Source organism: Sulfitobacter sp. PS-8MA, assembly GCF_040933935.1.
In the GTDB taxonomy this organism is placed as follows: Bacteria; Pseudomonadota; Alphaproteobacteria; order Rhodobacterales; family Rhodobacteraceae; genus Sulfitobacter.
This window is the reverse complement of sequence record NZ_JBFQYJ010000007.1, coordinates 1-111,031: the sequence shown is the minus strand read 5'-3', so window position 1 is coordinate 111,031 and position 111,031 is coordinate 1. Positions and strand designations below refer to the sequence as shown.

Genomic DNA, 111,031 nt, shown 5'->3' with positions numbered 1-111,031 from the left:
GCTTCTGGTGCTTGCCGGTATCGCCGTATTTCTGATCCTGCGCCTGAAAAACGTGCTCGGCACCCGCGAAGGTTTCGAAAAGCCGCCGGTGTCGGATCAGTCTCCGGCGCCGCGCAGCGGTGGTCCGGCTTTTGAAGTCATCGAAGGTGGCCCGGATCTCGACATCACCGACCATGTGCCGGCCGACAGCACATCGGCCAAGGCTTTGGCCGAGATGAAACGGCTTGAGCCCTCCTTTGGCGTTAGCGATTTTCTGCAGGGCGCGCGTGGCGCCTATGAGATGATCGTGATGGGCTATGAGCGGGGCGATCTGGCGGAAATTCAGCCGTTCCTCGCCGAAGATGTCTACGAAAGCTTTGTCGACGGCGTCGCTGCGCGTGAGGATCAGGGGCTGACGATTGATGCCAATTTCATCGGCGTGCGTGAGATGGAACTGATCGACGCCCGCTTGGATGAGACCACCAAGGAAGCAGAGATGACCATCCGCTTTGTGGGGGAATTGACCTCGGAAGTGCGCAACCGTGACGGGGAGGTTGTCGAAGGCAGCAGCAGCGAGATCAAGCGCCAGAAAGACACTTGGGTTTTTGCCCGCATCATGGGCTCGGATGATCCAAATTGGCTGTTGGTTTCCACAGACGGGTAACCCATGCGCTCGCCGCATTGGCCTTGCTGGCAGGGGGTGGCATGACTCTGCCCGCCGCAGCAGAAGTGCATTATGAGGTCTTGGACTTTGCCGATCTGGACGGCTGGGCCGAGGATGACCATGCCGCCGCTTTTGAGGTTTTCACCAGCACCTGCGGCGACATGAAAGACCTCGACTGGCGCGCCCTGTGCAAACTTGCCAAGGACGGTCCCGACCCTCGGCAGTTTTTCGAGTTGTTCTTCCGCCCGGTTCTGATGGAAGACGGGAAAGCACCGCTTTTCACCGGCTATTTCGAGCCGGAACTGGACGGGGATCTCTATCCTTCCGCCCGCTATCAATACCCGATCTATGCGATGCCGCCCGAGGCCGAAGAGCGGCGCCCTTGGCTCACCCGGCGTGAAATTCTCGACGGTGACGTGATGCGTGACCGGGGGCTGGAGATCGCTTGGGTCGATGATCCGGTGGAGTTGTTTTTCTTGCAAATTCAAGGCTCTGGCCGCATTCGCCTGCCCGACGGCAGTTATCTGCGCGTCGGCTATCGGGGGGCGAATGGCCATGACTATCGCTCGGTCGGCGTCGAATTGGTGCGCCGCGGGGTCTATGAGCCGCATCAGGTCAGCGCCGATGTGATCAAGAACTGGGTGCGCCGCAATCCTGAGGATGGGCGCGAATTGCTCTATCACAACCCCTCCTATGTCTTTTTCCGCGAGGTCAGCCGCGTGCCGGCAGACAAGGGGCCGCTGGGCGCGATGAACCGCTCGATCACCGAGATGCGCAGCGTGGCGGTGGACCCGTCGCATGTGCCGCTGGGCGCGCCGGTCTGGCTGGAGAAAGACGGGGAGGAACCGCTCCGGCGTCTGATGATCGCGCAGGATACCGGTTCGGCCATCAAGGGCGCGCAACGGGCGGATGTGTTTTTCGGCACCGGCGATCAGGCGGGCCGCGCCGCCGGGCGTCTGCGCGATCCGGGGCGGATGTTGGTGCTGATGCCGATCCAACGCGCCTATGCCTATCTGCCCGAAAGCGCCCTATGAAACGGCGCCGGTTGAATGAAGATGACCTGGCGCTTTGGCGCAAGGTGACGGAGCGCACAGAGAAGCTTGATCTCAACAAGCTCTTCACACCGGCGATCGACGCGCCCCCGCCTGCCCCGCCGCAGGTGCGCCGGGCCAAGAACGCCTTGCAGGGCAACAAACCCCAGCCCCCGGCCAAGAAACGCAGCAATGATCTGCGCCCTTCGCTCGCCGAGCAGATGAAAGCGGCCCCGGTTCAGATGGATCACAAGGCTTTCGGCAAGCTGAAACGTGGCAAGCTGCGCCCCGAGGGGCGGATCGACCTACATGGTATGACGCTCGACCGCGCCCATCCGACGCTGCAAGGCTTCATCTTTGACGCGCATCGGCGTGGCAAGAGGCTGGTGCTGGTCATTACCGGCAAGGGCAAGCGCCGCGACGAAGGCGGGCCGATCCCGGTGCGCGATGGCGTGCTGCGTCATCAGGTGCCGCAATGGCTGTCAATGCCGCCGCTGAACGCGCTGGTGCTTCAGGTCGTGCAGGCCCATGTCAGCCACGGCGGCGGCGGGGCGTATTATGTCTATCTGCGGCGCAACCGCTAGGGCTGAGGCTTGGCCTGTAGCGGTGGATCGCCCAGCCCGCCAAAGCCGCCGCCGCGAGATAATAGAGCGCAATCGGCAGCATCTGCTGCGGGAATTCGACGCCAAGATCGATGAACAGCCCCGTCACCCCCGGCCCGACGGCCGAGCCAAAGACCATCAGCGCCGCCGCAACCGCTTTGATCGACCCGACATGGCGGGTGCCGTAATATTCCGCCCAGAAGGCCGCCGGCGCGGTCGACTGCATCCCCTGCCCCGCGCCGAAAATAATCAGTCCGATCCCGGCCATCCACAGCGTGTCGGCATAGGCCAGAACCATGAAAGCCAGGGCGAAGGGCAGCATCTGCACCGGCACCACGCGGCTCACGCCAAAGCGGTCAATCGCCCAGCCCGACAGGAAGGTGCAGGCCACGGCCGAGAGCGTATAGATCGGCATGAGCGCCACGAATTCGACCAGCTGCCAGCCCTTCATCTCGACCAGATGGACCTGATGAAAGAACAGCGCCGTGCCCCATGCAGATGGGCCGACAGCAAAGGGGATCATCATCCAGAACAGGCCAGAGCGGAACATCTCTGCCCGCGTCCAATGCCGCCCCTGCATCCCGGCCCGCTGCGCTTGTTCGGCCATGGACTGCGGCGTGCGCTCTTGCCGCAGCAGGAGCAGGATCACCGGAATGGTCAGCAATACCAGCACCGCCGCCAGCACCCAAAGGCTGCGCCAGTGAAAGCTGGCAAAGAGCGCCACAAAGATCACCGGGAGAAACGCCTGCCCGGCGGCAAAGCCCATCGAGGAGAGCGACAACGCCTTGCCCCGGGTGGCCTCAAACCAGCGCACCATGGCGACTTGTCCAAGCTGAGACATCATCCCCTGCCCGGTCAGACGCAGCGCATAAACGACAAAGATCAGCGCGATCCAATTCGGCACCGCCGCCATCGCCAGACAAGCGCCCGCCAGCGTCACCATCACGCCAAAGGCCAGCACCCGCACGCGAAAGCGGTCGGTCAGCACCCCGGCCCAGACCATCGTCAGCGCCGAAAGCGTGGTGCCGATGGTATAGATCCCGCCCCATTGTCCGTCGCTCAGGCCAAAGTCGCCCTTAATCGCGCCCGCGAAAAGCGAGATGAAATAGGTTTGCCCATAGGACGAGGTAAAGGTGAGCAGGAAACCGGCCAGCAGAAACAGCCAGTTACGCCGCAGAAATAAGAGGTAATCCATGCCCCATTCATCGCCGGGGCATGGAGAAATGGAAAGCCCTAAAGGACGTAGCGGCTGAGATCGGTCGAGCGGGTCAATTCGCCCAGGTTCGCCTCAACAAAATCCGCGTCAACAGTGATTTCCTGCCCAGAACGGTCCGGCGCGTCAAAGGAGACTTCCTCGAACACCCGTTCCATCACCGTATAAAGCCGCCGCGCGCCGATGTTCTCGACCGAGGTGTTCACATCCGCCGCGATCTTGGCCAGCGCCGCGATGCCGTCATCGGTGAAGGTGACGGTCAGCTCTTCGGTGCCCATGAGGGCGGTGTACTGGCGCGTCAGCGCATTGTCGGTCTCCGTGAGGATCCGCACGAAATCCTCTTCGGTCAGTGCGCGCAGTTCGACACGGATCGGCAGACGCCCCTGCAATTCGGGCAGCAGGTCCGAGGGTTTGGCGATATGGAAGGCACCGGAGGCGATAAAGAGGATGTGATCGGTCTTCACCGGGCCATATTTGGTCGAGACAATCGTGCCCTCAATGAGCGGCAAGAGGTCGCGCTGCACGCCTTCACGTGAAACATCACCGCCCCGCGCGTCCGACCGGGCGCAGACCTTGTCGATCTCATCAAGGAAGACGATGCCATTCTGCTCCACCGCTTCAATCGCGGCGCGGTTCACGGCTTCTTCGTCGAGCAGCTTGTCCGCCTCTTCGCCCAGCAGCACGTCATAGCTATCGGCCACCGCCATGCGTTTCTTGGTGGTCCGCCCGCCCATGGCTTTGCCAAAGAGGTCACCAAGGTTCATCATCCCCATACTGCCGCCGGGCTGGCCGGGAATATCCATCATCGGGAAGGGGCTGGAGGTATCGGCGACCTCCAATTCGATCATCGTGTCGTCCAACTCGCCATTGCGCAGCTTCTTGCGAAACATCTCACGGGTGCCGTCACGCGCATCGGTTCCGGCGATGGCGTCGATCACGCGCTCTTCGGCGGCCTGTTCGGCCTTGGCCTTCACATCCTCGCGCATGAACTCGCGGGTCATGGCGATGGAACTGTCGATCAGATCGCGGATGATCTGCTCCACGTCGCGGCCCACATAGCCAACTTCGGTGAATTTCGTCGCTTCCACCTTGATAAAGGGCGCACGCGCCAGTTTGGCCAGACGGCGGCTGATCTCGGTCTTGCCGACACCGGTGGGGCCGATCATCAGGATGTTCTTGGGGTAGACTTCGTCGCGCAGATCGTCCGAAAGCTGCTTGCGCCGCCAACGGTTGCGCAGCGCCACGGCAACGGCACGTTTGGCGTCTTTCTGGCCGATAATATAGCGGTCCAGTTCAGAGACGATCTCGCGGGGGGTCAGGTCAGTCATGCGGTGATTTTCTCCACGGTGAGGTTGCCGTTGGTGTAAACGCAGATGTCGGCGGCAATCGCCATGGCATCGCGGGCGATGGTCTCGGCGTCGCGGTCGCTTTCCATCATGCCGCGCGCGGCGGCGAGGGCGTAGTTCCCGCCCGAGCCGATCGCGGCGACTTCATGCTCCGGCTCCAGCACGTCACCGGCGCCGGTGATGACCAAAAGGTCCTTGCCATCGCTCACAATCAACATCGCTTCGAGCTTTTGCAGGTATTTATCGGTGCGCCAATCCTTGGCCAGTTCGACACTCGCGCGGGCCAATTGTCCCGGTGTCGCTTCCAGCTTGGCTTCCAGCCGTTCCAGCAGGGCGAAAGCATCCGCCGTGGACCCGGCAAAGCCCGCCACCACGTCATAGCCACCGGGGCTGAGCTTGCGCACCTTGCGCGCCGTGCCTTTGATCACGGTCTGGCCAAGGCTGACCTGTCCGTCACCGGCAATCACCACTTCGCCGCCTTTCTTGACGCCAATGATCGTGGTCCCGTGCCAACCGGGGAAATCGTCGTTCTGTGCCATGGGGCCTCCTGTCGCTTGGCGCTCTATATGGCCCCCGTGGCAAGGCAGGACAAGGGCAGCGGCGCTTGCGGGCGGTGGGGCGTCGGGATAGCGTCACCCCATGCAAGTTCACGCCCCTGTTGATATTTACCTCGAAGCGCCGCTGCGCGAGAGTGCCGAGGCCGGAGCGCATAACTTCATCGCCAAAATGACACAGGCGCTCGAAAATGCCCGGTTTAGGGTCGCATATCGCGATATAGACGGGCCGGTGCAGGACCGCGGCGCGCTGTCGCTCAGCCATATGGCCCCTGCCCCAACGGCGCGCGGCCTGCTGTTCCGCCGCTGCTACCACTACCCGTTCTGGCAGATCGAAGCGCGCCCTGAGCGTTGGCTTTGGGACGTGGCACAGGCGCAGTTTGACCCCGCGCAGGTGCAGGCCAAAGCGGCAGCGCAATTCTATCGCTTTTGGCAAAAGCGCCTCTTTGGCGACGCGCCCCGACAGGCGCGGCATGACGGGCCGATCTATGTGGCTTTGCAGGGCCGTTTGCTGCAGCGCCGGTCCTTTCAAACCTGCAGCCCGATCGAGATGTTGGCGCATACGCTCGGCCATGGTGGCAAACCCGTCGTCGCGGCCCTGCATCCAAAGGAGGACTATAGCGCGCCGGAATTGGCGGCCTTGGAGAGACTTGCGGCCCGGCACCCTGCCCTGCAGCTCACCACGGGGGGCATGGAGCAGCATCTGGCAAGCTGCGCCTATATGGTCACGATGAATTCGGCAGCAGCATTCTCGGGCTATTTCTTCGGCAAGCCAGCGCTGTTCTTTGGCGAGATCGATTTTCACCATATCGGGGTCAAAGCAGACCTCTCGGACCTTGCAGGCAGCTTTGCGGCGGTCGCTGAGGCGCGGCCCGATTACGCCGCCTATCTCTACTGGTTCTGGCAGGAAAACTGCATCAACGCGGGGCGGCCTGAGGCCGAAGAGAGGATCGCGGCCCGGTTGCGCCGCTTTGGCTGGCCGGTCTAGCGCAATAGAAAAGGGCGCCCCGAAAGGCGCCCGTTTTCATCGTTTGAGTTCAGCTAATAGGCTGAACTATCAGATGGATTCTTCGATCCAGCTTTGCAGGGCCGCCTTGGGGCGTGCGCCGGCAAGGTTCGATACGACCTGACCGTCTTTAAAGATGAACAGCGCCGGGATCCCGCGCACGCCGACCTGAGCGGGCGAATTCGGGTTTTCGTCGACGTTGACTTTGACGATCTTCACGCGACCGCTCATTTCATCCGAAAGCTCTTCGAGCGACGGGCCGATCTGTTTGCACGGGCCGCACCATTCGGCCCAGAAATCGACCAGAACCGGAATGTCCGAATTTTTGACTTCGGCGTCGAAAGTGTCGTCGGTGACTGCGACGGTTGCCATGATGCTCTCCTGACAGGAATGGGTTAAGGCCTGAACCTATGAACGCGCGGCAGTGGCGTCAAGATATGGCAGGGCGTGCAGTGCATTTGTCACGATATCGTTGGGCAGCACCATCAGCTTGGCCTTGGCCGTCCAGAGGAGCGCGGTCTCGATCCGCCTGTCGGGATAGATTTGCCGCAGCATATGGGCATAGGCTCCCATCTGGCGCAGCACCCCCTCGGGGCAGCTCTCGGCGTCGCTTGGCAGTACGCGGTTGGTTTTGAAATCCACGGCAAGGATAAGGTCCTCGGCGATGATCAGGCGGTCGATGGTGCCATGCAGCCGCTGGTCGCCAAGGCTTCCAGTCACAGGAACTTCGGCAAGGGTTGTGTCCGCAAAAAGCGGGGCAAGGGCAGGGGTGTCGAGCACCGCCTCAGCCTCTTGCCGCGCGCGGTCGATATGCTCGGCCGGGTATGCGCGGGCGAGCCGGTTCAGGAAAATATCCCGCGCGTCGGCGTCCATCATCGGCAGATGTTCGAGCAGCTCATGGACCAAAGTGCCATAACGCAAGGCCGTTTCCATATCGGCACCTGCCTCGCCCGCCAAGGCCTTCGCGCCGCCGAGATCAGAGGGCGAGAGGGTTTTGGCCTCTCCGCTCGGCGCGGGGGCCGGGCGGGTGAAAACAGGGTCTAAAGCGGGGGTGGTGACGGTTTCCTGCGGCGTTTCCACCACCTCAAGCGCGTCCCAGTCGCCCTGTTGATACCGAAGCGTGCCATCATCGCTCACCTGCTCAGCCTGCAACCGGGTCAACGCCGCCTCGGTGATCTGATACCAAGAGGAGCCGTCTTTCGACAATTCCCCCGCCGCCGCGACGATCAGCCATTTTTCCGCGCGGGTCATGGCGACATAGAGCAGGCGCAGCCGTTCTTGCAGCGCCGCCGCTTTCATCTCCTCCAGCTGCGCCTGTATCTGTTGCGGCATATCGTTGGCGGCAGCTTTCCACACCGGCGTGCCGTCGAGGGTGATGATCTCATCCTTGATCGTGACATCGCGCCGGCCGGTGTCAGGCAGGATCACGATCGGCGCTTCCAGCCCTTTGGCGCCATGCACGGTCATCACCCTGATCTGGTTCGAGGCAGAGTCGATCTGGCGTTTGATCTCCAGATCATCGGTCTGCATCCATTGCAGGAAACCGGTCAGGCTCGGCACCGATCCGCGCTCATAGGCCAGTGCTTGGCTCAGCATCGCGTTGATCCCGTCCTCGGCCTCTGGCCCCAAGCGCGCGAGCAATTTGCGGCGGCCATCGTGACGGGTCAGAATACGTTCGATCAGGTCATAGGGCCGCAGGTAGTCCACCTGTGCCCGCAGGTCGCGCAGCATGGCAAGGGTTGGGGCATGTTCCTCGGTCTGTTTGCGCAGCGCCTGCCAAAGATGGTCCTCTTTGCGGTAATGCGCGAGCGCGAAGAGCGCCTGCTCCGACCAGCCGAAAAGCGGCGACTTGAGGGCGGTGGCGAGGGAGAGATCATCGTCGGGCGTGGCCAGAAACGACAGGATCGCCGCCAGGTCGCGCACCGCCAGCTCCGCGCCGACCTTGAGCCGATCCGCCCCGGCGATGGGCAGTTCGGCCGCCTTACACGCGCGGATAATTTCGGAAAACAGCGCGGAGCGGCGCTGCACAAGGATCAGGAAATCGCCCGGCTGAATGCGCCGCCGGGCCAAACCGCCTTTGCTGTCGTCGGGCAGATAATGCGCTTCGGTGGTCAGTTCCTTGATGCGCCGCGCCATGCGCTCTGCCAGTTGCACCGTATGATGCCGCGCGCTGCGCCGGTCGACAGGATCGGTCCAATCGCCTTCCTCGTCTGGGCCGGCTTTCTCGATAAAGGGCCAAAGATCGACGCGCCCGGGCAGGCGATCCTTGAAGGCCATATGGCCATCGTTCGTGAAACCGCTCAGAACATCAGGATCGAAAACACCGTCCACCGCCTGCAAAATGGCCGACGAAGAGCGGAAGGAATAGGCAAGGCTGCGGCGTTGAAAGAACTGCCCCGCTTCGCCGATCTTCTGCTCGAAGGTCACGCCTTTGCGGTCCAGCTCCTCGGGGTCCGCGCCTTGGAAGGAATAGATCGACTGTTTCTTGTCCCCCACGACAAACAGCGTGCGGTCCACGTCACTGCGTGCGCCTGCGCCGCTGTAGAATTCATCCGTCAGCCGCTCGATCACGTCCCATTGCCGGGGCGAGGTGTCTTGGGCTTCGTCCACAAGGATGTGATCAATCCCGCCGTCGATCCGGTAAAGCACCCAAGCCGCGACGGCCTTGTCGGTCAGCAGGGCGCGCGCCTTGAGGATCAGATCGTCGAAATCAAGCCAGCCGCGCTTTTGTTTCTCATCCGCATAGCGGGCAAGGAAACGCCCGGCGAAACGGTGCAGCACATAGGATTTGCGCGCGGCTTTCAGCGCCAGGCGCGCTTCGCGGGCGTCCTCAACCCGCTGCATCAACTGCTCAAGCTGCGGCATCTGCTCGGCAATGATCTTTTGCGTCGGTTTGGTGGGGAAACTGCCGATCTTGGCGGTAAAGGGCGATTTCGCGCCGCTGCCGGTCAGCAGGATATTCTCCAACTGGGGCAGGGCGGAGAGATCGTAGTTCTCTATCTCCTGCAAGGCCACGCCGGCTTTGCCATCATTGCCGCCCTTGGCCAGCAGATGCGGGATGATCTCGGCCATCATCGCGGCTTCGCTGCCAAGGAAGACGGAAGCCGCGATACTGTCTTCGGTGAGGTCTTCGGGCTGGTCGAAGAGCGCCAGGATCTCAGGCCAGGAACGCGCCTCGGCAAAGGCATCCCGCTGCCCGACGATGCTGCGCGTCAGGCTTGCGAAATCCTCGCCGGTGTAGTGCCGCGCAAGATCGGCGACGAGCGGCGCGTCCGCGCCTTCGGCCATCTCATCCACAATCTCGGCGCGCAGCAAATCAGCGGCACGGTCCTCGATCTCGGTGAACTGCGGGCTGACCTGCGCCTCCAGCGGGAAGCGGCGCAGCAGCGCGGCGCAGAAGGAGTGGATGGTCTGGATCTTCAGCCCGCCCGGCGTTTCAATCGCGCGGGCGAAAAGGGTACGGGCATTGCGCAGCTGCTCCGGCGTCAACTCGCCTGCGACGCCCAGATCGGCCAGCGCACCGCGCAGCGCCTCGTCTTTCAGCATCGCCCATTCGCCCAAACGTTTGAACAGGCGGTTCTGCATCTCCGAGGCGGCGGCTTTGGTATAGGTCAGGCAGAGAATATGCTGCGGCTCGACCTCATCCAGCAAGAGCCGCGCCACGCGGTCGGTCAGCACACGGGTCTTGCCGGAGCCGGCATTCGCGGTCAGCCAAGTGGAGGCATCCGGCCGGGCAGCGTCGATCTGGGCGCGGGTGGCATCGTCGAAATCACGCATCATTCCAGATCCTCCGGCTTGGCACGGCTGGTGCCATCCCATTCACCGAACCGGGCGAGCTGGTCATAGTTTCCGGCAAAAGCATCGGTCTGCAGCATGCGCCGTGCGGCAAACCCCTGGCCTTCGTCAAGGTAGCGCGACAGCAGCGCGTGCAGCCCGGCGAGCACCTCTTGCGGGTTTTCTTCGTCCAGGGGGGCGGGCACTTCGACGGGTTTCGATCCCAACCCGATGAAGGCCGCATGGGCCACATGCGCCACGCCCACTTCGGGGAAGCCGCCGCGTTCGACCATGGCCGCTTCGATCAGCAGTTGCTTGTCGAACAGGCGCTGCTCCTTTTTGCCCGGAGGGGTGCCGGTCTTGTAGTCATAAATCAGCACATCGCCATCATCGGTCTGGTCGATCCGGTCGGCAAAGCCGCTGAGGGTAAATCCGAGGTCCGCGAACGTGTAACTGCCGCGCGCGCCTTGCTCAAAGGCGACGGGGCTGGAAAACGCGGCGCGGCTGCGTTCGCGGGAGATGAACCAATCCGCGATCCGGTCAATCCGCGCCAGCCACATGGCGCGGGCGGCAGGCCATGGGGCTTCTTCCTCCAAGACCTGTGCCGCCACATCAAGCAGGGTTTCGCGGCTCAGCCGGGCCGGGTCACGGGCCACCAGTTTCACGAAATCCTCCATGATACGGTGCAAGATGATGCCGCGCACCGGCGCGTCGGGCGATTGCACCAGCGGATTGATGGCGCGCAGCTTCAGGCTGTGTTTGGCGTAGACGGCATAGGGGTCGCGGATCAGCGTCTTGATCTCGGTCACCGACAGTTTGCGGGGCCGCGCCGCACGCGGGGGGCGGGGTGACGGGCGCGGCGCCGGGGGGGTGCGTTCCACCGCCTCCAAGGCGCGGACCTGGTCCAGCCACCGTTCGCCACGCTGCTGCATCGCGCGCCATGCCTCGGGCCCGCCGGTCTCGCCCAGACCGCCCAGCAGATTGCCCAGCCGGTTGAGCCAACGCGACGGCACCATCTCGGCCTCATCCGAGCGGATGGCGCGGGTGATCCAGACCTCGGGGCTGGCGATGGCCTGTTGATAGTCATGCGCCGAAAGCCCGATGCGCCGTTCGGGCAGCAGCAACCCCGCTTTCTCGCGCATTTGCCGATTCAGCCAGGGATCGGGCGGCGGTGCTTCGGGCCATGTGCCTTCGTTGAGGCCCCCGAGGATCACCAGATCGGCCCCTTGAACGCGGGCCTCCATCGTGCCCCAGATCATAATGTCCGGGTGCGGCGTATCGGCCTCGCGCACCTCTTCCTGGGACAGCAATGCGCCCAAAAGATCCGCATAATCAGCAGCATTCATCGCGCCGCCATGCACCGCATGTTCGGTCAGGTTCGCCATCACCGCCTCGGCAGAGGTGCCGGCGCCGTGCTGCCAAAGCAGGTGATCCGGATCAGCGGGCGCGCCTGCGGCGATTCGCTCGGCCAGCGCCAGATGCGCGGCGACGCAATCGGGCAGGGGGCGTTCGCCGGGGGCGTCATGGCCGGGGAAAGTCTCCCCTACCCAAGCGATCCAATCGCGAAAACCGCTGGGGTCTTCCATGCGTTTGGCGGCGCGTTCTGCGATCTCGGCCAGACCCTCGGCGCTGGGATAGGGCAGGCCATGGCGGCGGATTTCGGCCTCAAGGCGCTGGGTGTAAAGCTGGTGAAAGTTTCGCCCCGCGCCGCTGTGGGTCAGCGGGTGTTTCAACAGTGTGAGCAGGGCTTCGGCGTCGAGTTTGCGCAGGAACAGCGCCGCCACATGGCGCAGAAAGCGCCCCGGCGGGGACAGTTGCAGGGGCATCCCGGCGCTGTCGTCGGGCAGGATATTCCAACGGTCGAGCGCGGCGGTGACCTGACGGGTCAGCATCCGGTCAGGCGTGATCAGCGCGGCCTTCACGCCATCCTCAGCAGCTTGGCGCAGCCGGAGCGCGATGGCGAGCGCTTCGACGCGGGGCGTGGGAGCCTCAACCAGCGTGATATCGGCAGTGGCGCCCTGCAGGTCTTCGAGTTTCGGGCCCTCGTTGAGCCAGGCATGTGTCACCGGGGCAGGGCGCAGCGACAGCGACAGCAGCCTGTTCCGCGCGGCGGACACCGGGGGCATCTCGCACCAGGGTTCAACCGCCCCGCGCGGCACGTCGAGCATGTTCATCAGCTTGCGGAAACGGTACTGCGGATGATCCTCGGCCAGCAGCGCCTGATCCAACTCGTTCCAAACGGCGGTGGGCATTTCAAAGTCAAAGCCCGGCAGGATGATCGCCCCCTGCGGCAGGCGGGCCACGGCCTCCATCAGCAGCGCCGTTGTCCCGCGCGAGCCGGTCGATCCTGCGAGGATCACCGGATGTTGCGGCGGGTTGTCCTGCCAGCGCGTGATGATCCGGGCGACCAACTGCCGGCGGCGGGCCTCGGCATCGGGGCGGGTGGTGGTCTGGCCAAGGTAGTCATGCGCGATGGCGAGGAAACGCTGCGCGCGCTCCCAATGGGCCGAAAGGTTGCCGACATCCAGCCCGGCCACGGTCTCGGGCGAGACGCCTTCGCCCTGCATCTCGTCGATCAACCCGGCGAGACTGTCTGACAGGGCATAAAGCGAGGCGCGCGGAGCGAGATCGGGGGCGGCGTCCAGCAGGCGCGAGACCAGTTGGATCAGTTCCAGCCGCCGTTGCAGCGGTGGCGTCGGCGCCGGCAGCGCGATCCCGGGGGCCAAGGCATCCAGATCGGTGATCAAGCGAATGCGCGGCAGAAACCCGGCAGGACCGGCATCGAAATCATGACGCAGGCGGCGCGCCATCCGGTTCGTGTTCACCAGCAGTTCAATCCGCGCCATGGCTTCGGGCGGGTGGTGTTCCAGCCGGTCACAAAGCCCGCGCACCAAGCCGCGCGGAAAGTCTACGCCCGGCGCAAGGCCAAAGACGCGGGGGCGGTCTTGCGGCTCAAACATCGGCATCTGCCAACAGGCTTTCGGCCAAGGCAATGCCGCCGGGGTGGCCGACGTCGCACCAGCGCCCGGGGTAGGCCATCCCGAACAGGCGTTCGCGTTGCAGCATCATGTCCCACAAAATGTTGAGCGAAAAACGTTCCTCTTCGATCTCAGCCAGTAGGTCGGTTTTGATGATCTGAACCCCGCCATAGACATTCCCCGGCCCGCGGGTCAGATGCCCCTCGGGGCCAAGCGCAAAGTCCCCCTTGCCCTCATGGCCCAGCGTTTGTCCAAGCGGCACGGTCATCAACAGCGCGTCCATCTGGCGGGGCTCCCAAGCCGCGCGCAGCAATGTCAGCGGGTTTGGTCCGGCCCAGATTGCGTCACTGTTCATGGTAAAGACCGGCCCCTCGCCAAGCAGCGGCAAGGCATTGCGCAGCCCGCCACCGGTGTCGAGAATGTCAGGCATCTCTCGGACCGTGGCAACGCCCTGAGGCCGCAGATGTGCCTCAAGCTGATCGGGCAGGTAATGCAGATTTGCGACAATCCTGCGCGGTGCAATGCCGCGCGCGAGGTCGAGCGCATGGTCAATCAGCGGACGCCCGGCGAGGGGGACCATCGGCTTGGGTTGGGTCTGGGTCAGATGTTTCATACGCGTGCCAAAACCGGCCGCGAACATCATGATGGCGTCGGGGTGGTCGCGCATTGGCTTTTCAGATGCTCCAGAAATTCGGGGGTCGGGCAGGGCAAGACACCGTCGATGCTGTTTGCCACCGAGGCCAGCGCCGGGTGGCGCAGATTGTGTTGCAAATGGTTCCAGACCCGCGGGATCAGATCGACATAATGGCCCTTGCCGTCGCGCAGGCAAAGACGGGCAAAGATCCCCAAGATACGCAGATTTCGCTGCGCACCAAGCACGGCATAGGCGCATCGGAAGTCCGCTGCGTCATGGCCTGTCTGCATGAGGTAATATTCAATCATATGCGCCTCAATCGCGCGCGGCACGTCGCGGCGGGCGTCTTGCAGGATCGAGACAAGGTCATAGGCCGGATGCCCCAAAAGCGCGTCTTGAAAATCGAGCAGACCCACGCGGGCCGCGCCCGGACGGTCGGGCAGCCACAACAGGTTTTCGGCGTGATAGTCGCGCAGGATCACCACGTTGGACGCAGGGTCCAACGCCTGTGCCAGCGGTTGGAAAGCCGCGGCAAATGCCGTCTGCATATCCTGCTCGGAGGCGTAGAATTCGAACGCCGGGGCGACCATATCGGTGAGCCACTGCGCGTCACAGCGCGGCAGGTCAAGCGCCGGCGCGCGGTGCAAATGCACCAGCACATCCACCGCCGCACGATACAAGGGCTGCTCCTGTGTCGGATCATCGGCCATCAGGCGGGCAAAGAGGTCATCGCCAAGATCTTCGAGCAGCAGCAGACCCCGCTCAGGATCGGCGTGGTAGATTTCCGGCGCGCTAAGCCCAACCGATGAAAGATGCGCAGCGACGGTGAGAAACGGGCGCACGTCCTCGCCGCGCTCGGGCGGCGCATCCATTAAAATGGCACTTTGCCCATCCGGCTTGCGCAGCCGGTCATAGCGGCGGTTTGACGCGTCGCCCGCCAGCAGGCTGCGCGCGGCATCGGCCCAGCCTGCCTCTTGCAGAAAGCGGTCGATGAGGGGGCCGCGTTCGGTCATGCCTGCCGCCATATTGCCAGTTTTTCATCCCAGCTAGGCGCTGTCCATTCGGCGCTCAGGTGACGCATCTCGTCATCCGCGCCCGGCGATAGGGTGACAGTGAGCGCGTTCTTTGGCGCCAAAGGCCCCAGACGGTCGGGCCATTCAACAACGCAGATCGCATCTTGGAACGCCTCGGCGAGGCCCAGTTCTTCGATTTCATAGGTCGAGGTCAGCCGGTAAAGATCCGCATGCCAGATCGCGCCATCGCGGCCTTCGTAGGTTTGCACCAGCGTGAAGGTCGGGGAGGGGATGTCTTCGGGCTGCGGTAACAGGGCGCGGATCAGCGCACGGGCGAAATGCGTCTTACCGGCGCCGACATCCCCGGTGAGCAGGATCACATCCCCCGGCAGAAGTTGAGCGGCCAAGTCGCGGGCGCGACTGGCGGTGTCTTCGGGGCTGGTTAACGTGAGAGAGAGGCTTTGGGCGGACATGCCCCATGCTTAGCGTTCCCGTAGGCAGCCGCAAGATCAAAGCGGCGGGTCGGGGAACCCCTAGGAGGGCTGGCGCCGATCTGCCTTGGCGCCTGCGCCGGCTGACTTGCGATGGGCAAGGGCATCGGCGGCCCGGCGAAAGCGCACCAATGTCGCGCCCGAAGCGATTGCCGAAACCTCGCAGCGCAACGGCGCGCCTTTGAGCGGGTAGATTGGCATGCTCCAGCCCGCGCGGTCGCCCCGACCGGAGACGAAGTCGGCGATATCGGGCCAGAGCGGGTTGGGCGCGGCGTGCTGCTGCCAGACATCAATCGCATCCGATATGGTGATATCGGCAAAGCTGTTTTCCGGGTCTTGTTGCCAGAGCTCGCGGTAGGCCGCGTTGCAAAAGGTCAGCACGCCCGAGGCGGAAAAGACGGCGAAACTGTCTTCCAGCCTGTCCAGCAGGCTTTGGCTGACCTCCAGCTCGGCCCGAAAATTGCGTGTCAGCGTCACTTCGGCGGTGATGTCTTCAATCAGAAAGGCGGTGGCGCCATCGGGATGCGGGCGGCCCCTTACGCTATAGGTCTGCCCGGTTTCGAGCGTCCATGTTTCCTGATAGCGCCCATCGGTCGCCGCCGCGATCACCTCCGCTATTTCCTGCCGCCAGTTAAGGTAGTTTTTCGGCTCCGGCATATGGCGGTTTTCGCGCAGCTGGTCGAAAAAAGACACCATCGTAGGCCGCGCGCTGAGAAAGGGCGCGGGCAGGGCGGTGAGATCGACGAGGGCGGGATTGAACAGGGCCAATTGGCCGTTGCGGTCAAAAATGGCCAGACCGATCGATAGATGGGCAAAGGTTTTGGCAAGGGTCTGGACGAAATTGCGCTGCGCGTTTTCGGCCGCGACCACCGCGTCGATACAGGTGGCGTGATAGATCTGAACCCCGTCCAGCGAGGTGGTGTTCAACGCATACCAATGTTGCTGTTCTTCACTGTCGCCCTGCAGGCAGACGCGGTTGGGGTGCTCCGGCTCAGGCGTGCTGAACAGCGCCGCGCCGCTGGCGTTCGGCTGATGCTGGGCGCGGCGTTTCAGCGTTGCATAGGCGCGGTTGTGCCAGATGATCTGGCCGCTGGGGTTGGTCTGCCAGGCCGGGTTCGGGCTGCAATCGCTGGCGCGGCGCAGGGCGGCCAGTTGTTCATGGGTTTCGCGCGCCAGATCGGGTTCAGCGCGGGCAAGCGGCATATGCAGCCAGCACAGCGCATCGCGCCAGCTGAGGCGCAGCTCGCCCGGGCTGTCACCATCTTCGGCCCGCAGCGTCAGGCTGCCGGGATGGCCGGCGCGGGGGGCGGCGGGAAAATCGGGGAAACGCGGCAGCAGAGCGCTTCGAATATCCTCCCATTCGTGGTGGCCGGGGGCGAGTGCGAAACGCGTGAGCGCCATGTCGGACCCATGTAGCAGATGCCCGTCTTCGAACAGCAGGCTCATCCCGCTCTCCGCCGGGGCGGCAAGGGGGGCGGGGGAATGGGGCATGCGCAACCACCAAAGAGCCGCCGCAGCCGTGACGCAGGTCGCCACCAGCACGATCAGGAACTCTTGCAATGCCATAACGGAAAATCCTTTCGGCAAATGCGATCGCCCCAGTCTGTCGTCAAAAGGTTAACGGAAGGTTAACGCGGCAAAGAGCCATCTGCGCTCAGGCCGTTTGTCGATGGTCCTCCGCCGCCGCCCCGGTGCCGAGATCAAGCAGCCGCCGGGGCCAGACGACCTCCACCACCGCGCCGCTGCCCGCCGGAGGCAGCCCGCGCAGCCAGCCACTGTCTGAGCCATTGGCAAAGCGCAGCCGCCCGCCGCCGCGCTCCAGAAAGGTTTTCGCGATGAACAGTCCCAGCCCCATGCCCTCGTAAGCGGGGCGGGCCGCGTCGCCTGCCGGGCTGCCGCGCCGGCGCAAGAAAGGATCGCCAATGCGCCCCAGATCCTGCGGCGGAAACCCCGGCCCGTCGTCGATGATACGCACCGAGATACTGTCCTGCGTCCATTCCGTTTCGATCCAGACAGTGGTTTCGGCGAAATCCACAGCGTTCTGAATGAGGTTGCGAAGCCCGTAGATGATCTCTGGCTTGCGCGGTATCGTCGGCGAGCGTCCATGATCGTGGACCATGGGATTGTCCGAGAATATCACCGCTTTGCCCCGGTCGAGATGCGGCTCGGCGGCCTCTTTGATCACGGCCGTGAGGGGGGCGCGCTGCATATGCGGGTCGTCCTTTCGCGAACGCCCCATATCGCGCAGAATGTCGCGGCAGCGGTCCGCCTGATCGCTGATCAGGGCCGCGTCATCGGCAAGGTCCGGTCGGTCCTCCAACTCGCCCAGCAACTCGGTGCTGGCCAGTTTGATCGTGGCCAGTGGCGTGCCCAGTTCATGCGCGGCCGCCGCCACCACACCGCTGAGGTCCGACAGTTTCTGCTCGCGTGCCAGCACCATCTGCGTCGCGGAAAGCGCATCGGCCATGGAATGCACTTCGGAAGTGATCCGGCGGGAATATGCGCTGGTAAAGACAATCGCGATCAAAAGCGCGATCCATTGGCCAAAGACAAAGATGCGCGGCAGTTCCAGCGCCTCGCCGGATTCCGTGACCAGCGGCAAATGCCACAGGGCCAGCGCCGAGGCGGCGATGATCGCGGTTCCGCAAAGCACCAAGGTCGAGCGCAGACTAAGCGCCGTGGCCGAGATCGTCACCGGGGCCAGCAGCAGCAGGGCGAAGGGGTTGTGCAGCCCCCCTGTCAGCCCCAGAAGCGCGGTGAGTTGCAGCAGATCAAAGAGCACCATGGCAAGGTTCTCTGCTTCCGTCAGACGTTTGTTCTGTGGAAAGACAAAGCCGGCCACAAGGTTGCCCACCACCGACGCGCCGATCACCAGATAGCAAAGCCCGAAAGCCAGCTGCATGCCGAACATCCATTGCGCAATGGAGACGGCGGCCAGCTGTCCGAAAATGGCGAACCAGCGCAGCAGGATCATCGTGCGCAGTCTGATCCAACTGGCACGGGTGCGCCCGCTCAGGGGCCGTATGTCTGCCTGCGTCATCTTTGCCCCTTCACATTATTGCGTCTTGCATCGCCTGCGATCTAGCGTAGGTCTGCCGCGAAACACGATCAAGAGCGCCCGGCGGCGCAGGAGGCTGACATGAAACGGATGGTGGCATTTGGCGCTGTGGGCGTTGCGGCGGTATTTCTGGCAGGCACGGCCTTTATGGTCCTGCAGGGAGGGGATGACCCCTATGCGTCCTGCCGCTCCAGTCAAGTGGCGGGCGGCGATATCGGCGGGCCGTTTGAGCTGGTCAATGGCGCGGGCGAGACTGTGACCGATGCGGAAGTGATCACCGAACCGGCGCTGATCTATTTCGGCTATACCTCTTGCCCCGATGTTTGCCCGCTGGACGTGGACCGCAATGCCGCAGCGACCGAGATCCTCGAAGAACGCGGCCAGAGCATCACCCCGGTTTTCATCACCGTCGACCCCGCGCGCGACACGCCCAAGGTCGTGGGCGAGTATGCCGAGGCCATGCACCCGCGCATGGTGGGGCTGACCGGATCGCCGGAACAGGTGAAGGCTGCCAGCCAAGCCTATCGCACCTATTTCAAGCTGCATCCGCCGCAGGACGGTGAATATCTCGTCGACCATTCGACTTTCAGCTATCTGGTGATGCCCGGCGAAGGGGTGGTCGATTTCTTCCGCCGCGAGGTCCGGCCAGAGGAGATGGCGGACAAGATCGGCTGTTTCCTCGACCAACGGTAAATTGACCATCGGCGGCCCGCGCCCCATATAAGGCCCGAGAGGGGACGTTCATGCCGGATATTGCTGACCTTGGTCCAGACCGCACGCTGCTGCTGGTGGATGATGATGAGCCGTTTTTGCGCCGCCTTGCCAAAGCGATGGAAAAACGTGGTTTTGAGGTGGAAACCGCGGGGTCGGTGTCGGCGGGCAAGGCCATTGCCACGGCGCGGCCCCCGGCCTTTGCCGTGGTCGACCTGCGGCTTCAGGATGGCAACGGGCTTGATGTGGTCGAAGTGCTCCGCGAGCGGCGGACCGATACACGGGTGGTGGTGCTGACCGGCTATGGCGCGATTGCCACGGCGGTGGCGGCGGTAAAGTCGGGCGCGACCGACTATCTGTCCAAACCTGCCGATGCCAATGACATCGTCAACGCCTTGCTGGCGACCGGGGGGGATCTGCCCGAACCACCCGAAAACCCGATGAGCGCGGATCGGGTGCGGTGGGAGCATATCCAGCGGGTCTATGAGCTCTGCGACCGCAATGTCTCGGAAACCGCACGGCGGCTGAACATGCACCGGCGGACCTTGCAGCGCATTCTCGCCAAACGCTCGCCGCGCTAAAGCTCGAAGCGTTTCCAGATCCGATCGACGCGGCTGCCATCGGCGAGCTTGCTGTTGGGCAGCCGTTTGAAATCCTCAAACCCCCGGCTTTGGTAATAGGCCAGACCGCCCGCATTATCGGCGCGGATGATCGCGTGGATATGGCGGTAGCCGAGGGCGCGCGCCGCCTGTTTCGTTTGCTCAAAAAGCGCGGAGCCGATGCCCAAGCCGGTCTCGCCCAAACGCACAAAGGTCGCCACATCCACCCCGCCTTCGGGCAGATCGGGGTGCGGTTCGATATATTGAAAGCCTTTCAGCGAGCCGCTGCTGTCCTCCGCCAGATGCCACGCGCTGTCGGGGGCCGCCATCCAGCCTTGCAACTCTCGCGGGGTGACCGGGGCGGTCATCGCGGTCGTGCCGCCCTTTGCAATGATCGCGTTCAACAGCTCTGCCATGGCGCGGGTATCGAGCGTCCCGGCCCGGCGGATATGGATCACGCCATCTCGCGCAGCAGCGCTTCGTGCCGCGCGGTGAAATCATTGCGCACCTCGACCGGGGGGCGCAGAAGAATGGTCAGCCCCTCCATCAGCGCCGCATCCGGGCGGCCAAAAAACCGGGTCGCCTCGGCCTCCGAGAACCCGGCGATCTGGCTGGCTTCCATCCACCCGCTGACCCGGTCGGCCTTTTTGATCTGCTGCTTTACCCGCACCGGCAGATGCGCCGGCAGACCAAAGCGCAGATGCACCGCGGTGGTCAGCCGATCATCCAGCGCGCGGTAATCCGGCCCCACGGCGGCTTTCACCGGCGAGATCATGTCCCCGATCACATATTCCGGCGCGTCATGCAGCAGGGCGGCCAACCGCCATTTGGCCGGGGCGCGGGGGGCGATACGGGTGAAAATCGTTTCGACCAGCAGCGAATGTTCGGCCACGGAATAGGCGTAATCGCCCCGGGTCTGACCGTTCCACCGCGCCACAAAGGCGAGCCCATGGGCGATGTCGTCGATCTCGATATCCACCGGCGTCGGGTCCAGCAGATCAAGCCTGCGGCCCGAGAGCATCCGTTGCCATGCGCGAGGTTTTTGGGCCATGGGCTGCGGTCCTTCTCTTGGCAATCCTTTGGGAACCATTCCGGTGTATTTCTGTTCATCCCACGAAGGAGATGATCATGAAACCCGTTTTTTCCGGCCTGATATGCGCAGTCACCCTTGGCGGCTTTGCCGGTATCGCCCAAGCAGAAGAAGTCTGCATGCCGCAACATGAAATGAAGTCCGCATTGATCGATTGGTATGGCGAAGCCCCCGTCCCCGGTCAGGCGAAAGACAACAGCCAGCTTTGGGCTTCTGAGCAAACCGGGACATGGACCTTGGTGAAATCCATGGCGGACGGGAATGCCTGTGTGATGGCACAGGGCAAGAATTGGATGGAAGGCATGCCGGGCGATAAGCAACTGGCCGCCTTGCTGGACTGAACGCGGCGGCCAGCCATATAGATTGAGAACTGATCGCTGAGATGCTAGGCGACCTCCGACACCCTCAGACAGGAGCGCCGCATGGCCAAGGACTATATTGTTAAGGACATCAACCTCGCGGCCTATGGGCGCAAGGAATTGGACATTGCCGAGACCGAGATGCCGGGCCTGATGGCGCTGCGCGAGGAATATGGCGACAGCAAACCGCTCAAGGGCGCGCGGATCGTCGGCTCGCTGCATATGACCATCCAGACCGCTGTTCTGATCGAAACGCTGGTGGCCCTTGGGGCCGATGTGCGTTGGGCTTCCTGCAACATCTTCTCGACCCAGGACCACGCCGCTGCTGCCATTGCCGACGCCGGTATCCCGGTCTTTGCGATCAAAGGCCAGTCGCTGGTTGAACATTGGGATTACCTCGACAAGTCCTTCATGTTCCCCGAGGGCCCGAACCTGATCCTCGACGATGGCGGCGATGCGACGCTCTATATCCTGCTTGGCGCACGGGTCGAGAATGGCGAAGACGAGCTGATCGCCGTGCCGAAATCCGAAGAGGAAGAGGCGATTTTCGCCCAGATCAAAAAACGCATGGCGGAAAGCCCCGGCTGGTTCACCAAGATGCGCGACCAGATCAAAGGCGTGTCGGAGGAAACCACCACCGGCGTGCACCGTCTTTATGATCTGGTGAAACAGGGCCAGCTGCCCTTCCCCGCGATCAATGTGAACGACTCTGTCACCAAGTCGAAGTTCGACAATAAATACGGCTGCAAAGAGAGCCTCGTCGATGGCATTCGCCGCGCGACGGATACGATGATGGCCGGTAAGGTCGCGGTCGTGATGGGCTATGGCGATGTGGGCAAAGGCTCCGCCGCAAGCCTGCGCGGCGCCGGTGCGCGCGTGAAGGTCACCGAAGTCGACCCGATCTGCGCCTTGCAGGCGGCGATGGATGGTTTCGAAGTGGTGCTGCTGGAAGACGTTGTGGCAACGGCTGACATCTTCATCACCACCACCGGCAATAAAGACGTGATCCGCATCGAGCATATGCGCGAGATGAAGGACATGGCGATCGTTGGCAACATCGGCCATTTCGACAATGAAATTCAGGTCGCCAACCTCAGAAACCACAAATGGACCAATATCAAAGAACAGGTGGACATGATCGAGATGCCGAACGGCAACCGTCTGATCCTGCTCTCCGAGGGCCGTTTGCTGAACCTCGGCAACGCCACCGGCCACCCGTCCTTCGTCATGTCCGCCTCCTTTACCAATCAGGTGCTGGCGCAGATCGAGCTTTGGGAAAACACCGATAAATACGACAATGACGTGTATATCCTGCCGAAACATCTGGACGAAAAGGTCGCGCGTCTGCATCTCGACCGCATTGGCGTGAAACTGTCCAAGCTGGACCCGGAGCAGGCCGCCTATATCGGCGTGTCGCCTGAGGGCCCGTTTAAGCCAGAGCATTACCGTTACTGACAGGCCGGCGGTTCTCTGCCGAAAATTTTGGAAAGCACCGTCTGAATGGCTTCAGGCGGTGCTTTTGTATTTGGCAGGATAAGTCATGGAAATTAATAGATATTTTCCTATGATCGGCGGATTCAAGCACATTCTCGCCCGGGCCTGAAGGCAGTCGGAACACTTCCCGGAGAGCGGTGTTTCCTCCCCAGACCAACACCGAAAGGAGTTCGAAAATGAAACGTACATTCCTGAAGTCGACCGTCGCCGCTCTCGCTCTGACAGCAGGCACCGCCTTTGCACAAGATGTAGACGCCACCGCCGGCGCGGCTGCGGAGGCCGAAGCCACCGTGACGGGTGAAAACGTAAGCAACACCGCCGATGATCTCGGCAATTCGCTGAAAAAGCAGGCTGAGGATACAGCCCAGTCTCTCCGGGATACCGCGGATGACACCGCCGATGCCGTCGATGACGCTGTCGACTCGGCCACCGGAACCGCCAGCGCGGACGTTGACGCTGATGTCGAGACCGACAGCGAAATGGCCTCCGACACGGAGATGGAGACAGACACCACTCTGGATGCAGAGGCTGACCTGAACGGCAATACAGATTCTGAGTCGAACGCGACCCTGAGCGCCGAGACCGGTGGTGACATCGACAGCGCCACAGACACCGATCTGGCCGCAGATGATGACGCGGAACTTGAGAGCGATACCGACCTGACCGCAGGCGTGTCGTCGGATACCGAAACCACCATGGAAACCGATGTCACCCGCACCGACACCAGCATGAGCAATGCCTTTTCGGGCATGGTTGCCGGTGACCTGATCGGTCAAACCGTTGTCGAAGCCGATGGCGAAGAAGTCGGTGAAGTCGACTCCGTGATCAAGACCGACAATGGCTATGCAGCCGTCGTTGGCGTGGGCGGTTTCCTGGGCCTTGGTGAGCGTTCCGTCGCTGTGCCGCTGGAAGAGATTTCCATGGCCGCTGAAAACGACCTGAAGCTGAGCGTCTGGACCAAAGCCGAGCTGGAAGCCCAGCCTGAGCTGAACACCGACGAGGTCGAAGCGCTTGAGAATGACGCGCCCCTCGACGACGCGTCCTAAGCACAGCTCATTTGACCTTGCGAGAGGCGCCCCATGCGGGCGCCTCTTTTCCTTTCTGGCGCTGAGTAAATGGACGCAGAAAAATGTTTTGCGAAACAGTGATTTGGCCGTAGGCTGCCGGTCAAGGACCCTACCGAGGGCCATAATTTCACTAGGGAGTATTACTATGGGCAAAAGAGACGAGTGGATCGAAAAATACGCCGAGGACCTGCGCAACAAATGCGGTGTAGAGCCGGATATGGATTTGTTGACCAAAGTGACCATCGGCTGCGGCCCGTCGATCTATAACGCCGACGCTCAAACCGTTTCGGCCGGCGATACCGCAGAGCTGAACACGGTGAAGGACAACTTCCTGATCAAGAAGCTTGGCCTGCCGGATGATGAGCATCTGATGGGCGGCATTCAAAAGGCGATCGAGACCTATGGCCGTTCCGAGCGCAACAAATACCGCGCCGTGATCTATTACCTGCTGGTCAAGCATTTTGGCAAAGAGAACGTCTATGGGTAACACCCGGAAAAGAGGCCTAACTCTTTGTTTATAGGTAAATAAGACCTTAATGACGGCTCGATGTGGTTAAGCGCGTCTTTCGTTTTTCCAAGGGCTTTGAGATACTCGGAAGTTGCCTAGAACAGGGCTTTCGGGTATCCCTATTACATCGGCCAGGACGGCCAGAACGAGATTTCGAATACGTGTGTGGTGGATTTGGGAGCACACGGGGTGAGAAAGGGTTCTGGCGGGGTGCCGGAGCCCTTTTTTCATGTGTCGATACCCCCTGCCATGGGCTGCTAGGGCGTCGTATTGCCCAAGCCGCAGATGATGTCCCATTCCTGCGCTGTCACCGGCTGAACCGATAGGCGCGGGCTTTTGACCAAGACCATCTCGCTCAACCGAGGGTCGGCCTTGATCGTATCAAGGGTCACGGGCGTCTTGAAAGGCCGCAGAGCTTTGACGTCCACACAGTCCCAGCGGTCATCCTCTGTGGTGCTGTCGGGATGCGCTTCGGCGCAGACCTCTACGATCCCTACAATCTCGCGGTCTTTTTGCGAGTGGTAAAAAAAGCCCAGATCGCCAAGCCGCATGTCGCGCATGAAGTTGCGCGCCTGGTAATTGCGCACCCCATCCCATTCCTCACCGGCTTCACCCTTGGCCAGTTGGTCTTCCCAACTCCAAGTCGCCGGTTCGGTTTTGAACAACCAATAGGCCATCAGCCGATCACCCGGTTCCAATGGGTCAGGGTCACGCTTTTGAACAGCCCGGCCTTGGCATAAGGATCGTTGTCGGCCCATGTCCGCGCCGCCGCCATGTCGGGGACATCAAGAATGATGAGCGAGCCGATCATGCCGCCGTCATCGTCCAGCAGAGGCCCGGCCTGGGCAACCGCATCGCTGGACTTCAGATAGGCCAGATGGTCGGGGCGGTTCTCCTGCCGGATCGACAGCGCATCGGATTTGTCATGGGCGATGAGGGCAACAAACATATCATTCTTCCTTTAACGGGCGGGTGAGTAGGGATTTCAGGGCAGTGGCGACATCGAGTTCATTGTCGAGCAGACCGGCCACCGCGCGGGTGATGGGCATATCGAGCGCGGCCTCCCGCGCCAGCGCATCGACAGCGCGCGCCGTGGCGGCGCCTTCGACGGTGGTGTCCGCGTCAAAGGCGCGGCCCGCCCCGAGCGATTGCCCCAAACGGTAATTGCGCGATTGTTCCGAGGTGCAGGTCAGCGTCAAATCTCCGAAGCCTGACAACCCGGAGAGTGTCGTCGGCTCCGCCTGCAAATGCGCGGCAAGACGCTGCATTTCCGCATAGCCGCGGGTCATCACGGCAGCGCGCGCACTTTCCCCAAGCCCCGCGCCGATGGCGGCACCGCTGGCGATGGCGATCACATTCTTCAACGCCCCGCCCAGTTCGGCACCGATGGTATCCGTGGTGCGGTAAAGCCGGATGTTCTCTGCGGTGAGCTCTTTTTGCAGATAGGCCCCCGCGCTGGCATCGGCGCAGGCAAGGGTCAAGGCGGTGGGAAGGCCGCGGGCGATATCGGCGGCAAAGCTTGGCCCGGTCAGGATCGCCGCGGTGGCATCGGGAATGGTCTGGCCGATGATCGTGACCGGCCCCAGCCCGCTGCGCAATTCGATGCCCTTGCAGCAGGCAACAAGATGTTTCCCGGCCAGATCGGCGGCATGGGTCTCAAGCAATTCGCGCAGCTTTTGCATCGGCACCGCGAGCAGCAGAATATCGGCCTGTGCCGCCTGCGCGAAATCTTCCGTTACAGCCAGACCATCGGGAAAGGCACAGCCCGGCAGGCGTTTGCCGTTTTCCCGCCTCCGGTCCATATCGCCCGCCTGCCGTGCCCAGAGGGTGACAGGCTCCTTGCGGGCCAGTGAGATTGCCAATGCGGTGCCAAAGGCCCCCGCCCCGAGAACCGAAATGCTCATGCCTTGGCCCCTTTCTTGCCACTGCCCAACATCGACGGGCGCTGCGTATCAAGCGGCCAGCGCGGGCGGGCCGAGAGGCCCAGATCATCGGGCCCCCGCTCCGCCGCCTGTTCGGCAGCGGCAAAGGCGATCATCGCCGCATTGTCGGTGCACAGCGCCAGCGGCGGGGCGATGAAACGTGCCGCTTGTTCCTCTGCAACCGCCTCAAGCGCCATGCGAATGGACCGGTTCGCCGCCACACCGCCGGCCACGCAAAGCCCGCGCGGGGCGTCTTGCGGATAGTCGGCAAAGGCGCGGCGGGTCTTTTTCGCCAGCACCTCGACCACGGCAGCCTGAAACCCGGCCGCAAGATCGGCCTGATCTTGCCGCGTCAGCCCCCCGGCCTCGGCCATCGCCCTATCCCGGGCGCGTAGAACCGCCGTTTTCAGCCCCGAGAATGACATATCGCAGCCGTCGCGATCCAGCAGCGGTCGGGGCAGCGCGAAACGTTCCGGGTCTCCGGCTTTGGCGCATTGTTCAATCGCGGGGCCGCCGGGCTGGGGCAGGCCCAGCAACCTTGCGACCTTGTCAAAGGCTTCGCCCGGCGCGTCGTCGATGGTGCCACCGAGCCGCTCAAAATCACTCGGCCCGCGCACCAAGAGAAACTGGCAATGCCCGCCCGAGACCAGCAACATCAGATAGGGAAAGGGCACAGCGTCGGTCAGCCGGGGCGTCAGCGCATGACCCGCGAGGTGATTGACCCCGTAAAGCGGTTTGCCCGTCGCCGCCGACAGCCCCTTGGCGCACATCACGCCCGAGACCACGCCGCCGATCAGCCCCGGCCCGGCGGTCACGGCGATGGCGTCGATCTGGGGCAGGGCGAGCCCGGCCTCGGCCAGCGCATCCTCGACACAGTGATCGAGCTTTTCGGCATGGGCGCGGGCCGCGATCTCGGGCACCACGCCGCCGAAATTGGCATGAAGCGCGGTCTGGCCCGCGACGACAGAGGACAGCACCGCGCCGCGCCCCTCTGCGTCAATCTGCACGATGGCGGCGGCGGTATCGTCGCAGCTGCTTTCCAATCCGAGAATGAGCTGAGGTCTGGGCATGGGGGCTTTCCGTTGCAAGGCACCTGTACCGCAGGTAACACCGCTGTCACGCGCAAACAATGCCGGAGCCAACACATGGCGCAGCCAAGACTGCTTCTGACACGCCCGCCAAAAGGGTCGGCCCAATTTCTCGATCGGTTGTCCCCCGCCCTGCACGAAGGGGTGGTGATCTCGCCTTTGCTAGAGATCACCCCCAGCGAAGGCCAAGCCGATCTGAGCCCCTATGCCGGGGTGATCTTTACCTCGGCCAATGCGGTGGCGAATGCGCCGGCGGGGGCGGGGCGTCCGGCCTATTGCGTGGGGCCGCAAACCACGGAGGCCGCTCTTGCCGCTGGCTGGCGGGCGCAGATGGCGGGCTATGATGCGGTCTCAATGGTAGCGGAACTCTCCGGGCGCGCCGATCTTGGCCCCTTGCTGCATCTGGCGGGGCGGCACCGGCGCGGCGACGTGGCCGGGGACCTCACGGCGACCGGGCTGACCACCGATGTCCACACGCTTTACGACCAGCGTCTCTTGCCGCTTTCCGATGAGGCGCAAAGCCTGCTGCGATCGGGCGACCCGGTGCTGGTGCCGCTCTTCTCTCCGCGCAGCGCAGAGCAGTTTGTGCAATCCGCCGCCAGCACCGCCAATGTGCTTGCGGTTTCAATCAGCGATGCGGCGGCTGGGGCGCTTGAAGGCTTGCCCCTGCGCGCGCATGATGTGGCGGCGCTGCCAACCGGAGAAGCCATGGCGGAAGCCGTTGAAAAACTGTTTCGCCGCTCCACCTTGCCTTGAGAGGCGCAAATATGCCGGGTAAGCTTGCCGCGGCAAGCGATAGACAGGTTCAGAATCGGAAAGGCGGGCGGCGTGGCGAAACCCAAAAAGACTGTCACTAAAGGCGAAGAAACTGAGACCGCAGCCGATAAAACGGTTTCAGATCAGCCAGATACGGCAAGGCAGAAGCCTGAGGATACGCCAGAGGTGACGCAGCCCGAGGGCAAGGCGTCATCGACGCCCGGGACGGATAAGCCAGAGGCGAAAGCCGGGGAGGTGCCAGAGAAGGACAATGTGGCCAAATCTGCTGCAAAGACCTCCTCCGAGGTCGAGACCGCTGCCGCGGCTGAAAAACCGGATGCCGCGCCCAAGTCTGACGATGCCAAATCAGACGGTGCGAAGTCGAAAACGAGCACAGCCCCGGCAGGTGCCCCGGCGAAATCGCCGTCTGTGACCTCGGGAAAAGGTAAGACCGAAACGCCCGCGGCGGCAACCGCCAAGCCGAAGACGCCCCCCGCCGAGAAAGACAGCAGCAAGACGCCTTGGGAAAAGGAGGCGGGAAAAACGACCAGCGCATCGTCTGCCGGCACCACCTCGACGGCAAAGCCGGACACCGTAAAACCAGACACCGCGAAACCGAGCGATAAAACCCCAGCCGCGAAACCCACACAGGACACGAAGGCGTCAGAGCCTGCCGCCAAAGAACGCAAACGCAGCGTCTTTCTTCCGATGGTGCTGGGCGGTCTCATCGCCGGGGGGCTGGGCTTTGCGGCGTCGGAATATGACGTGCTTGGCAACCGGGCGCAGAGCGAAGGCGAGGTGCAGGCCGCGCTCGACGCCCAGCAGGCGCGTATTGCAGAGCTGGAAGCCCGCGCCGATGCCCCCGCGCCAGAGCCGGAAAGCCTGCCCGAAGTCGATGCCTTGACCGAGGAACTGGCCAGCGCGCGCGAAGAGCTGGCGAACCTTCAGGAGCAGGTCGCCGGGATCGACAGCCGCTTGACCACGGTCGAAAAACAGCCCGCCTCCGGCGGTGACAATGAAATCGCCGTCGCCGCCTTTGAGCGCGAGATGGCGGCGCTGCGGAATTCTGTCGCGGCACAGCGCAGCGAAATCGAAAGCCTGCTGGAAAACGCGCAGAGCGTGGAAGAGGCCACCGCCGAAGCGGCTGAAGCCGCCCGTGCGCAAACGGCGATGTCGCGCATTAACACGGCCCTTGCAGCCGGGCGACCCTTTGACGCTGCCCTGAACGAATTGCAGGCCGCAGGGGTCGAAGATATTCCCGAGGCGCTGCGCGACGCGAGCGGCGGTGTTGTCACCCTGGCCAACCTGCAATCGCGCTATCCTGACGCCGCCCGTGCGGCCCTTGCCACCGCGCGGGCCGAGGTGCCGGAGGAGGGTGAGGGCGGTTTTGGCAGCTTCCTGAAACGCCAGTTGGGCGCGCGTTCCGTCGCCCCGCGCGAGGGGACGGACCCGGACGCGATCCTGTCGCGCGCCGAAGCGGCCGTGCGCGATGGCCGTTTAACCGATGCGCTGGCCGAGATCGAAACACTTTCCGACCCGGCGCAGGACGCCATGGCGGACTGGCTTACCGATGCCCGCGCCCGTCAAGCGGCGGAAAGCGCCGCGGACGACCTGTCACAACGCCTGACGGCAAACTGAGGAACGACACATGCTCTGGTCTCTAATTAAAATCGTTCTTTTCGTTGTGCTGGTGGCCGCGCTCGCCTGGGGGGCGGGGTTCCTGCTGGAAAGCGAAGGCGGGATTCAACTGACCGTGGCGGGGACGGAATATACCCTTGGGCCCTTGCAGTCGGTGATCGCGATCCTGCTGTTGATGTTTGCGGTCTGGGTGCTGCTTAAGATCGTGGCGCTGCTTTCGGCCACCTGGCATTTCCTGAACGGCGATGAGACCGCCCTGTCGCGCTATTTTGACCGCAACCGCGAGCGCAAAGGCTATCAGGCGCTGTCTGACGGGTTGATGGCGCTGGCCAGCGGTGAGGGGCAGCTCGCTATGGCGAAAGCCGCAAAAGCGGATCGTTATCTGAAACGCCCCGCCTTGACCAATCTGCTCACCGCCCAAGCCGCCGAACTGGCCGGAGACCGGCGCAAGGCGGAGCGGACCTATCGCAAGCTGGTCGAGGACGAAAAGACCCGCTTTGTCGGGGTGCGCGGGATCATGAAGCAAAAGCTGGCCGAGGGGGATACGGATACCGCCTTGAAACTGGCCGAGAAAGCCTTTGCGCTGAAGCCGAACCATGTGGAAACCAGCGACACGCTGCTTAAGCTTCAGGCCGACCAGCATGATTGGACCGGGGCGCGTCAGACATTGCAGGCCAAATACAAGAACGGCCAACTGCCGCGCGATGTGCACAAGCGCCGCGATGCCGTTCTCGCGCTGTCAGAGGCCCGCGACGTGATCGCCGAAGGCAACAGCATTGAGGCGCGGGAAGCCGCGATCGAGGCCAACCGTTTGTCGCCTGATCTGGTCCCCGCGGCGGTCATGGCCGCGCGTGGCTATATCGCGCAGGACAAGCCGCGCTACGCCTCCAAGATCCTGCAAAAGGCGTGGAGCGTTCACCCGCATCCCGATCTGGCCGCTGCCTTTGCAGAGATCCAGCCCGACGAGTCGCCGCAGCAGCGGATCAAGCGGTTCCGTGCCCTGACCAAATCGCAGCCCGATCATCCCGAGACCAAGATGCTGCTGGCCGAATTGCATATCGCCAACGAAGATTTCCCCGAAGCCCGCCGTGCGCTCGGCAATCTGGTGGAGACCGATCCCACGGCCCGTTCCGTCACCCTGATGGCCGCGATCGAGCGGGGTGAGGGCGCCTCGGATACGGTGGTCAAAGGCTGGCTCACACGGGCGCTCAATGTCTCGCGCGGGCCGCAGTGGATCTGCGAGAATTGCCACCATATCCATGCCGAATGGAAGCCGATCTGCGAGAACTGCAACAGCTTCGATACGCTGGAATGGAAGAGCCCCCCGCTCTCCGAAGTGGCCACGCCGAGCGGTGTGCAGATGCTGCCGCTGATCGTGGGGACGCCGGAGGCGACGCCGACCGAAGGCGCGCTAACCACGCGTAGCGATCATATCGAAGAGGCGGAACTGGTGACCGAGCCCGAGGAGCCCAGCGACCCCGAGGCACCCCGGCGGGCGCCGGACCCTACAGCTTGATGTCGTAGGTGACCCAGTTGGTCCGGGTGGCCAGTTTGTCATAGACCCCACGGCCGCGGTAATTATCCTCGGCCGTGATCCAGCGCACGAGGCTCCAGCCGCGTTTCTTTGCGATCTTTGCCACCTCTCCGATCAGCGCCTCCGCCGCCCCGCTGCCGCGGGCTTCGGGGGCCACGAAAAGATCGTCGAGAAAGCAGCCGGTCGCCGCCGCCAAGGGGCGGGCGAAATGCCGGAAATGCGTGAGGCCGATCACCCGGCCTTCGCCGTCTTCGCAGACCAGCCCTTCGACTTCGGTCAGCGGATCATGCAACCAAGACCAGACCCGCGCACGCATCTCCGGCGTCTGCTCGACCTTGTAAAATTCGGCATAGCCTTGATAGAGCCGCTCCCAATCAGCGCGGTCATGGTCTTTCACGGTGCGGACGATAAGGTCGGACATGGCGGGCTCCCTTCGCTGACTGCGCGATCTTTGCCCCAGTAGGTTCAGAAATCCAGCCCTAGGTCCAGCGTTGTCGCAGAATGTGTCAGCGCGCCCATGGAGATATAGTGCACCCCTGTCGCCGCGACCTCGGCAAGACGCGGCAGGGCCATATTGCCCGAGGCTTCCAACACGATGCGCCCCTGTGCCATTTCGACCGCCTGCGCGAGCGTAGGCGTGTCCATATTGTCCAGAAGCACCACATCCGCGCCGCCTTCGTCCAAGACCTCTTCAAGCTGCGCCAGCGTGTCGACCTCGATCTCGACCCGGATCATATGCGAGGCATTGGCCTTGACCGCCTGCAAGACGGGCCGGATGCCCCCGGCAGCGGCGATATGGTTGTCCTTGATCAGGATCGCGTCGGAGAGGGAGAAGCGGTGGTTGAACCCGCCACCATGCAGCACCGCCTGTTTTTCCACCATCCGCAGCCCCGGCGTTGTCTTGCGGGTGCAGGTGATGCGGGTCTCGGTGCCCTTCGTTTCGGCGACGCAGGCCGCCGTCAGGCTGGCGATGCCCGAGAGCCGCCCGGCAAAGTTCAGCGCCACACGTTCCGCCGAGAGAATCGCGGCGGCGCACCCTTCGATCTCCATCAGCACATCGCCTTTGGCGATCCTGTTGCCGTCTTCTTTCAGCGTGCGCAGCTCAAGCCTGGGGTCGACGAGGTGAAAGGCCAGCCGCGCAATCTGCATGCCTGAGACGACCCCCTCGGCGCGGGCGCGCAGCCGAGCGGTATAGGTCGTCCCCTCGGGGATCACGCTGCGGGTCGTGACATCGCCATAGGTGCCGAGATCTTCCATCAAGGCGGCGCGGACCAGCGGCTCAAGGATCAGGTCGGGCAGGGCGGTGGTCATCTTGGGGCGTCCTCAAGGTTGGAGCGGCGGGCCGTGGCCTCGGCCAATGTCATGAAACTGCGCGCGGCTTCGGGAAGTGTCTCGGGATAATCAGTGCGGCAATGCGCGCCCCGGCTTTCGCGGCGGGCAAGGGCCGCAGCGGCGATCAGCGTCGCGGTGGCGGTCATGTTTTGCAACTGCGCGCAAGCGGGCTGCGCGGCTTCAATCTCAGCGATCACGGTCAAACCGCGTTGCAGCCCCGCCGCATCGCGCAGCACGCCGACCTCGGCGGTCATGATCTGGCGCAGGCGGGCAACGAGAGCTTCATCCGGGGTCTCGCCAGCCGCCAAACCCGGCAGTTGCACGTCGTCGTTGTCGCCCGTGCCGCATTCCTCAAGCATGTCCTGCGCCGCGCGGCGGGCAAAGACCAGCGCTTCGAGCAGTCCGTTGGAGGCAAGCCGGTTCGCGCCGTGCAGACCGGTCGAAGACGCCTCTCCACAGACCCAAAGCCCCGCGAGGCTTGAGCGGCCATGCGCATCCGTGGCGATGCCGCCCATGTGGTAATGCGCGGCGGCGGCCACCGGGATGGGCTCGCGCACCGGGTCGATGTCATTGCGCGCGCAGGCGGCGGCGACGGCGGGGTAGTCACTCAGCACCGCCGCGCCCAAGGCCGCACGGGTGTCGAGCATCGGGCGCAGCCCCGCTTGGGTCTGGGCAAAGATGGCCCGGGCCACGATGTCACGCGGGGCGAGTTCGGCGAGGGGGTGAACCGCCTCCATGAAACGCGCGCCTTCGTGGTTGATGAGATGCGCTCCGGCCCCGCGCAATGCCTCTGTCGCCAAAGGCGCGGGGTCTTCGCCGCAGTCGATGGCAGTGGGGTGGAACTGCACGAACTCCGCATCGGCAATGAGCGCACCCGCCCGCGCCGCCATGCCGATCACCTGCCCGCGAATACGCGCCGGGTTGGTCGTCAGCGCATAGAGCCCGCCGGAGCCCCCGCCCGCCAGCAAGACCCCCGCGCCGCGCAGCATCACGGGGGCGGAGCCTTCGGGCCGGGAGAGTTCAACCTCAACCCCGGTGACCTTGGTGCCATCGCTCTCCAAGCCACGCGCCAGCACCCCTTCGAACACTTGGATCGACGGCGTGTCGCGCAGCTTTTCAATCAGCGCGCGCATGATCTCGGCCCCGGCCTGGTCGCCCTGCACCCGCACCACGCGGGCAAAGCTATGCGCCGCCTCGCGCGACAGGACATAGCCGCCATCGGCGCTGCGGTCGAAGGCGGTGCCAAAGTCGGTCAGGGCGAGGATATGGGCGCGGGCCTCATCCGTGACGGTGGCGGCGACGCGCGGCTCAACCGTGCCCGCCCCGGCCTTGATGGTGTCGAGCGCATGGACCTCGGGACTGTCGGCCTGCGCCATCGCGGCGGCGACACCGCCCTGCGCCCAAGCGGAACTGGCCCCCGATCCCAGCGGATCGGGCGAGATCAGCAAGACGGGGCGCGGCGCGAGGCATAGCGCGGCATAGAGCGCGCCCAGACCGGCCCCAACGATCATGATCCTGCCGGTTGTGATCTGCTCCACGCGCGCGCCCTTCAGAGGCCGAGTTTGCGGGAGAGATCGATCATCCGTTGCACGGCCACCCGCGCCTTGCTGGCGACCTCGGCCTCCACCTCGACCGCGCCGGACATCGTGTGCAGCGACCAGAGCATCTTTTCCAGCGTGATCTTTTTCATATAGGGGCACATGTTGCAGGGGCCGACGAAATCGACTTCGGGCAGCTCATCGGCGATATTGGACGCCATGGAGCATTCCGTGACCAGCATCGCCTTGGCCGGTTTCTCACGGTGGACATAGTCGAGGATGCCGCTGGTCGAGCCGGAGAAATCCGCCTCGGCCACCACATCGGGCGGGCATTCGGGATGGGCGATGATGCGGGTCTCGGGGTTCCACTCGCGGTAATCGGCGATGTCTTTCGCGGTGTAGCGTTCGTGCACGATGCAGGCGCCGTCCCACCAGACGATGCGCTTTTGCGGCACCTGTTTGGCGATGTTCTGGGCGAGGTATTTGTCCGGCGTCATGATGATCGTGTCGGCCTCAAGCGCCGCCACGATCTGCGCCGCGTTCGAAGAGGTGCAGCAGATATCCGATGCCGCCTTCACCTCGGCCGTGGTATTAACATAGGTCACCACCGGCGCGCCGGGGTACTCTGCGCGCATCTGTTCGACGCCCTCGGCGGTGATGCTTTCGGCCAGCGAACAGCCCGCTTCCATATCGGGGATCAGCACCGTCTTGGCGGGGTTCAATATCTTTGAGGTCTCGGCCATGAAATGCACACCGCATTGCACGATCACATCGGCCTCGACCTCGGTCGCCTTCACCGCCAGTTGCAGACTGTCGCCCACGAAATCGGCGATGCCGTGATAGATGTCAGGCGTCATGTAGTTATGCGCGAGGATGACCGCGTTGCGCTCTTTCTTGAGCTTGTTGATCGCGGCGACGTAAGGCGCATGAATGGCCCAATCGGGGGGCGAAACGACACGGTCCATCTTGGCATAGAGATCGGCCATTTCCGCCGCCAGCGCCGGCGATGGCGCGAGGTCGTAATGGCGCTCAAGCTCGCCGGGTGAAAAGATTTCATCACGCATGGTCGGTCCCCCTCCGGCCTTGGCGCGTGTCACGGCACCGCGCTGGACACCACACCCGGCGTGCTGCCCATAGACGACTGGCGGGTTTTGGGCAAGCCACTAGCCTTTGGAATAGGGGGATTGAGCGGAAAGATCAGGTGAATTTGCGGAACAGCCGTGTCTGGTCAAACATATCTTCCAGCCGCTCTGCCCGGTCCTTGGTGTCGGCCCAATTGATGTCCTGCATGGAGGAGATCACGCTTTCTACCAGCAGCAGCGTTGCCGCCGCAGAATCCCAGGCCGAGGGGGCAACGATGCGGCTGGAGAAACAGATATCGGCAAGGCTGTGCACGGGCGAGCGCCATTGGTCGGTAAAGAGGATGATCTTCGCCCCCCGCGCATGGGCCATTTCCGCCAGTTTCAGCGTGTTGTTCTCATAGCGCCGCACATCGAAAATGACGAAAACGTCGCCTTCGCCCACGTCCAGCAGGTAATGCGGCCAGGCGTTAGAGGTGGATTGAATATGCGTCACCCGCGGGCGGATGATCTGGGCGTGGAGAAACAGATATTCCGCCATCACATGGGTGATCCGCCCGCCGACGATATAGAGCGGATGCGCCGTGTCAGCGATCAGGGCGCAGGCGCGGTCGAAAGTCTCAGGCTCGATCTGGCCCAGCGTGTGGCGGATGTTGTCGATCACCGCATCGGTGAAGCGGTTCAGCACATGGCCCGAGGGGGCGCCTTCGGTCCAGGTGTCATGTTTGGCGATCGGGTTCTTGGCCTTGGCCTTGAGCTCTTCGCGCAGCTCGTTCTGGAACTCGGGGTAGCCCTTGAACCCCAGCTTTTGCACCATCCGTGCCACGGTAGGGGTGGAAACATTGGCGTCCTTGGCGAGTGCGGTCAGCGGGCCGAGGCCGGAGGCTGGGTAATTTTCGAGGATCGAATGGGCCAGCTGCCGTTCCGCCCGTGTAAGACGGTCCAGCTCTTGCTGGATACGGTCGGAGATCGTCAGTGTCGGTTCAGCCATCGTCGCCCCTCTTTTGATGAGTAATAGCACAAACTGATGCGCGGTGTAATAAATCTGACATTATTTTATTGACAGAGGCCGCTCTCCGCATGAGGTTCAATGCAATGAGGGGGGATCCTGTGTCAGGGGAGAGCGAGACAGTGCAGGAGGCCGTTGAGGTGATCAACGCAGGCGCCAAGGCGCCGGTGGTCTTGGTCTGTGAACATGCCGCGCGTGATATTCCGTCGCATTTTGAAGGGCTTGGCCTCGATGCCGCGGCTTTGGAAAGCCATGTGGCATGGGACCCCGGGGCGCTGAGCGTGGCGCGGCAGATGTCGGATGAGCTGGATGCAGTGCTGGTGGCCGGGCGCGTCTCGCGGCTTGTCTATGACTGCAACCGCCCGCCGGATGCCCCAGGTGCGATGCCGGCGCAGAGCGAGATTTTCGCGATCCCCGGCAATGCCGAACTTGACGATAGCGCCCGCGCCGCGCGGGTCACCCGCTATTACGAGCCCTTCCGCGCCACCCTTGCCGCGACGATCAAACGCGTCGATGCGCCGGTGATCGTGACCGTGCATAGTTTCACGCCCATCTACCACGGCAGGCCGCGTGCGGTGGAGATTGGGGTGCTTCATGACAGTGACACGCGCCTGGCCGATGCGATGCTCGCCACCGCGGAAGAACACACGGACCTGAAGGTTTTGCGCAACGCGCCCTACGGTCCGCAGGACGGGGTGACCCATACGCTGAAAGAACATGGTTTGGTGCATGGCCATCCGCATGTCATGCTGGAAATCCGCAATGATCTGATCGCGACCGAGGCTGAACAGCAGCAGATGGGCGCGATGATCAGCACGTGGCTGCGCGCGGCGCTGGAACGGCCCGAGATGAATGACGCGATGAAGGATGCCAAGCGATGAGAATGATGCGGGGCTATATCCGGGGCATCGACGCGATGAACCGGCGGATCGGGCGGATCATGATGTATGGCATCTTTGTCCTGATGGGGGTGCTTTTGTGGTCCACCGTCAGCAAAGCCTTCTTCGTGCCCTCGCTCTGGACGCTGGAAATGGCGCAGTTTGTCATGGTGGGCTATTACATCTTGGGCGGTCCCTATTCGATCCAGCTTGGCTCGAACGTGCGGATGGACCTGCTCTATGGCGATTGGTCGCTGCGCCGCAAAGCGTGGTTTGATCTCTTCACCGTCTGCTTCCTGATCTTCTATCTCTGCGTGCTGCTCTATGGCGCGGTCAGCTCCACCGCCTATTCGCTGGGTTATTGGGGGACCGAGCCCTTCAGCTTCTTCGGCGGTCTGGTCACCGGTGCTGAGGAAGTGGGCCATATGGAGCAATCCAGTTCCGCCTGGCGGCCTTATCTCTGGCCGATCAAGGTTGTGATGATCGTGGGCATCTTTCTGATGCTGCTGCAATGTCTGTCCGAGCTCGCGAAAGACGTGCTGCGGCTCAAGGGTGAGGCCATTTGATGTCCTATGAAATGATTGCGACATTGATGTTCTCATCGATGATGCTGATGCTGCTGACCGGCCAGCGGGTGTTTGGCGCCATCGGCTTTATTGCCGTGGTCTCGGCGCTGCTGCTTTGGGGCGACAAGGGCGGCTATGACATCGGCTTTGCCGCTGCGATGAAGCTGATGAAATGGTATCCGCTGCTGACCCTGCCGATGTTTATCTTCATGGGCTATGTGCTGAGCGAGAGCCGCATTGCCGATGACCTTTACAAGATGTTCCACGTCTGGATGGGCGGCGTGCGCGGCGGGCTGGCGATTGGGACGATCGGGTTGATGGTGCTGATCTCGGCGATGAACGGGCTCAGCGTGGCGGGCATGGCCATCGGTTCGACCATCGCGCTGCCGGAACTGCTGAAACGCGGCTATGACAAGCGGATGGTGACGGGGGTGATCCAAGCGGGGTCGAGCCTCGGCATCCTCGTGCCGCCCTCAGTGGTGCTTGTGCTTTACGCGATGATTGCGCGGCAGCCGGTGGGGCAGCTGTGGCTCGCGGGGGTCATTCCGGGGCTGATGATGGCCTCGATGTTCATCGCCTATATCACGATCCGCTGCTGGAAGAACCCAACCCTCGGCCCGGTGCTTTCGGCCGAAGACCGGGACATTCCCCGCGCCGAAAAGCTGCGCCTGCTGCGCGCGGGCATCCTGCCCTTGGTGATCTTTGCGGTGATGATGGTGCCTTTCGTTAACGGCTGGACCAGTCTGGTTGAAAGCTCGGCCATCGGCGCGGCGGCGGCCTTTATCGCGGCGGTGCTCAAGGGGCGGATGACGCGCACCGTGTTCGAGAACTCGGTGCGCAATACGCTCGGGATCACCTGTATGTTCATGTGGATCATCCTCGCCGCCCTCGCCTTTGGTGCGGTCTTTGACGGGCTGGGCGCGGTGAAGGCGATTGAGAGCCTCTTCACCGAAAAGATGAACCTCAGCCCTTGGATGATCCTGATCCTGATGCAGCTCAGTTTTATCATCATGGGCACCTTTCTTGATGACACGGCGATGCTGGTGATCGTGGCGCCGCTCTATGTGCCCCTGGTCGGTGCGCTCGGCTTTGATCTGATCTGGTACGGTATTCTCTATACGATCACCACGCAGATCGCCTATATGACGCCGCCTTTCGGCTATAACCTCTTCCTGATGCGCGCCATGGCCCCGCCAGAGATCACGCTGCGCGATATCTATGCCTCGATCACCCCTTTCGTTTTGGTGATGGTCTTGGCGCTGATATTGGTCATGCTGTTCCCAGAGATCGCCACATGGCTGCCCGATTACATCTACGACAAATAACAATGAGAGCCGCGCAAAGACGGCCTGACATTTCAACAAAGGAGAGAGAGATGACCACACGCAGAAAGTTCCTATCCGGGGCCGCCGTCGCCGCCCCCGCGGCCCTTGCCGCGCCCGCCATCGTTCATGCCCAAGCGCCGATCAAATGGCGCATGCAGACCTATGCCGGCGCTGCCTTGGGGGAGCAGGTGACCAAGCCTGCCGTCGATTACATCAATGCCGCCGCCAATGGCGAGATGGAGATCGAACTCTTCTACGCCGACCAGATCGTGCCCACGGGCGAGCTCTTCCAAGCCATGCAGCGCGGCACCATCGACATGGTGCATTCCGATGACGATAGCATGGCCTCGCCCACGCCGCTGCAACAGTTCGGCGGCTATTTCCCCTTTGCCACCAAGCACATCCTCGACGTGCCGGTGCTGTTCAATCAGTATGGTCTGGCGGATATCTGGCGCGATGAATATGCCAAGGTCGGCGTGCAATGGCTTTCGGCCGCGGGTCAGGACCCCTGCAACTTCAACACCACCAAGGAGATCACCTCGGTCGACGATCTGGACGGGCTGAAGCTCTATACCTTCCCCACCGCCGGCCGCTTCCTGTCGAAATTCGGCGTGGTGCCGGTGAACATCCCCTACGAGGACGCCGAAGTTGCGGTGCAGACCGGCGAGCTCGACGGCATGGCGTGGTCGGGCATCACCGAAGACTACACCGTCGGCTGGGCCGATGTGACCGACTACTTCCTGACCAACAACATCTCTGGCGCCTGGATCGGCTCTTTCTTCGTCAACCAGCAGCAGTGGTCGGACCTGCCCGATCATCTGAAGGAACTGGTCATGGCCGGGATCGAGGCGGGCCACACCTACCGCAATCAGTGGTACTGGGGCGGCGAGGCACGGCTGCGGGCGCAGGGCGACAAGCTGGAACTGCGCACCGTGCCGCCTGAAGGCTGGGCCGAGGTCGAGAACGCGGCCAAGGAGTTCTGGACCGAGATCGCCGAGGAAGGCGAAGTGCACGCCAAGATCGTGCAGATCTTCCGCGACTACAACGAGGTCATCAACAAGGCCGGTCCGCCCTACACCAACGGCTGAACCGACAACCGGGGGCGCGCCGCCTGCGCCCCCGCCCTATCTTTTGAAATGGACAGAACATGCCCGGCACCCTGACATTCGATGCGCTGAAGAAAATGGTCAAAGACGGCTCGGTGGATACCGTCCTTGCTTGCCTTGTGGACATGCAGGGCCGCCTGATGGGCAAGCGTTTCCACGCCGTGAACTTCGTCGAGACCTCCTATAAAGAGACCCATTGCTGCAATTACCTGCTGGCCACCGATCTTGTGATGTCCACGCCCGAGGGCTTTGCCTCGACCTCTTGGGAGACGGGCTATGGCGATTATGTCATGCAGCCCGACCTCGACACGATCCGCCCGGTGCCCTGGCTTGAAGGCACGGTGATGGTGCTCTGTGATGTGCTCGATCACGACACGCACCAGCCGGTGCCACATTCGCCGCGCGCCATGCTGAAGAAACAGATCGCCCGGCTGAAGGAGCTGGGCTTCGACGCGATGATGGCGACCGAGTTGGAGTTCTTCCTCTTCGAGCAGAGCTTCGACGCGATCCGCAAGGGCGGCTACCGCGAGCTGGTGCCGATCAGCGGCTATAATGAGGATTACAACATCTTCCAGACCACCAAGGAAGAGAACGTGATGCGCCCGCTGCGCAACCATCTCTTTGCCGCGGGTCTGCCGATCGAGAATACCAAGGGCGAGGCCGAGGCCGGTCAGGAAGAGCTCAACATCCGCTATTCAGAGGCGCTGGATTGCGCCGATTACCACACGATTGCCAAACATGCGGTCAAGGAAATCGCCTGGCAGCAGGGCCACGCGGCGAGCTTCCTGCCGAAGTGGCACCGTGACCGCGTCGGCTCCTCAAGCCATGTGCACCAGTCGCTTTGGCAGGACGGCGAGGCGGCCTTCTACGACGAAAGCGACGATCTGGGCATGTCGCAGGTGATGCGCCACTACATGGCCGGTCTGATCGCCCATGCGCCGGAGTACACCTATTTCCTCGCGCCCTACATCAACAGCTATAAACGTTTCGCCAAGGGCACCTTTGCCCCCACCAAGACCGTTTGGTCCGTCGACAACCGCACCGCCGGGTTCCGGCTCTGCGGCGCGAATACCAAGGGCGTGCGGGTCGAATGCCGTATTGGCGGATCGGACCTGAACCCCTATCTGGCGCAGGCGGTCATGCTGGCCGCCGGGATCAAAGGGATCGAGGAGAAGATAGAGCTGGCACCGCCGACGCAGGGCGATGCCTATGACAAGTCCGACGCCGAGGACATTCCCCAGACCCTGCGCGCCGCGACCGAGACCCTGCGCGGCTCGACCTTCCTGCGCGAGGCTCTGGGCGAGGATGTGGTGACCCATTACACCCGCGCGGCGGAATGGGAACAGGAAGAATATGACCGGGTGGTGACCGACTGGGAAATCGCCCGCGGCTTTGAAAGGGCCTGAGTATGACGACGGTAAAATGTATCTCTCCGATCGACGGATCGGTCTATGCAGAGCGCGAAACTTTGAGCATGGAGGCGGCGCAAGACACTGTCGCCCGCGCGTGCAAGGCGCAGAAGGCATGGGCGGCACGGCCTTTGCAAGAACGTGTCGATCTGGTGATGGGCGCGCTCAAGGAGATCGAGAATTCCACCGACCGGATGACCGAGGAGCTGGCCCATCAGATGGGCCGCCCGGTGCGCTATGGCGGTGAATTTGGCGGGCTGCAGGAGCGCACCAGCCATATGGCCAAGATCGCCGATGAGGCGCTGGCGCCCAAGGTGATCGAGGACAGCGACGCCTTCAGCCGCAAGATCCTGCGCGAGCCGCATGGCGTGGTTTTCGTCGTGGCGCCGTGGAACTACCCCTATATGACCGCCAACAACACCATCGCGCCGGCGCTGATCGCGGGCAATGCGGTGATCCTGAAACATGCGTCGCAGACCATTCTGGTGGGCGAACATCTCGCCGACGCCTACCGCGCGGCGGGCGTGCCGGAGGATGTGTTCCAGAACGTCGTGCTGAGCCATGACACTACCTCGGCGCTGATCGCGGATAACGCCTTTGATTTCGTCAATTTCACCGGCTCGGTTGGCGGCGGCCAGGCGATGGAACGCGCGGCGGCGGGCACCTTTACCGGTGTGGCGACCGAATTGGGCGGCAAAGACCCCGCCTATGTGCGCGCCGATGCCAACCTCGACGCGGCGGTCGATGGTGTGATGGATGGTGCGATGTTCAACGCGGGCCAATGCTGCTGCGGGATCGAACGGATCTATGTGCATGAAAGCCTCTATGACGCTTTCGTTGAAAAGGCCGTCGCATGGGTGAACAAGCTCACCCTCGGCAATCCGCTGGAAGAAGCCACGACGCTCGGCCCCATGGCCAACGTCCGCTTCGCCGATGAGGTCCGCGCCCAGATCGACGAGGCGGTGGCCGAGGGCGCCACGGCCCATATCGAAAAGATGCCCGCCGACGATGGCGGCGCCTATCTCACCCCGCAGGTCCTGACCGATGTGACCCATAAGATGCGCGTCATGCGCGACGAAAGCTTCGGCCCCGTCGTCGGCATCATGCCGGTGAAGGATGATGAGGAAGCCATCGCGTTGATGAACGACAGCCAATTCGGTCTGACCGCCGCGATCTTTACCGCCGATGCCGAGGCCGCCGAGGCCATCGGCCAGCGGTTGGAGACCGGCACTGTTTTCATGAACCGCGCCGACTATCTCGACCCGGCGCTTTGCTGGACCGGTTGCAAGCAGACCGGGCGCGGCGCGGGCCTGTCTGAACTGGGCTATCACGCGCTGACACGCCCCAAATCCTACCACCTCAAGAAAGCCTGAGACATGTCCCTGACTGCCAATTGGTCTTACCCCACTGCCATCCGTTTCGGCGCCGGCCGCATTGCCGAGATCGGCGAAGCCTGTGCCGCCGCGGGTATCAAAAAGCCGCTGTTGGTTACCGACAAGGGGCTGGCCTATCTGCCGATCACCCAATCCACGCTGGACCTGATGGAGGCCGCGGGCCTTGGCCGGGCGATGTTCTCGGATGTGGACCCGAACCCGACCCAGATGAACGCCGAGGCTGGCATCCGCATCTACCGCGAGGGCGGCCATGACGGGGTGATCGCCTTTGGCGGCGGCTCCGGTCTCGATCTGGGCAAGGTCATCGCCTTCATGGCGGGCCAGACCCGGCCCCTGTGGGATTTCGAGGATATCGGCGACTGGTGGACCCGCGCCGATGCAGACGGCATCGCCCCAATCGTGGCCGTGCCCACCACCGCCGGCACCGGGTCGGAAGTGGGCCGCGCCAGCGTCATCACCAATTCCCAGACCCATGAGAAGAAGATCATCTTCCACCCCAAAATGCTGCCCGCCGTCGTGATCTGCGACCCGGAACTGACCGTCGGCATGCCGCCGATGATCACCGCAGGCACCGGGATGGACGCCTTCGCCCATTGTCTGGAGGCTTTCTGCTCGCCGCATTACCACCCGATGAGCCAAGGCATGGCGCTGGAAGGCATGCGTCTGGTCAAGGAATATCTGCCCCGCGCCTATGCCGATGGCAGTGACCTTGAGGCGCGCGGCCATATGATGTCCGCCGCCGCCATGGGCGCCACCGCGTTCCAAAAGGGTCTGGGGGCGATCCATGCCATCAGCCACCCGATCGGCGCGGTGCATCACACGCACCACGGCACCACCAATGCGGTGGTCATGCAGCCGGTGCTGCGCATGAACCGCCCCGCGATCGAAGACCGTCTGGCCAAGGCGGCGGCCTATCTCGATATCGTCGGCGGTTTTGACGGGTTCTATGATTTCGTCGGCAAGCTGAACGCGGAGCTCAATATCCCGACCTCGCTGACCGAGCTTGGCGTCACCGACCCCGATATCGACGCGCTGGTCGCCTCGGCATTGCAAGACCCAAGCTGCGGCGGCAACCCGATTGAACTGAACAAGGAGAACGTCACGCAGTTGCTGCGCGACTGTCTTTGAAACGCAAAACGGGGGGCCGGATCATCGGCCCCCCGTTCATTCACAGCGCCTGAACCGACGGATTACTCGGTCGTTTCGGCTTCGGCGTCTTCCATGTCCTCTTCGGTGATCTCAGGCCCGACCGAGACCAGATAGGCCCAGACGTCCTTGGCGTCTTCCTCATCCCGCAGACGGAAAGTCATCTTGGATTTCGCGCGATTGGTGTCGAGGAAATCGGCCAGATAGCCTTTAGGGTCACCGACATAGCCGACGAAATGCGCTTCGTCCCATGCCAGACCTTCTTCGCCCGCTTCGACGATGGAATCGCCATAGCGATAATCCTCAACCGAGCCGGCAACGCGGTCATAAATCCCATAGAGGTTCGGCCCGGTGCGGCCGCCTTTTTGAATGTCATTGCCCTCATCATCGGTGATCATGTGGCAGCTCTTACACTTACGGAATACCTTTTCCCCGGCCTCCGCATCGCCGGTGGCGTGGCTATCTGCCAAGAGCGGGCTGGCTCCGAGACAAAGGGCAAAAATTGACGCGATACGCATAGTCATATGTAAACTCCTCCAGCTTTCCGGGGAAATTTAGCGCTTTGATGGCAAGGGTAAAGGGCGCAGGCTGCGCCAAAATGTAGCATCGCGGGCCGGGCGGGCGGTTAGCGGTTGAGCCTATGGGGAATACCCCCGATAACCGCGCATGTATTTTCTCACGACCCGAGGGTGATATGAACACGGCGGAGCGCATCTGATGGAGATCATGGTCCCCGCTTGGGTTGATGGCACCCTACAGCCGGTCGAAAAGCTCGCCGCGCATGAGCGGGGCCTGCGCCATATGGCGGTGTCGATCTTTGTCATCGCGGGCGACAGGCTGCTGCTGCAACAGCGCGCGCTTGGCAAGTACCACACGCCGGGGCTCTGGGCGAACAGCTGTTGCACCCACCCTGAATGGGGCGAACCAGCGGAGCTCTGCGCAGAGCGGCGTTTGCGCGAGGAACTGGGGATCACCGGGCTTGCACTTCACCACCGTGGGCAGGTCGAATACCGCGCCGATGTGGGCGGCGGCTTGATCGAGCATGAGGTGGTCGAGGTCTTTCTGGCCCGCGCCACCGAAAGCTTGGCGATCACGGAAAACCCCGACGAGGTAATGGCGACGCGTTGGATCAAGTTGACCGATCTGCACCGCGACCTTGCAGAGAACCCAGAGCATTACACGCCGTGGCTGCGGATCTATATGGCCGAGCATGAAGGGCTGATCCTTGGCGATGATACGGCAGAATGACCAGAAAGGCTGGCGAAAGATGACCGACGACATGCAAGATGAAAAGACCCGCGCCGCAGAGTGGTTTCGCACGCTGCGCGATGAAATCGTGCAGGCGTTTCACGCGATCGAAGCGCGCCATGTGGGCGCGGCCGAGGCGGGGCAGTTCGTGGTCAGCAACACCACGCGGACCGCGCCCGATGGCTCTGACGCCGGCGGCGGCGAGATGTCCGTCATGCGCGGCGGGCGGGTGTTTGAAAAGGTAGGGGTGAATATCTCCACCGTTTACGGCACTTTGGGCGAACGGGCGCAGGCCGCGATGGCCGCGCGCAAGGGGCTGCCCGGCATGGCCGAAGACCCGCGTTTCTGGGCCTCTGGCATCAGTCTGGTGGCGCATATGCAAAACCCGCATGTGCCCGCGGTGCATATGAACACCCGCATGTTCTGGACCCCCCATGCGTGGTGGTTCGGCGGCGGCGCGGATCTGAACCCTTGTATCGAGTATGATGAGGACACCGCGCATTTCCATGCCGAGATGAAGGCGGCCTGCGATCCGCATGGCGCCACGCTTTATGACGAGTTGAAGGCCTGGGCGGATGAATATTTCTACATCCCCCACCGCAAACGCGCGCGGGGCGTCGGTGGCATCTTCTACGATGACCGTAACAGCGGTGATTGGGAGGCGGATTTCGCGCTGACGCAGGATGTGGGGCGCGCTTTTCTCCCCGCCTTTGTGCCGGTGGTCGATAGGCGGCGCGAGATGGACTGGGACATGGACGACAAGGACGTGCAACTGCGCCACCGGGGGATCTATGCCGAGTATAACCTTGTCTATGACCGGGGGACGAAGTTTGGGCTGGAGACCGGGCATGATCCTGATGCGGTGCTGATGAGCCTGCCGCCGATGGCGAAGTGGGTTTGAGGTAACTACCCCGGCCCGGAATCAAGCCGCAGGCGCCGGGCCATCGCCTGCCCGCCCGTCACGTCGGAGGCGTGCCATGATATGATTGGCGCACCTTGGGTGCGACCGGGTAGGCGATTTGGTGAGGCTGGGTGATACTTCGCAAACTTACATCATGGCTGAGCCATAAAGTGGCATGAATAAACGTAGCATCGCCCACCCGCGGGCAGGCGATGGCCCTCATTGCATGGTGCTGACGTTCAGCCCCGCGTCCCGTGCACCGTATCGATCATCAACTGCACATTCTCCGGATCCGCGTCTGGCGTGATCCCGTGACCCAGATTGAAGATATGCGGCCCCTTCGACAGCGCATCGACAATCGCCCGCGTCTCCTGCACCAGCGCCTCGCCACCCGTTACCATATGCGAGGATTTGAGGTTGCCCTGCACACAGCCATGCGGTTGCACATTCTCGGCCACCCATTCCGCGCTGACCCCATCGTCGACGGCGATGCAATCAGCCCCGGTGGCGGCGTGCAGGTTGGCAAAACGCGCGCCCGCGCCCCGGGGGAAGGCGATGATCGGCACCTGCGGATGCCGCGCCTTCAGCGCGCTGATGATCTGGCGCAGGGGTTCGGTTGAATAGCGGTCAAAGTCGGTGCCTTGCAGCGATCCGGCCCAGCTGTCAAAGAGCTTGACCACCTCGGCCCCCGCCTTGATCTGCATGTCGAGATATTCAATCGTCGCCAGCGTGATCCGTTCCATCAGCGCGTCAAACACCTCTGGGTTCTCGTCCTTCAGGGCATGGGCCGGCCCCTGATCCGGCGTGCCTTTGCCCGCGATCATATAGGTTGCCACCGTCCAGGGCGCGCCTGCGAAACCGATCAAGGTGGTCTCTTCCGGCAATTCGCGCGAGAGGATGCGCACGGTCTCATAGATCGGCGCAAGATGCGCGTGGATCGCATCGGCGGGCTTCAGTGCGTTCATCTCGGCCTTGGTCGTGATCGTCGACAGCCGCGGGCCTTCGCCGGTGACGAACCACAGATCCGCCCCAAGCGCCTGCGGCACCAGCAGGATGTCGGCAAAGAGGATCGACCCGTCAAAGCCAAAGCGCCGAATGGGCTGCAAGGTGACCTCGGCCGCCAGTTCGGAATTGTAGCACAGCGACAGGAAATCGCCCGCCTTGGCCCGCGTGGCGCGATACTCCGGCAGGTAGCGCCCGGCCTGGCGCATCATCCAGATTGGCGGGGTCGGCAGGGTTTCGCCCGCGAGGGCGCGCAGGATGGTCTTGTTCTTGGTCATTCGGGCGCTCCTAACTGTGGCAAAGCCGTTCGGAAGCGAGGTACAGCAGTTGTCAGTTCATGTCGACGGGGGTAGGGATGCGGCATGACGTATCAGCTTCCCACCCCGGCCCGGCCCCTCAACATCGGCACACGCGGATCGCTTCTGGCGCTCGCGCAAGCGAATGAGGTGCGCGACCGGCTCGCCGCCGCCTTTGACCTGCCGTCTGAGGCTTTCACCATTGTCGTGATCAAAACCACCGGCGACCGGATCATTGACCGCCCCTTGAAAGAGATCGGCGGCAAGGGGCTTTTCACCCGCGAGATCGAGGCGGCGCTGCTCGATGGCTCCATCGACATCGCGGTGCATTCAATGAAGGACATGCCGACGCTGCAACCGGGTGGGCTGGTGATCGACACCTATTTGCCGCGCGAGGACTGGCGCGATGCCTTCATTTCGCCGCATCTGAAGTCCATCGCCGATCTGCCCGAAGGCGCAGTGGTCGGCACCTCCAGCCTGCGTCGCCGGGCGCAGGTGAAGCTGCGGCGGCCCGATCTGGAAGTGGTCGAGTTTCGCGGCAATCTGCAGACCCGGCTGAAGAAACTTAACGACGGCGTGGCCGAGGCGACCTTCCTTGCCATGGCGGGGCTGAACCGGCTCAAGATGGACGATGTGCCGCAGGCCGCCGTGCATCCCGATGACATGCTGCCCGCCATCGCCCAAGGGGCCATCGGCGTGGAACGCCGCATCGACGATCCCCGCGCCGCCGACATGCTGGCCGCGATCCACGACCGCGCCACGGGCGAGCAACTGGCCGCCGAACGCGCCTTTCTTGCCACGCTCGATGGCTCCTGCGAGACGCCGATCGCCGGGCTGGCCGAACTCGACGGCACGAACATGCGCCTGCGCGGCCAAGTGCTGCGCCCGGACGGGTCCGATGCAATTGGGGACGACGTGACCTGCGCCATTTCCGACGGAGCTGCGGCGGGCGAAGACATGGCGCGCAGGCTCTTGGCCGAAGCGGGGCCGGGTTTCTTCGACTGGCGGGAATGATTGGCAATCTCTTCACGCTGAAACAGCTTGAAGCGCTGATCTGGGTCGCTGACCTTGGCAGTTTTCGCCGCGCCGCCGCGCATCTGAACACCACGCAGCCAAATATCTCGGCCCGGATATCCGGGCTGGAGACGACGCTGGGCGTGACGCTGATGCAACGCGATGCCGGTTCGATCCGCCTGACGGAGAAGGGGCAGGCCCTGCTCGCCCAAGCGCGGCAGGTTCTGCGCGAGGCCGAAGGGCTGGTCACGATTGCCGAACGCCCCGATCTGATCGACAACAGCATCCGTCTTGGCGTGACCGAGGTTGTCGCCAGCACCTGGCTGCGGCCTTTCCTGCGGGCCTTGGCCGAGGCCTATCCCAATCTCGCAGTCGAACTCACGGTCGATCTGTCGCGCGATCTGGATCAGGAGCTTGCCGCCAATGCGCTGGATCTGACCCTGCAAACCGCGCCGTTCTCGACCCCTGCGCGCGGGCAGTTGGATCTGGCCACCTATGACTACATCTGGGTCGCGGCCCCCGAGCTGGCCGCCCAGATCGGCCCCGCGCCGGACCTTGCGGCTTTGGTGCGTCACCCGGTGCTGGGCCATGCGCGGCATACGCAGGCGCATCTCGACCTCATTCACTATTTTGACGGAACCCATGCGCCCAAGGCGCGGCTGGTCCCGTCGAGCAGCCTGTCGGCGGCAATGAATATGGTGCTGGATGGGATGGGCGTGGCCGTCATGCCCCGTGTGATGGTCGCCGGAGCACTGGCCGAGGGCACGTTAAAGACCCTCGCCGCGCCCTGGGACCCGCAGCCTTTGCAGGTCGCGGCGCGGTATCATGCGGAGCGAACGGCGGGTCACGTCACCCGCGCGGCGGAACTGGCGCGGGCCTGTGCTGAGGCTTTCGGGCGCTAGGATCATAAAAATCGTTCACGCCTATAGAATATAATAATTTGCGCCGATGCATCCCGCCCTCCTATCCTGCCGCAAACAGGAGACAGATATGGCGACTTCCACCATCAGACTGGGCGTAGATATCGGCGGCACCTTTACCGACGTGGTGTTGGAAAAGGGCAAAGAGAGCTTTTCGACCAAAGTGCTGACCACCTATGCCGCGCCGGAAAATGCGATCATCGACGGGATGCATCAGGTCTGCGCCAAGGCCGGGATCACCCCCGCGGACCTCACCCAGATCATCCACGGCACGACACTGGCCACCAATGCGCTGATCGAGCGGCGCGGGGCCAAGACGGCGCTGATCACCACCCAAGGCTTCCGCGACGTGATCGAGATGCGCACCGAAAGCCGGTTTGAGCAATATGACCTGAACCTCACCCTGCCCGAACCCCTGCTGCCGCGCCAGATGCGCTACACGGTGAACGAACGTATCGACGCCACCGGTGCCGTGCTGACCCCGCTGGACCGCGCCGAGGTCGAAGCGCTGGCCGACCGTATCGCCGAGGGTGGCTATACCAGTGTCGCCGTGGGGCTGATCCACTCCTATCTCAACGACGCCCATGAGCGGATGATCCGCGAGGTTCTCGAAGAGCGTCTGCCGGGGGTCATGGTCTCGATCTCTGCCGAAGTCTCGCCGCAGATGCGTGAATATGAGCGCTTCAACACCGTGGTCGCCAACGCCTATATCAAGCCTCTGATGAAGTCCTACCTCGGCCGGCTCGAAGGGCGGTTGCAGGACGAAGGCGTGGGCTGCAATATCTTCCTGATGCACTCGGGCGGCGGGATTATTTCCATCGAAAGCGCGGCGGAGTTCCCCGTGCGGCTGGTCGAATCCGGCCCCGCGGGCGGCGCGGTTTTCGCCGCCAATATCGCTGCGCGCTATGGTCTCGACAAGGTGCTGAGCTTTGACATGGGCGGCACCACCGCCAAGATTTGTCTGATCAAGAACCAGACCCCCAAGACCAGCCGGGTCTTCGAAGTCGCGCGGACCTATCGGTTCAAAAAGGGCTCGGGCATGCCGATCTCAATCCCCGTCATCGATATGGTCGAGATCGGCGCGGGGGGCGGCTCGCTGGCCCATGTGGATGCCATGCGGCAAATCCGCGTCGGCCCAGAAAGCGCGGGCTCTGAGCCCGGCCCAGCCTGCTACGGGCGCGGCGGTGAGAAGCCTGCGGTGACCGATGCCGATCTGGTGCTGGGCAAGCTTGACCCCGATAATTTCGCCGGCGGCTCGATCCAGCTCGACACGGCAGGCTCCGAAGGGGCGTTGCAGAATGTTATCGGCAAGGAGCTCGACATGGACGCCGCCACCGCCGCCTTTGGTCTCGCCGAGGTGGTGGATGAAAACATGGCTAATGCCGCCCGGGTGCATGCGGTGGAGAATGGCGAAGACCTGAGCGAATACACGATGATTGCCTTTGGCGGCGCGGCCCCGCTGCACGCCGGACGGCTCTGCGAGAAACTGGGCGTGGAGCGCCTGCTGGTGCCACCGGGGGCCGGGGTCGGTTCGGCCATCGGTTTCCTGCGCGCGCCCTTCAGCTTTGAGGCGAACCGCTCGGTCTATATGAAACTGTCGGATTTCGACGCGCCGCGGATCAAGGCGCTGCTGTCGGAACTGCAGGAGGAGGCCACCGGCTTTGTCCGCAACTGCGATGCCAAGGCCGAAATCCTGTCGGAGTTCAAAGTCTATATGCGCTACAGCGGGCAGGGCTGGGAAATTCCGATCATTCTGAGCGCAGAAGAAGCGATGAACCCTGATGCGGCCCGCTTTGAGGCGCTTTTTGAGGCGGATTATGCCAAGCTCTTTGGCCGCACGGTGGAGGGGCTGGATATCGAGATCACGGTCTGGGCCGTCAACGCCACGACCCCGCCCGAAGAGGTGGCCCGAACCCCGGAACAGTCCCGTGGTGCGGCGGCAGATGTGGCTCTAACGCGGCAGATGTTCGACTCGGCGCTGTCACAATATTGCGATGCCGCGGTGGTGCTGCGCGGCGGTATGGCACCGGGGGCAACTGCCCAAGGGCCCGCCGCGATCACCGAGGATGAGACCACCATCATCATCCCCGCCTCGCGTCAGGCCATCTGTCAGCCAGACGGCTGCATCGACATCACCGTGAAAGGGTAAAGACATGGCACAGACACATTCCAACGTCGCCTATCAGGTCATGTGGAACCGCTTGATCTCGGTCGTCGAAGAACAGGCGCAGGCGCTGGTGCGCACGGCGTTTTCCACCTCGGTCCGCGAGGCGGGCGACCTTTCCGCCGGGGTCTATGACACCGAAGGCCGGATGCTGGCCCAAGCGGTCACCGGCACGCCCGGCCATGTCAACGCCATGGCCGATGCGGTGGCGCATTTCATCCGGCGCATTGGGCGGCAGAATATCCTTGAGGGCGATGTCTATATCACCAACGACCCTTGGGAAGGCACCGGCCACCTGCATGACATCACCATGGTCACCCCGTCGTTCCACCGCGGCAAGCTCGTGGGTTTCTTTGCCTGCACCGCGCATATCGTCGACATCGGCGGACGCGGTTTTGGTGCCGATGCAGCCAGTGTCTATGAGGAAGGGCTTTATCTGCCGATCATGAAGTTCGCGGATGCGGGGCAGGTCGACGAGACGCTGGTGCGGATCATTCGCGGCAATGTGCGCGAGCCGGATCAACTCATTGGCGACATCTACGCGCTGACCACCTGTAACGAAATCGGCCATCGGCGCCTGATCGATATGATGGAGGAGTTCGAACTGGCCGATCTGACCGGCATCGCCGGTTTCATCCTCGACAACTCCCGCCGTGCCACGCTGGAGCGGATCAACGCCCTGCCGCGCGAGCAGGCGACGGGCGAGATGACCATCGACGGTTTCGACGCGCCGATCACGCTCAAGGTCACGGTGAGCATCGAAGAGGACCGCATCCTGTCCGATTTCGCCGGCACCTCGGGGATCGACAAGAAAGGCATCAACTGCCCGCTGGTCTATACCAAAGCCTATGCCTGCTATGCGCTGAAATGCGCCATCGCGCCGGAGATTCCGAACAACGCGGCCTCGCTCGCGCCGTTCCAGATCGCGGCGCCGGAAAACACCATCGTGCACGCCTTGCACCCTGCGCCGGTGGCGCTGCGGCATATCGTGGGGCATTTCGTGCCGGATACGGTCTATGCGGCGCTGGATCAAATCCTGCCCAATCTGGTGCCTGCCGAGGGCGCGGGCTGCCTCTGTAACTTCCAAGTCAGCCTGCGCCCGCGCACCGATGCCGAGGCGCCCAAGGGGGCGCGGCGGGCCGAGGTGCTGACCTTCAACTCCGGCGGCTCGGGCGCGCGGCCGCAGTTTGACGGGCTGAACGCCACGGCCTTCCCTTCGGGGGTGATGACCATGCCGGTGGAGGCCACGGAACATGCCGGCCCGGTAGTGATCTGGCGCAAGGAACTGCGGCCCGACAGCGGCGGCGCGGGGCGCCAGCGCGGCGGGCTGGGGCAATATATGGAAGTCGGCGCCCGCGCGGGGCATGAGTTCGACATGCAGGCGATGTTCGACCGCGTCGACCACCCCGCACGGGGGCGGCAGGGCGGCAAGCCCGGCGCGCCAACCACCATCGCGCAGGATGATGGCACCCCGATGCGCGGCAAGGGCAAACAGTTCGTGCCCCATGGCCGCCGCGTGCTGATGGCCTTCCCCGGCGGCGCGGGCTATGGCGATGCGGCTGAACGCCCGAAGGATCTGGTCAAGCGCGACCTGCTGCGCGGCTATATCACGGCCGAGGTTGCCGCGGCGGACTATGGGTTGAGCGCCGAGGAGATCAAAGAGGTGCAAGAGGCGATCCGCAAAGGCGCCGATCTGTAAGGGATTGCACCTGTTGAAGCGGGGGGAGATTGACTGTGGCGGTGCCGGGGTGTTCCTTGGCCGCGACAGGCGGCCAAGAGGAGACCAGCAATGTATGTCATCGACCCCCCGAAGCAGAGCAGCCTTGCCGTACAGGGCAGCAGCGCCCGTTTCCCGGTGCGCCGGGTGTTCTGTGTGGGCCGCAACTATGAGGCCCATGTGGTCGAGATGGGCAATGACACCCGCGAGCCGCCGTTCTTCTTTACCAAACCCGCCGACGCGGTTTGCGATACGCCCTGCACCGTGCCCTATCCGCCGCTGACGGAAGATCTTCATTTCGAGTGTGAACTGGTCATCGCCATCGGCAAGGGGGGCGCGAATATCGCGGAAGAGGATGTGATGGACCACATCTGGGGCGCCTCTGCGGGTATCGACCTCACCCGACGTGATCTTCAGGCCGTGGCCAAGAAAATGGGCCGGCCCTGGGACTGGGGCAAGGCCTTTGACCATTCCGCCCCCATTGCCCCGATCCTGCCGCTGGCCGATGTCCCCTCGGTCTCGAAAGGGCGCATTTGGCTGGCGGTGAATGGGGAGATGAAGCAGGAGGCCGATCTGGGCGATATGATCTGGTCGGTGCGCGAGCATACCGCCACACTGTCGCGTGCGGTCACACTGGCACCGGGGGATATCATCATGACCGGAACGCCCGCGGGGGTTGCTGCGGTGGTGCCGGGCGATGTGCTGACCGGGGGTGTGGACGGGATCGCGGAATTTGAGGTCACCATCGGCCCCCGTGCCTAACCGGGGCGCGAGAGCCTTACCATCCCCCTTAGATCACAGGCTGGCCTGCGTCCGCGCCGCGCGGGCGCGGGCTTCTGCGGCAAGCTCTGGCTGGCCGGTCTGCTCATAAAGATGGCCCAGCATCAGGTTCAGCGGCACGCCATTGGGGTCATAGCTGCGGCGCCTCTCCAAGATCTGCTGCGCGGCAGAGGCACGGCCATCGCGCAGCAGGGCGTCGAGGTGGATCTGCCCAAAGAGATCGCGCTGCGCATGGCTGCCGCCGCATTCCGCCATGCGTGGCAGGGCCAAGCCCATATGCCAGATCGCGGCGTCCCAATCTTCCTTTGCATGGGCCAGGATCCCCCGTGCCGCGGGCAAGGCCACTTCGGCCCAGGCGGCATGGTCATGGGCGGCGCTGTCCTTTGCCCGGGCTTCGATCGCGGCGCGCAGCTGATCCGCTTCAGGGCGTCCGGTGCGGCAGAGGGCATAGAGATATTGCAAGGTCAGGAAGGGGCTGACCGTGTCCTGCCCCCTTGCCGCGACATGATCGGCCACATCCTCCCAGCGATCCCCCACATCGACCCCCGCAAACTCCATCCGCGCCAAGAGCGATACGGCGCCAATCTGGTCCTGCGAATAGTCTTTCTGAAGCCCCCAGATATGCTGATCATAGGCGCGGCGCACATCGTCATGGCGGCCCTGTGACAGGTAAAACAGGGTCAGATGCCACCAATTGTGACTGCGCATAAAGGAGTTTAGCCCGGTCCAGGTTTCGGCCACGCTTTCCATGAACCGCGCCCCTTCGGCGATCCGGCCTTCGGTCAGCATGACATGGGCCAGCGCGTGATGCGCCCAAGGCTCGTCATGGCGCAGTTCCATCGCCCGGCGGGCGGCGGCTTCGGCGCGGTCAAGCTGGTGGCATTGCTCATAGCCAAAGGCGATCATGCCGTGGGTATAGGCAATGTCGTCGGCTGCGGGCAGGGATTTAAGCGCGATACGCAGCATGCCCGATGCATCGCCTTGGTTGAACTGATGGTATTGCGCAAGCTTCAGCATCGCCAGATCGCGGGGCCATTGATCGGTGATCTGGTCACAGCGGGCGATCAGGGCGGGCACATCGCCCCTGACCCAATGCCCCACCGCCTGCACCACCTGCTGCTCGCGCGGGTTCGCGCCCGGGGCGGCCTCGGCCCGCGTCAGATAGGGGCGGGCCTTTTCCGGGGCGTCGGGGGTTTCCAGAAACATCCACAGCAGCGCGGCATAGGCGTTGACCAAAGCGTTCTCGGGGTCGGCATCGGCGGCCGTGACAATCCCGGCGGCTTTGGGCTGATAGGACAGGAAGCCATGGATGAAATCATTGATCGCCTGAATAGACTCGGGGCGGCGGGCGGTGATCTCCAGCCCATAAAGGTCTTGTGTCATCTCAACTCTCCGGACTCGTATCGTGGAATTTGCGCAGATGCATTGCGACAGGCTCGGCGGCGTCCCAATGGATCGAATGGCCCGCGTCCGGCAGGGTGATCTGTGTCACCTCGGGTATCCGGGCAAATGCGTCTTCGGCGGCGGCGCGCGGGATCAGCAGGTCTTCGGCGCCGTGAAGGACGAGGGTTGGGCAAGACAGATCAGCCGGGCGCAGTCTCGGGCGGAAACTGCGCAAAGCTTCGAGTTGATGGGCCATGGCCTCGGCGCTCTGCGCATGGGGGTAGGCCAGCGCGGCGGCAAGGGCGGTTTCCACATTCTCAGGCTCTACAAAGAAACCGGGGGCAAATATCCACGGGTAAAGCGCCCGCAGCCAAAGCGCTTCCCCTTCGGCGGCGCGGCGCACGGCCAGAAGCGCATCAAAGACCGCCATCGTGCGCGGCGCGCGGACCGGGGCGGAGGCGAGGATGCTGAGTGCTCTCACGCGCTTTGGCGCCAGACCCGCCAGTTCCATCCCCATCAGCCCGCCCATGGAATGGCCGACCACGTCAAACTGCGCATGGCCAAGGTGGTCCATCACTGCCAGCGCATCGCGCGCCATATGCAGGACGCTGATCTCTGCGTCCCAGGGCGTCGTGCGCCCGGTGCTGCGGTTGTCGGGGCGGATCAGGGTAAAATGATCGCTCAGCAAAGGCGCCAACGCGCCCCAGCTGGCGCTGTCGCTTAACATGCCCGCCAGCATCAAAAGCGGCGGGCCGCTGCCCTCGACCTCATAATGCAGCGAGACATCGGGCAGGGAGAGGTCAGGCATTCAGCGTGCTCCAACAGGGCAGCAAGTCCCCTTCGGCGGGGGTGGCGGCATAGATTGCACGGGCAATCGCCCGCGACACGCAGAGCGCGGCGGCATGGCCGATCATGGCCACATCCCCCGCGGGCCGCTTGGCGGTGCTGAGGGAGAACACGAGATCCCCGTCATTGGGCATATGCGCGGGCACGACCGCGCGGGCGATCCCGTCATGGGCGGCGACAGCAACGCGCTGACATTCGGCTTTGGTCAGCATGGCGTCGGTGGCGACGATTGCAATCGTGGTGTTTGCGCGGGCCGCCATGGCGGCGGCTTTCCGGCTTTCAAAGATGCGGCCAAGCCCGGTGGCAGGGTCCGGCCCGAGACCGCCGAATTCGCCGTCGATCTCATAGGGGGCGGCGTGGAAATGGCGCTCGCCGGGGGTGGTCACGGCGCCCACGGGGTTGGCGGCCACCAGCGCACCGACCATGCTGCCATCTGCGAGCTGCAGGCTGGCAGAGCCCAATCCGCCCTTGACCATCGCGCTCAGCGCCCCGGTGCCTGCGCCCACAGAGCCGAGGGCAAAGTCTTCGCCTGCCGCCGCAAGGGCTGCGCGGCCAAGGGCGGGGTAGGGGTTTTCCTCCCAAGCCTTGTTGCCGCCGTTCAGCAGATCAAAGAGGATCGCCCCCGGCACCAAAGGGATCACCGCATCGCCCAAGCGAAACCCACGACCTTGGGCGCGCAATGCATCCACCACGCCCGAGCAGGCATCGAGACCAAAGGCCGAGCCCCCGGACAGCACAAGCGCGTCGACCGCCGCCACGGTCTTGTCCGGCGCCAATAAGTCAGTCTCTCGGGTGCCGGGGGCGCCGCCCATGACATGGACAGAGGCGGTAAAGGATGTGTCTCCGATTAGAACGGTACTGCCGGATTTGAGGTCATCGTTCTGCGCATTGCCAACTTTCAGCCCTGCGACGTCGGTGATCAAATTGCGCGATCCCGGTCTCATCATTGTCGTCATATACAGTGGCCACCGTCCACTTCCAGCGCCACCCCGGTGATCATCGAAGCCTCATCAGAACAAAGAAACAGCGCTGCGTTGCCAATATCTTCGGGCTGAGAAAAGCGCCCAAGCGGGATGGTGTCCAGCAACTTTTGCCGCATTTCCGGGGTATCTTCGCCCATGAAGGATTTAAGCAGCGGTGTTTCTCCGGCGACAGGGCTGATGGCGTTCACGCGGATGCCATGTTCGGCCAGTTCAACCGCCATGGTCTTGGTCGCGGTGATCATCCAGCCCTTTGACGCATTGTACCAGTTCAGACGCGGGCGGGGCGAAATTCCGGCTGTCGAGGCGATATTGAGGATCACCCCACGGCCTCTTTCTTTCATGTAGGGCACCACGATCCGCGCGGTTCGGAAAACCGATTTCATATTCACGTGAAACATTCGGTCAAAGTCGTCTTCGCTGATGTCCTCCAGCGGGCCGGGCGGGTGGGTGACCCCGGCGTTGTTCACCAGAATGTCGATATGGCCCCAGAGGTCCTGCGCGGCCATGGCCATATCCCGAACGGAGCCCGTATCGGCCACGTCGACCTGCTGTGCCGTCGCATAATTGCCCATTTCCTGTGCCAATTGGGTGGCGCGGTCCCCATCGACATCCGCGATCATCACCCGCGCCCCGTCCTTTTGAAACCGCCTGACAATACCTGCACCGAAACCCGAGGCGCCCCCGGTTACAATGGCCGTTTTCCCTGTCAGTCGCATGGCGGTCTCCGGTCTTGTCATGTTGCGGTATGCACACAGTTTGCGCGCTTCCCCCTTCATTGCCAACGAAAAAGCGCGCGAGTTGCCCCGCGCGCTTGCTCCCATGGTCCTGTGAGAAGCGGTTTTTACCGCTGTTCTTCGGCCACCGCGGCGGCCACCGCCGCTTCGAAGATCGCCAGACCTTCGTCCAGAATGGCATCCGATGCGGTCAGCGGCACCATGACACGGACAGCATTGCCATGCATGCCACAGCTCAGCAGCAGCAGGCCGCGCTGGAGCGCATGGGCGATGACGCGTTTGGTCAGATCGGCATCTGGCTGGGCGCTGTCAAAGTCGGTGACGAACTCCACCGCCACCATCGCGCCGAGGCCGCGAATGTCCCAGAAACGGTAGGGCGCCGCGCGGGCGCCGATCTCGGCAAAGCGGGCTTTGAGGGTTTCGCCCATCGCGGTGGAGCGGGCCAAAAGACCCTCGTTTTCAATGGCTTCGATGGCAGCCAAAGCGGCGGCGCAGGCCACCGGGTTGCCGCCATAGGTGCCGCCCAGACCGCCGGGGGCCATGGCGTCCATCACGTCGGCGCGGCCAATCACACCGGCCAGCGGATAGCCACCGGCCATGGATTTCGCCACGGTGATGAGGTCCGGCACGACGCCGGAATGTTCGATGGCAAACCATGTGCCGGTGCGGCCGAAACCGGCCTGCACTTCGTCCGAGATCAGCAGAATACCATGCTGGTCACAGATCGCGCGCAGCTCTTTTAGCATCTCGAACGGCACCGGCGTGTAGCCGCCTTCGCCGAGCACCGGCTCGATGATGATCGCCGCGATGCGCTCTGGCTGGGCGTCGGTCAGAAACAGGTTTTTCAACCCGGTGAGCGCGTCCTGCACGGTGATGCCATCACGCTGCGACGGGAAGGGCGCGCGGAACACATCGGAGGGGAAGGGGCCGACGTCCTTTTTATAGGGGGTCACCTTGCCGGTCATGCCCAGCGTCAGCAGGGTGCGGCCATGGTAGCCCCCGGTGAAGGCGATAACGCCGGGGCGACCCGTGGCGGCACGGGCGATTTTAACCGCGTTTTCAACCGCTTCGGCACCCGTGGTGACCAGCAACGTCTTTTTTGGCGCATCGCCGGGCGCGAGGCTGTTCAGCTTTTCGGCCAGATCGATGTAGGGGCCATAGGGGACGACCTGAAAGCTGGTATGGGTATAGTGATCTTCCTGCGCTTTCGCGGCTTCGACGACCTTAGGGTGGCGGTGGCCGGTGTTCAACACGCCGATGCCGCCGACGAAATCAATATAGCGGTTGCCTTCAACGTCCCAAAGCTCGGCGTTCTCGGCGTATTTCGCATAGACCGGCGCAGCAGAGGCGACCCCGCGCGGCACGGCAGCGTCGCGGCGCGCCACAAGTGCGGCATTGGTGAGATTGCTCGGCTCGGTGGCCGGGTTGGTTTCGACCACGGTCATCTGCGGCGCGGCCTTGGCCTTGGTCGATTTGCGGGAGGATTTTTTGGCGGTGCTGGACATGGGGCAAGACCTTTGCTGGTAAGAGGACGGGTGGTCGAACGCGACAGCGTTTAAAAAATCTATTCGTGCGTTGAATATAATTGTCAATCGGCAAACTGCGCCTTATTTGAAGCATCAGCGATCCGCGCTGTATCCGTTTCTGGATACGGGCAGAGGATCGGCCCAAATGGACAGAGGCAAGTCATTGGATATTGGTGATAAATTAAAACTGCTGCGCAAACAGCATGGGCTTTCCCAGCGGGAACTCGCCGCGCGGGCCGGTTTGACGAATGGCACCATTTCGCTGATCGAGAAGAACCGCACCAGCCCCTCTGTCGCCTCTCTCAAGAGCCTGCTTGATGCGATTCCGATCAGCATGGCCGAGTTCTTTTCGATCCTGGAGGAAGAGGATACCACCAAAGTATTCTACCGGGCCGAGGAACTGACCGAGATTTCACCGAGCAGTCAGGGCGGTGTGTCGCTTCGCCAATTGGGGAATGCCGAGAACCATGCGCTTCAGGTGCTGCACGAATCCTATGAACCCGGCGCGGATACCGGGCCGGAATGGCTAAGCCATGAGGGGGAAGAAGCGGGGATCGTGGTGCGTGGCCGGATCGAGGTCACCGTTGATGGCGCGGTGACCGAATTGCAGGCGGGGGACGGCTATATGTTCGACAGCCGCCTGCCGCATCGGTTCCGCAACCTCAGCAATACCGTTTGCGAGGTCGTGAGCGCCTGCACGCCGCCGAGTTTCTAATTGGATAGGGATGACCTTTAGATGCAAAGCGATCTTCTGCCCCGAACATATGTCGGGGCAGAAGATCATGTCAGATCCTCAGTAGTCTGACCTGTAATTCGACCTTTGCGTTTCCGGTTGCCGTTCGTCGGTTCCGGCGCGGTCTTCTTCGGAGTGAAGTTCCCTCCGGCCCGTGGTCAGGGCAAGAATGATGACCGCAGCCAAGGTCAGGATGGTCAGGCAGCCGAAAAAAAGCTCCGTGGTCATTCCATATCCTTTCCGCAGTGCGTTTCAGGGTCTCAACTGAGATCCGCGCAAAGGGTTCCGAGAAATTTTACGGGCACACGGCCACGTTACCGAAATGCCACTTTCTCGGCAAAGTCTCGCGAAAGAGGGGCTTAGTAATCGTAGACCATCTTGCTGTCGGTCGGGACCGGGAAGTTGACGCGCATCTCATAGACACCGTCGCGTGTATCGATCTCAACCTGGCCGTTCAACTGCCGGGTAAAGGCAAGGATCAAACGCGACCCAAGGCCGGTGCCGCCTTTCACCTCATCCGGGTTACCAATCGTATTGCGCACTTCCAGCATGGCTTGCTCAGGGCCAGTGTAGCTGAGTTTCAGGGAAATGAAGCCGGTCCCGGGGGCCACGGTAGAGACATATTTCAAGGCGTTGGTGACGGCTTCGGACACAAGGAGTGTCAGAGGCGCGGCATCGTCGGCGTCAATCTCTATGGTCTCATAATTCTGATCGACCTTCACACCGCCGCCCGAGGGCAGACCGATTGACAGGCTTTGATTGACGATCTCGCGCAGCAGCTCGCTTGCGTCCACCCGCACCAGATCGTCGTTCTGGTACAGGTTCTTGTGAACGGTGGCGAGGCTCAGGATGCGTTCCTGCAAACGCCGCAGCACAAAACGGGCATCTTCGCTCTTGGCCTGCCGGATCTGCATGTTCATGATCGAAGAGATCAGTTGCAGGTTATTCTTCACCCGGTGATGCACTTCTTTCAGCAGGATGTTCTTCTGCCGCAGACTGTCTTCGAGCGTGGCTTCGTCGCGCAGGATCGATTCCGCCATGCCGATAAAGGCGGCTTCCATCTCCACCAGTTCCGTGGGGACAGAGGGCCCCAGCGTGCCGCGCGGCAAGGTCCGGTTCAGCGCGAAACGCCGCATCTGTCGGCCCAGTTTGCGGATGTGATTGATCGCCAGCCGGTTCAGCGCCCAAAACGCCACAATAAGACTGGCCACCCACATCACGATCGGCAAAAGCGCACTGAGCCGGGTCGAGACGCCGGTATCGAGGAAGGGCGTATCGCGCGGCCAGACGCTCAGCGCATAGACCGTGTCAGGGACGATCGGGACAATCGCATAGGCCCGGTCCGTGCCGACGGCGTTCTTCGAGAGGAAGACACTGGGCTCTTTGGTGGTCAGCAATGGCAGCGATACGTCGGCGGGGTATTCCTGTTTTGCCGTGTCCAGCCCGTTTTCGGTGGTCAGGATATGCCCCATCTTGTTCACCGTCATCATCGCGACATTGCTGTATTTATCCGGGTTCCCCCGCACCGCGTTGATGGCATCCTGCGGGATGCTGAGCGACATAAAGCCGATCAGCTCGCTGTTTTCATAGACCGGCGCATTGATCAGCGTGACGACCTGTTTGCTCACCTCCCCCTGCATGACGGGCATGGCCCGGCGCACCGGGTTCTTCAGCAATTGTCTGAAATTCTCGACCTCGGAGAAATCATGTTCCTGCCCGGTAGAGGAACATGTCATCCGACCGTCGAGCCCGATAAAGCCGACCAGGGAATAGATGTCAGAGGCCTGTTTGTACTCCTGCAAGAAATCCGTGCATTCCTGCGGGTCATCCCGCCGAAGCCGGACGATGGAGGTCAGGGCTTCGGCGGCGCCAAAGGCTTCTTGAATGACCTGCCGTTCGGCGGCAGAGGCCTGTTCTGTCACCGCGATAAGGGACAGTTCAGCGCTTTCGCGGCTTTGATCCGCGATCTGCCGCGTCTGCACCACCGCGATCAGGCCGATGGGCAAGAGCGCGAGGGACAAAAACAGCAGGACGCGGATCGTCAGCCCGCGCATCAGGTCACCGCTGAAAAAGCCCGAGGTCATGTCTAGAAAGAAGAAACTTTTGATGCTGACAGGACAGACATGGTGGCATCATCTGTCATTTCCAGGGACTCGTCGTCATGGTGGCCCAAAAGCTCCGCCAGGCGGGCGCGGGCGCGGTTGGTCCGGCTTTTGATCGTGCCGACGGCGACGCCGCACATATCCGCCGCTTCCTCATAGGAAAAGCCAGAGGCGCCCACCAACAGCAATGCTTCCCGCTGCTCATCTTTCAGCAGCGCCAGCGCCTTGCGGAAATCGGTCATCTGCATGTGGCCGTCATGGGCCGGCTTTTCGGCCAGACCGTCGGTCAGCACGCCGTCCACATCGGAAACTTCGCGCTTGGCCTTGCGACGGGACGAATAATAGGTGTTGCGCAAAATAGTGAACAGCCAGGCCCGCATGTTGGTGCCGACTTCGAATTTGTCGATATTGGTCCAAGCCTTGACAAGCGTGTCCTGCACCATGTCATCTGCCGTGGCGCCATTTCGCGTGAGGCTGATGGCAAAGGCCCGCATGGCCGGCAGATGCTCTACCAGCTCGTCGCGCGGATCGGAACGGTTCATTATGAGGATCCTTTTTCTGAGTCCTGTTCCTTCAGCTTCTGAAGCAGCTCTTTAAAGCGATCAGGGATGCCTTCTTCGAGCGTTTCGTCGAAAACCCGCTTGAGGTTGTCATCAATAACACGCTCACGCTCGTCGTCGTTTCCTGAGTTCACTAACATCACCTCTGGCATCGTCGTCCCGTTTAAATAATTATGTACGCATACTGGAACCAAACACAATGTCTGGGTGTTTGGTTCCAAGAAAAGTTAAAAAGGATCCGACTAAATGAACGATGCGACACAAAAGACCAGCATCAGCGATGAACTGGGCGCTAACATTCCCTATCTTCGCCGGTTCGCGCGGGCGATGACAGGTAGCCAGACCAGCGGCGACACATTCGCAGCCGCCGCGCTGGAGGCTATTTTGGTGGATCGCTCGGTGCTTGACGGTGTAGATACGAAGACCGGTCTGTTCAAGGTTCTCTACGGGATTTGGGCCAGCGCAGGCGCGCCCATCGAAGAAGGCGAAAGCGGCCCGCGGGCCAAGGCGCAGCGCCATTTGGCCAGCCTGACCAACAACAGCCGCGAGGCGCTTTTGCTGCATACGATCGAAGGCTTTTCGCATGAGCAGATCGCGACCATCATCGGTGTCGACAAGGCAGAGGCCGATGAGCTGATCCAGATCGCGCATCGTGAAATGGCCGACAGCACGTCGGGTTCTGTCATGATCATCGAAGATGAAGCAATTATCGCGATGGATATTGAATCCATCGTGGCCGACATGGGCCACCGGGTCACCGGCATTGCCCGCACCCGCGATGAGGCGGTGAAACTTGGCAAGGCGGATGTGCCTGACCTGATCCTCGCGGATATCCAATTGGCCGACAACTCCTCGGGCATTGATGCGGTCAATGACCTGCTGAACGAGCTTGGCATGCGCCCGGTGATCTTCATCACAGCCTTCCCCGAGCGTCTGTTGACCGGCGATAAGCCCGAACCGGCCTTCCTGATCTCCAAACCCTATTCGGTGGATCAGGTCGTCTCGGCCGTGTCGCAGGCGATGTTCTTCTCCTCCACGGAAACGCTGAACGCCTGATCTTTACACGGGCGAACTGCATCACCCGCAGCGCCTTTCAGTTTCCCCCGCGCGCCCGTCGCGCGGGGTGAAACTATGAGAAACCCCCTTCGGGCCCATCCAAAATCCACGCAGCAGGAGCCTTTCCCATGGCGAAATCCCCCAGTGCAAATGGCAGCCAAATCACCGTCGAAGACCTTTCGGATCAAATCACGGTTCTGAAAAAGGACATCGCGACCCTAACCGAAACCTTGGGCGACTACGGCAAGGCCAAATCCGATGAAATGCGCGACACGGCCCGCACGGCGGCGCAGGACCTGTCCGATGCCGGGCGGCTGAAGGCCATGGACGCGCAAAAACAGGCGGAAGAATTTCTCCAGAGCCAACCGGGCACGGCGCTCGGGATCGCGGCCGGTCTTGGCTTTCTCGTGGGTATCGTGACGGCGCGGCGCTGATGCTCGCTGGCATCATGCAGCATCTGCGCGGCTCGGTCAGACGGGCGGCGCGGACCGCCATGCTGAGTGTCGGCGCAGCAATCATGCTTTTGATCGGGCTCCTGTTCCTGACGCTGGCCGCCTGGCTCTTTCTCATCACCATCGCCTCTGCGATGACCGCGGCGCTGATCCTGGGCGCGCTCTATCTGGGCATCGGCTTTATCATGCTGGCGATGGCTGGCGCAGAGGACCGTGCCGCACCGTCGAAACCATCAGCAAAGGCGCCGAGCGCGCAGGAGCATGACGGGGGCAAAAACCTCGCGATGGCCTTTCTGGCCGGTCTTAGCGCTGGCCAGAAAGCACGGCGCTGACGGTCTGCGACAAGGCCGCGCTGGAAAACGGGCGGGTCAGATAGTCGAGCCCCGCCGCGGCTTCGGCGGTGCGGGGCGCGTCATCCACGATCAGCACGACCGGGAACCACGCCCTTAGATTGCGCAGTTCAGGCATCCACTGATGTATTTCTTCCTGCGTGACAGAGAGCACCGCCACACCAATCTCGCTGATCTTGTCCACGACACGCGGGATGTCGAAAGCCTCCAACACGTCAATTTTGCATTGCGGAAACGCGGCAGAAAGGGTTTCGTTAATATCCGAACACACCAAAGGATCGGGTTCGTAGATCAGGATAGACATGGGCCTCTCCTTATAAGTTCAAAAGACCGATGTAGGGCGCTTTCCCCGGCCGCGCATTAAACTATGACATAGAAAGGCAAAATTAACCGATGCCGACCCAATGCCGCTATTGTCCGTTGCAACGCAAAGATGCTTTTCTGCCGATGTCGAAAGAAGAGCTGATGTTCATGGAGAAGTTCAAATCCGGTGAACTGACGGTCGAACCCGGCACCCCGATCCTGCTCGAAGGCTCAAACGCTCCGCAGCTTTACACCGCGCTCTCGGGCATGGGCATCCGCGACAAAATGCTGGAGAACGGCAAGCGGCAGGTCATCAGCTTCGTGTTTCCCGGTGATTTCATTGGCCTGCAAGCCGGTGTGATGGGCGAAATGGGCCATTCCGTCGAAGCGCGCACCCATATGCGGCTTTGCGTCTTTAACCGCAGCGAGTTCTACAGTTTCTTCAAGTCCCACCCCGAACGCGCCTTTGACATCACCTGGCTGGCCGCCATCGAAGAGCATTTCATGGGTGAGGTGCTCGCCACCATCGGCCAGCGCACGGCCACACAGGCGATCGCCTGGGCCTTGCTCAAAATCTTCCAGCGCGGCCAATCGCTCGGCATGGTGACCCACAATCAGATGCCGCTGCCCTATACCCAGCGTGATCTGGCCGATGCGCTTGGCCTGTCGCTGGTGCATACGAACAAGACAATCGCAGCCCTCAGAGAGCGGCAATTGCTGTCCTGGTCCGATGGGGTCTTGCAGATCAACAATGTCGACGCCCTGGCCAAGGAAGGGCTCACAACCGCCGCAGAGCGTCAGAAACGCCCCCTGATGTAGCCGCTGTCAGTCGTTTTCGAGCTTGATCCAAGTATCCGCCGCCTCGGCCCCGCGCTGGCCGCGCGGTTTGGGCGGGCCAACGGTGCTGTCAGGCCGGGTGCGCCGTTCGATCTGGGCGTTCAGTGAGGCGCCAAAGAGGATCAGAAAACTGCTGATCCACAGCCAGATCAACATCGCGATCACCGCCCCGATGGAGCCGTAGACCTGATTGTAATTGCCAAAGTTCGACACATAGTAGGAAAACCCCACCGACACGGCAGCCCAGGACAGAACCGCCAGAACGGCACCGCTGCTCAGCCAGGCCATCCGCGCCGCGCGCCGGTTCGGACCAAAGCGGTAGAGCACCCCGACCCCGGCGAAAAGCACCACCACCGCCACCGTCCAGCGCAGCAGATCGGCCACCGCCACGCCCAGCGGGCCAAGCGGCAGAAACCCCAACACGATCGGCGCCACCACCACGGTCAGCAGTGCAACGATCCCCACGCCCACAAGGCTGATCGTCAGCAGCAACGCATGGGCATAATGCCGCGCGACCTTGCGGTTGCGCTCGCCGTAGACGGTGTTCAGCCCGATCACCATCGCCCCGACCCCGGCCCGGGCGGACCAGAGCGCCACCAGCAAAGACACCACCCCCGCCCAACCCAGCGTATCCGCGCGCGCCGTCACCAGCCCGGTGACCTGCGCGTATAAGATATCGTAGACATCATTGGGCAAGAGGCTGCGCACCTCCTCCAACTGCGCCACGGCCACCGCCGGGTCTGAAATCAACCCCAGCAAGGCAATCAACGCCGCCAGCGCCGGGAAAAGCGAGAGCATGGCAAAAAAGGCCACCCCGGCCGAGATAAGCGCGAGATTGGCTTCCGATGCCTGCGTCAGACTGGCTTTGAAAGCGTCCCAGTAGATTGCCGGGCGGGAAGGGGGGCGGCGTTGTATCAAAGGGGCTCCTTTTCTCGCCAGACCGGTCGGGGGGTGCGAAACCCTAGTTTTCATTCTCTTCAACATCGTCGCGAACCTGCCCCCAGGCCACAAGGGTGAAGATCAGCGTGCCGCCGATAATGTTGCCCAGAAGCACCGGCAGAAAGAACTCAAAGGCCGCCTGCATACCGCCCAGGCTGCCATGTAACACCAGCACCGCCATCTCGACAGACCCGGCGACAATATGGGTGAAATCCCCCGCCGCGATCAGCCAGGTGAAGGTCAGGATCAAGAAGAATGCAGCCTCATCCGCCTCGGGCAGCATCCAGACGATCAGCGCCACAATCACCCCCGCGGGAATGCCGCGCCAGAACCCTTCGATGGGCTGCATTCCGGTTGCATGTTCCGAGAGCGCAATAATCGCCGGCAAAACCTCTGCCGGGACCGCGGGCGTAAAGACGAAAAGCGCCGCCGCCGCAAAGGCCCCGATGACATTGGCGCTTAACACCACGGTCCAAAGCCGCGCGACATCGGCCAGAATGCCCAGGCTGCGTTCCTGCATGAGCGGCAGCACGGTGGTGATCGTGTTCTCGGTGAAAAGCTGCATCCGCCCCATGATCACCGCGATAAAGCCAAGCGAATAGCCAATGTTCTCCACCAGATAGCGCCAGCCCGCATTCGGCAGATAGGTGCGAAAGATCGCCTCCCCCAGCACCGAAAGACTGATGAGCATCCCCGCAGAGATGCCGGACCAGACCACGGAGCGGTTGGTCCGGCTCAACTCATTGCGCCCCTCGCGCCGGATCACTTCATAGATCAGCTTGGGCGAAAGCGCGGTTGCTTTGCTGACAGAACGTTCCTCGGCGGCTTCCGACACGGCGGATTGCGGGGGTTTGTTCCGGATCAATGGGGCCATCAGTCTTTCCTGCGTATGTGGAAAAGAGAGACTTAGCGCGCGCCGGGGCAACTGACAGAAAAAAAGGTCACCGCGATGCCGTCGCATTGAGCGCTTCTGTGGGCTTTCACTGCGGTTTCAACCTTTTCGGCGCCGGGGGCCTTGCCAATCTGGAAAAGCCGTTCAAACATGCGCCCCATGACAAGCAAAACCTCCTCCGCCATCGATGCCAAACGTGATGACCTCATCGCGCTGACCCAGGATATCATCCACATCCCGACGCTAAATCCGCCCGGCCAAGATTACCGCGCGATCTGCGAGTATCTGGACCGTCGCCTCTCCGCCCATGGGTTTGAGACACAGATGATCCGCGCCCATGGCACCCCCGGCGACAGTGAGAAATACCCCCGCTGGAACATCATCGCCCGGCGGGAGGGCGTGCGCGGCGGGGACTGCGTGCATTTCAACAGCCATACGGATGTGGTCGAAGTGGGCGAGGGCTGGACCTTCGATCCTTTCGGCGCGGAAATTTCTGACGGCAAGATTTATGGCCGCGGCACCTGCGACATGAAAGGCGGGCTGGCCGCGTCGATCATCGCGGCGGAAGCCTTCATCGAAACCCACCCGGATTTCGAAGGTGCGATCGAAATCTCCGGCACCGCGGACGAGGAATCTGGCGGCTACGGCGGCGTGGCCTATCTGGCCGAACAGGGGTTCTTTAACCCCGCAAAAGTGCAGCATGTCATTATCCCCGAGCCGCTGCACAAGGACCGCATCTGTCTCGGCCACCGCGGCGGCTGGTGGGCCGAAATCGAAACCAAGGGCGAGATCGCCCATGGCTCCATGCCCTTTCTGGGCGACTGCGCCGTGCGTCACATGGGCGCGGTGCTGCATGAATTCGAAGACAAGCTCTTTCCCGCCATGGCGGCGCGCCGCACGGATATGCCCGTGGTCCCCGAAGGCGCACGGTCCTCGACCATGAACATCAACTCCATCCACGGTGGCCAAGCCGAACAGGCGGATGATTTCGACGGGCTGCCGGCCCATTGCGTTCCGGATTCCTGCCGCATCGTGATTGACCGACGGTTCTTGGCCGAAGAGCCGCTTGACCAGGTGCGCAACGAGGTGACCGATCTGCTCGAAGGTCTGCGCGCCAACCGGTTGGACTTCGACTATAAGCTAACCGAACTCAACGCCGTGCTGCCCTCCATGACCGACCGCGAAGCGCCGGTGGTGCAGACCGTTTCCCGCGCGATCCAAGACGTGATGGGCAAAGCGCCGGAATATGTCGCCTCCCCCGGCACCTATGACCAGAAGCATATCGACCGGATCGGCAAGCTAAAGAATTGCATCGCTTACGGCCCCGGCATCTTGGAACTGGCGCATAAACCGGATGAATATATCGGCATCGACGACATGATGGATTCCGCCAAAGTCATGGCCGCAGCGCTGGAATCCCTGCTCCTTCCCAAGTCCTGACGCCACCGAAGCGGGCAAGCGCCCCACCCCTAGGCTTCATCCTTTCTCAAATACCGTATCCCGCCCTCACCCCGGGCGGGACCTCAACGTTCACCCCCGATCCGCACTGCGCAGCGCCAACCCCGCGACAATCGCGGTCAGCGCCGCCCCGCGGTGAACCTCCGCCCGGGGAAACCGCGCACGCAGGCTGGCTTCGACCACCTGCATCAGGCTCGACCCGCCCACAAAGATCAGCCGGTCCACCGCTGCGGTCTCCAGCTGCGCCTTTTGCACCGTCCTCTCCGCCGCCGCGCCGATCTGTTCTGCCAGCGGCTCAAGCCGTTTGCGCATCCAATCGCGGGGCAGGGGCAGGGTGGCGCGGGGTTTCAGCATCGAGACGTCGATCACCGGCTCCCGCTCGCCATCTGCCGCATTCGCCTGGATCTTTCCGGCCTCAACGGCAAAGGCGAGATCATGGCCCAGTTCCTCGTCCAATACCTTGACCAAGCGTGCCAAGCGTTTGGGGTGCTCTGCATGTTTCAGCAACTCCGCCGCGGCGCGCCGGGTTTCCGGGCCATAGAGAAAGGGGATCTTGGCCCAGGTCGCCAGATCGTTAAAAATCGCATTCGGCGCCAGATGGGTGTCCTTGCCGAAAGCATGCCGGATCTCGCTGCCCATGCCCAGCTGCGGCATCACCCGACCGATCGACAGGGAGCGGTCAAAATCGGTGCCGCCCAGCCGGATGCCATCGCTTGCCAGAATGTCGATCTCTGCCCCGCCGCCTTGGCGAAACAGGGTGAAATCCGAAGTGCCGCCGCCGATGTCGACCACCAGACCCAGATCGCCGGGGCGCAGGGCGTCACGGTTGGCCAGTGCTGCCGCCTCCGGCTCGTTCAAAAAGTCCACCCGGTGAAATCCCGCCCGGCCGTAGGCCTCACGCAGATCCTCAAGCGCCTGCGCATCGCGCGCCGCATCGGCTGAATGAAACCGCACCGGACGCCCCGACAGCGCAGCATCAAACTTCTGCCCCGTGGCCGCCTCGGCCCGGGCTTTGACGGCGGCCAGAAACCGCCCGACAATGTCGATAAAGTCCAGCCGCTCGCCCAAAAGCAAACGCCTCTCGCGCATCAACCGGGTGCCGAGCAGGCTTTTCAAACCGCGCATGTAGCGCCCTTCGGCCCCGGCGAGCAGCGCCTCGGAAGCCGCCGCGCCCAGAAGCATCTCCTTTGCATCCGCATCGAAAAAGACCGCCGTGGGCAGGGTCTGCGCCTCGGCTTCCAGCGCGATCAGCTGCGGAACCCCATCCGGCGCGATGCCAGCGGCTGTGTTCGATGTTCCGAAATCAATACCAAGCGTCGCCATGGCGGTCTCCTATCGTCACGACACCGCGCGGCCCGCGACTGTCTTTCTGCAAGGCTGTGCCGATACCCTCCCTGTCCGCGCTTGGCAACGAATGCTGGCGCGCCCCGTTGCTTTTGGCTAGCCTCCGGAAAAACGCGACAGATTGGGAGAAGAACATGAACCGACTAAAAAGCCTGATGACCGGGGGCGCGGCCATCGCCTTGGCCCTTGCCGCCACCGGGGCTCTGGCCAAGGACGATATCACCGTCGCCCTCCAGCTTGAGCCGCCGCATCTCGATCCGACCTCCGCGGCGGCCGGGGCCATCGACTCGGTGCTTTATTCCAATGTTTTCGAGGGGCTTACCCGCTTTATGGGCGATGGCTCGATCGTGCCGGGGCTCGCCGAATCCTGGGAGATTTCCGAAGACGCGCTGACCTATACCTTCAAGCTGCGTGAGGGGGTGACCTTCCATGACGGCTCCACGATGGATGCCGAGGATGTGAAATTCACACTCGACCGGATCAACGCCGAAGACAGTGCGAATGCGCAAAAGGCGCTTTATGCCTCTATCGCCGAGGTGAATGTCATCGACCCGCAGACGGTGGAGATCAAGCTGAGCGAGCCGAACGGCAATCTGCTGTTCAATCTGGCTTGGGGCGATGCGGTCATCGTCGCGCCAGAGACGGTCGACACGATCAAACAGACGCCCATCGGCACTGGCCCCTTCAAATTTGAGGACTGGAGCCAGGGCGACAAGATCACCCTCTCGCGCTATGATGCCTATTGGGGGGAAGCGCCTGCATTGGCCGAGGCGACCTTCAAGTTCATCTCAGACCCCACCGCCGCTTTCGCCGCCGTCATGGCAGAGGACGTCGATGTTTTCGCCGGCTTCCCCGCGCCCGAAAACATCCCGCAGTTCGAAGCGGACCCGCGCTTTCAAGTGTTGATCGGCTCGACCGAAGGGGAAACCATTCTGTCGATGAACAACAAGCAAGCGCCTTTCGACAATGTGAAAGTCCGTCAGGCCGTGGCCCATGCCATTGACCGGCAGGCGATTATCGACGGGGCGATGTTCGGCTATGGCACGCCCATCGGCACCCATTTCGCTCCGCATAACCCGGACTATGTCGATCTGACCGCGATGAGCGCCCATGACCCCGAAAAGGCAAAAGCGCTCTTGGCCGAGGCCGGGTTTGAAGATGGGTTTGAGACGACATTGCACCTGCCGCCGCCCTCCTATGCCCGCCGGGGCGGAGAGATCATTGCCGCGCAACTGGCAGAGGTCGGGATCGATGCGCAGATCACCAATGTCGAATGGGCACAGTGGTTGGAGACGGTCTTCAAAGGCAAGAACTTTGGCCTGTCGATCGTCAGCCATACCGAGCCGATGGACATCGGGGTCTATGCCAATCCGGATTATTACTTTCAGTATGACAACGCTGAATTTCAAGATCTAATGGCAGAGTTCAACAAGACCACCGATCCTGCCGCGCGCAGTGAAATGCTCGCCAAAGCGCAGAACATGATCGCCGAAGACTATGTGAATGGCTTCCTGTTCCAGCTGGCCTTCCCGACCATCGCGAAAGCCGAATTGCGCGGATTGTGGAAGAACGCCCCCACCCAGGCAACAGATTTGACGGCGGTTCATTGGGCTGAGTGAACAGTCCGGCAAAACGCAAAAAAAGGGCGCGCTTGGTAGCGCGCCCTTATGCCAACTAAAGGTAGCGACTTACTCTTTGCCGCGCATGCCAGCAGCTGCTTCGCTCACCAATGCATCGGGGTTCTGCGCGCAAACCACGGCGAAGTCTTCCATTTGCTGTGTCATCTCTGTGTCCGCCATCTCATCGGCTTCTTCGGAGTCTTCGACAGCTTTCGTGTTGTCGATCAGGGAATCTTCGGTTTCTTCGGCGTCAGTGGCTTCGGCCTGCGAAATATCGCTTGGCTCGCTGCCGTCATTCTTGGTCTCGGTGATCAGCGACCCGCCGTGACCGCCATCTTCCAGTTCCGCGATGGCCATGGAAGCGACTTCCATTTTGTCTTCATCGCTCAGGGTTTTGTACTGCGCGCATGTCATCGTCGCCATGTCCAGATGCGCTGCGGCAAAAGCAGGTGCGGAAACGGTGCCCAGCAAGCCGGCGATAGCAAGTGTTTTCAGAGTCGTTTTCATTGTAATTCTCCTGTTTCGCTGTTCTCCCGACCACAACCCGGCGGGGCGAAGGATAGTTCCCGCCGCATTTTCTGAGGGTCGACACAGGGATCGTCAGGAGGGGTAAGGGACTGAAAGTGTTTGGCAATTGCTCGGCGGCCGTTTGCTCACGCTTCTGTGAGGGCACATTTTCTAGCCCTGCGCCTTCTGAAACCGTTCAAAGTTACCGTCCCCCTCTGGACCCTCTGGGCTGCGCCGCCTAACGTCGCGCCATGTTGCGATATGTGGTGAAAAGATTTCTCTCATTGCTCATCAGTCTGGCCGTTGCCTCGCTGGTGATCTTCGTCGTGATCGAAGTGGCACCGGGCGATCCGGCCTCCTTTATGCTGGGCCTGAACGCCCAGCCCGAGACGCTGGCAGCCCTGCGGTCCGAGCTTGGCCTCGACCAGTCGCGCCCGGAACGCTACCTCGATTGGGTTGGTGGGATGCTGAGAGGGGATTTCGGCACCTCCTATACCTATCGCACCCCGGTGACTGAAATGATCGGAGACCGGCTCTGGGTCTCTGTGCCTCTGGCGCTCTATGCGCTGGCACTGTCGATCCTTGTCGCCTTCCCCGCCGGTATCTTTGCCGCCTCGCGCCGCGGGCAAGCCGGGGATGTTGGGGTGATGGGGGCGACACAGCTGGGGGTCGCCGTGCCGAATTTCTGGTTTGCCATGATCCTCGTGCTGATCTTTTCCATCAACCTGCGCTGGTTCTCCGCCGGGGGCTTCGTCGGCTGGGACAAGGGGCTTTTCGCCGGGCTGCATGCGCTGACCCTGCCCGCGATTGCGCTGGCCCTGCCACAGGCGGCGATCCTTGCGCGGGTCATGCGCTCGGCGCTGCTGGATGTGCTGGGCGAAGATTTCATGCGCACCGCGCGGGCCAAGGGGCTCACGGCGCGGCAGGCACTTTGGCGGCACGGGCTGCGCAATGCGCTGATCCCGGTGCTGACGATCATCGGCTTGCAGTTCTCCTTCCTGCTGGCCGGCTCGATCATTATTGAGCAGGTCTTCTACCTGCCGGGCCTAGGGCGGCTGGTCTTTCAATCCATCTCTGCCCGGGACCTGATCGTGGTCGAGTCGGTCGTGATGCTTCTGGTCTTCTCGGTGATCTTGGTGAACTTCCTCGTCGATCTGGCCTATGCCGCCGTTGATCCGCGATTGAGGGCGCGCACATGAACCGCAACCTGCTCCTGGGTGCCGCCCTTACCGCGGTGTTTCTTCTGGCCGCGCTGATCAGCTTTGTCTGGACGCCCTATGACTATGCCGGGCTGGATATTGCCAACAAGCTTCAGGGGCCATCGGCGGCGCATCTGCTGGGCACAGATCACTTTGGCCGCGATATCCTGAGCATGATCATGGTCGGCGCGCGCACCTCTATCGCCGTGGCGCTGGTGGCGGTGGGCATTGGCATGGGCGTGGGCGTGCCGCTTGGGCTTTGGGCCGCCGCGCGGCGCGGCAGTCTGGTGGATGAGGTCATCATGCGCGGCAATGATCTGGTCTTTGCCTTTCCGGCCATTGTCATCGCCATCCTGATCACGGCGGTTTTCGGCGCCGGGGCGATCAATGCGATCATCGCCATCGGTATTTTCAACATCCCCGTTTTCGCCCGGATCACGCGGGGGGCGGCGCTGTCGCTTTGGCAGCGAGAGTTCATTCTTGCCGCGCGGGTGGCGGGTAAATCCGCGGCGCGGATTTCGGCGGAACATATCCTGCCCAATGTCGCCAATCTGCTCATCGTGCAGGGGACCATCCAGTTCAGCCTTGGCATCCTCGCCGAAGCGGGGCTGAGCTATGTCGGTCTTGGCGCGCAGCCGCCGGTGCCGTCTTGGGGCCGGATGCTGGCCGATGCGCAGACCATGGTGAGCATCGCGCCCCATATGGCCCTGATGCCCGGTTTCGCGATCATCCTGACCGTGCTGGGGCTGAACCTGATGGGCGACGGGCTGCGCGACCTGCTTGACCCCCGGCTGAGGGTGGCGCGTACATGACCTTGTTGAACATCTCCAATCTCTCGCTGTCGATCCACGGGCTGCGCATTCTTGATGCGGTGACCTTCTCCGTCGATCCCGGAGAGATCGTGGCGGTGACCGGCGAAAGCGGGTCCGGCAAATCAATGACCGCCCTTGCCACGATGCAACTGCTGCCCAAAGGGGCGACGACAACCGGGCATATCATGCTCGGCGATGAGGACCTGACGCAGATGCAGGAGGCGGCGCTCTGCGGCATCCGCGGCAATGACATCGGCATGGTGTTCCAAGAGCCGATGACCGCCCTGAACCCGGTGCAGAGTATCGGGCGGCAGGTGGCCGAGACGATCCACGTGCATGATCAGAGCATCACCCGCGCCGAGGCTGAGGCCCGTGCCGCCGAAACCTTGGAGCGCGTGGGCCTTCCGCAGGAGCGTTTCCCCCTCTCGCGCTATCCGCATGAGCTGAGCGGCGGGCAACGCCAGCGCGTTGTCATCGCCATTGCCATCGCCCTGCGCCCCCGTCTGCTGATCGCGGATGAGCCGACGACGGCGCTTGATGTGACGACGCAGGCGCAGATCCTCACGCTGCTGACCCGGTTGGCCCGCGAAGATGGGATGGGGCTTTTGATGATCACCCATGACCTCGCGGTTGTGGCCGATATGGCTGATCGCATCGTCGTCATGCGCAAGGGGCAGATTGTTGAACAGGGCGAGACCCAGAGCCTGCTGCACGACATGCGCCACCCCTATACCAAGATGCTCTTTGACGCGTCGCGCCATGAGGTGGACCTGCCAGAGGCGCCGGCGCCGGTGCCTTTGCTGGAGGTCAAGAACGTCTGCCGAGACTACCGTCTGCCGCGCAAGACGCTTCTGGGCCAGCCGGGCCAGTTTCGCGCGGTGGATAATGTCAGCTTTACGCTGAACCGGGGCGAACGGCTGGGGCTGGTGGGGGAATCCGGCTGCGGGAAATCGACCCTGACACGGGCGATCTTGGGGCTGGAGCCGGTGCAGGAAGGCAGTATCCTCTTGGACGGGCAGCCGGTTTTTACCGGCACGAAACCCAATCTTGATGTGCGCCGCAAGTTGCAGGTGGTGTTTCAAGACCCCTTTGGCAGTTTCAACCCGCGTCACCGTGTGGACCGGCTGGTGACCGAGCCTTTCCACCTGCTCGACAGCCCGCCGCAGGGGGCAGCCCGGACCCGCGCCATTGACGAGGCACTCACCGCCGTGGGGCTCGCACCGAAAGACGCGCGCAAATATATCCATGAGTTCTCCGGCGGCCAGCGCCAGCGGATCGCCATTGCCCGCGCGCTTATCATCCGGCCCGAGCTGATCCTCTTTGATGAGGCGGTGAGCGCGCTCGATGTCTCCGTGCGGGCGCAAATTCTCGATCTGCTGGCCGAGCTTTGCAGTCACTACGACCTGACCTACCTCTTTATTTCCCACGACCTTTCTGTTGTGCGCAGCGTGACGGATCGGGTCTTGGTGATGAAATCGGGGCAAATTGTCGAAGCGGGGGAGACGGCGCAGGTCTTCGACGCGCCGCAGCATGCCTATACGCAGGCGCTGATCGCCGCCGCGCCGGTGTTGCCGGACCTCGCTAGGGGCGCGGTTCAACGGGCCGATTGATCGAAAAGAAAAAGCGTCCTAACCTATATGGTGAGATTCCCGCACTGCGGGCGCGGCTGCGATGCGGCCCTTCACGCAAAGTGGAATTTCCCTTGGCGGTTCAATTGCATAATCGTCTTGGTGCTCTACTTGTGCATGCAATGGTGTCCGCCTAAAGGGGGGATTGCCAATATAACAATGGGAGACATCTTATGAAAATGTTTAAAATGCTCGCAATGACCGGTGCCATGGTGGCCGGCACTGCGGCCATGGCGCAGGAAAAGTTCATCACCATCGGCACCGGCGGCCAGACCGGCGTTTACTTCGTCGTTGGTCAGTCGATCTGTCGTCTGGTGAACCGTGGCACAGCGGATCACAACCTCAAGTGCACCGCCCCCTCCACCGGCGGGTCGATCGCTAATATCAACGCGATCAAAGCGGGCGACATGGACATGGGCGTGGCCCAGTCCGACTGGCAGTTCCACGCCTATAATGGCTCTTCGCAGTTCGAGGGCGACAAGTTCGACAAGCTGCGCGCGGTCTTCTCTGTGCATGGTGAGCCCTTCAACGTGATCGCCCGTGCCGACAGCGGTATCGAGACGTTTGACGACCTCAAAGGCAAGCGCGTCAACATCGGCAACCCCGGTTCCGGTCAGCGCGCCACCATGGAAGTCGTGATGGACGCCAAGGGCTGGACGCTGGATGATTTCGCATTGGCTTCCGAGCTGAAGCCCGCCGAGCAAGCCGCCGCTCTGGGCGACAACAAGGTCGACGCGATTATCTACACCGTGGGCCACCCGAACGGTTCGATTCAAGAAGCCGTGTCGACCATCGACGCCAAGCTGATCCCGGTTGAAGGCGACGCGATCCAGGGTCTGATCGACGACAACCCCTACTACGCCGAGGCCACCGTGCCGGGCGGCATGTATAAGGGCACCGACGAAGACGTGAAAACCTTTGGCGTGAAAGCGACCTTCGTGACCTCCGCCGATGTGGAAGAAGATGTGGTCTATCAGGTTGTGAAAGCCGTATTTGACAACTTCGACCGTTTCAAGCGTCTGCACCCGGCCTTTGAAAACCTGACGGAAGAAGAAATGATCTCCGGCGGTCTCTCCGCGCCGCTGCACCCCGGTGCAGAGAAGTATTACAAAGAGCAAGGTTGGCTTGAGTAATCTTCACGTGACATGATGGCTCTGGCGGCGGTACGCTGCCGTCAGAGACCCAAGGAAAAGAATATAAGCACCCGTCCGAAGGTGGGGCTGACAGGGGGACGATATGTCAGAGAAGGACCAGCAAAAGGCCGCCGCCGTCGAGACTGCTGCGACCGGTGACCGCGGCGGATTGAGCCAGGCGGAACTGGACGAACTTGTCGCTTCTTCTGATACAGGTGGCCGCTCCGTTGCCGGTTTCATGGGCACCCTGCTGCTGCTGGTCGCGCTGGCGTGGTCCCTGTTTCAACTCTACATCGCCTCGCCTTTCGGTCTGTTCAACGACACGCTGGCCCGCTCCATTCACCTGGGCTTTGCCGTTTTTCTGGGCATTATGGTCTTTCCGGCCGCGCGCACCGGTTTTCAAATCGCCCTTGGGGTGATCGTCCCCATCGTGCTCGCCGCGCTTTTCATGGCCAGTACCAAGGATTCAACCGCGATCTGGTGGATCCCGATCCCGGCGGCTTTTGTCATCGCGACGGTGCTGCTCGGCTCGCCCAAGAACCGGATTCCGATCTGGGAATGGGCCTTGGCCCTCGTCGGCACCTTTTGTGCGCTTTACCTCTTTATCTTTTACCGCGACATCGCCAACCGCGTCGGCGCGCCGATCCTGCCTGATTATATCGCGGGGGTTACCGGGCTGTTAATCCTGCTCGAAGCCACCCGACGGGCGCTTGGGCCCGCGCTGATGATCGTGGCGAGCGTCTTTCTCTTCTACACCGTGCTCGGCCCCTATATGCCCAGCATCATCGCGCATAAGGGCAACAGCCTGAGCGAGATCGTCAACCACCAGTGGATCACCACCGAAGGCGTCTTTGGCATCGCGCTTGGCGTCTCGACCTCTTTTGTGTTCCTCTTCGTGCTCTTCGGTTCGCTTCTCGACCGGGCTGGCGCGGGCAATTACTTCATCCAAGTCGCCTTTAGCCTCATGGGCCATATGCGTGGCGGCCCGGCCAAGGCGGCGGTTGTGGCCTCGGCGATGACCGGTCTGATCTCGGGCTCGTCGATTGCCAATGTGGTGACCACCGGCACCTTTACCATTCCGCTGATGAAAAAGGTCGGCTTCTCCAGCGAAAAGGCGGGGGCGGTCGAAGTGGCCTCATCCGTCAACGGCCAGATCATGCCGCCGGTGATGGGGGCTGCGGCCTTCCTCATGGTCGAATATGTCGGCATCCCCTATTTCGACGTGGTCAAACACGCCTTCCTACCGGCGGTGATCTCCTACATCGCGCTGGTCTATATCGTGCATCTTGAGGCGATGAAGGCCGGGATGCAGGGTCTGCCGCGCGCCTATACCCCGAAGCCACTGGTGCAGCAGCTCATTGGCATCGCCTTTGCGATTATCGCGATCTGCGCGCTGTCCTTTGCCGTCTACTACCTGATGGGCTGGATCCGCCCCGCCTTCCCCGAAACAGCGGGCTATATCATCTTTGTCTTCCTTACCGCCGTCTATGTCGGGCTGCTCTATGTGGCGAGCAAAGAAGAGCCGCTGAAGCTGGACGACCCGAACGCCGAGGTGACGTCCCTGCCGATGCCCGGCCCGACCGCACGGTCCGGCTTGCATTTCATCCTGCCGGTGGTCGTGCTGGTCTGGGCGCTGATGGTGGACCGGCTGTCGCCCGGGCTCTCGGCCTTCTGGGCGGCGGCCTATATGATCTTCATCCTGCTGACACAGCGCCCGCTGATGGCGATGTTCCGGGGCGAGAGCCAGTTTGTGAACGATGTAAAAGCCGGTGTGCTTGACCTGATCGACGGGCTGGTCACCGGCGCGCGCAATATGATCGGGATCGGCATCGCCACGGCGACCGCGGGCATCATCGTCGGCGCAGTGAGCCAGACCGGCGTCGGCTCGGCACTGGCGGATGTGGTCGAGGTGCTCTCGGGCGGCAATATCCTCGCGATCCTGTTCCTCACCGCGATCCTGTCGCTGATCCTTGGCATGGGCTTGCCGACCACGGCGAACTATATCGTCGTCTCGGCGCTGTTGGCGCCGGTGATCGTGACGCTGGGCCAGCAGAACGGGCTGATCGTGCCGCTGATCGCGGTGCATCTCTTTGTGTTCTATTTTGGCATCATGGCCGATGTGACCCCGCCGGTCGGCTTGGCCAGTTTCGCCGCCGCCGCGGTCTCGGGCGGTGATCCGATCCGCACCGGCCTCGTCGCCTTTTTCTACTCCCTGCGCACCGCGGCGCTGCCCTTCCTGTTCATCTTCAACACCGAGCTTTTGCTGATCGGCGTCGGCTGGGGGCAGGGGCTGTTCATCTTCGTGGTGGCGACGGTGGCGATGCTGCTCTTTGCGGCGGCGACCCAAGGCTGGTTTTTGGCCCGCAACCGTTTCTATGAGACCATCGCGCTTTTGCTCATCGCCTTTACCCTGTTCCGTCCGGGTTTCTGGATGGACATGGTCTATCCGCCCTATAGCGAGGAAGCTCCGACCGAGATCGTGCAGGCGGCAGAGGAAACCCCGGCGGGCGAACGCCTTCGGCTGCGCGTCGCGGGTGTGAATGATCTGGGCGATCCGCTGGAGTTCGTGGCGCTGCTGCCCATCGGCGCGGGCGAGACCGGGGCCGAGAAGCTCGAAGCCGCCGGCCTGATGTTCCGCGAGGATGGCGACAGGATGATCATCGACGATGTGGTCTATGACAGCCCCGCGCAGGGCGCCGGCCTTGATTGGGACCAAGAGGTGCTGCGCGTGCTGAAACCGGTGCCGCAGCCCAGCAAATACTGGATGTTCATCCCCGCTCTGCTGTTGCTGGCACTGGTCGTCTTCCTGCAACGGGGCCGTGCTGCGCGTGACGCCCGCAAGCCCGTGACAGCCTGAGGAGCGCGCGCCATGTTTGACAATATCCTGCTGACGGTTGATCTGAGCGACCCGAAATCATGGGAGAAAGCGCTGCCGCAGGCGATCGATATGATCCGCCTGTCCAAGGGAACGCTGCATATCCTGTCGGTCGTGCCGGACATGGGCACGCCATTGGTCGAAGGGTTCTTTCCGGCAGATTACGAGAAACAGGCCACAAGCCGGGCGGCGAAGGAACTGGAAAAACTGGTCGAGCGCGAAGTGCCTGATGACATAAAGGTGAAGCAACACCTGAAATTCGGCAAGATTCACCGCGAGGCGCTAAAAACCATAAAGAAATCAAATGCCGATCTGGTGGTCATGGGCTCTGAGCACCCCGACAGCCTGCGCGAATTCCTGGTTGGCTCCAACGCTGACCGGATCGTGCGTCGTTCGCCTGTTTCCGTTCTGGTCGTGAGGGCGTAAGACACGTGGATCGCGGAGATAGGCAGGGAAATGGTCCATTGCGCCGCGGTGTTCGGAGTATTCACGCATGACCCCCTTCGCGATTGCCGGCGTGCAGATGTACGTCAATGCCTTGCAGCCCAATGTCGACGGCATGATCCAGCGCCTCGACATCCTGATGGCGCGTTTCCCTTGGACCCAGATGGTGCTGTTTTCGGAACTCGCCCCCTTTGGCCCGCTGGACCGTTTCGCCCTGCCGCCCGAGAATGAGACGATTGAGGCTTTCCAGGCCGCCGCCCGCAAACACCGGGTCTGGCTGATCCCCGGCTCGATGTTTCTGAAACATCCCGAGGATGGCCGCGTCTACAACACCTCGGTCGTGATCAACCCCGAAGGCGAAGTGGTGCGCCGCTATGCCAAGATGTTCCCCTTCCGGCCCTATGAGGCGGGGATCGCGGCGGGCAATGAGTTCTGCATTTTCGACGTGCCGGATGTGGGCCGCTTTGGCCTGTCGATCTGCTATGACATGTGGTTCCCCGAGACCACGCGGCAGCTGACCTCTCAGGGGGTCGAAGTGCTGTTGCACCCGGTGCTGACCGGCACCACCGACCGCGATGCCGAGCTTGCCATCGCGCGGGCCACGGCGGCGCAGTTCCAATGCTATATCTTTGATGTGAACGGCCTTGGCGCGGGCGGCGTGGGCAAATCCTGTGTCGTCGATCCGACCTCGATGGTCCTGCACCAGTCGGCGGGGCAAGAGGACATGTTCCCGATCGAGATTGATCTCAACATGGTCCGCCGGCAGCGTGAGACGGGCATGAAGGGGCTGGGGCAACTGCTCAAATCCTTCCGCGACCGCCCGACCGATTTCCCGGTCTATGACCGGGACAGCGGCGCGGATGCCTATCTCCATACGCTTGGACCGCTCGAAATTCCGCAGCAGGGCAGCCGGGCCGGTCTGCATGTCGATTTGCCGGGCCAACAGGTGCCTGCCGAAATCCCCACATACAAAGGCAAGAACGGTTTCCCGCCAGAACCGCTTGCCAGCCCCACCGCCGGCACCGCGCCGGAAGTGGCGCAGGCGCCGAAGCCTGCGGCACCCGCTGCGGCCATGCCGGACCCACAGACAACGCCCGATACGCCCGGGCTGAAGGAAAATACCAGCGGCTAGGCCGGGGTGAGGGTCGCGCAAGGCGCTACCTGAAGCATCGGTCGGCCCTCCAGCAGAGGACGACTGATGCATTCTATGAACGACTATTCCTCGGCCATTCAACTGCGCTCTGACCGGTGGAGCGCGCTGCGCGCCGCCGCCGCTGCCATGTCGCGCGACCCAAAGGGCAAGGCCGCGGCGCAGGTGCGCCAGGAAATCGAAGCGCTGTTTGACTCGCTGGCGCTGATCGAGCCCTATTGGGCCTTCCCCGGCATGAGCGCCTTTGACCACATGCGCCGCCAGTATGCCCATGGCAATTATGAAGATCTGGCCTTTGCCGTGAACCGGGTGACCCGGGCGCTGACCACCGGGGCCTATCGCCGCCGCACGATCCCGCTGGAACGCGACAGCCTTGACCAGGACGAACATGACGACGAGGCGATGCAGCCGCCCGAAGCGCGCGCCTTGGCGAAACCCTATTTCGAAGTGCTCATCGTCGACAATGTGAACGAGCATCAGGAGCGTTGGCTGCGCAATAACGTGAGCCGCATGCGCCGCACCGAAGACCCGTTTATCTATGAGGCGGTGGTGGTGCCGAGCCTTGAAGACGCGCTGATCGCGGTCTTGTTCAACCACAATATCCAAGCCATCGTGGTGCGCCCCGGCCTGTCCTTGAAATCGAAAGTGGATCAGTCGATCCTGACCCGCTACCTCGCCCGTGCCGGGGGCCGGGATGAGATCGACGCCTTGCAACCCGAAAGCTATGGCCCCGAACTTTGCCGCATGATCGCCAAGGTGCGCCCGGAACTCGACGCCTATCTGGTGACCGAACGTTCGGTTGAGGAAATTGCGGGCCTTGATCTGGGGATTTGCCGGCGGGTTTTCTACAACCAAGAAGACTTTATGGAGTTGCACCTCAACATCCTGAGGGGCGTGCAGGCGCGGGCCAAATCGCCCTTTTTCACTGCGCTGGTGGAATATTCCAAACAACCCACCGGGGTTTTCCACGCGATGCCAATCAGCCGCGGCAAGTCGATCACCCGCAGCCATTGGATTCAGGACATGGGGGCGTTTTACGGCCCTAACATCTTCCTGGCCGAGACCTCGGCGACCTCGGGCGGGCTCGACAGCCTGTTGGAGCCGAGCGGTCCGATCAAGGAGGCGCAGGAACTCGCGAGCCGGGCCTTCGGCTCTAAACAGACGTTTTTCGCCACCAACGGCACCTCGACCTGCAACAAGATCGTGGTGCAGGCGCTGGTCCGGCCCGGGGATATCGTCTTAGTCGACCGTGACTGCCACAAGAGCCACCACTACGGCATGGTGCTGGCCGGCGCGCAGGTGAGCTACCTCGACAGCTATCCGCTCAACGAATACTCGATGTATGGCGCGGTGCCGCTGCGCGAGATCAAGCATCGGCTGCTGGAGTTGAAGGCCGCAGGAAAGCTCGACCGCGTGCGGATGCTTCTGCTGACCAACTGCACCTTCGACGGGCTGGTCTATAACGTCGAACGGGTGATGGAGGAATGTCTGGCGATCAAGCCTGACCTCATCTTCCTCTGGGATGAGGCCTGGTTCGCTTTCGCCCGGTTTAGTCCCACATATCGTCAGCGCACCGCGATGAACGCGGCCAATCTGCTGCGTGAAAAGTTCAAGTCCGAAGCCCATGCCGACGCCTATCAGGCGCAGCAGAAAACGTTGAAAGAGGCGGATGATGAGACCCTGCTGAACACACGTCTGATCCCCCCGCCGCAGGCGCGGGTGCGGGCCTATGCTACGCAATCGACCCACAAGACGCTGACCTCCCTGCGGCAAGGCTCGATGATCCACGTCAATGATCAGGATTTCAAAGGCGAGGTCGAGCAAAGCTTCCACGAAGCCTATATGACCCATACTTCCACCTCGCCGAACTACCAGATCATCGCCTCGCTCGATGTCGGGCGGCGTCAGGTCGAACTCGAAGGCTTCGAGTTCGTGCAGCGGCAGGTCGAAGCGGCGATGTCGATGCGCCGGGCGATCAGCGAACATCCCCTGCTGCGCAAATACTTCAAAGTGCTCTCCGCCGGGGACATGATCCCCGAACAGCACCGCGAAAGCGGCGTCACCAGCTACTACGATGTCGAGCAAGGCTGGACCGACATGTGGGATTGTTGGGAGCAGGATGAGTTTGTCCTCGACGCCACCCGCGTGACCCTCGCCGTGGGCGGCACGGGCTGGGACGGCGATACCTTCAAGACCCAGATCCTGATGGATAAATACGGCATCCAGATCAACAAGACCTCGCGCAATACCGTGCTCTTCATGACCAATATTGGCACCACGCGCTCCTCGGTGGCCTATCTGATCGAGGTGCTGGTCGAGATCGCCAATTCGCTTGATGATCTTTTGGATGACGCCAGCCGGATGGAACGTCTGTCATTTGACCGCCGCGTCACCAATCTGATGGAACATTACCCCCCGCTGCCGGATTTCAGTTGCTTCCACGACGCCTTTCGCGCCGCGGGCACGCCCGAGGGGGACATCCGCACCGCCTTTTTCCTCGCCTATGATGAGAAGAACTGCGACTACCTCGACCTCAACGGCTCGCTGCAAGAGGCGATGGACGCGGGCGATACCGTGGTCTCGGCCAGTTTCATCATCCCCTATCCGCCCGGCTTTCCGATCCTTGTCCCCGGACAGGTCGTCAGTCAGGGAATTCTCGATTTCATGCGTGCCTTGGACGTGAGCGAGATCCACGGATACCGGCCCGATCTGGGCCTGCGTGTCTTTACCTCTGAGGCGCTTAACCGCGTGCGCGGCAAAGATCTTTCTTCTTCACCCGTTTGACCAAAAGGACCTACGACATGGCAACAGTACTCAAGAATATCTCTGAAATCCGCCGGTTCTTTCACCGAAACGAAGACCCTGTCTATTTCATCTCGGCCACCAATTTTAACCTGTTGGGCCTGGATGAATGGGTGAAGAACTTCAAATATATCTGCTATATCGACTGCTACGGCGGCAAGCACCCCAACGTCTTTTGCCCTTCGGAACAGCCCCATGCGGAGTTCCAGAGCATTGAGGACATCAACAACTACCTGTTGCAGCACAAGGAGGTCATCGACTTCATCAAGCGGCGCGGCGGCAAGCCCAAGTTCGTCTTTCTGATGTTCGACGAAGAGACCGAGCGTCTCAGCAAAGAGTTGGGCGCCGAGGTCTGGTTCCCGAAGGCGAAACTGCGCCAGTCGATGGACAATAAGATCGAAACTGTGCGCATCGGCAACAAGGCCGGCGTGCCTTCCGTGCCCAATACGTTGAGCGAGGTGGAAAGCTACGAGCATCTGCGCGAGATCTGCGAGAAGGCGGGTCTCGGCCATGACCTCGTGCTGCAATCGGCCTATGGGGACAGCGGCCACACCACTTTCTTCATCAAATCCGAGGCCGATTTCCGCCGGCATGAGAGCGAGATCATCGGTGAGGGTGAGATCAAGATCATGAAGCGGATCGACTGTCGCGGTGCCGCGATTGAAGCCTGCGCCACCAAGGAAGGCACCATCGTCGGCCCGCTGATGACCGAGCTTGTCGGCTTCAAGGAGCTGACCCCCTATCGCGGCGGCTGGTGTGGCAATGAAATCCTCGCCACCGCCTTCCCGCCCAAGGTCCGCGAGAGGGCGCGTGACCTGACCTTCAAATTCGGGGAACAGCTGCGCAAGGAAGGCTATCGGGGCTATTTCGAGCTGGATTTCCTGATCGACAAGAAGACCGGCGACCTCTGGCTGGGCGAGCTGAACCCGCGCATCACCGGCGCAAGCTCCATGACCAACCACGCCGCCTTTGCCCATGCCGATGCGCCGCTGTTCCTGTTCCACCTGCTGGAGTTCAGCCGCAAGAAGTTCAACCTCGACGTCGATGAGCTGAACGCCCGCTGGGCCGATCCGGAGAATATCGACGGTTGGAGCCAGATGGTCATCAAACACACCGATGACAGTGTCGACATCTGCACCGAAGCGCCCGAGACCGGCATCTACAAGATGAAGGAAGACGGAAGCGTGGTCTTTGACCGCTTCGATTACCACCGCCGCGCGGTGGAGAGCGAGAACGAAGCCTTCTTCCTGCGCATCCTGCAACCGGGCGATTATCGCTATGAAGGGGCCGATATTGGCATCCTTGTGACGCGGGGTCGGTCGATGACCAAGTCTTTCCAGTTGAATGAGCGCGCGAAAAAGTGGATTCACGGGATCAAACGCAGCGTGGGCGGCAAACCCATCCCCTCTGCTTCTGCCGGCCCGGAGTTTTCGGACCCGGCGTTCAAGATCCTGTAGCAAGATGAAAGGCCGCGATGTATTGGCGCGCATTGTCCGAAGACCAGCCCGGCCCCAAATGGGCCGGTCTCTTCGCGGCCTATTGGCCCGACTACCATGCGTGGTGGCTCAAGGAAGGGGAGGCCGCGCGCCCGACCTATGCCCAATGCCGCCGCGCACTGACCGAACATATGCCCGAGATGCTGCCGCTTTATGACAAGCTCTGCGCTCTGGCAGGCGGCGGCGATCATGCAGCGCGGTTTCTGAGCTTCTACTGCCCGCCGCCCTATCTCTCGGCCTGTAGTCAGGCGATCTGGGCGGGCAAGGAGCCGGTCATGGTGCGCAACTATGACTATAGTCCGAAATCCTTTGACGCGATGGTGCTGCGCAGCAAGTGGCAGGGGCGGCGGGTCATGGGCACATCGGACGGGCTTTGGGGGCTGGTCGATGGGGTGAATGATGCGGGTCTGGCGATCTCGCTCACCTTTGGCGGGCGGCGTGTGGTGGGCGAAGGCTTTGGCGTGCCGCTGATCCTGCGCTATGTCTTGCAGACCTGCGAGACCACCGAAGAGGCGAGCGCCGTGCTGGCCCGCGTGCCGACACATATGAGCTACAATGTCACCGTGCTTGACCGCAAACGCAACTACATCACCGCCATGATGGCCCCGGACCGGCCTGCGGTCATTACCCGCGCCGCGGTGGCCACGAACCACCAGGAAAACGTAGAATGGGTCAGCCACGCCCGCTTTACCGCGACGGTTGAGCGCGAGCGCTATCTGCTGCAGCGTCTGCGCCTGCACCGCGACCCGGAGGAGAAGTTCATCAACGCCTTCCTGAAGCCCCCGCTCTATTCCACCGCCTTCAATGCGGGCTTTGGCACGCTTTACACGGCGGTGTACCGGCCCCGGAAACGCCAGATGGAACTGCGCTGGCCGGGAACGATCTGGTCGCTGTCGCTTGCCAATTTCAGTGAAGGGGTGCGGGAAGTGCTCGTTCCGGGGGCGGCATGAGCGGGGGCGCGCGGCAAGGGCCACTGGCCTCGTTAAAGGTCATCGAGTTTTCCGGCCTTGGCCCCGCGCCGCTGGCGGGGCAGCTGCTGGCGGATATGGGGGCCGATGTCATCACGGTGGACCGCAAAGCCGCCCCCGCCGATCCGACAGAGATCAACCGCCGCGGCAAGCGCTCGGTGGTGCTGGATCTGAAATCGGCATCGGGCATCAAGGCCGCCAAAGAGTTGATTGCCTCTTGTGACGTGCTGATCGAAGGCTTTCGCCCCGGCGTGATGGAGCGGCTCGGCCTCGGCCCGGACACTTGCCCGGAGACGGTGATCTATGGCCGCATGACAGGCTGGGGCCAGACCGGACCCTGGGCGCAGCGGGCGGGGCATGACATCAACTACCTCGCGCTGACCGGTGCGCTTCATGCGATGGGGTCCAAAGACGCGCCGCCGGTGCCGCCGCTGAATATGGTGGCGGACTATGGCGGCGGCACGATGTTTTTGTTGTTCGGCATTCTTTCGGCGGTGATCGAGCGCGGCGTCACGGGCAAGGGTCAGACCGTCGATGCGGCGATGGTCGACGGTGTGCCGGCGATGATGGGGCTGATCCATGGGATGCTGGCGCAGGGCGCGTGGACAGAGGCACGGGCGTCCAATTGGCTTGATGGGGCGGCGCCGTTTTACCGCTGTTACACTTGCGCCGACGGGAAGTTCATCGCGGTGGGGGCCTTGGAGCCGCAGTTCTATGCGCTCTTGCTTGAGAAGCTGGACCTGCCGGCGGACTACCTCAGCAGCCAAAATGACACGGCCACTTGGCCCGCGCGACGCGCGGAGTTTGCCGCACTTTTCGCCACCCGCACGCGGGACGCATGGGCGGCGCATTTTGACGGCAGCGATGCCTGTGTCGCCCCTGTCCTGAGCTTTTCCGAAGCGCCAGATCATCCGCAGATGGCCGCCCGGCGCAATCTGGTCGCGCCGCAGGGGGTGCTGCAATCGGGGCGGGCGCCACGCTTTGGCGATGAAATGCCACAGATGCCCAGGCCCCCGCGTGCGGTTGGGGCCGATACCGACGAGGTGCTGGCCGAGATCGGCCTGTCGACCGACGATCTGACATAAAACGCCCCCGGCGAGCCTGCCGGGGGCGGTCACTTTCTCAAAGCCAAGCGGGTTACGCCGCTGCGCGGTCGTGCTTGCCCTCTTCGATTTCCTCGACGATCTTGGCGACGAAAGCATCCAGGTCTTCGGGCGAGCGGCTGGTCACGATGCCTTGGTCGGCCACCACTTCGCTGTCTTCGTAATGCGCGCCGGCGTTTTTCACATCCGTCGCGATGGAGCTAAAGCAGGTCGCCTTGCGGCCTTCGATGACACCCGCTTCGATCAGCAGCCATGGGGCGTGGCAAATGGCGGCCACGGTCTTGCCGCTGTCGTGGAATTTGCGGATCAGCGCCACGGCGTCTTTGTTCACCCGCAGCAGGTCAGGGTTGATCTGGCCGCCGGGCAGGACGATGGCGTGATAGTCCTCGATGTTTACATCTGGCAGGGCAAGATCGGCGGCGATGCTGTTGCCCCAATCGTCCTTGTCCCAACCTTTGATCTCATTGCCCTCGGGGCTCGCCACATGCACCGTGGCGCCACGGTCCCGCAGGTCGTTCAGCGGCTTTTCCAACTCGGATTGCTCAAAGCCGTCGGTGGCAAGAATCAGGATTTTCGCAGTGTTGATATCGGTCATTGCTGTCTCCTTTCGCGTCTTCTCTGGATCAACGACCGCTTGGTCTTCGTGTTCCACCGCGCCTAGCCGACCCGCGGGAAGCCGCCGCCGGGCGGGGTGACAATGCGGTGAGAGGGCGTGAATAATAGTGGCCTTTTGGGCCGCGCATCATATATCCCGAAGCAATGGATCATGCCGCTATTTCCCTTGCAGACCTGCCCTTGGATGAGCTGATCGTTTGTCCGCAATGCGATGCCACTTACCGGCTGCGGCGGCCTGCCCATGGCCAGCGCGCGGTTTGCAGCCGCTGTCATACGACCCTCATCAATCACCGACGCAATGCGGGGCTGCAGATTATCGCGGTGTCGGTTGCGGTTTTGGTGTTGATCATCGGCGCGACCGTCTTTCCCTTCCTGCGGATTGACGCGGCAGGCACCAGCAACGCCGTGTCGGTGCTGGACGCGGCGCTGGCCTTTGGCGGGCCGATGATCCTGCTGTCGCTGGCAACGGCGGCCCTGATCGTCTTTATCCCGCTGCTTCGGGTGGTGCTCACCCTCTATGTCCTGATCCCCATCGTTTTGGACCGCCCCCCCGCGCGGCATGCCGTGCCCGCCTTTCGCCTCTCCGAAGGGTTGCGGCCCTGGTCCATGGCCGAGGTTTTCGCGATCGGCTGTGCCGTGGCTTTGGTCAAGGTGGCGGATTTGGCGGATGTCGAATTTGGCCCGGCGTTCTATATGTTCGGGGCATTGGTGGTGCTGGTCATCGCGCAGGACAGATTTTTGTGTAAATGGTCAGTATGGCACTCTCTGGAACATCCGAAAAAATCGTAAGCGCGCGTGAGCTGGGCCTCGTTGCCTGCACGCGCTGCACCAAGCCTTGGCCGATGGGCACGGCGGTCTGCGGGCGCTGTGGGCACCGTCTGGCCTCGCGCGACCGGCTAAGCCTGCAACGGGTCTGGGCGTTCTGGACCGTGGGGCTGATGTGCTACATCCCGGCCAATATCTACCCGATGCTGAAGACCCGCACCCTGTTTCAGGTCGATGAAAGCACGATCATCGGCGGGGCGGTCGAATTGGCGCAATATGGCAACTGGGGGATCGCCTTTATCATCCTGTTCGCCTCGGTCGCCATTCCCTTGGGCAAGTTCTTTGCCGTGGCCTATCTGGCGCTTAGCGTGCAATGGGGCTGGGTGACGTCGCAACGTCAGCGTCATTACCTTTATGAAGTGGTCGAGTATATCGGCCGCTGGTCGATGATCGACATCTTTGTGGTTGCGATTTTGTCATCTCTGGTGCAACTCAAGACACTGGCATCCATCAATCCGGGAGCTGCGAGCATCTTTTTCGCCCTCTCTGTGATCTTTACCATGTTGGCTGCACAAGCGTTTGACTCCCGCATGATCTGGGATGCACACGCCAAGGACGAAGGCCCGAACCGCAATGACTGAAACGCCTCCCGACGTGCCAATCTCGCCCGCACGCAAGATGTTCCTCAGCGGGGCGTCGGTGATCTGGGTCATTCCGATCCTGGCCTTGATCGTGGCCCTCTTCGTGGCCTACCGCTCCTATGCGGAACGTGGGCCGGTCATTGTCGTGGAATTTGAGAATGGCGCCGGTGTGGCCGCAGGCGAGACCGAGTTGCGGTTTCGGGATGTGACCGTTGGGGTGGTCGAAAAGGTTGGCTTTACCAGTGGCTTGGACAAGGTCACCGCACATATCCGCGTCGAGAAAGACGTGGCCCCCTATATCGACAGCGGCGCGGTCTTTTGGGTCGTGCAGCCCAAGGTGACCGCGCAGGGCATCACCGGGCTGAGCACCGTATTGAGCGGGGTCTATATCGAAGGCGCGTGGGACCGTCAGGTCGGCCCGGTGGCGACCCGGTTTCAGGGTGCCTCTACCGAGCCTTTGATCCGGCCGGGGCAGGGCGGGCTTGAAATCGCTTTCCGCTCCACGGCCAATGGCGATCTGACCGACAATGCGCCGATCCTCTACCGGGGGATCGAAGTGGGCCGGGTCGGCTATGCCAAGATCGCGCCGCAGGGGAATTATGCCATTGTCGAAGCGATCATCTTTGAAGAGCATCGCGGCCTGATCAACGAGTCTACGCGCTTTTGGGATGCCTCGGGCTTCAGTGTGAACATCGGCCCGGCGGGGGCTGAGATCGATTTCTCCTCTCTCGCGACACTCGTGGGGGGCGGCATCACCTTTGACACTTTCGTGTCGGGCGGGGCGCCGGTTTCTGATGGCACGGTGTTTGAGATCTACCCCGACAAAGAGACCGCGCGGAATTCTGTTTTCAACGCCTCCGAAGTCGATCCCTTGAAGTTGAGCGTGGTGTTCGACGACAATATCTCTGGCCTCATCGTGGGGGCGCCGGTGGAGTTGAGCGGGCTTGAAATTGGCGAGGTCGACACGCTTTCGGGTCTGGTGGACCGCGAGCGCTTTGGCGACAGCCGGGTTCGGCTGAACGCGATCCTGTCGATCCAGCCCGCGCATCTGGGCCTGCGCGGTGACGTGACCGCCGAGGCCGCGCTCGCCTTCTTGAAGGAACGGGTCGCCGATGGGCTGCGGGCGCGGCTGGCCTCTGCCAGTCTGCTGACCGGCGGGCTCAAGGTCGAGATGGTCATCGTCGATGATGCGGAAGAGGCGGCGTTGGAGGAGACCGAGAACGGTCTTGTCGTGATGCCCACCACCGAAAGCGATGTCTCTGACGCGGCAGCGACGGTCGAGGGTGTCTTTACCCGGATCAACAGCCTGCCGATCGAAGAGCTGCTCAGCAGCGCGATTTCCCTGATGAATTCCGCCGAGGTCTTTATCTCTGACGACGACCTGCGGGAAACGCCACAGGATGTGCGGGCGCTGATCGGCGAGTTGACGGGGCTGGTGTCGTCGGAAGACGTGCAAAACGTGCCGGTTGCGCTGAACGCGACTTTGACAAAGGTCGAAAGCCTCGTGGCGCAGCTTGAGAAAGAGCGGATCGTCGACCGTTTGGGCGGCGCGCTCGAAGGCGTGGCGGAGGCAGCGGAATCGGTGTCCTCCTCGGTGCAGGGCGTGCCGGAGCTGGTCGAGCAGATACAGGCGGTCGCTGCCAAGGCGGAAACGCTTGAGGTGGAGGAACTGGTCGTCGCGCTGACAGAGCTTACCGAATCCGCCGAAGCCGTGATCGGCACCGAGGATGCGGTGGCCTTGCCCGGCTCCTTGAAACGCGCGCTCGATGAGGTGAACCGCACCTTGGAAGAACTGCGCGAAGGCGGGGCGGTCGAGAATGTGAACCGGACGCTGGCCTCGGCCCGCAATGCGGCAGACAATATCGCGCTTTCGGCCAAGGACCTGCCGCAGGTCGTGACCCGCCTTACCGGGCTGTTCACACAGGCGGGCCAGGCGATCGAAGGCTATGACAAAGGTGAACAGCTGAGCCGGAGCGCCGAACGCACCCTGCGCGAGATCCAGAAGGCCGCCGAGGCTCTTGCATCTTTGGCGCGGACCATTGAACGTAACCCCAATTCGCTCTTGCTGGGACGGTAACGCATGACTGCTGCAAAAACCTTCATCACGCTGGGCTTGCTGGCGCTGCTTAGTGCCTGCGGGACCAATGCCGAACGCTTTACCGTGCGGGCGCCGGAGGTGAGCGAGAAAACCTCTATCGCCTTCACCTCGGTCGAGGTGCGCGACGTGTCGCTGCCGACCTATGCCGCAGCCGAGGAAATCGCGCTGCAACTGGCCGACGGCAGGCTGATCACCTCGACCGAGGTGCTCTGGGCCGATGCCCCCGAACGCGCGGTTGCGCTGGAGTTGAGCCAGAACCTCGCACGGTTGACCGGACGGCGCATTGCCTCTGAACCTTGGCCCTTTGAAGCTTTCCCCGAAGCGCGGTTGGAAGTGCGGTTTGCCGAACTCGTCGCCACCGAAGCCGGCGCATTCCGCGCCTCGGGCCAGTATTTCGTGGCCGTAACCGATGACCGGCGCGAGCGGTCGGGCCTGTTTGAGCTTAGCGTGCCGTTCGATCCCGAAGGCGGCCCGACGGCAATCGCGGCGGCGCGGGGGCGGTTGGTTCTGGATCTGGCCCGCTACATCGCGCGCAACGGTCTTAAGTAGCCCCTACAGCAGAAAGCTTCCCGCCGGGCGGGAATTGTCACCGAATTGTGTGTTCAAACTGTTCAGAAATATCTGAACGCCCTTGATGTGAGGGAGGCGGTGGCTATCTACCGACAACGCTTTAACATCAAGGTGGGCCTGTCGAATGGATACTGAACAACAGCTTGCGCAATTGCGGGACGAGTTCATTGCCCGCATGGGGGTGGTTGCCGCCAATGATGGCATGCCGCGGATGTCGGGGCAGGTTTTTGCCATGCTGGTCTTCGAGGGCGAAGAGGTGGCCTTTGGCGATCTTGCGAAGAACCTATCGGTAAGCCGGGCCACCATCAGCACCTCGATCCGCCTGCTGGAAGAGCGCGGGCTGATCCGGCGGATCAACAAGGCCGGTGACCGGCAGGATTACTTTCAACTCGCCGATGATGCCTATGGCGCCATGACCAGATTCGCCTTGGGGGGCACCCGGCGGACCAAATCCGAAATTGACGCGACCATCAGCAAGCTGCCCGATGAGGCCGAGGACGTTCGGGGCCGGCTCGAAGCCTTTTCCGGTTTCTACGAAGCCATCAGCGCCGCGCTCGAAGATGCCGCGACCCGGGTGAGCAAACCCAAGACATGACACCGCGCGGGGCTGAGGCTTCTGCGGTCACGGAGATCGAACAATGAATGAGACCCCCTCTGACGAGCGCCAAACGCTCGATTTCGAAAGCGACGCCGGGTCCGGTCGGTCCAAATTCGTGGCCGGTGGGATTGCGGTGTTGATCGCGCTGTGGATGGGCAGCGGCTATGTCATGCCCTCCGAAGAGGAAGCCCCGGCAGAGGTCGGACCGATCACCCCCTCTGCGGTGACCGTCGCCGTGCGCGGCTCTGCGGCCGAGGAGGTCGCGCAGGTGTTTGTCGTCGAGGGGCAAGCCCTGCCGGACCGGGACACGCAGGTTCGTGCCGAAGCGGGGGGCGAGATCGCCGAGGTACTGGTCACCAAAGGGGACGAACTTGCCGGGGGAGACCTGATCGCGCGGATCAGCACCACGGCCCGCGAATCCGATCTGGCCCGCGCTCAGGAAGAGTTGAACCGCGCCCAGCGGGAATATGACAACGCCGAAGCCCTGCTGGACCGCGGGGTTTCGACCGTCGACCGGGTGAGCGAAGCGCGGGCGACATTGGCGGCGGCACGCTCTGCCGTGACCTCTGCCGAAGAGGCGCTGCGGAACACCGAAATCCGCGCCCCCTTTGCGGGTCGGTTGGAAGAGCTGGACATTTCTGCCGGTGAGTTTGTCTCTGTCGGCGAGGATATCGCCCGGTTGGTGGACAATACGCCGCTGACCATCCGGGTGCAAATTCCGCAGCAGTCTCTCAAGGATATCGAAGTCGGCGAGACCGCCGATGTGTTCTTTATCACCGATGTCGAGGCGCAGGGCGTGGTCAAGTTTGTCTCCAGCAGCGCCAGCGCAGAGACCCGGACATTCGCCGCTGAAATCGAGGTTGCCAATGCCGACGGGGCCATTCCGGCCGGTATCTCTGCCCGGGTGCGCATCCCCACAGGGACCACAAAGGCGCATTTCGTCTCCCCCGCGATCCTGTCGCTGGACACGGACGGCACGCTTGGGGTGAAAACCGTGGATGGCGAGAATAGGGTCGTCTTTAACGAGATCGCCATTGTCCGCGCGCAAACCGATGGGATCTGGATCGCCGGTCTGCCGGATCAAGCCGAAATCATCACCATCGGGCAGGGCTTTGTAAACCACGGCGAAGTGGTGGACCCCCAGCCCGAAAATGGCGCCGAGGATATCCGTGAAGGGCGACTGGCCGCCGGTCTTTCGGGCCGGGCCGCGCCGGAAGGGACCGAAACCGGCAATGGCCAGATCACCGGCAATGCTGAAACCGTTCAGGCGGAGCCGATCGAATGAACGCCCTCATCGAAGCCGCCTTTAGCCGCGCCCGTGTGGTCAATCTGGCATTGATCATGATCCTTGTCGTGGGGGCGCTGGCCTATGTCAGCATCCCCAAGGAAAGTGCGCCGGAAATCCCGATCCCGACCCTTTACGTCTCCACCTCGCTCGATGGTATCTCGCCCGAGGACAGTGAGCGTTTGCTGGTCGAACCGCTCGAAACCGAGCTGAGCGCGCTGACCGGGCTCAAGAAGATCACTTCCAACGGGGCCGAGGGGCATGCCTCTGTCCAGTTGGAGTTTGAGCCGGGTTTCGATGCTGATGAGGCGCTCGATAAAGTGCGCGAGGCGGTGGACCGGGCCAAATCTGACCTGCCCGAAGATGCCACTGATCCCGTCGTGACAGAGATCAATACAGCGCTCTTCCCGATCCTGACCGCGATCCTGTCCGGCCCGGTGCCGGAGCGGACACTCAATGCCATCTCGGAAGAGCTGAAAGACGAGATTGAGGGGCTTCCGGGGGTGCTGGAGGTCGATGTCGGGGGTGAGCGCACGGAACTGCTCGAAGTGCTGATCGATCCCACGGTGTTCGAGACCTACAACATCTCTTTTGAAGAGTTGATTGGCCAGATCAACCGCAACAACCGCCTGATCGCCGCCGGTGCCATCGAAAGCGGTGCCGGACGGTTGGTCTTGAAAGTGCCGGGTCTGATCGAAAACGTTGAAGACGTCATGTCGCTGCCGATCAAGGTGCGGGGCGACACGGTCGTGACCTTCGCGGATGTCGCAACGATCCGCCGCACATTCGAGGACCCGACCGGCTTTGCCCGGATCGACGGCCAGCCCGCGCTGGCGCTTGAGATCAAGAAACGGTCGGGCGCGAATATCATCGAAACCGTCGAAGCCGTCCGCAATCTGATCACCGAGATGCGCAGCGAATGGCCGGACAGCATCACGGTAAAATACACGCAGGATGAATCCGAGCAGGTCGAAAGTATGCTCAGCGATCTGGAAGCGAATGTCATCGCGGCGGTGATCCTTGTGATGATCGTGATCGTCTGGGCCTTGGGCATTCGCTCCGCTCTGCTTGTTGGGCTGGCCATTCCCGGGGCGTTTCTGGCCGGGGTCACAGCCCTTTGGGTGATGGGTTATACGATGAACCTCGTGGTGCTGTTCTCGCTGATCCTCGTGGTGGGGATGCTGGTGGATGGGGCCATTGTCACCACCGAACTGGCCGACCGCCGCCTGCAAGAGGGGCAGTCCCCCAAAGCCGCCTATGCCCATGCCGCCAAGCGTATGGCCTGGCCGATCATCGCCTCCACGGCGACGACGCTGAGCGTGTTCTTTCCGCTGTTATTCTGGTCCGGCACGGTGGGGGAGTTCATGAAATTCCTGCCGATCACGGTGATCCTGACCCTCACGGCGTCTCTTTTCATGGCGCTGGTCTTCATCCCTGTGGTCGGCGGGCTGATCGGCAAGCGGCCGCCGCAGTCGGCCAAGGACAAAGCCACGCTCTATGCCGCCGAACAGGGGGATCCCCGAACGCTCAGCGGCTTTACCGGGCGCTATGTGAAACTGCTGCAATTCGCCATTCTGCGCCCCTGGATGACCTTCTTTGCTGCGATTGCCTTCTTGATCGGGGGCTTCACCGTCTATGGTCAATACGGCAATGGCATCACCTTTTTCCCCAGTGTAGAGCCTGATTTCGCGCAGGTGCAGGTCCGGGCGCAGGATAACTTTTCGATCTATGAGAAGGACGCGCTGGTGCGGCTGGTTGAGCAGCGACTGTTCAAATACGACGAGATCGCCAGCGTCTATGCGCGGACCGGCGGCGGGCGGCAGGACAGCGCGGATCTGATCGGCACCATTCAGGTGGAGTTCATCGACTGGGACAAACGGCGCCCCGCCGCCGTCATCGGCGAAGAAATCCGCGCCGAGATGGCGGCCATTCCGGGGATCAATGTGCAGGTGCAGACAGCATCGAGCGGCCCTTCTCCCGGCAAGCCGATCAATCTGAAGGTGCGCGCCCATGATCCGCAGGTGCAGCAGCAGGTGGTCGAGCAGGTCCGCGAGGCGATGGAGCAGATCGGCGGGTTCACCGATGTGACCGACACCCTCCCCCTGCCGGGGGTGGAATGGCGGATCGCGGTCAACCGCTCCGAAGCGGCGCGGTTCGGGGCCGATATCTCGACCCTGGGGCAGGCTGTGCAACTCCTGACACGCGGCATCACGGTCGCCGATTACCGCCCCGATGACGCGGAAGGCTCGATCGATATCAACGTGCGCTTTCCCTCCGACGAGCGGACGCTGGAAGAGTTGCAATCGCTGCGGGTGCCGACGTCTTCGGGGCTGGTGCCGATTTCGAACTTCGTGACCTTTGAGCCCAGCCCCCGGACCGGGACAATCACCCGTGTCGATCAGCAGCGGGTTGTCACGATTGAGGCGAATGTGGCGCCGGGCGTTTTGGTGAATGACCAGACCGTGGCTCTGCGGGCGGCGATTGATGCGATGGACCTGCCGCCGGGCGTCGAGGCAAGTTTTGCCGGGGAGGCCGAGGACCAGCGGGAATCGATGATCTTCCTGGTCGGTGCCTTTATCACCGCGGTCTTCCTGATGTTCGTGATCCTCGTGATCCAGTTCAACACGTTCTATCAGGCCTTTATCGTCATGTCGGCCATCGTCTTTTCGATCGCGGGGGTGCTGTTTGGCCTGCTGGTCACCGGGCGGCCTTTCGGCATCGTCATGGGCGGGATCGGCGTGATCGCTTTGGCGGGGATCGTGGTGAACAACAATATCGTTCTGATCGACACCTATAACGACCTCAAGAAAGCCGGGCTGTCGCCCTATGAAGCCGCATTGCGCACCGGCGCGCAGCGTTTGCGGCCTGTGGTGCTGACCTCGGTCACCACGGCGCTTGGGCTGATGCCGATGGTGATCGGGCTCAATATCAACTTCTTCACGCGGGAGATCGTCTATGGCGCCCCCTCCACCCAATGGTGGACCGAGCTGAGCTCGGCCATTGCGGGGGGGCTGATCATTGCCACGGTGCTGACCCTGGTGGTGACACCGGCGATGTTGATGCTGGGGGAGAAGAAAGCCGCACGAAACCAGCCGACGCCGCGCGAGGCGGTGCCGGCCAAAGCGTGAGGGACAGGCGATGAAGCCGCGTTAAGCGGCCTTGTCGGCCTTGTCTTCGGTCAGGATGGTGTAGAGCGTTGCCGGATCGGGGTTCGACCGCAGCTTGGTGCAAATGCTGGTGTCCCGCAGGGTGCGGGCCACCAGAGCGAGCGCCTTGAGATGTTCGACACCCGCATCTTCGGGCGCGAAGAGCGCAAAGGCCACATCGACGGGCTGCCGATCCACCGAGGAAAAATCAATCGGCTTGTCGAGCAGCACAAAGGCACCGACAACCTTGTCGATGCCATCGACGCGGGCATGGGGCAGGGCGACACCATGGCCAACACCGGTCGGCCCAAGGGTTTCGCGTGTCATCAGCGCATCAACGACCTGACCTGCTGGCAGCCCATAGGCCTGCTGCGCCAGATCGCCAATATCCTGCATCAGACGTTTCTTGCTGGAAGCTGAGGTCAAGACCTTGACCGCTTCCGGCTTGAGGAGTTTGCCGAAATCCATTTCGCTCGCCCTGCTCTCGTGGCGAATATCTTCGCCGTTGCGTTACGAAGGATCGATCCAGCCGATGTTCCCGTCATCCCGACGGTACACGACGTTCATACCTTCTTGGCCTTCCTTGCGAAACAGGAGCACCGGGTCGCCGGACAGTTCCATCTGCATAACCGCTTCACCTACAGACAAAGTTGCGATCTTTGTCTGGGTCTCTGCAATGATCATGGGTTGGAGGCTGTCAGGTTCCTGCGCATCTGAATCGCTGTCTGCCGCGAGGATATAAGAGGACGCACCCAAAAGTTCAACCGGTTCGGACCGGTCTTTGTGATGGTCCTTCAAACGGCGCTTGTAGCGGCGCAACTGTTTTTCCATCTTTTCCCGACAGGCGTCGAAAGCCGCATAGATTTCAGTCGCTTTGCCCTTGGCGGAGGCATTGAGCCCGGTGGAAAGATGCACGGTCGCTTCGCAGACAAATTCATGCCCGGACTTGGAAAACACCACCTGGGCGTCTGTCGGGCGTTCGGCATACTTGTTGACCGCCTCATTTAGTTCCGCTTGGACGTGACTCCTAAGCGCGTCGCCAATGTCGATCTGTTTGCCGCTGATTTGGTACCGCATATCGTCTCCTTGTCATTCTTGATCCGAACGTCGTCAAAAGGTCCACGCGCAGGTGGGCCTTAACGGGTTCAGATATGAAGGAATGGCGTTGTGCCAAGGATGATTTTGCCTAATCCTTCGGAGGAAGGGCGTTGCAGGATCATACAGGCACGCATTATCACCATAGATCAATGAGGCCGCTTTTCCGTATGAAAGTCAATGGTGACGATGCCGATCAAGCGGAATAGTGAGCGCAATCCTACCCTTTCCGAAGCCCCTGCCGGATCAGGTAATCCTAAAGTTGTCGCCCAGATAGACGCGGCGCACGTTCTCATTTTGGACCACCTCTTCGGGCGTGCCGGACATCAGAACCTTACCCTCGTGCAGAATATAGGCGCGGTCCACAATCTCTAGTGTTTCTCGCACGTTATGGTCCGTGATCAAGACGCCGATGCCGCGGGTCTTGAGGTCGGCCACCAACTGTCGAATATCGCCCACCGAGATCGGGTCGACCCCGGCAAAGGGTTCGTCGAGCAGCAGGTAGTTGGGGTCGGCGGCAAGGCAACGGGCGATCTCGACCCGGCGGCGTTCGCCCCCCGACAGCGCCAAGGCAGGCGCGCGGCGCAGATGTTCGATGGAGAACTCGGTCAGCAGCTCTTCAAGCCGTTCGCGGCGCTGGTGGCGGTGTTTGACCCGAATGTCGAGGATCGCGCTGATGTTGTCTTCGACAGAAAGCCCGCGAAAGATGCTCATTTCCTGCGGCAGATAGCCAATGCCCAGCTGCGCGCGGCGGTACATCGGCAGGGTCGTCACGTCCTTGCCATCGACGGTGACCCGCCCGCCTTCCGGCGTGACCAGCCCGGCCACGGCATAAAAGGTCGTCGTCTTGCCCGACCCGTTTGGCCCCAGCAACGCCACGACCTCCCCCCGGTCCAGCTGCATCGAGAAATCCCGGATCACCGCTTTCTTGCGATAGGATTTGCGCAGATGGTCAATGCACAGCCCAGCGGTGCCGCCGGTGATCTTCAACTCGGGCGCAGGCATCAGTCGCCGTTGCCGGTCTGCAAGATCGTTTTGACCCCGCCGGACATCTGGGCGGTGCCATCGGTCAGGTTCACGGTCATTTCCTGCGCGCTGAGCGCGCTTGGCCCTTGGGTCATCAACACATCGCCGCGCATCACCAAAGTCCCCGCATCAATGTCATAATCGGCGCGTTCGGCTTCGGCGGCATCCTCGCCCGAGACCAACAAGACGCCGCCAGTGGCCTCCAGCTGTGCGATGCCTGCCTCATCGGCGCGGTAAACCACTTTGACCCGCGCCGCCGAGAGCTTCATTTCACCCTGCGATATCAGCACGTTACCCTCAAAGACAGCGGTGCCAGTGGCATTGTCGACCGACAGGTTGTCGGCGGTGACTTCGACCGGCAGGCTGGTGTCTTGGGTGATGGCACCAAAGGCGACATTGGCAGATTGCGCGGCCAAAGGCGCGGTTTGCAGGGCGAAAAGCAGCGGCAGAAGCAAAAAAATCAAATGTCTCAAAGCAGTTACTCTTTTGTTGGCTGCGGCGTGTATATCAGCTTCACGCCTTTTGTGAAAAGCAATTGCGATCCGCTGTCGTTCTGCCGGTTGGTGATGACCATAGCACCGGCGTCGATCTTGCCTGCCGGGCTGGTGGCCTGCACCGGGCCGGGTGAGGCGATATCTAGCGTGGTCAGGTTCGATGTCATCTGCTGCGACTGGATGCGGTAGCCTGTCGAGGTTGTGATGCGCACATCTCCGCTGAGATCCGCGCGATCGGCGGCAGGGTCGACCATGGCCTCGGCCGCGTCCAGCACGATCTGGGTGCCGCTTTGCAAATCCAGCACCGCGCGCAGGTCTTCGGCTTTGTTCGTGCCGGACTGCCCGCGCGGGGTGGTCAGCTTTTCGGCAGAGAAAGAGATCAGATCCCCCGCCTCCGTGGTGCCGGAATAGAAGGGGCCGGTGACCTGCTGGTCGCGGAGGCGTTCTTGCACTTCCTTTTCGGCAAAGGGGATCGTCGCCTCAGGGTCAATCGCGCGGGACAGCAGAAAGAGGGTCGACAGCAAGGCCAGCGCGAGCAGCGGAAACAGGATTTTCAGCCATGACACAAGGCGGGTATAGCGATCCCCCTGCATCTGCCGTTAGCCCAGCCCGACGCGCAGGCAGTCGTGCAGATGCAGCAGGCCGATGGGGGTTTTCCCCTCTTCCGGGTCGATCACGATCAGACAGGTGATCTTGCGGCTGTTCATCACGCCCACGGCCTTTTCGGCGAGCTCATCCGGCCCGATGGTCACCGGCGAAGGGGTCATCACATCGCGCGCCGACATGGTCATCAGCCCATCCAGATGCCGGGCTAGGTCACCCATGGTGATGATCCCGGCAAGGGCGCCATTATCTTCGGTGACGCAGACCACGCCAAAGCCTTTGCGGCTGATCTCGCCAAGCGCTTCGGGCATCGGTGCGTCAACGCCGACCAAGGGCATCGCCGCGCCGACATGCATCAGATCGCCGACCCGGCTTAGCCGCGCACCCAGTTTGCCACCGGGGTGGAAGTCGCGGAAATGCTCGGCGGTAAAGGCGCGGTTCTCCATCAGCGCCACGGCCACGGCATCCCCCATTGCCAGCGTCAGCGTGGTCGAGGTGGTGGGCACCACGCCGGTGCCGCAGGCTTCCGCAATGCGGGGCAGTTCCAGCACCACATCGCTGTGCCGGCCAAGGCTGCTGTCGGGGCGGCTGGTGATGCCGATGAGCGGAATCGCATAGCGGCGCGAATAGGCGATCAGGTTGGCCAGTTCCGGCGCTTCGCCCGAGTTTGAGATCGCCAGCACCACATCGGCGGCGGTGATCATGCCCAGATCGCCATGGCTCGCCTCGGCCGGATGTACGAATTGCGCGGGCGTGCCGGTGGAGGCCAGCGTCGCCGCGATTTTATTGCCGATATGGCCCGATTTGCCGATGCCGGTGACGATGATCCGGCCTTTGCAGGCGCGCATCAGGTCAATGGCGGCGCGGAAACGGTCATCGAGACTGTCGGCCAGTTCGATCAGCGCATCGGATTCGCAGCGGATCACGCGGCGGGCGGTATCAAGGAAAGGTGTGTTCATGCGTGTGCGAAGATGTCCGTGTCCGGCCATCCCTCCAGATCGAGCTTGGCGCGCATCGGCAGGAAATCGAAACAGGCCTGCGCCATCTCCATCCGGCCTTCGCGTATCAGGCGTTTGTTCAACTCATCGCGCAGCCGGTGCAGATAGAGCACATCAGAGGCGGCATAGTCGATCTGCGCCTGGCTCAGTTCTTCGGCGCCCCAGTCGCTGGATTGCTGCTGTTTCGAGATATCGACGCTCAGCAATTCCTGGCAGAGCTTTGCCAGCCCGTGCCGGTCGGTATAGGTGCGCACCAGTCGGCTGGCGATCTTGGTGCAATAGACCGGTGCTGCGGTGGCGCCAAAGGCGTTGAGCATCGCGGCAATGTCAAAGCGGCCATAGTGGAACAGCTTCAGCACATGCGGGTTTTCCAGAAGCGCGCTGAGGTTCGGCGCTGCGGACTGGCCCTTGGCGATCTGCACCAGATGGGCGTGGCCGTCACCGCCCGAAAGCTGCACCACACAGAGCCGGTCACGATGCGGATGCAGCCCCATGGTCTCGCAATCAATGGCCACCATCGGCCCAAGGTCGAGGTCATCCGGCAGGTCGTTCTGATAGAGGAAATTTGTCATGAGCACGTCTATACCGCGCTTGCGCCGCATGGGAAAGCCGCGCTTTGACGACAGTCAGCCCGCCGCCGATGCCGCCGCCAGATCTTGCAGCGCAGGCCGGGGGTAGCGCTGCAGCAGCGCATCGACCAAGAGGTGACATTGATAGCCGGACCAGTCTGGCCGGATCAGCCCGCCGGGCAGGGGGGGGTGTTTCAGCACCAGCCGCCGCCAGTTATGCACGATAAGACAGCGCAGAACGGCGATATCAAGCGCGTTCATATGGCGCGTATCGGCCAGCGTCCTCTCCAGCGCTGAGAGCGCGCCGAGCAAGGCGTCATATTCCGGCTGCAAAGCGGCCGGCTCCGCCGCGCGGCGCAGCCAGTCGGGCGGGGCGTCCCCGCGCAGGGCAAGGCAGTCTTTTGGCGCGGTGCCATCCATCCGCCCGACATAGGCGCGCGGGGTGACCGGAATGAAGCCGCTTGCGCGCAGCGCCATGTCGGACTGCCGCCCGTTCTCTTCGGTCACGATCATCTGCCAAGGCTCTGACAGGTCCGGCGGCGGGGCGTAGATGCGCGGGCTGGCCGCGGCACTTTCCGCCCGGCCCTGCGCGGTCAGGCTGTGCTGGCTGATCCGCCCCACCTTGTGGGACTGCAACCAGCCGTCATTGCGCAGCCGGTGCAACGCCACACGGCTTGCCTCTGGCCGCACGTCAAGCGCGGCCATGATCGTCGACAGCACCGGCCCGTCGATCGCATGGCCGCTGCCCTGGGCCAGATCGCCAAAAAGGCTGATCATCAGCGACCAGACGCGCTGACCCCCCAGGCCCGCAAAGGCTGCTACGGCAGTGCAGGGCTGCTCAGAGCGCATTCATCGTCAACAGATCGTATTCCGCGACCGCTTCCTCTCGCTGGTTGGTGAGGGTCACATGCCAGCGCACCTCGCCATATTCGTCGTTGCGCGGGGTTTTATGTTTGACCGACAGCCGCACTTTCATGCTGTCGCCTGCCGAGACCGGTTCGAGGAAGCGCAGATTGTCGAGCCCGGTATTGGCCAGCACCGGACCGGGGTCAGGCTGCACGAAGAGGCCCGCGGCAAAGCTCAGCAGCAGATAGCCATGGGCCACGCGCCCCGGAAAGAACGGGTTCGCGGCGGCGGCGTCTTCGTCCATATGCGCGTAGAAAGTGTCGCCGGTGAAATGGGCGAATTTCTCAATATCGTCGAGCGAGATTTCACGGGATTTGGAATAGAAGGTCTCGCCCAGATCCAGGGCACCAAACCGGCGGGTGAAAGGATGGTCGCGGTCGGTGATCTCTTCCGCGCCCGGCACCCATTGCTTGCCGATGGCGGTCAGAATGTCGGGGCTGCCCTGCACCGCAGTGCGCTGCATGTAATGCATCACGCCGCGCACGCCGCCCAGTTCCTCGCCCCCGCCCGCGCGGCCCGGCCCGCCATGGACCATATGCGGCAGCGGCGAGCCGTGGCCGGTGGCCTCTGCCATCGACTTGCGGTTGTTGAAATAAAGCCGCCCGTGGAAGGCGGCGGACCCCATGGTCAACTCCCGCGCGACCTCACCGTCATTGGTGATGATGGAGGCGACGAGCGAGCCTTGGCCGCGGTTCAAAAGCTGCGTGGCATGGGCCAGATCGCGGTAGGGCATGAGGGTGGAGACCGGGCCGAAAGCCTCGGTGTCATGGACGCGCTCTGCCTTGTCCGGATCGGCGCAGTGAAACAGCATCGGCGGCAGGAAGGCGCCCTTGTCCTTATCCGCGCCCTGCACGGTGAAACTCTCGGGATCGCCAAAGACATGTTCGGCCTCGGCCCCCAGCAAGGCGACCTTGTCCAGCACGTCGCGTTTCTGGCTGCCCGAGACCAAGGCGCCCATGCGGGTCTCTTCGGCACGCGGGTCGCCGATGGTGGTCTTGGCGAGGCGCTCGGACAGCGCCGAAATCACCGCGTCGATCTGCGCCTCTGGCACCATCACGCGGCGGATCGCGGTGCATTTCTGCCCCGCTTTCGCGGTCATCTCGCGCTGCACTTCCTTGACGAAGAGGTCAAACTCCGGCGTGCCGGGGGTGGCGTCAGGGCCAAGGACGGAGGCGTTGAGACTGTCCTGTTCCGAGGTGAAGCGCACCGAGTTCTGCAAGAGCTTCGGATTGCTGCGCAGTTTCAGCGCCGTGTCCGCCGAGCCGGTAAAAGCCACCGCATCCTGACAGTCGAGGTGGTCGAGCATATCGCCCAAGCCCCCGCTCACCAGTTGCAACGCGCCTTTGGGCAGCAGCCCACTGTCGAGCATCAGCCGCACGCAATGCTCGGTCACATAGCAGGTTGCGGTGGCGGGTTTGACGATTGCCGGCACGCCCGCGAGCAGGGTCGGGGCAAGCTTCTCCAACATGCCCCAGACCGGGAAGTTGAAGGCGTTGATATGCACCGCGACACCCTGCAGCGGCGTGCAGATATGCCGCCCCATGAACTGCCCTTCACGGCCCAGCTGCTCGGGCGCCCCGTCGAGGTAGACATGGGCATCCGGCATCTCGCGCCGGCCCTTGGAGGCGAAGACCAGCATGGTGCCGATACCGCCGTCGACGTCGATCTTATGGTCGGAGAGGGTGGCGCCGGTGTCGTAGCTCAGGTCATAAAGCGCCTGTTTATGCTCCATCAGATGCAGCGCCAGCGCCTTGAGCATGCGCGCGCGGTCGTGGAATGTCATGGCGCGCAGGGCCGGGCCGCCATGTTCGCGGGCAAAGCCCAGCATCGCCTGCACGTCCAGCGCGTCGTTCCCGGCCTGGGCGATCACCTCGCCGGTGATCGCGCTGGCGATGTTGCGGGCGCCCGCACCAGAAGCCAGCCATTCGCCTGCGGCGAAGCTTTGAATATCGCGCATGTCGGATCCTTTAATGTGTGTCGTAGTCAATGGTGAGCGTGTCGCTGAGCGGGTAGCTCTGGCAGGTCAGCACATAGCCGCGCTCGACCTCATAATCCTCAAGCGCGTGGTTCGACAGCATCTCGACCTCACCGTCGAGCACCTTGCCCATACAGGTGGAACAGACGCCCGCCTTGCAGGAGAACGGCGCTTCCTGCCCGTTTTCCAGCGCCGCTTCGAGCACCGACTGGCCCTTCTGCATGGTGAAACTGCGCCGCGCCCCGTCGATGATGACGGTGACTTCGGTGCCGCTTTGACCTTCGCTGCGCTTGGCCATTTCCTGTTTCGCCAGACGGCCCTGCTGGCTCTCACTGAAAAGCTCGAACTTGATCTGATCCTCGGCCAGCCCATTGGTCTTGAGCGCCTCGGCAATCGCCAGCATCATCGGCTCCGGGCCGCAGATAAAGGCGGTATCGACGGTGTCGATCTGGATCCAATGTTTGAACAGCGCATCGCATTTCGCCTGATCGACGCGGCCTTCGAAAAGCTCCATATCCTGCCCGGATTCGAGGATATGGATGATCGTCAGCCGCCCCATGTAGCGGTTCTTCAGATCCTCAAGCTCTTCGCGGAACATGATCGTGTTCACCGCGCGGTTGGCATAGACCAGCGTGAAGGTCGACTGCGGCTCGCGTTTCAGCACCGTTTTCAGGATCGACAGCACCGGGGTGATGCCCGACCCGCCCGCGAAACCGAGGTAGTTCTTGGCCACTTCCGGCTCGATCGGGGTGTGGAACTTGCCCTGCGGCGGCATCGCGTGCAGCACGTCGCCGACCTTAAGCTCGGTATTGGCGTAGGTCGAGAACGCCCCGCCATCGACGCGTTTGATGCCGACCTTTAACTCGCCATCGTCGAGACCGGCGCAGATCGAATAGTTCCGGCGCAACTCGGTCCCGTCGAAATCCTGCTTGAAGGTCAGATATTGCCCTTGGGTAAAGGCAAAGGCGTCAGGGTTCTCGGGCTTTAACGTCAGCACCACCGCGTCGCGGATGGTGTGGTGAATATCAGTCACTAACAGGGGGTGGAACTGGCTCATCGGGGCCTCAGATACATTTGAAATAGTCGAAGGGTTCAAGGCAGTCTTGGCAGCGCCATTGCGCCTTGCAGGGGGTCGAGCCGAACTGGCTGATCTTTTCCACGGCGGTCGATTTGCACAGCGGGCAATGCTGCGGGCCGCCAGCGGGCTGAGGCGGGGCGATGCCGTAAGCCTCCAGCTTGGCGCGGCCAGTGTCGCTGAGCCAATCGGTCGACCATGCGGGGGAAAGCTGGCGTTTCAGGGTCAGCTTTTCGATGCCACGCGCGCGCAGGGCGGTTTCGATATCAAGGTTGATGATGCTGGTGGCGGGACAGCCCGAATAGGTCGGGGTGACCGTGACGACCAGCGTGTCATCCTCCCAGGCGACATCGCGGATGATCCCCAGATCCGTCAGGGAGATCACGGGGATCTCGGGGTCCGGCACGGCGCTGAGCCAGTCCCAAACCGTCTCTAACGAAGGCTTTTCGATTACCATGTGGCATCCGGGTAGGCGCGTTGCAGCCACTGCATCTGGGTCAGCATATGGCCCAGATGCTCGCTGTGCCGCGCGCCGCTTTTCCCGCCCCTATGGGCAAAATCATCCTCGGGCTTGGTGAGTGTTGCCGCGCTGAGCGTGTCGCCGACCAACTGGTCATAGCCCGCGCGCAGGCTGGCAGGGTCGGGGGCAATGCCCGCCGCGACCATCGCCGCATCAACATCATCGCCGATGAACATCTCGCCGACATAGGGCCAGAGCAGATCAAGCGCTGCCTGCATCCGGCGGTGGCTTTCCTCGGTCCCGTCGCCGAGGCCGATCACCGTGTCGGAAGAGCGTTCGAGGTGATAGGTCACCTCTTTCGCGGATTTCTCGGCAATGGCGGCGATCTCCTTGTCGCTGGAGTCGATCAGCGCGGTCAGCTGCGCCAGATGCCAGGCGTCGAAGAGGAACTGCCGCATCATGGTCTGGCCGAAGTCGCCATTGGGCTGCTCAACCAGCAGCACATTGCGGAAGTCCCAGACATCGCGGTGAAAGGCGAGCTTGTCGGCATCGCGGCCTGCGCCCTCGACCTCGCCCGCCAGACCCAGCCACAACTGCGTCTGGCCGATGAGGTCAAGCGCCACGTTCGCCAGCGCAATGTCTTCCTCCAGCACCGGCGCCACGCCGCACCATTCCGAGACGCGGTGGCCCAGCACGAGGGCGTTGTCGCCCATACGGCAAAGGAATTCGAATTTAGGGTCGGTCGTGCTCACATCGCCCCCACTTCGTCGGGAATGTCGAAAAAGGTCGGGTGGCGGTAGACCTTGTCATTGGCAGGCTCATAAAGCGCGCCCTTCTCCTCGGGCGAGGAGGCGGCGATGGCGCTGGCCTCGACCGCCCAGATGCTCACACCCTCGTTGCGGCGGGTATAGACGTCGCGGGCGTTCTTGATCGCCATTTCGGCGTCTGCGGCGTGCAGGCTGCCGACATGGCGGTGGCTGAGCCCGTGCTGGCCCCGGATAAAGATCTCCCACAGGGGCCATTCGGTGGGCCGGGCCTTGCCATGGGGCGCGGCCTCGGTGCCGTCATATTCACTGGATTCTGGGCTGCTCATCTCGCTTACTCCGCTGCCATTTGTCTGCTGCGCTTCTTCTCGGCGTGGGCCAGAAGCCCCTCACGCACCCAACGGCCTTCGTCCCAAGCCTTGTTGCGCGCCGCCAGCCGTTCGGTGTTGCAAGGGCCATTGCCCTTGAGCACCTGAAAGAACTCTTCCCAATCCGGCTCGGCAAAATCGTAATGGCCGGTTTCCTCGTTGAACTTGAGGGTCTCGTCGGGGATCGTCAGGCCGAGGTATTCCGCCTGCGGCACCGTCTCGTCGACGAACTTCTGGCGCAGCTCGTCATTGGTGTTCATCTTGATCTTCCAGGCCATCGACTGGGCGGAATGGACCGAATCCTTGTCCGAGGGGCCGAACATCATCAGCGCCGGGAACCAGAAGCGGTTGAGCGCATCCTGCGCCATCTTGCGCTGCGCGGGGGTGCCATTGGCCATCTTCATCATGATGTCGAAGCCCTGACGCTGGTGGAAGCTCTCTTCCTTGCAGATCCGGACCATGGCGCGGGCGTAGGGGCCGTAAGAGGTCCGCTGCAAAGGCACCTGGTTCATGATCGCGGCGCCGTCGACGAGCCAGCCCACGGCGCCCATATCGGCCCAAGTCAGGGTCGGGTAGTTGAAGATCGAGGAATACTTCATCTTGCCCGACAGAAGGTCACGGGTCATCTGGTCGCGGGTCACGCCCAGCGTCTCCGCCGCGCAATAGAGGTAGAGGCCATGGCCGGCCTCGTCCTGTACCTTGGCCAGCAGGATCGCCTTGCGCTCCAGCGTCGGTGCGCGGGTGATCCAGTTGCCCTCGGGCAATTGGCCCACGATCTCGCTATGGGCGTGCTGGCCGATCTGGCGGATCAGGTTCTTGCGGTAGCCGTCGGGCATCCAGTCCTTGGGCTCGATCTTGCCGCCCGCGTCGATGCGCTCCTGAAAGGCGCGCTCGTCGGGCTCCATCTCGTCGAGGGACTTGATGCCCTTGCCGGTGGATTTGATCATCTGTGCATACATCGGTCTGTTCCTTTCGAGGAAAGAAGTCTCAGCCTGCGTTTTCGAGAATCAGCGCGACGCCCTGACCCACGCCCACACACATCGTACATAGTGCGTATTTGCCGCCCGTCCGCTTGAGTTGCAGCGCCGCCGTCATCACCAGACGCGCGCCGGACATGCCAAGCGGGTGGCCGATGGCGATGGCGCCGCCGTTGGCGTTCACATGGGGCGCGTCATCCGGCACACCAAGCGCGCGCAGCGTGGCGAGACCTTGGCTGGCGAAGGCCTCATTGAGTTCGATCACGTCCATCTGCTCGATCGTCAGGCCCGCCCGGTCCAGCACCTTGCGCACCGCGGGGATCGGGCCGATGCCCATGACACGCGGCTCGACACCCGCCGCCGACATCGCCACGACGCGGGCGATGGGGGAAAGGCCGTGGTCCTTCACCCCCGCCTCAGACGCCAGCAACATCGCCGCCGCCCCGTCGTTAACGCCCGAGGCATTACCGGCGGTCACGGTAAGGTCGGCCCCGTTGATGCCGCGCAGCTTGCCCAGTTTCTCCAGCGTGGTGCCGGGCCGCGGGTGTTCGTCGCGGTCGACAACCACATCCTCGCCCTTGCGCTGCGGAATGGTCACAGGGGCGATTTCCTCGGCAAAGATGCCTTTTTCATCCGCCTCGGCCCAGCGTTGCTGGCTGCGGGCGGCGAAAGCGTCTTGGTCTGCGCGCGAGACGTCATGATCGGCGGCGACATTGTCTGCCGTTTCAGGCATCGAGTCCACACCAAATTGCGCCTTCATCTTGGGGTTCACGAAGCGCCAGCCGATGGTGGTGTCATAGACGGCGTTGCTGCGCGAAAAGGCGGTTTCGGCTTTTGGCATCACAAAGGGCGCGCGCGACATGCTCTCGATCCCGCCAGCGATGGCCAGATCCATGTCGCCGGCACGGATCGCCCGTGCCGCCGCGCCCACCGCGTCCATGCCGCTGGCGCAGAGGCGGTTGATCGTGGCGCCCGGCACGTCGACGGGCAGACCGGCCAGCAGGGCGGCCATACGCGCGACGTTGCGGTTGTCTTCGCCCGCCTGGTTGGCGCAGCCCATGATGACATCATCGACACGCGCCCAATCGACAGTCGGGTTCCGCTCCATCAGGGCCTTCAGCGGGATCGCCGCCAAATCATCGGCGCGAACCGATGAGAGGGCGCCGCCGTAACGGCCAATGGGGGTGCGCTGCGCGTCGCAGATGAATGCCTGCATGGGGGACTCCTGTTGTTGTCGCGCAACCTAACCTCTTGCGCGATTCGGGTTCAATTAAAATGTTACGATTTACCGGGTGCGTTAGGATTTCAGTAACGCTTTAGGTCTGCGCGAAGCGTGGCGCCCCCGCTGAGAGGGCGATGCCCGGGGCGCCCCCGGGCGAGATGCTTTAGAAGTCGACGCCGCGCTGCGCTTTGATGCCCGCATGGAAAGGGTGTTTCACCTCCCGCATCTCGGTCACCAGATCGGCATAGGCGCAGAGTTCCGGCTTCGCATCGCGGCCGGTCAATACGGCGGTGGTCCCCTCGGCCCGTGCTTCAAGCCCGGCGATCACATCCTCGACCCTGAGGTAGTCATAGCGCAGGGCGATGTTGATCTCATCCATCACCACCAGAGCATAATCCCCGCTCGCCATCATATCGCGGGCCTTGCCAAAGGCGGCTTCGGCGGCGGCGATGTCCCGGTCACGGTCTTGGGTATCCCAGGTGAAACCTTCGCCCATCGTGTGCCATGTGACCTCGCCCAGCCGGTCAAAGAACTGGCGCTCCGCCGGTGATCCATTTGCCCTTGATGAACTGCACCACGCCGACCTTCTGCTTCCAGCCAAGCGCCCGGATCAC

General features: G+C 62.5%; 108 protein-coding genes (1 of these 108 cut by a window edge). 52 read left to right on the top strand and 56 right to left on the bottom strand.

Annotated features, from left to right (window positions below; translation table 11 throughout):
• The 3 genes in view from AB4M76_RS13915 to AB4M76_RS13905 are tightly spaced (at most 41 nt apart) and all read left to right on the top strand, a layout consistent with a single transcriptional unit that may run on beyond the window.
• Positions 1-643, top strand: partial view of a Tim44/TimA family putative adaptor protein gene (locus tag AB4M76_RS13915; RefSeq protein WP_368442550.1) — the 3' portion only. 20 nt of this gene lie to the left of the window's left edge; 643 of the gene's 663 nt are visible here — the last part of the coding sequence; the start codon falls outside the window, past its left edge; its stop codon occupies positions 641-643.
• A 41-nt stretch (positions 644-684) separates the two neighbouring features.
• The gene (locus AB4M76_RS13910) at positions 685-1,677 is read left to right on the top strand and encodes a murein transglycosylase A (RefSeq protein ID WP_368442549.1); all 993 of its coding nucleotides are present in this window, start codon (positions 685-687) and stop codon (positions 1,675-1,677) included.
• Entirely contained in the window at positions 1,674-2,258 is a 585-nt protein-coding gene (locus AB4M76_RS13905) for a Smr/MutS family protein (protein WP_368442548.1), read from the top strand. Before AB4M76_RS13910 ends, AB4M76_RS13905 begins: the two co-directional genes overlap by 4 nt.
• Here AB4M76_RS13905 and AB4M76_RS13900 read toward each other — a convergent pair.
• The 3 genes from AB4M76_RS13900 to hslV are packed head-to-tail and all read right to left on the bottom strand — an operon-like array spanning position 2,206 to position 5,374.
• Positions 2,206-3,471: an MFS transporter gene (locus tag AB4M76_RS13900; RefSeq protein WP_368442547.1), complete on the bottom strand. Its 1,266-nt coding sequence runs from the start codon at positions 3,469-3,471 to the stop codon at positions 2,206-2,208. The two genes, AB4M76_RS13905 and AB4M76_RS13900, sit on opposite strands and share 53 nt — an antisense overlap.
• Before the next feature lie 38 nt (positions 3,472-3,509).
• Positions 3,510-4,817 carry an ATP-dependent protease ATPase subunit HslU gene (gene hslU, locus AB4M76_RS13895; RefSeq protein ID WP_368442546.1) on the bottom strand — a complete coding sequence of 436 codons (1,308 nt, stop codon included), beginning with the start codon at positions 4,815-4,817 and terminating at the stop codon, positions 3,510-3,512.
• Positions 4,814-5,374, bottom strand: coding sequence for an ATP-dependent protease subunit HslV (hslV, locus tag AB4M76_RS13890; RefSeq protein WP_368442545.1), 561 nt, complete (start codon positions 5,372-5,374; stop codon positions 4,814-4,816). Before hslV ends, hslU begins: the two co-directional genes overlap by 4 nt.
• 100 nt (positions 5,375-5,474) lie before the next feature.
• Here hslV and AB4M76_RS13885 point away from each other — a divergent pair, with 100 nt between their 5' ends.
• A complete protein-coding gene (locus tag AB4M76_RS13885) occupies positions 5,475-6,377 on the top strand; it encodes a hypothetical protein (protein ID WP_368442544.1) in 903 nt (300 codons plus the stop codon).
• 69 nt (positions 6,378-6,446) lie between these two features.
• Here the strand turns inward: AB4M76_RS13885 and trxA are convergent, their stop codons facing one another.
• The 8 genes from trxA to regB all read right to left on the bottom strand — a co-directional run bounded on the left by trxA (position 6,447) and on the right by regB (position 18,325).
• On the bottom strand, positions 6,447-6,767 hold the full coding sequence (gene trxA, locus AB4M76_RS13880) for a thioredoxin (protein ID WP_368442543.1): 321 nt from the start codon (positions 6,765-6,767) through the stop codon (positions 6,447-6,449).
• A 36-nt stretch (positions 6,768-6,803) separates the two neighbouring features.
• The gene (gene addA, locus AB4M76_RS13875; RefSeq protein WP_368442542.1) at positions 6,804-10,175 is read right to left on the bottom strand and encodes a double-strand break repair helicase AddA; all 3,372 of its coding nucleotides are present in this window, start codon (positions 10,173-10,175) and stop codon (positions 6,804-6,806) included.
• On the bottom strand, positions 10,172-13,129 hold the full coding sequence (gene addB, locus AB4M76_RS13870; RefSeq protein ID WP_368442540.1) for a double-strand break repair protein AddB: 2,958 nt from the start codon (positions 13,127-13,129) through the stop codon (positions 10,172-10,174). Before addB ends, addA begins: the two co-directional genes overlap by 4 nt.
• Positions 13,122-13,814: a nucleotidyltransferase family protein gene (locus AB4M76_RS13865; protein WP_368442539.1), complete on the bottom strand. Its 693-nt coding sequence runs from the start codon at positions 13,812-13,814 to the stop codon at positions 13,122-13,124. Before AB4M76_RS13865 ends, addB begins: the two co-directional genes overlap by 8 nt.
• Positions 13,787-14,794, bottom strand: coding sequence for an aminoglycoside phosphotransferase family protein (locus AB4M76_RS13860; protein ID WP_368442538.1), 1,008 nt, complete (start codon positions 14,792-14,794; stop codon positions 13,787-13,789). Before AB4M76_RS13860 ends, AB4M76_RS13865 begins: the two co-directional genes overlap by 28 nt.
• Complete coding sequence (gene tsaE / locus AB4M76_RS13855; protein ID WP_368442537.1) at positions 14,791-15,267, bottom strand: tRNA (adenosine(37)-N6)-threonylcarbamoyltransferase complex ATPase subunit type 1 TsaE; 477 nt, start codon at positions 15,265-15,267, stop codon at positions 14,791-14,793. The genes AB4M76_RS13860 and tsaE overlap by 4 nt, the downstream gene beginning before the upstream one ends.
• Before the next feature lie 60 nt (positions 15,268-15,327).
• Complete coding sequence (locus AB4M76_RS13850; protein WP_368442536.1) at positions 15,328-16,851, bottom strand: PAS-domain containing protein; 1,524 nt, start codon at positions 16,849-16,851, stop codon at positions 15,328-15,330.
• A gap of 88 nt (positions 16,852-16,939) precedes the next feature.
• Positions 16,940-18,325 (bottom strand): sensor histidine kinase RegB, encoded by a 1,386-nt coding sequence (regB, locus tag AB4M76_RS13845; RefSeq protein ID WP_368442535.1) that lies wholly within the window; start codon positions 18,323-18,325, stop codon positions 16,940-16,942.
• 99 nt (positions 18,326-18,424) lie between these two features.
• On the opposite strand from regB, the gene AB4M76_RS13840 reads away from it, so the two are divergent.
• Together AB4M76_RS13840 and AB4M76_RS13835 are read left to right on the top strand one after the other, a co-directional pair.
• The gene (locus AB4M76_RS13840) at positions 18,425-19,036 is read left to right on the top strand and encodes an SCO family protein (RefSeq protein ID WP_368442533.1); all 612 of its coding nucleotides are present in this window, start codon (positions 18,425-18,427) and stop codon (positions 19,034-19,036) included.
• A 50-nt stretch (positions 19,037-19,086) separates the two neighbouring features.
• Positions 19,087-19,635, top strand: coding sequence for an ActR/PrrA/RegA family redox response regulator transcription factor (locus tag AB4M76_RS13835; protein ID WP_368442532.1), 549 nt, complete (start codon positions 19,087-19,089; stop codon positions 19,633-19,635).
• Here the strand turns inward: AB4M76_RS13835 and AB4M76_RS13830 are convergent.
• Positions 19,632-20,111, bottom strand: coding sequence for an N-acetyltransferase family protein (locus AB4M76_RS13830; protein ID WP_368442531.1), 480 nt, complete (start codon positions 20,109-20,111; stop codon positions 19,632-19,634). The two genes, AB4M76_RS13835 and AB4M76_RS13830, sit on opposite strands and share 4 nt — an antisense overlap.
• Positions 20,108-20,704, bottom strand: a complete 597-nt coding sequence (locus AB4M76_RS13825) for an HD domain-containing protein (RefSeq protein ID WP_368442530.1) — start codon at positions 20,702-20,704, stop codon at positions 20,108-20,110. Before AB4M76_RS13825 ends, AB4M76_RS13830 begins: the two co-directional genes overlap by 4 nt.
• Positions 20,705-20,781: 77 nt before the next feature.
• Between AB4M76_RS13825 and AB4M76_RS13820 the strand changes: the two genes are divergently transcribed.
• From AB4M76_RS13820 to AB4M76_RS13805, 4 genes are all read left to right on the top strand, one after another.
• Positions 20,782-21,084 (top strand): S-adenosyl-L-homocysteine hydrolase, encoded by a 303-nt coding sequence (locus AB4M76_RS13820; protein ID WP_368442529.1) that lies wholly within the window; start codon positions 20,782-20,784, stop codon positions 21,082-21,084.
• An 81-nt stretch (positions 21,085-21,165) separates the two neighbouring features.
• Positions 21,166-22,557: an adenosylhomocysteinase gene (ahcY, locus tag AB4M76_RS13815; protein ID WP_368442528.1), complete on the top strand. Its 1,392-nt coding sequence runs from the start codon at positions 21,166-21,168 to the stop codon at positions 22,555-22,557.
• Between the two features lie 215 nt (positions 22,558-22,772).
• On the top strand, positions 22,773-23,642 hold the full coding sequence (locus AB4M76_RS13810) for a PRC-barrel domain-containing protein (protein ID WP_368442527.1): 870 nt from the start codon (positions 22,773-22,775) through the stop codon (positions 23,640-23,642).
• Positions 23,643-23,808: 166 nt separating this feature from the next.
• Positions 23,809-24,150, top strand: coding sequence for a DUF2853 family protein (locus AB4M76_RS13805; protein WP_368442526.1), 342 nt, complete (start codon positions 23,809-23,811; stop codon positions 24,148-24,150).
• Positions 24,151-24,428: 278 nt separating this feature from the next.
• On the opposite strand, the gene AB4M76_RS13800 is transcribed toward AB4M76_RS13805, so the two are convergent.
• Genes AB4M76_RS13800 through tsaD form a run of 4 tightly spaced genes read right to left on the bottom strand, consistent with a single transcriptional unit; the run spans position 24,429 to position 27,163 of the window.
• Complete coding sequence (locus tag AB4M76_RS13800) at positions 24,429-24,848, bottom strand: EVE domain-containing protein (protein ID WP_368442525.1); 420 nt, start codon at positions 24,846-24,848, stop codon at positions 24,429-24,431.
• Positions 24,848-25,120 carry a YciI family protein gene (locus tag AB4M76_RS13795; RefSeq protein WP_368442524.1) on the bottom strand — a complete coding sequence of 91 codons (273 nt, stop codon included), beginning with the start codon at positions 25,118-25,120 and terminating at the stop codon, positions 24,848-24,850. Before AB4M76_RS13795 ends, AB4M76_RS13800 begins: the two co-directional genes overlap by 1 nt.
• Before the next feature lies 1 nt (position 25,121).
• Positions 25,122-26,075: an NAD(P)H-dependent glycerol-3-phosphate dehydrogenase gene (locus tag AB4M76_RS13790; RefSeq protein ID WP_368442523.1), complete on the bottom strand. Its 954-nt coding sequence runs from the start codon at positions 26,073-26,075 to the stop codon at positions 25,122-25,124.
• The gene (gene tsaD, locus AB4M76_RS13785; RefSeq protein WP_368442522.1) at positions 26,072-27,163 is read right to left on the bottom strand and encodes a tRNA (adenosine(37)-N6)-threonylcarbamoyltransferase complex transferase subunit TsaD; all 1,092 of its coding nucleotides are present in this window, start codon (positions 27,161-27,163) and stop codon (positions 26,072-26,074) included. Before tsaD ends, AB4M76_RS13790 begins: the two co-directional genes overlap by 4 nt.
• A 75-nt stretch (positions 27,164-27,238) precedes the next feature.
• On the opposite strand from tsaD, the gene AB4M76_RS13780 reads away from it, so the two are divergent.
• From AB4M76_RS13780 to AB4M76_RS13770, 3 genes are all read left to right on the top strand, one after another.
• Positions 27,239-27,937 (top strand): uroporphyrinogen-III synthase, encoded by a 699-nt coding sequence (locus AB4M76_RS13780; protein ID WP_368442521.1) that lies wholly within the window; start codon positions 27,239-27,241, stop codon positions 27,935-27,937.
• A gap of 186 nt (positions 27,938-28,123) precedes the next feature.
• A complete protein-coding gene (locus AB4M76_RS13775) occupies positions 28,124-29,575 on the top strand; it encodes a hypothetical protein (protein WP_368442520.1) in 1,452 nt (483 codons plus the stop codon).
• 10 nt (positions 29,576-29,585) lie between these two features.
• Entirely contained in the window at positions 29,586-31,091 is a 1,506-nt protein-coding gene (locus AB4M76_RS13770) for a heme biosynthesis protein HemY (protein ID WP_368442519.1), read from the top strand.
• Here AB4M76_RS13770 and AB4M76_RS13765 read toward each other — a convergent pair.
• The 5 genes from AB4M76_RS13765 to AB4M76_RS13745 all read right to left on the bottom strand — a co-directional run bounded on the left by AB4M76_RS13765 (position 31,081) and on the right by AB4M76_RS13745 (position 36,049).
• Positions 31,081-31,530: an N-acetyltransferase family protein gene (locus tag AB4M76_RS13765; RefSeq protein WP_368442518.1), complete on the bottom strand. Its 450-nt coding sequence runs from the start codon at positions 31,528-31,530 to the stop codon at positions 31,081-31,083. The genes AB4M76_RS13770 and AB4M76_RS13765 overlap by 11 nt on opposite strands.
• Before the next feature lie 44 nt (positions 31,531-31,574).
• Positions 31,575-32,420 carry a carboxylating nicotinate-nucleotide diphosphorylase gene (gene nadC, locus AB4M76_RS13760; RefSeq protein WP_368442517.1) on the bottom strand — a complete coding sequence of 282 codons (846 nt, stop codon included), beginning with the start codon at positions 32,418-32,420 and terminating at the stop codon, positions 31,575-31,577.
• On the bottom strand, positions 32,417-33,979 hold the full coding sequence (locus AB4M76_RS13755; RefSeq protein WP_368442516.1) for an L-aspartate oxidase: 1,563 nt from the start codon (positions 33,977-33,979) through the stop codon (positions 32,417-32,419). Before AB4M76_RS13755 ends, nadC begins: the two co-directional genes overlap by 4 nt.
• 11 nt (positions 33,980-33,990) lie before the next feature.
• The gene (gene nadA / locus AB4M76_RS13750) at positions 33,991-35,043 is read right to left on the bottom strand and encodes a quinolinate synthase NadA (protein WP_368442514.1); all 1,053 of its coding nucleotides are present in this window, start codon (positions 35,041-35,043) and stop codon (positions 33,991-33,993) included.
• A gap of 133 nt (positions 35,044-35,176) precedes the next feature.
• The gene (locus AB4M76_RS13745) at positions 35,177-36,049 is read right to left on the bottom strand and encodes a MurR/RpiR family transcriptional regulator (RefSeq protein WP_368442513.1); all 873 of its coding nucleotides are present in this window, start codon (positions 36,047-36,049) and stop codon (positions 35,177-35,179) included.
• Between the two features lie 104 nt (positions 36,050-36,153).
• On the opposite strand from AB4M76_RS13745, the gene AB4M76_RS13740 reads away from it, so the two are divergent.
• From AB4M76_RS13740 to AB4M76_RS13710, 7 genes are read left to right on the top strand one after another with little or no spacing between them, the layout of a single operon-like run.
• On the top strand, positions 36,154-36,948 hold the full coding sequence (locus AB4M76_RS13740; protein ID WP_368442512.1) for an N-formylglutamate amidohydrolase: 795 nt from the start codon (positions 36,154-36,156) through the stop codon (positions 36,946-36,948).
• On the top strand, positions 36,945-37,511 hold the full coding sequence (locus AB4M76_RS13735) for a TRAP transporter small permease subunit (protein WP_368442511.1): 567 nt from the start codon (positions 36,945-36,947) through the stop codon (positions 37,509-37,511). The genes AB4M76_RS13740 and AB4M76_RS13735 overlap by 4 nt, the downstream gene beginning before the upstream one ends.
• Complete coding sequence (locus AB4M76_RS13730) at positions 37,511-38,836, top strand: TRAP transporter large permease subunit (RefSeq protein WP_368442510.1); 1,326 nt, start codon at positions 37,511-37,513, stop codon at positions 38,834-38,836. Before AB4M76_RS13735 ends, AB4M76_RS13730 begins: the two co-directional genes overlap by 1 nt.
• Before the next feature lie 50 nt (positions 38,837-38,886).
• A complete protein-coding gene (locus AB4M76_RS13725; RefSeq protein WP_368442509.1) occupies positions 38,887-39,924 on the top strand; it encodes a TRAP transporter substrate-binding protein in 1,038 nt (345 codons plus the stop codon).
• Between the two features lie 59 nt (positions 39,925-39,983).
• On the top strand, positions 39,984-41,348 hold the full coding sequence (locus AB4M76_RS13720) for a glutamine synthetase family protein (RefSeq protein WP_368442508.1): 1,365 nt from the start codon (positions 39,984-39,986) through the stop codon (positions 41,346-41,348).
• Between the two features lie 2 nt (positions 41,349-41,350).
• The gene (locus tag AB4M76_RS13715; RefSeq protein WP_368442507.1) at positions 41,351-42,724 is read left to right on the top strand and encodes an aldehyde dehydrogenase family protein; all 1,374 of its coding nucleotides are present in this window, start codon (positions 41,351-41,353) and stop codon (positions 42,722-42,724) included.
• Between the two features lie 3 nt (positions 42,725-42,727).
• Entirely contained in the window at positions 42,728-43,873 is a 1,146-nt protein-coding gene (locus tag AB4M76_RS13710) for an iron-containing alcohol dehydrogenase (RefSeq protein ID WP_368442506.1), read from the top strand.
• Positions 43,874-43,935: 62 nt separating this feature from the next.
• On the opposite strand, the gene AB4M76_RS13705 is transcribed toward AB4M76_RS13710, so the two are convergent.
• On the bottom strand, positions 43,936-44,415 hold the full coding sequence (locus tag AB4M76_RS13705) for a cytochrome c family protein (RefSeq protein WP_368442505.1): 480 nt from the start codon (positions 44,413-44,415) through the stop codon (positions 43,936-43,938).
• Between the two features lie 193 nt (positions 44,416-44,608).
• On the opposite strand from AB4M76_RS13705, the gene idi reads away from it, so the two are divergent.
• Together idi and hemF are read left to right on the top strand one after the other, a co-directional pair.
• Complete coding sequence (gene idi, locus AB4M76_RS13700) at positions 44,609-45,139, top strand: isopentenyl-diphosphate Delta-isomerase (RefSeq protein WP_368442504.1); 531 nt, start codon at positions 44,609-44,611, stop codon at positions 45,137-45,139.
• A gap of 19 nt (positions 45,140-45,158) precedes the next feature.
• Positions 45,159-46,040 (top strand): oxygen-dependent coproporphyrinogen oxidase, encoded by an 882-nt coding sequence (gene hemF, locus AB4M76_RS13695; protein ID WP_368442502.1) that lies wholly within the window; start codon positions 45,159-45,161, stop codon positions 46,038-46,040.
• Between the two features lie 239 nt (positions 46,041-46,279).
• On the opposite strand, the gene hemE is transcribed toward hemF, so the two are convergent.
• Positions 46,280-47,320: a uroporphyrinogen decarboxylase gene (gene hemE / locus AB4M76_RS13690; RefSeq protein ID WP_368442500.1), complete on the bottom strand. Its 1,041-nt coding sequence runs from the start codon at positions 47,318-47,320 to the stop codon at positions 46,280-46,282.
• An 84-nt stretch (positions 47,321-47,404) separates the two neighbouring features.
• On the opposite strand from hemE, the gene hemC reads away from it, so the two are divergent.
• The 5 genes from hemC to AB4M76_RS13665 all read left to right on the top strand — a co-directional run bounded on the left by hemC (position 47,405) and on the right by AB4M76_RS13665 (position 53,915).
• On the top strand, positions 47,405-48,352 hold the full coding sequence (hemC, locus tag AB4M76_RS13685; RefSeq protein WP_368442498.1) for a hydroxymethylbilane synthase: 948 nt from the start codon (positions 47,405-47,407) through the stop codon (positions 48,350-48,352).
• Positions 48,349-49,254 (top strand): LysR family transcriptional regulator, encoded by a 906-nt coding sequence (locus AB4M76_RS13680; RefSeq protein WP_368442497.1) that lies wholly within the window; start codon positions 48,349-48,351, stop codon positions 49,252-49,254. The genes hemC and AB4M76_RS13680 overlap by 4 nt, the downstream gene beginning before the upstream one ends.
• Positions 49,255-49,342: 88 nt before the next feature.
• Positions 49,343-51,421, top strand: coding sequence for a hydantoinase/oxoprolinase family protein (locus tag AB4M76_RS13675; protein ID WP_368442496.1), 2,079 nt, complete (start codon positions 49,343-49,345; stop codon positions 51,419-51,421).
• Positions 51,422-51,425: 4 nt separating this feature from the next.
• The gene (locus AB4M76_RS13670; protein ID WP_368442494.1) at positions 51,426-53,135 is read left to right on the top strand and encodes a hydantoinase B/oxoprolinase family protein; all 1,710 of its coding nucleotides are present in this window, start codon (positions 51,426-51,428) and stop codon (positions 53,133-53,135) included.
• A gap of 90 nt (positions 53,136-53,225) precedes the next feature.
• On the top strand, positions 53,226-53,915 hold the full coding sequence (locus tag AB4M76_RS13665) for a fumarylacetoacetate hydrolase family protein (RefSeq protein ID WP_368442493.1): 690 nt from the start codon (positions 53,226-53,228) through the stop codon (positions 53,913-53,915).
• 33 nt (positions 53,916-53,948) lie between these two features.
• On the opposite strand, the gene AB4M76_RS13660 is transcribed toward AB4M76_RS13665, so the two are convergent.
• The 5 genes from AB4M76_RS13660 to gabT all read right to left on the bottom strand — a co-directional run bounded on the left by AB4M76_RS13660 (position 53,949) and on the right by gabT (position 59,384).
• Positions 53,949-55,316, bottom strand: a complete 1,368-nt coding sequence (locus AB4M76_RS13660) for a tetratricopeptide repeat protein (RefSeq protein ID WP_368442492.1) — start codon at positions 55,314-55,316, stop codon at positions 53,949-53,951.
• 1 nt (position 55,317) lies between these two features.
• A complete protein-coding gene (locus AB4M76_RS13655) occupies positions 55,318-56,124 on the bottom strand; it encodes an alpha/beta fold hydrolase (protein WP_368442491.1) in 807 nt (268 codons plus the stop codon).
• A complete protein-coding gene (locus AB4M76_RS13650) occupies positions 56,117-57,106 on the bottom strand; it encodes a P1 family peptidase (protein ID WP_368442490.1) in 990 nt (329 codons plus the stop codon). Before AB4M76_RS13650 ends, AB4M76_RS13655 begins: the two co-directional genes overlap by 8 nt.
• An 8-nt stretch (positions 57,107-57,114) precedes the next feature.
• Positions 57,115-57,861: an SDR family oxidoreductase gene (locus AB4M76_RS13645; protein WP_368442489.1), complete on the bottom strand. Its 747-nt coding sequence runs from the start codon at positions 57,859-57,861 to the stop codon at positions 57,115-57,117.
• 125 nt (positions 57,862-57,986) lie between these two features.
• Positions 57,987-59,384 carry a 4-aminobutyrate--2-oxoglutarate transaminase gene (gene gabT / locus AB4M76_RS13640; protein ID WP_368442488.1) on the bottom strand — a complete coding sequence of 466 codons (1,398 nt, stop codon included), beginning with the start codon at positions 59,382-59,384 and terminating at the stop codon, positions 57,987-57,989.
• Positions 59,385-59,568: 184 nt separating this feature from the next.
• Here gabT and AB4M76_RS13635 point away from each other — a divergent pair, with 184 nt between their 5' ends.
• Positions 59,569-60,120: a cupin domain-containing protein gene (locus tag AB4M76_RS13635; protein ID WP_368443507.1), complete on the top strand. Its 552-nt coding sequence runs from the start codon at positions 59,569-59,571 to the stop codon at positions 60,118-60,120.
• 78 nt (positions 60,121-60,198) lie between these two features.
• Here the strand turns inward: AB4M76_RS13635 and AB4M76_RS13630 are convergent, their stop codons facing one another.
• From AB4M76_RS13630 to AB4M76_RS13615, 4 genes are all read right to left on the bottom strand, one after another.
• Positions 60,199-60,366, bottom strand: coding sequence for a hypothetical protein (locus tag AB4M76_RS13630; protein WP_368442487.1), 168 nt, complete (start codon positions 60,364-60,366; stop codon positions 60,199-60,201).
• A 131-nt stretch (positions 60,367-60,497) separates the two neighbouring features.
• On the bottom strand, positions 60,498-62,222 hold the full coding sequence (locus AB4M76_RS13625) for a sensor histidine kinase (RefSeq protein ID WP_368442486.1): 1,725 nt from the start codon (positions 62,220-62,222) through the stop codon (positions 60,498-60,500).
• A gap of 2 nt (positions 62,223-62,224) precedes the next feature.
• On the bottom strand, positions 62,225-62,782 hold the full coding sequence (locus tag AB4M76_RS13620) for an RNA polymerase sigma factor (protein WP_174860981.1): 558 nt from the start codon (positions 62,780-62,782) through the stop codon (positions 62,225-62,227).
• Entirely contained in the window at positions 62,782-62,952 is a 171-nt protein-coding gene (locus tag AB4M76_RS13615) for a NepR family anti-sigma factor (RefSeq protein ID WP_368442485.1), read from the bottom strand. Before AB4M76_RS13615 ends, AB4M76_RS13620 begins: the two co-directional genes overlap by 1 nt.
• 94 nt (positions 62,953-63,046) lie before the next feature.
• Between AB4M76_RS13615 and AB4M76_RS13610 the strand changes: the two genes are divergently transcribed.
• From AB4M76_RS13610 to AB4M76_RS13600, 3 genes are all read left to right on the top strand, one after another.
• A complete protein-coding gene (locus AB4M76_RS13610) occupies positions 63,047-63,856 on the top strand; it encodes a response regulator (protein WP_368442484.1) in 810 nt (269 codons plus the stop codon).
• A 128-nt stretch (positions 63,857-63,984) separates the two neighbouring features.
• A complete protein-coding gene (locus AB4M76_RS13605) occupies positions 63,985-64,290 on the top strand; it encodes a YqjD family protein (protein WP_368442483.1) in 306 nt (101 codons plus the stop codon).
• The gene (locus AB4M76_RS13600; protein ID WP_368442482.1) at positions 64,290-64,640 is read left to right on the top strand and encodes a phage holin family protein; all 351 of its coding nucleotides are present in this window, start codon (positions 64,290-64,292) and stop codon (positions 64,638-64,640) included. The genes AB4M76_RS13605 and AB4M76_RS13600 overlap by 1 nt, the downstream gene beginning before the upstream one ends.
• On the opposite strand, the gene AB4M76_RS13595 is transcribed toward AB4M76_RS13600, so the two are convergent.
• On the bottom strand, positions 64,612-64,962 hold the full coding sequence (locus tag AB4M76_RS13595) for a hypothetical protein (protein WP_368442481.1): 351 nt from the start codon (positions 64,960-64,962) through the stop codon (positions 64,612-64,614). The genes AB4M76_RS13600 and AB4M76_RS13595 overlap by 29 nt on opposite strands.
• Positions 64,963-65,051: 89 nt before the next feature.
• Here AB4M76_RS13595 and AB4M76_RS13590 point away from each other — a divergent pair, with 89 nt between their 5' ends.
• The gene (locus AB4M76_RS13590) at positions 65,052-65,780 is read left to right on the top strand and encodes a Crp/Fnr family transcriptional regulator (protein WP_368442480.1); all 729 of its coding nucleotides are present in this window, start codon (positions 65,052-65,054) and stop codon (positions 65,778-65,780) included.
• Positions 65,781-65,786: 6 nt separating this feature from the next.
• Here the strand turns inward: AB4M76_RS13590 and AB4M76_RS13585 are convergent, their stop codons facing one another.
• Genes AB4M76_RS13585 through AB4M76_RS13575 form a run of 3 tightly spaced genes read right to left on the bottom strand, consistent with a single transcriptional unit; the run spans position 65,787 to position 67,781 of the window.
• Complete coding sequence (locus tag AB4M76_RS13585; protein ID WP_368442479.1) at positions 65,787-66,716, bottom strand: YihY/virulence factor BrkB family protein; 930 nt, start codon at positions 66,714-66,716, stop codon at positions 65,787-65,789.
• A gap of 43 nt (positions 66,717-66,759) precedes the next feature.
• Positions 66,760-67,611 carry a formate/nitrite transporter family protein gene (locus AB4M76_RS13580; protein WP_368442478.1) on the bottom strand — a complete coding sequence of 284 codons (852 nt, stop codon included), beginning with the start codon at positions 67,609-67,611 and terminating at the stop codon, positions 66,760-66,762.
• Positions 67,612-67,643: 32 nt separating this feature from the next.
• On the bottom strand, positions 67,644-67,781 hold the full coding sequence (locus tag AB4M76_RS13575) for a hypothetical protein (RefSeq protein WP_368442477.1): 138 nt from the start codon (positions 67,779-67,781) through the stop codon (positions 67,644-67,646).
• 7 nt (positions 67,782-67,788) lie between these two features.
• On the opposite strand from AB4M76_RS13575, the gene AB4M76_RS13570 reads away from it, so the two are divergent.
• Positions 67,789-69,069 carry an acetylornithine deacetylase/succinyl-diaminopimelate desuccinylase family protein gene (locus AB4M76_RS13570; RefSeq protein ID WP_368442475.1) on the top strand — a complete coding sequence of 427 codons (1,281 nt, stop codon included), beginning with the start codon at positions 67,789-67,791 and terminating at the stop codon, positions 69,067-69,069.
• Positions 69,070-69,159: 90 nt separating this feature from the next.
• Here the strand turns inward: AB4M76_RS13570 and AB4M76_RS13565 are convergent, their stop codons facing one another.
• Entirely contained in the window at positions 69,160-70,410 is a 1,251-nt protein-coding gene (locus tag AB4M76_RS13565; protein WP_368442474.1) for an Hsp70 family protein, read from the bottom strand.
• A gap of 155 nt (positions 70,411-70,565) precedes the next feature.
• Here AB4M76_RS13565 and AB4M76_RS13560 point away from each other — a divergent pair, with 155 nt between their 5' ends.
• On the top strand, positions 70,566-72,050 hold the full coding sequence (locus AB4M76_RS13560) for an ABC transporter substrate-binding protein (RefSeq protein ID WP_368442473.1): 1,485 nt from the start codon (positions 70,566-70,568) through the stop codon (positions 72,048-72,050).
• Between the two features lie 69 nt (positions 72,051-72,119).
• Here AB4M76_RS13560 and AB4M76_RS13555 read toward each other — a convergent pair whose 3' ends face one another.
• Positions 72,120-72,557, bottom strand: a complete 438-nt coding sequence (locus tag AB4M76_RS13555) for an HdeA/HdeB family chaperone (RefSeq protein ID WP_368442472.1) — start codon at positions 72,555-72,557, stop codon at positions 72,120-72,122.
• A gap of 251 nt (positions 72,558-72,808) precedes the next feature.
• Here AB4M76_RS13555 and AB4M76_RS13550 point away from each other — a divergent pair, with 251 nt between their 5' ends.
• From AB4M76_RS13550 to AB4M76_RS13500, 11 genes are all read left to right on the top strand, one after another.
• Positions 72,809-73,756 carry an ABC transporter permease gene (locus AB4M76_RS13550; protein ID WP_368442471.1) on the top strand — a complete coding sequence of 316 codons (948 nt, stop codon included), beginning with the start codon at positions 72,809-72,811 and terminating at the stop codon, positions 73,754-73,756.
• Entirely contained in the window at positions 73,753-74,568 is an 816-nt protein-coding gene (locus AB4M76_RS13545) for an ABC transporter permease (protein WP_368442470.1), read from the top strand. Before AB4M76_RS13550 ends, AB4M76_RS13545 begins: the two co-directional genes overlap by 4 nt.
• Complete coding sequence (locus AB4M76_RS13540) at positions 74,565-76,178, top strand: ABC transporter ATP-binding protein (RefSeq protein WP_368442468.1); 1,614 nt, start codon at positions 74,565-74,567, stop codon at positions 76,176-76,178. The genes AB4M76_RS13545 and AB4M76_RS13540 overlap by 4 nt, the downstream gene beginning before the upstream one ends.
• A gap of 191 nt (positions 76,179-76,369) precedes the next feature.
• Positions 76,370-77,329 carry a TAXI family TRAP transporter solute-binding subunit gene (locus AB4M76_RS13535; protein WP_368442467.1) on the top strand — a complete coding sequence of 320 codons (960 nt, stop codon included), beginning with the start codon at positions 76,370-76,372 and terminating at the stop codon, positions 77,327-77,329.
• Between the two features lie 103 nt (positions 77,330-77,432).
• Complete coding sequence (locus AB4M76_RS13530) at positions 77,433-80,186, top strand: TRAP transporter permease (RefSeq protein WP_368442466.1); 2,754 nt, start codon at positions 77,433-77,435, stop codon at positions 80,184-80,186.
• Between the two features lie 12 nt (positions 80,187-80,198).
• Entirely contained in the window at positions 80,199-80,630 is a 432-nt protein-coding gene (locus AB4M76_RS13525) for a universal stress protein (protein WP_368442465.1), read from the top strand.
• A 67-nt stretch (positions 80,631-80,697) separates the two neighbouring features.
• Entirely contained in the window at positions 80,698-81,780 is a 1,083-nt protein-coding gene (locus AB4M76_RS13520; RefSeq protein WP_368442464.1) for a carbon-nitrogen hydrolase family protein, read from the top strand.
• Positions 81,781-81,846: 66 nt separating this feature from the next.
• Entirely contained in the window at positions 81,847-84,582 is a 2,736-nt protein-coding gene (locus AB4M76_RS13515; RefSeq protein WP_368442463.1) for an aminotransferase class I/II-fold pyridoxal phosphate-dependent enzyme, read from the top strand.
• 17 nt (positions 84,583-84,599) lie between these two features.
• Positions 84,600-86,057 carry a biotin carboxylase gene (locus tag AB4M76_RS13510; protein ID WP_368442462.1) on the top strand — a complete coding sequence of 486 codons (1,458 nt, stop codon included), beginning with the start codon at positions 84,600-84,602 and terminating at the stop codon, positions 86,055-86,057.
• Positions 86,058-86,074: 17 nt separating this feature from the next.
• Positions 86,075-87,046 carry a C45 family autoproteolytic acyltransferase/hydolase gene (locus tag AB4M76_RS13505; RefSeq protein WP_368442461.1) on the top strand — a complete coding sequence of 324 codons (972 nt, stop codon included), beginning with the start codon at positions 86,075-86,077 and terminating at the stop codon, positions 87,044-87,046.
• Complete coding sequence (locus AB4M76_RS13500) at positions 87,043-88,149, top strand: CaiB/BaiF CoA transferase family protein (RefSeq protein WP_368442459.1); 1,107 nt, start codon at positions 87,043-87,045, stop codon at positions 88,147-88,149. The genes AB4M76_RS13505 and AB4M76_RS13500 overlap by 4 nt, the downstream gene beginning before the upstream one ends.
• 52 nt (positions 88,150-88,201) lie before the next feature.
• On the opposite strand, the gene AB4M76_RS13495 is transcribed toward AB4M76_RS13500, so the two are convergent.
• Complete coding sequence (locus tag AB4M76_RS13495) at positions 88,202-88,762, bottom strand: type 1 glutamine amidotransferase domain-containing protein (RefSeq protein WP_368442458.1); 561 nt, start codon at positions 88,760-88,762, stop codon at positions 88,202-88,204.
• Between the two features lie 164 nt (positions 88,763-88,926).
• Here AB4M76_RS13495 and AB4M76_RS13490 point away from each other — a divergent pair, with 164 nt between their 5' ends.
• From AB4M76_RS13490 to AB4M76_RS13460, 7 genes are all read left to right on the top strand, one after another.
• Positions 88,927-89,571, top strand: coding sequence for a paraquat-inducible protein A (locus AB4M76_RS13490; RefSeq protein ID WP_368442457.1), 645 nt, complete (start codon positions 88,927-88,929; stop codon positions 89,569-89,571).
• A 53-nt stretch (positions 89,572-89,624) separates the two neighbouring features.
• Positions 89,625-90,188 carry a paraquat-inducible protein A gene (locus AB4M76_RS13485; protein ID WP_368442456.1) on the top strand — a complete coding sequence of 188 codons (564 nt, stop codon included), beginning with the start codon at positions 89,625-89,627 and terminating at the stop codon, positions 90,186-90,188.
• Complete coding sequence (locus tag AB4M76_RS13480) at positions 90,181-92,265, top strand: MlaD family protein (RefSeq protein WP_368442455.1); 2,085 nt, start codon at positions 90,181-90,183, stop codon at positions 92,263-92,265. Before AB4M76_RS13485 ends, AB4M76_RS13480 begins: the two co-directional genes overlap by 8 nt.
• A 3-nt stretch (positions 92,266-92,268) precedes the next feature.
• Positions 92,269-92,835: a membrane integrity-associated transporter subunit PqiC gene (locus AB4M76_RS13475; RefSeq protein WP_368442454.1), complete on the top strand. Its 567-nt coding sequence runs from the start codon at positions 92,269-92,271 to the stop codon at positions 92,833-92,835.
• Positions 92,836-92,980: 145 nt separating this feature from the next.
• The gene (locus AB4M76_RS13470; protein ID WP_368442453.1) at positions 92,981-93,451 is read left to right on the top strand and encodes a GbsR/MarR family transcriptional regulator; all 471 of its coding nucleotides are present in this window, start codon (positions 92,981-92,983) and stop codon (positions 93,449-93,451) included.
• A gap of 43 nt (positions 93,452-93,494) precedes the next feature.
• A complete protein-coding gene (locus AB4M76_RS13465) occupies positions 93,495-94,739 on the top strand; it encodes an efflux RND transporter periplasmic adaptor subunit (protein WP_368442452.1) in 1,245 nt (414 codons plus the stop codon).
• Entirely contained in the window at positions 94,736-97,867 is a 3,132-nt protein-coding gene (locus AB4M76_RS13460; RefSeq protein ID WP_368442451.1) for an efflux RND transporter permease subunit, read from the top strand. Before AB4M76_RS13465 ends, AB4M76_RS13460 begins: the two co-directional genes overlap by 4 nt.
• Before the next feature lie 21 nt (positions 97,868-97,888).
• On the opposite strand, the gene AB4M76_RS13455 is transcribed toward AB4M76_RS13460, so the two are convergent.
• From AB4M76_RS13455 to AB4M76_RS13380, 16 genes are all read right to left on the bottom strand, one after another.
• A complete protein-coding gene (locus tag AB4M76_RS13455; protein ID WP_368442450.1) occupies positions 97,889-98,353 on the bottom strand; it encodes a PTS sugar transporter subunit IIA in 465 nt (154 codons plus the stop codon).
• 42 nt (positions 98,354-98,395) lie between these two features.
• Positions 98,396-98,962 (bottom strand): ribosome-associated translation inhibitor RaiA, encoded by a 567-nt coding sequence (gene raiA / locus AB4M76_RS13450; RefSeq protein WP_368442449.1) that lies wholly within the window; start codon positions 98,960-98,962, stop codon positions 98,396-98,398.
• Positions 98,963-99,226: 264 nt separating this feature from the next.
• The gene (gene lptB / locus AB4M76_RS13445) at positions 99,227-99,985 is read right to left on the bottom strand and encodes an LPS export ABC transporter ATP-binding protein (RefSeq protein WP_368442448.1); all 759 of its coding nucleotides are present in this window, start codon (positions 99,983-99,985) and stop codon (positions 99,227-99,229) included.
• Positions 99,985-100,479 carry an LptA/OstA family protein gene (locus AB4M76_RS13440; RefSeq protein WP_368442447.1) on the bottom strand — a complete coding sequence of 165 codons (495 nt, stop codon included), beginning with the start codon at positions 100,477-100,479 and terminating at the stop codon, positions 99,985-99,987. The genes lptB and AB4M76_RS13440 overlap by 1 nt, the downstream gene beginning before the upstream one ends.
• Positions 100,480-100,484: 5 nt before the next feature.
• A complete protein-coding gene (gene lptC, locus AB4M76_RS13435) occupies positions 100,485-101,093 on the bottom strand; it encodes an LPS export ABC transporter periplasmic protein LptC (protein WP_368442446.1) in 609 nt (202 codons plus the stop codon).
• Positions 101,094-101,099: 6 nt separating this feature from the next.
• Positions 101,100-102,062: an SIS domain-containing protein gene (locus tag AB4M76_RS13430; RefSeq protein ID WP_368442445.1), complete on the bottom strand. Its 963-nt coding sequence runs from the start codon at positions 102,060-102,062 to the stop codon at positions 101,100-101,102.
• Positions 102,059-102,673, bottom strand: a complete 615-nt coding sequence (locus tag AB4M76_RS13425) for a ribonuclease D (RefSeq protein WP_368442444.1) — start codon at positions 102,671-102,673, stop codon at positions 102,059-102,061. The genes AB4M76_RS13430 and AB4M76_RS13425 overlap by 4 nt, the downstream gene beginning before the upstream one ends.
• 54 nt (positions 102,674-102,727) lie before the next feature.
• Positions 102,728-103,447 (bottom strand): PaaX family transcriptional regulator C-terminal domain-containing protein, encoded by a 720-nt coding sequence (locus tag AB4M76_RS13420; RefSeq protein WP_368442443.1) that lies wholly within the window; start codon positions 103,445-103,447, stop codon positions 102,728-102,730.
• A gap of 61 nt (positions 103,448-103,508) precedes the next feature.
• Complete coding sequence (gene paaZ, locus AB4M76_RS13415) at positions 103,509-105,533, bottom strand: phenylacetic acid degradation bifunctional protein PaaZ (RefSeq protein ID WP_368442442.1); 2,025 nt, start codon at positions 105,531-105,533, stop codon at positions 103,509-103,511.
• A 10-nt stretch (positions 105,534-105,543) separates the two neighbouring features.
• Positions 105,544-106,608, bottom strand: a complete 1,065-nt coding sequence (locus tag AB4M76_RS13410) for a 2Fe-2S iron-sulfur cluster-binding protein (protein WP_368440324.1) — start codon at positions 106,606-106,608, stop codon at positions 105,544-105,546.
• A 7-nt stretch (positions 106,609-106,615) separates the two neighbouring features.
• A complete protein-coding gene (gene paaD / locus AB4M76_RS13405) occupies positions 106,616-107,083 on the bottom strand; it encodes a 1,2-phenylacetyl-CoA epoxidase subunit PaaD (RefSeq protein ID WP_368440323.1) in 468 nt (155 codons plus the stop codon).
• Positions 107,077-107,799, bottom strand: coding sequence for a 1,2-phenylacetyl-CoA epoxidase subunit PaaC (paaC, locus tag AB4M76_RS13400; RefSeq protein WP_368440332.1), 723 nt, complete (start codon positions 107,797-107,799; stop codon positions 107,077-107,079). Before paaC ends, paaD begins: the two co-directional genes overlap by 7 nt.
• Positions 107,800-107,834: 35 nt before the next feature.
• Positions 107,835-108,179 (bottom strand): 1,2-phenylacetyl-CoA epoxidase subunit PaaB, encoded by a 345-nt coding sequence (gene paaB, locus AB4M76_RS13395; RefSeq protein ID WP_368440322.1) that lies wholly within the window; start codon positions 108,177-108,179, stop codon positions 107,835-107,837.
• A gap of 5 nt (positions 108,180-108,184) precedes the next feature.
• Positions 108,185-109,177 (bottom strand): 1,2-phenylacetyl-CoA epoxidase subunit PaaA, encoded by a 993-nt coding sequence (paaA, locus tag AB4M76_RS13390; protein WP_368440321.1) that lies wholly within the window; start codon positions 109,175-109,177, stop codon positions 108,185-108,187.
• Between the two features lie 28 nt (positions 109,178-109,205).
• Positions 109,206-110,411, bottom strand: coding sequence for a 3-oxoadipyl-CoA thiolase (pcaF, locus tag AB4M76_RS13385; protein ID WP_368440320.1), 1,206 nt, complete (start codon positions 110,409-110,411; stop codon positions 109,206-109,208).
• A gap of 169 nt (positions 110,412-110,580) precedes the next feature.
• On the bottom strand, positions 110,581-110,913 hold the full coding sequence (locus tag AB4M76_RS13380; RefSeq protein ID WP_368442441.1) for a cob(I)yrinic acid a,c-diamide adenosyltransferase: 333 nt from the start codon (positions 110,911-110,913) through the stop codon (positions 110,581-110,583).
• Positions 110,914-111,031 lie beyond the last annotated feature (118 nt).

Bases quoted from the DNA above. Each gene is read 5' to 3' on its own strand.
- AB4M76_RS13515 (WP_368442463.1), top strand. From the start codon at position 81,847: ATGCATTCTATGAACGACTATTCCTCGGCCATTCAACTGCGCTCTGAC.
- AB4M76_RS13380 (WP_368442441.1), bottom strand. From the start codon at position 110,913: ATGGGCGAAGGTTTCACCTGGGATACCCAAGACCGTGACCGGGACATC.
- AB4M76_RS13720 (WP_368442508.1), top strand. From the start codon at position 39,984: ATGCCCGGCACCCTGACATTCGATGCGCTGAAGAAAATGGTCAAAGAC.
- AB4M76_RS13570 (WP_368442475.1), top strand. From the start codon at position 67,789: ATGACAAGCAAAACCTCCTCCGCCATCGATGCCAAACGTGATGACCTC.
- AB4M76_RS13885 (WP_368442544.1), top strand. From the start codon at position 5,475: ATGCAAGTTCACGCCCCTGTTGATATTTACCTCGAAGCGCCGCTGCGC.
- AB4M76_RS13840 (WP_368442533.1), top strand. From the start codon at position 18,425: ATGAAACGGATGGTGGCATTTGGCGCTGTGGGCGTTGCGGCGGTATTT.
- gabT (WP_368442488.1), bottom strand. From the start codon at position 59,384: ATGTCCAGCACCGCCAAAAAATCCTCCCGCAAATCGACCAAGGCCAAG.
- AB4M76_RS13420 (WP_368442443.1), bottom strand. From the start codon at position 103,447: ATGATCAGCCTTTTTGGCGATCTGGCCCAGGGCAGCGGCCATGCGATC.
- AB4M76_RS13735 (WP_368442511.1), top strand. From the start codon at position 36,945: ATGAGAATGATGCGGGGCTATATCCGGGGCATCGACGCGATGAACCGG.
- AB4M76_RS13675 (WP_368442496.1), top strand. From the start codon at position 49,343: ATGGCGACTTCCACCATCAGACTGGGCGTAGATATCGGCGGCACCTTT.
- paaA (WP_368440321.1), bottom strand. From the start codon at position 109,177: ATGTATGCACAGATGATCAAATCCACCGGCAAGGGCATCAAGTCCCTC.
- lptB (WP_368442448.1), bottom strand. From the start codon at position 99,985: ATGCCTGCGCCCGAGTTGAAGATCACCGGCGGCACCGCTGGGCTGTGC.
- AB4M76_RS13605 (WP_368442483.1), top strand. From the start codon at position 63,985: ATGGCGAAATCCCCCAGTGCAAATGGCAGCCAAATCACCGTCGAAGAC.
- ahcY (WP_368442528.1), top strand. From the start codon at position 21,166: ATGGCCAAGGACTATATTGTTAAGGACATCAACCTCGCGGCCTATGGG.
- AB4M76_RS13650 (WP_368442490.1), bottom strand. From the start codon at position 57,106: ATGAGACCGGGATCGCGCAATTTGATCACCGACGTCGCAGGGCTGAAA.
- AB4M76_RS13565 (WP_368442474.1), bottom strand. From the start codon at position 70,410: ATGGCGACGCTTGGTATTGATTTCGGAACATCGAACACAGCCGCTGGC.
- AB4M76_RS13410 (WP_368440324.1), bottom strand. From the start codon at position 106,608: ATGAGCCAGTTCCACCCCCTGTTAGTGACTGATATTCACCACACCATC.
- AB4M76_RS13475 (WP_368442454.1), top strand. From the start codon at position 92,269: ATGACTGCTGCAAAAACCTTCATCACGCTGGGCTTGCTGGCGCTGCTT.
- AB4M76_RS13770 (WP_368442519.1), top strand. From the start codon at position 29,586: ATGCTCTGGTCTCTAATTAAAATCGTTCTTTTCGTTGTGCTGGTGGCC.
- AB4M76_RS13595 (WP_368442481.1), bottom strand. From the start codon at position 64,962: ATGTCTATCCTGATCTACGAACCCGATCCTTTGGTGTGTTCGGATATT.
- AB4M76_RS13655 (WP_368442491.1), bottom strand. From the start codon at position 56,124: ATGCCTGACCTCTCCCTGCCCGATGTCTCGCTGCATTATGAGGTCGAG.
- AB4M76_RS13780 (WP_368442521.1), top strand. From the start codon at position 27,239: ATGGCGCAGCCAAGACTGCTTCTGACACGCCCGCCAAAAGGGTCGGCC.
- AB4M76_RS13460 (WP_368442451.1), top strand. From the start codon at position 94,736: ATGAACGCCCTCATCGAAGCCGCCTTTAGCCGCGCCCGTGTGGTCAAT.
- addA (WP_368442542.1), bottom strand. From the start codon at position 10,175: ATGATGCGTGATTTCGACGATGCCACCCGCGCCCAGATCGACGCTGCC.
- AB4M76_RS13525 (WP_368442465.1), top strand. From the start codon at position 80,199: ATGTTTGACAATATCCTGCTGACGGTTGATCTGAGCGACCCGAAATCA.
- AB4M76_RS13505 (WP_368442461.1), top strand. From the start codon at position 86,075: ATGTATTGGCGCGCATTGTCCGAAGACCAGCCCGGCCCCAAATGGGCC.
- AB4M76_RS13425 (WP_368442444.1), bottom strand. From the start codon at position 102,673: ATGACAAATTTCCTCTATCAGAACGACCTGCCGGATGACCTCGACCTT.
- paaD (WP_368440323.1), bottom strand. From the start codon at position 107,083: ATGGTAATCGAAAAGCCTTCGTTAGAGACGGTTTGGGACTGGCTCAGC.
- AB4M76_RS13860 (WP_368442538.1), bottom strand. From the start codon at position 14,794: ATGACCGAACGCGGCCCCCTCATCGACCGCTTTCTGCAAGAGGCAGGC.
- paaC (WP_368440332.1), bottom strand. From the start codon at position 107,799: ATGGGCGACAACGCCCTCGTGCTGGGCCACCGCGTCTCGGAATGGTGC.
- lptC (WP_368442446.1), bottom strand. From the start codon at position 101,093: ATGCAGGGGGATCGCTATACCCGCCTTGTGTCATGGCTGAAAATCCTG.
- AB4M76_RS13850 (WP_368442536.1), bottom strand. From the start codon at position 16,851: ATGGCATTGCAAGAGTTCCTGATCGTGCTGGTGGCGACCTGCGTCACG.
- nadA (WP_368442514.1), bottom strand. From the start codon at position 35,043: ATGCGTGATGAAATCTTTTCACCCGGCGAGCTTGAGCGCCATTACGAC.
- AB4M76_RS13470 (WP_368442453.1), top strand. From the start codon at position 92,981: ATGGATACTGAACAACAGCTTGCGCAATTGCGGGACGAGTTCATTGCC.
- AB4M76_RS13575 (WP_368442477.1), bottom strand. From the start codon at position 67,781: ATGTTTGAACGGCTTTTCCAGATTGGCAAGGCCCCCGGCGCCGAAAAG.
- AB4M76_RS13865 (WP_368442539.1), bottom strand. From the start codon at position 13,814: ATGCGCGACCACCCCGACGCCATCATGATGTTCGCGGCCGGTTTTGGC.
- raiA (WP_368442449.1), bottom strand. From the start codon at position 98,962: ATGCGGTACCAAATCAGCGGCAAACAGATCGACATTGGCGACGCGCTT.
- paaB (WP_368440322.1), bottom strand. From the start codon at position 108,179: ATGAGCAGCCCAGAATCCAGTGAATATGACGGCACCGAGGCCGCGCCC.
- hemF (WP_368442502.1), top strand. From the start codon at position 45,159: ATGACCGACGACATGCAAGATGAAAAGACCCGCGCCGCAGAGTGGTTT.
- AB4M76_RS13610 (WP_368442484.1), top strand. From the start codon at position 63,047: ATGAACGATGCGACACAAAAGACCAGCATCAGCGATGAACTGGGCGCT.
- hslV (WP_368442545.1), bottom strand. From the start codon at position 5,374: ATGGCACAGAACGACGATTTCCCCGGTTGGCACGGGACCACGATCATT.
- AB4M76_RS13580 (WP_368442478.1), bottom strand. From the start codon at position 67,611: ATGGCCCCATTGATCCGGAACAAACCCCCGCAATCCGCCGTGTCGGAA.
- AB4M76_RS13715 (WP_368442507.1), top strand. From the start codon at position 41,351: ATGACGACGGTAAAATGTATCTCTCCGATCGACGGATCGGTCTATGCA.
- AB4M76_RS13800 (WP_368442525.1), bottom strand. From the start codon at position 24,848: ATGGCCTATTGGTTGTTCAAAACCGAACCGGCGACTTGGAGTTGGGAA.
- AB4M76_RS13620 (WP_174860981.1), bottom strand. From the start codon at position 62,782: ATGAACCGTTCCGATCCGCGCGACGAGCTGGTAGAGCATCTGCCGGCC.
- AB4M76_RS13630 (WP_368442487.1), bottom strand. From the start codon at position 60,366: ATGACCACGGAGCTTTTTTTCGGCTGCCTGACCATCCTGACCTTGGCT.
- AB4M76_RS13730 (WP_368442510.1), top strand. From the start codon at position 37,511: ATGTCCTATGAAATGATTGCGACATTGATGTTCTCATCGATGATGCTG.
- AB4M76_RS13590 (WP_368442480.1), top strand. From the start codon at position 65,052: ATGCCGACCCAATGCCGCTATTGTCCGTTGCAACGCAAAGATGCTTTT.
- AB4M76_RS13680 (WP_368442497.1), top strand. From the start codon at position 48,349: ATGATTGGCAATCTCTTCACGCTGAAACAGCTTGAAGCGCTGATCTGG.
- AB4M76_RS13535 (WP_368442467.1), top strand. From the start codon at position 76,370: ATGAAAATGTTTAAAATGCTCGCAATGACCGGTGCCATGGTGGCCGGC.
- AB4M76_RS13490 (WP_368442457.1), top strand. From the start codon at position 88,927: ATGGATCATGCCGCTATTTCCCTTGCAGACCTGCCCTTGGATGAGCTG.
- AB4M76_RS13550 (WP_368442471.1), top strand. From the start codon at position 72,809: ATGTTGCGATATGTGGTGAAAAGATTTCTCTCATTGCTCATCAGTCTG.
- addB (WP_368442540.1), bottom strand. From the start codon at position 13,129: ATGTTTGAGCCGCAAGACCGCCCCCGCGTCTTTGGCCTTGCGCCGGGC.
- AB4M76_RS13705 (WP_368442505.1), bottom strand. From the start codon at position 44,415: ATGACTATGCGTATCGCGTCAATTTTTGCCCTTTGTCTCGGAGCCAGC.
- AB4M76_RS13560 (WP_368442473.1), top strand. From the start codon at position 70,566: ATGAACCGACTAAAAAGCCTGATGACCGGGGGCGCGGCCATCGCCTTG.
- hslU (WP_368442546.1), bottom strand. From the start codon at position 4,817: ATGACTGACCTGACCCCCCGCGAGATCGTCTCTGAACTGGACCGCTAT.
- AB4M76_RS13555 (WP_368442472.1), bottom strand. From the start codon at position 72,557: ATGAAAACGACTCTGAAAACACTTGCTATCGCCGGCTTGCTGGGCACC.
- pcaF (WP_368440320.1), bottom strand. From the start codon at position 110,411: ATGCAGGCATTCATCTGCGACGCGCAGCGCACCCCCATTGGCCGTTAC.
- AB4M76_RS13790 (WP_368442523.1), bottom strand. From the start codon at position 26,075: ATGAGCATTTCGGTTCTCGGGGCGGGGGCCTTTGGCACCGCATTGGCA.
- AB4M76_RS13430 (WP_368442445.1), bottom strand. From the start codon at position 102,062: ATGAACACACCTTTCCTTGATACCGCCCGCCGCGTGATCCGCTGCGAA.
- AB4M76_RS13710 (WP_368442506.1), top strand. From the start codon at position 42,728: ATGTCCCTGACTGCCAATTGGTCTTACCCCACTGCCATCCGTTTCGGC.
- AB4M76_RS13660 (WP_368442492.1), bottom strand. From the start codon at position 55,316: ATGACACAAGACCTTTATGGGCTGGAGATCACCGCCCGCCGCCCCGAG.
- AB4M76_RS13625 (WP_368442486.1), bottom strand. From the start codon at position 62,222: ATGACCTCGGGCTTTTTCAGCGGTGACCTGATGCGCGGGCTGACGATC.
- AB4M76_RS13600 (WP_368442482.1), top strand. From the start codon at position 64,290: ATGCTCGCTGGCATCATGCAGCATCTGCGCGGCTCGGTCAGACGGGCG.
- AB4M76_RS13520 (WP_368442464.1), top strand. From the start codon at position 80,698: ATGACCCCCTTCGCGATTGCCGGCGTGCAGATGTACGTCAATGCCTTG.
- AB4M76_RS13540 (WP_368442468.1), top strand. From the start codon at position 74,565: ATGACCTTGTTGAACATCTCCAATCTCTCGCTGTCGATCCACGGGCTG.
- AB4M76_RS13765 (WP_368442518.1), bottom strand. From the start codon at position 31,530: ATGTCCGACCTTATCGTCCGCACCGTGAAAGACCATGACCGCGCTGAT.
- AB4M76_RS13745 (WP_368442513.1), bottom strand. From the start codon at position 36,049: ATGGCTGAACCGACACTGACGATCTCCGACCGTATCCAGCAAGAGCTG.
- AB4M76_RS13465 (WP_368442452.1), top strand. From the start codon at position 93,495: ATGAATGAGACCCCCTCTGACGAGCGCCAAACGCTCGATTTCGAAAGC.
- idi (WP_368442504.1), top strand. From the start codon at position 44,609: ATGGAGATCATGGTCCCCGCTTGGGTTGATGGCACCCTACAGCCGGTC.
- AB4M76_RS13740 (WP_368442512.1), top strand. From the start codon at position 36,154: ATGAGGGGGGATCCTGTGTCAGGGGAGAGCGAGACAGTGCAGGAGGCC.
- AB4M76_RS13495 (WP_368442458.1), bottom strand. From the start codon at position 88,762: ATGACCGATATCAACACTGCGAAAATCCTGATTCTTGCCACCGACGGC.
- AB4M76_RS13485 (WP_368442456.1), top strand. From the start codon at position 89,625: ATGGGCACGGCGGTCTGCGGGCGCTGTGGGCACCGTCTGGCCTCGCGC.
- AB4M76_RS13530 (WP_368442466.1), top strand. From the start codon at position 77,433: ATGTCAGAGAAGGACCAGCAAAAGGCCGCCGCCGTCGAGACTGCTGCG.
- AB4M76_RS13455 (WP_368442450.1), bottom strand. From the start codon at position 98,353: ATGGATTTCGGCAAACTCCTCAAGCCGGAAGCGGTCAAGGTCTTGACC.
- AB4M76_RS13900 (WP_368442547.1), bottom strand. From the start codon at position 3,471: ATGGATTACCTCTTATTTCTGCGGCGTAACTGGCTGTTTCTGCTGGCC.
- AB4M76_RS13820 (WP_368442529.1), top strand. From the start codon at position 20,782: ATGAAACCCGTTTTTTCCGGCCTGATATGCGCAGTCACCCTTGGCGGC.
- AB4M76_RS13500 (WP_368442459.1), top strand. From the start codon at position 87,043: ATGAGCGGGGGCGCGCGGCAAGGGCCACTGGCCTCGTTAAAGGTCATC.
- hemE (WP_368442500.1), bottom strand. From the start codon at position 47,320: ATGACCAAGAACAAGACCATCCTGCGCGCCCTCGCGGGCGAAACCCTG.
- AB4M76_RS13825 (WP_368442530.1), bottom strand. From the start codon at position 20,704: ATGGCCCAAAAACCTCGCGCATGGCAACGGATGCTCTCGGGCCGCAGG.
- AB4M76_RS13510 (WP_368442462.1), top strand. From the start codon at position 84,600: ATGGCAACAGTACTCAAGAATATCTCTGAAATCCGCCGGTTCTTTCAC.
- AB4M76_RS13905 (WP_368442548.1), top strand. From the start codon at position 1,674: ATGAAACGGCGCCGGTTGAATGAAGATGACCTGGCGCTTTGGCGCAAG.
- AB4M76_RS13480 (WP_368442455.1), top strand. From the start codon at position 90,181: ATGACTGAAACGCCTCCCGACGTGCCAATCTCGCCCGCACGCAAGATG.
- AB4M76_RS13725 (WP_368442509.1), top strand. From the start codon at position 38,887: ATGACCACACGCAGAAAGTTCCTATCCGGGGCCGCCGTCGCCGCCCCC.
- AB4M76_RS13670 (WP_368442494.1), top strand. From the start codon at position 51,426: ATGGCACAGACACATTCCAACGTCGCCTATCAGGTCATGTGGAACCGC.
- AB4M76_RS13805 (WP_368442526.1), top strand. From the start codon at position 23,809: ATGGGCAAAAGAGACGAGTGGATCGAAAAATACGCCGAGGACCTGCGC.
- AB4M76_RS13645 (WP_368442489.1), bottom strand. From the start codon at position 57,861: ATGCGACTGACAGGGAAAACGGCCATTGTAACCGGGGGCGCCTCGGGT.
- regB (WP_368442535.1), bottom strand. From the start codon at position 18,325: ATGACGCAGGCAGACATACGGCCCCTGAGCGGGCGCACCCGTGCCAGT.
- AB4M76_RS13615 (WP_368442485.1), bottom strand. From the start codon at position 62,952: ATGCCAGAGGTGATGTTAGTGAACTCAGGAAACGACGACGAGCGTGAG.
- nadC (WP_368442517.1), bottom strand. From the start codon at position 32,420: ATGACCACCGCCCTGCCCGACCTGATCCTTGAGCCGCTGGTCCGCGCC.
- AB4M76_RS13665 (WP_368442493.1), top strand. From the start codon at position 53,226: ATGTATGTCATCGACCCCCCGAAGCAGAGCAGCCTTGCCGTACAGGGC.
- trxA (WP_368442543.1), bottom strand. From the start codon at position 6,767: ATGGCAACCGTCGCAGTCACCGACGACACTTTCGACGCCGAAGTCAAA.
- tsaE (WP_368442537.1), bottom strand. From the start codon at position 15,267: ATGTCCGCCCAAAGCCTCTCTCTCACGTTAACCAGCCCCGAAGACACC.
- AB4M76_RS13795 (WP_368442524.1), bottom strand. From the start codon at position 25,120: ATGTTTGTTGCCCTCATCGCCCATGACAAATCCGATGCGCTGTCGATC.
- AB4M76_RS13810 (WP_368442527.1), top strand. From the start codon at position 22,773: ATGAAACGTACATTCCTGAAGTCGACCGTCGCCGCTCTCGCTCTGACA.
- AB4M76_RS13910 (WP_368442549.1), top strand. From the start codon at position 685: ATGACTCTGCCCGCCGCAGCAGAAGTGCATTATGAGGTCTTGGACTTT.
- AB4M76_RS13835 (WP_368442532.1), top strand. From the start codon at position 19,087: ATGCCGGATATTGCTGACCTTGGTCCAGACCGCACGCTGCTGCTGGTG.
- AB4M76_RS13545 (WP_368442470.1), top strand. From the start codon at position 73,753: ATGAACCGCAACCTGCTCCTGGGTGCCGCCCTTACCGCGGTGTTTCTT.
- paaZ (WP_368442442.1), bottom strand. From the start codon at position 105,533: ATGCGCGATATTCAAAGCTTCGCCGCAGGCGAATGGCTGGCTTCTGGT.
- tsaD (WP_368442522.1), bottom strand. From the start codon at position 27,163: ATGCCCAGACCTCAGCTCATTCTCGGATTGGAAAGCAGCTGCGACGAT.
- hemC (WP_368442498.1), top strand. From the start codon at position 47,405: ATGACGTATCAGCTTCCCACCCCGGCCCGGCCCCTCAACATCGGCACA.